This window comes from Bradyrhizobium frederickii (assembly GCF_004570865.1).
In the GTDB taxonomy this organism is placed as follows: Bacteria; Pseudomonadota; Alphaproteobacteria; order Rhizobiales; family Xanthobacteraceae; genus Bradyrhizobium; species Bradyrhizobium frederickii.
In genome coordinates, this window is the sequence record NZ_SPQS01000009.1 from 169,549 (window position 1) to 280,035 (window position 110,487).

At 65.1% G+C, this 110,487-nt stretch carries 111 protein-coding genes, 1 tRNA gene and 1 other RNA gene (2 of these 113 cut by a window edge); 63 read left to right on the forward strand and 50 right to left on the reverse strand.

Translation table 11 applies throughout. The annotated features are described in order from the left end of the window. Both E4K64_RS17570 and E4K64_RS17575 read left to right on the forward strand, forming a co-directional pair. Positions 1-190, forward strand: the end of a protein-coding gene (locus tag E4K64_RS17570) for an alpha-D-ribose 1-methylphosphonate 5-triphosphate diphosphatase (RefSeq protein WP_135164636.1). The gene continues 1,004 nt to the left of window position 1, outside the view; the window shows 190 of its 1,194 coding nt (coding positions 1,005-1,194); its start codon lies off the left edge, out of view; the stop codon is at positions 188-190. 18 nt (positions 191-208) lie between these two features. Then, a complete protein-coding gene (locus E4K64_RS17575) occupies positions 209-934 on the forward strand; it encodes a DUF1045 domain-containing protein (protein ID WP_135164637.1) in 726 nt (241 codons plus the stop codon). Here the strand turns inward: E4K64_RS17575 and E4K64_RS17580 are convergent. The 13 genes from E4K64_RS17580 to E4K64_RS17640 all read right to left on the reverse strand — a co-directional run bounded on the left by E4K64_RS17580 (position 912) and on the right by E4K64_RS17640 (position 19,017). Continuing rightward, positions 912-1,505, reverse strand: coding sequence for a hypothetical protein (locus E4K64_RS17580; protein WP_135164638.1), 594 nt, complete (start codon positions 1,503-1,505; stop codon positions 912-914). The two genes, E4K64_RS17575 and E4K64_RS17580, sit on opposite strands and share 23 nt — an antisense overlap. Before the next feature lie 83 nt (positions 1,506-1,588). Further along, entirely contained in the window at positions 1,589-2,989 is a 1,401-nt protein-coding gene (locus E4K64_RS17585; RefSeq protein ID WP_135164639.1) for a selenium-binding protein SBP56-related protein, read from the reverse strand. 523 nt (positions 2,990-3,512) lie between these two features. Further along, positions 3,513-4,451, reverse strand: coding sequence for a dihydrodipicolinate synthase family protein (locus tag E4K64_RS17590; RefSeq protein ID WP_135164640.1), 939 nt, complete (start codon positions 4,449-4,451; stop codon positions 3,513-3,515). A 285-nt stretch (positions 4,452-4,736) separates the two neighbouring features. Further along, a complete protein-coding gene (locus E4K64_RS17595; RefSeq protein WP_135164641.1) occupies positions 4,737-6,818 on the reverse strand; it encodes a methyl-accepting chemotaxis protein in 2,082 nt (693 codons plus the stop codon). Between the two features lie 122 nt (positions 6,819-6,940). Then, the gene (locus E4K64_RS17600) at positions 6,941-7,711 is read right to left on the reverse strand and encodes an enoyl-CoA hydratase (RefSeq protein WP_135164642.1); all 771 of its coding nucleotides are present in this window, start codon (positions 7,709-7,711) and stop codon (positions 6,941-6,943) included. Next, entirely contained in the window at positions 7,708-8,190 is a 483-nt protein-coding gene (locus E4K64_RS17605; RefSeq protein ID WP_135164643.1) for a MarR family winged helix-turn-helix transcriptional regulator, read from the reverse strand. Before E4K64_RS17605 ends, E4K64_RS17600 begins: the two co-directional genes overlap by 4 nt. 48 nt (positions 8,191-8,238) lie before the next feature. Continuing rightward, positions 8,239-9,900, reverse strand: coding sequence for a tannase/feruloyl esterase family alpha/beta hydrolase (locus E4K64_RS17610; RefSeq protein ID WP_167772084.1), 1,662 nt, complete (start codon positions 9,898-9,900; stop codon positions 8,239-8,241). Between the two features lie 176 nt (positions 9,901-10,076). Continuing rightward, entirely contained in the window at positions 10,077-11,321 is a 1,245-nt protein-coding gene (gene serA, locus E4K64_RS17615) for a phosphoglycerate dehydrogenase (protein ID WP_135164645.1), read from the reverse strand. A gap of 333 nt (positions 11,322-11,654) precedes the next feature. After that, positions 11,655-12,887, reverse strand: coding sequence for a rhodanese-like domain-containing protein (locus tag E4K64_RS17620; protein ID WP_135164646.1), 1,233 nt, complete (start codon positions 12,885-12,887; stop codon positions 11,655-11,657). Positions 12,888-12,976: 89 nt separating this feature from the next. Continuing rightward, a complete protein-coding gene (locus E4K64_RS17625) occupies positions 12,977-14,260 on the reverse strand; it encodes a DUF1963 domain-containing protein (RefSeq protein ID WP_135164647.1) in 1,284 nt (427 codons plus the stop codon). Positions 14,261-14,416: 156 nt separating this feature from the next. Further along, complete coding sequence (locus E4K64_RS17630) at positions 14,417-15,595, reverse strand: PepSY-associated TM helix domain-containing protein (protein WP_135164648.1); 1,179 nt, start codon at positions 15,593-15,595, stop codon at positions 14,417-14,419. Between the two features lie 2 nt (positions 15,596-15,597). Next, the gene (locus E4K64_RS17635; protein WP_135164649.1) at positions 15,598-17,925 is read right to left on the reverse strand and encodes a TonB-dependent siderophore receptor; all 2,328 of its coding nucleotides are present in this window, start codon (positions 17,923-17,925) and stop codon (positions 15,598-15,600) included. 207 nt (positions 17,926-18,132) lie between these two features. Continuing rightward, positions 18,133-19,017 (reverse strand): dihydrodipicolinate synthase family protein, encoded by an 885-nt coding sequence (locus E4K64_RS17640; RefSeq protein WP_167772085.1) that lies wholly within the window; start codon positions 19,015-19,017, stop codon positions 18,133-18,135. Positions 19,018-19,196: 179 nt separating this feature from the next. Here E4K64_RS17640 and E4K64_RS17645 point away from each other — a divergent pair, with 179 nt between their 5' ends. Then, positions 19,197-20,609 carry an FAD-binding oxidoreductase gene (locus E4K64_RS17645; RefSeq protein ID WP_135164651.1) on the forward strand — a complete coding sequence of 471 codons (1,413 nt, stop codon included), beginning with the start codon at positions 19,197-19,199 and terminating at the stop codon, positions 20,607-20,609. Positions 20,610-20,618: 9 nt separating this feature from the next. Then, a complete protein-coding gene (locus E4K64_RS17650) occupies positions 20,619-21,299 on the forward strand; it encodes a GntR family transcriptional regulator (RefSeq protein ID WP_135164652.1) in 681 nt (226 codons plus the stop codon). Between the two features lie 6 nt (positions 21,300-21,305). Here E4K64_RS17650 and E4K64_RS40360 read toward each other — a convergent pair whose 3' ends face one another. Further along, the gene (locus E4K64_RS40360; protein WP_167772059.1) at positions 21,306-21,548 is read right to left on the reverse strand and encodes a hypothetical protein; all 243 of its coding nucleotides are present in this window, start codon (positions 21,546-21,548) and stop codon (positions 21,306-21,308) included. Positions 21,549-21,641: 93 nt separating this feature from the next. On the opposite strand from E4K64_RS40360, the gene E4K64_RS17655 reads away from it, so the two are divergent. Beyond that, positions 21,642-23,663: a YgiQ family radical SAM protein gene (locus E4K64_RS17655; protein WP_135164653.1), complete on the forward strand. Its 2,022-nt coding sequence runs from the start codon at positions 21,642-21,644 to the stop codon at positions 23,661-23,663. Between the two features lie 116 nt (positions 23,664-23,779). On the opposite strand, the gene E4K64_RS17660 is transcribed toward E4K64_RS17655, so the two are convergent. Continuing rightward, positions 23,780-24,073, reverse strand: a complete 294-nt coding sequence (locus tag E4K64_RS17660; RefSeq protein WP_135164654.1) for a DUF718 domain-containing protein — start codon at positions 24,071-24,073, stop codon at positions 23,780-23,782. Between the two features lie 348 nt (positions 24,074-24,421). On the opposite strand from E4K64_RS17660, the gene E4K64_RS17665 reads away from it, so the two are divergent. From E4K64_RS17665 to E4K64_RS17685, 4 genes are all read left to right on the forward strand, one after another. Continuing rightward, complete coding sequence (locus tag E4K64_RS17665) at positions 24,422-24,880, forward strand: Rrf2 family transcriptional regulator (RefSeq protein ID WP_135164655.1); 459 nt, start codon at positions 24,422-24,424, stop codon at positions 24,878-24,880. A gap of 27 nt (positions 24,881-24,907) precedes the next feature. Continuing rightward, the gene (locus E4K64_RS17670) at positions 24,908-25,591 is read left to right on the forward strand and encodes a class I SAM-dependent methyltransferase (RefSeq protein ID WP_135164656.1); all 684 of its coding nucleotides are present in this window, start codon (positions 24,908-24,910) and stop codon (positions 25,589-25,591) included. 178 nt (positions 25,592-25,769) lie between these two features. Beyond that, positions 25,770-26,045, forward strand: coding sequence for a hypothetical protein (locus E4K64_RS17675; protein ID WP_135164657.1), 276 nt, complete (start codon positions 25,770-25,772; stop codon positions 26,043-26,045). Between the two features lie 797 nt (positions 26,046-26,842). Further along, on the forward strand, positions 26,843-27,148 hold the full coding sequence (locus E4K64_RS17685) for a hypothetical protein (RefSeq protein WP_135164659.1): 306 nt from the start codon (positions 26,843-26,845) through the stop codon (positions 27,146-27,148). A 583-nt stretch (positions 27,149-27,731) separates the two neighbouring features. On the opposite strand, the gene E4K64_RS17690 is transcribed toward E4K64_RS17685, so the two are convergent. After that, positions 27,732-28,916 carry an HWE histidine kinase domain-containing protein gene (locus tag E4K64_RS17690; RefSeq protein WP_135164660.1) on the reverse strand — a complete coding sequence of 395 codons (1,185 nt, stop codon included), beginning with the start codon at positions 28,914-28,916 and terminating at the stop codon, positions 27,732-27,734. A gap of 205 nt (positions 28,917-29,121) precedes the next feature. Then, a complete protein-coding gene (locus tag E4K64_RS17695) occupies positions 29,122-29,373 on the reverse strand; it encodes a hypothetical protein (protein ID WP_135164661.1) in 252 nt (83 codons plus the stop codon). 140 nt (positions 29,374-29,513) lie between these two features. On the opposite strand from E4K64_RS17695, the gene E4K64_RS40365 reads away from it, so the two are divergent. The 6 genes from E4K64_RS40365 to E4K64_RS17715 all read left to right on the forward strand — a co-directional run bounded on the left by E4K64_RS40365 (position 29,514) and on the right by E4K64_RS17715 (position 33,043). After that, positions 29,514-29,672, forward strand: coding sequence for a hypothetical protein (locus tag E4K64_RS40365; protein ID WP_164718904.1), 159 nt, complete (start codon positions 29,514-29,516; stop codon positions 29,670-29,672). 217 nt (positions 29,673-29,889) lie between these two features. After that, entirely contained in the window at positions 29,890-30,294 is a 405-nt protein-coding gene (locus E4K64_RS17700; RefSeq protein WP_235884698.1) for a hypothetical protein, read from the forward strand. Positions 30,295-30,362: 68 nt separating this feature from the next. After that, complete coding sequence (locus E4K64_RS17705; RefSeq protein WP_135164663.1) at positions 30,363-31,385, forward strand: LLM class flavin-dependent oxidoreductase; 1,023 nt, start codon at positions 30,363-30,365, stop codon at positions 31,383-31,385. Between the two features lie 100 nt (positions 31,386-31,485). Continuing rightward, complete coding sequence (locus E4K64_RS41145) at positions 31,486-31,770, forward strand: DUF2846 domain-containing protein (RefSeq protein WP_235884699.1); 285 nt, start codon at positions 31,486-31,488, stop codon at positions 31,768-31,770. Between the two features lie 12 nt (positions 31,771-31,782). Then, positions 31,783-31,947, forward strand: coding sequence for a hypothetical protein (locus E4K64_RS41150; protein WP_235884700.1), 165 nt, complete (start codon positions 31,783-31,785; stop codon positions 31,945-31,947). 28 nt (positions 31,948-31,975) lie between these two features. Beyond that, positions 31,976-33,043, forward strand: coding sequence for a M48 family metallopeptidase (locus E4K64_RS17715; protein WP_135164664.1), 1,068 nt, complete (start codon positions 31,976-31,978; stop codon positions 33,041-33,043). A gap of 66 nt (positions 33,044-33,109) precedes the next feature. On the opposite strand, the gene E4K64_RS17720 is transcribed toward E4K64_RS17715, so the two are convergent. Next, a complete protein-coding gene (locus tag E4K64_RS17720) occupies positions 33,110-34,873 on the reverse strand; it encodes a phospholipase D-like domain-containing protein (RefSeq protein ID WP_135164665.1) in 1,764 nt (587 codons plus the stop codon). 155 nt (positions 34,874-35,028) lie between these two features. Here E4K64_RS17720 and E4K64_RS17725 point away from each other — a divergent pair, with 155 nt between their 5' ends. The 6 genes from E4K64_RS17725 to E4K64_RS17750 all read left to right on the forward strand — a co-directional run bounded on the left by E4K64_RS17725 (position 35,029) and on the right by E4K64_RS17750 (position 38,180). Beyond that, positions 35,029-35,427, forward strand: coding sequence for a VOC family protein (locus tag E4K64_RS17725; RefSeq protein ID WP_135164666.1), 399 nt, complete (start codon positions 35,029-35,031; stop codon positions 35,425-35,427). Positions 35,428-35,739: 312 nt separating this feature from the next. Further along, positions 35,740-36,084: a DUF1236 domain-containing protein gene (locus E4K64_RS17730; RefSeq protein WP_135164667.1), complete on the forward strand. Its 345-nt coding sequence runs from the start codon at positions 35,740-35,742 to the stop codon at positions 36,082-36,084. Positions 36,085-36,177: 93 nt separating this feature from the next. Continuing rightward, complete coding sequence (locus E4K64_RS17735; RefSeq protein ID WP_135164668.1) at positions 36,178-36,561, forward strand: hypothetical protein; 384 nt, start codon at positions 36,178-36,180, stop codon at positions 36,559-36,561. 224 nt (positions 36,562-36,785) lie between these two features. After that, positions 36,786-37,319, forward strand: a complete 534-nt coding sequence (locus E4K64_RS17740) for a hypothetical protein (RefSeq protein ID WP_135164669.1) — start codon at positions 36,786-36,788, stop codon at positions 37,317-37,319. Between the two features lie 56 nt (positions 37,320-37,375). Continuing rightward, positions 37,376-37,729: a hypothetical protein gene (locus tag E4K64_RS17745; protein ID WP_135164670.1), complete on the forward strand. Its 354-nt coding sequence runs from the start codon at positions 37,376-37,378 to the stop codon at positions 37,727-37,729. 22 nt (positions 37,730-37,751) lie between these two features. Beyond that, the gene (locus E4K64_RS17750) at positions 37,752-38,180 is read left to right on the forward strand and encodes a hypothetical protein (protein ID WP_135164671.1); all 429 of its coding nucleotides are present in this window, start codon (positions 37,752-37,754) and stop codon (positions 38,178-38,180) included. Positions 38,181-38,237: 57 nt separating this feature from the next. Here the strand turns inward: E4K64_RS17750 and E4K64_RS17755 are convergent, their stop codons facing one another. Next, a complete protein-coding gene (locus E4K64_RS17755; RefSeq protein ID WP_430642511.1) occupies positions 38,238-38,657 on the reverse strand; it encodes a hypothetical protein in 420 nt (139 codons plus the stop codon). A gap of 49 nt (positions 38,658-38,706) precedes the next feature. Further along, positions 38,707-38,877: a hypothetical protein gene (locus tag E4K64_RS17760; protein ID WP_430642507.1), complete on the reverse strand. Its 171-nt coding sequence runs from the start codon at positions 38,875-38,877 to the stop codon at positions 38,707-38,709. On the opposite strand from E4K64_RS17760, the gene E4K64_RS40370 reads away from it, so the two are divergent. After that, positions 38,876-39,052: a hypothetical protein gene (locus tag E4K64_RS40370; RefSeq protein WP_167772060.1), complete on the forward strand. Its 177-nt coding sequence runs from the start codon at positions 38,876-38,878 to the stop codon at positions 39,050-39,052. The genes E4K64_RS17760 and E4K64_RS40370 overlap by 2 nt on opposite strands. On the opposite strand, the gene E4K64_RS17765 is transcribed toward E4K64_RS40370, so the two are convergent. From E4K64_RS17765 to E4K64_RS17785, 5 genes are all read right to left on the reverse strand, one after another. Then, positions 39,034-40,593 (reverse strand): hypothetical protein, encoded by a 1,560-nt coding sequence (locus E4K64_RS17765; RefSeq protein WP_135164674.1) that lies wholly within the window; start codon positions 40,591-40,593, stop codon positions 39,034-39,036. The genes E4K64_RS40370 and E4K64_RS17765 overlap by 19 nt on opposite strands. Before the next feature lie 80 nt (positions 40,594-40,673). After that, entirely contained in the window at positions 40,674-41,819 is a 1,146-nt protein-coding gene (locus tag E4K64_RS17770) for a glycoside hydrolase family 5 protein (RefSeq protein WP_135164675.1), read from the reverse strand. A gap of 2 nt (positions 41,820-41,821) precedes the next feature. Next, positions 41,822-43,993 (reverse strand): GumC family protein, encoded by a 2,172-nt coding sequence (locus E4K64_RS17775; protein ID WP_135164676.1) that lies wholly within the window; start codon positions 43,991-43,993, stop codon positions 41,822-41,824. Between the two features lie 201 nt (positions 43,994-44,194). Beyond that, entirely contained in the window at positions 44,195-45,238 is a 1,044-nt protein-coding gene (locus E4K64_RS17780; protein WP_135164677.1) for a zinc-binding dehydrogenase, read from the reverse strand. Between the two features lie 13 nt (positions 45,239-45,251). Then, on the reverse strand, positions 45,252-45,917 hold the full coding sequence (locus E4K64_RS17785; RefSeq protein WP_028138822.1) for a class I SAM-dependent methyltransferase: 666 nt from the start codon (positions 45,915-45,917) through the stop codon (positions 45,252-45,254). A 225-nt stretch (positions 45,918-46,142) separates the two neighbouring features. Here E4K64_RS17785 and E4K64_RS17790 point away from each other — a divergent pair, with 225 nt between their 5' ends. Further along, positions 46,143-46,469 (forward strand): hypothetical protein, encoded by a 327-nt coding sequence (locus tag E4K64_RS17790; protein ID WP_126260248.1) that lies wholly within the window; start codon positions 46,143-46,145, stop codon positions 46,467-46,469. A 441-nt stretch (positions 46,470-46,910) separates the two neighbouring features. After that, on the forward strand, positions 46,911-47,174 hold the full coding sequence (locus E4K64_RS17795; protein ID WP_126260247.1) for a hypothetical protein: 264 nt from the start codon (positions 46,911-46,913) through the stop codon (positions 47,172-47,174). Positions 47,175-47,303: 129 nt separating this feature from the next. Here E4K64_RS17795 and E4K64_RS17800 read toward each other — a convergent pair whose 3' ends face one another. From E4K64_RS17800 to E4K64_RS17810, 3 genes are all read right to left on the reverse strand, one after another. After that, positions 47,304-48,200: a hypothetical protein gene (locus E4K64_RS17800; protein ID WP_135164678.1), complete on the reverse strand. Its 897-nt coding sequence runs from the start codon at positions 48,198-48,200 to the stop codon at positions 47,304-47,306. Between the two features lie 49 nt (positions 48,201-48,249). Further along, positions 48,250-48,606, reverse strand: a complete 357-nt coding sequence (gene queD, locus E4K64_RS17805) for a 6-carboxytetrahydropterin synthase QueD (RefSeq protein WP_126260244.1) — start codon at positions 48,604-48,606, stop codon at positions 48,250-48,252. Positions 48,607-49,017: 411 nt separating this feature from the next. Further along, the gene (locus E4K64_RS17810) at positions 49,018-49,935 is read right to left on the reverse strand and encodes a LysR family transcriptional regulator (RefSeq protein ID WP_135164679.1); all 918 of its coding nucleotides are present in this window, start codon (positions 49,933-49,935) and stop codon (positions 49,018-49,020) included. Positions 49,936-50,076: 141 nt separating this feature from the next. Here E4K64_RS17810 and E4K64_RS17815 point away from each other — a divergent pair, with 141 nt between their 5' ends. Genes E4K64_RS17815 through E4K64_RS17840 form a run of 6 tightly spaced genes read left to right on the forward strand, consistent with a single transcriptional unit; the run spans position 50,077 to position 54,639 of the window. After that, positions 50,077-51,087 carry an ABC transporter substrate-binding protein gene (locus tag E4K64_RS17815; protein ID WP_135164680.1) on the forward strand — a complete coding sequence of 337 codons (1,011 nt, stop codon included), beginning with the start codon at positions 50,077-50,079 and terminating at the stop codon, positions 51,085-51,087. A gap of 5 nt (positions 51,088-51,092) precedes the next feature. Then, positions 51,093-51,827: a pyrimidine utilization protein B gene (rutB, locus tag E4K64_RS17820; protein ID WP_235884701.1), complete on the forward strand. Its 735-nt coding sequence runs from the start codon at positions 51,093-51,095 to the stop codon at positions 51,825-51,827. Beyond that, the gene (gene rutC / locus E4K64_RS17825; protein ID WP_131871789.1) at positions 51,824-52,210 is read left to right on the forward strand and encodes a pyrimidine utilization protein C; all 387 of its coding nucleotides are present in this window, start codon (positions 51,824-51,826) and stop codon (positions 52,208-52,210) included. Before rutB ends, rutC begins: the two co-directional genes overlap by 4 nt. Position 52,211: 1 nt before the next feature. Beyond that, a complete protein-coding gene (locus E4K64_RS17830; protein WP_063816662.1) occupies positions 52,212-53,009 on the forward strand; it encodes an ABC transporter permease in 798 nt (265 codons plus the stop codon). A gap of 32 nt (positions 53,010-53,041) precedes the next feature. Further along, on the forward strand, positions 53,042-53,833 hold the full coding sequence (rutD, locus tag E4K64_RS17835; RefSeq protein WP_135164682.1) for a pyrimidine utilization protein D: 792 nt from the start codon (positions 53,042-53,044) through the stop codon (positions 53,831-53,833). Then, positions 53,830-54,639 carry an ABC transporter ATP-binding protein gene (locus tag E4K64_RS17840; protein WP_135164683.1) on the forward strand — a complete coding sequence of 270 codons (810 nt, stop codon included), beginning with the start codon at positions 53,830-53,832 and terminating at the stop codon, positions 54,637-54,639. The genes rutD and E4K64_RS17840 overlap by 4 nt, the downstream gene beginning before the upstream one ends. Before the next feature lie 116 nt (positions 54,640-54,755). On the opposite strand, the gene E4K64_RS17845 is transcribed toward E4K64_RS17840, so the two are convergent. Together E4K64_RS17845 and E4K64_RS17850 are read right to left on the reverse strand one after the other, a co-directional pair. After that, positions 54,756-54,832, reverse strand: a tRNA-Arg gene (locus E4K64_RS17845). Between the two features lie 291 nt (positions 54,833-55,123). After that, on the reverse strand, positions 55,124-56,617 hold the full coding sequence (locus tag E4K64_RS17850) for a sensor histidine kinase (RefSeq protein ID WP_135164684.1): 1,494 nt from the start codon (positions 56,615-56,617) through the stop codon (positions 55,124-55,126). Between the two features lie 363 nt (positions 56,618-56,980). Here E4K64_RS17850 and rpmH point away from each other — a divergent pair, with 363 nt between their 5' ends. From rpmH to dapE, 11 genes are all read left to right on the forward strand, one after another. Further along, complete coding sequence (gene rpmH / locus E4K64_RS17855; protein WP_008542748.1) at positions 56,981-57,115, forward strand: 50S ribosomal protein L34; 135 nt, start codon at positions 56,981-56,983, stop codon at positions 57,113-57,115. 27 nt (positions 57,116-57,142) lie between these two features. After that, entirely contained in the window at positions 57,143-57,556 is a 414-nt protein-coding gene (gene rnpA, locus E4K64_RS17860) for a ribonuclease P protein component (RefSeq protein ID WP_135164685.1), read from the forward strand. 16 nt (positions 57,557-57,572) lie between these two features. After that, the gene (yidC, locus tag E4K64_RS17865; RefSeq protein WP_167772086.1) at positions 57,573-59,420 is read left to right on the forward strand and encodes a membrane protein insertase YidC; all 1,848 of its coding nucleotides are present in this window, start codon (positions 57,573-57,575) and stop codon (positions 59,418-59,420) included. A 156-nt stretch (positions 59,421-59,576) separates the two neighbouring features. Then, positions 59,577-60,230: a ribosome biogenesis GTP-binding protein YihA/YsxC gene (yihA, locus tag E4K64_RS17870; RefSeq protein ID WP_135164687.1), complete on the forward strand. Its 654-nt coding sequence runs from the start codon at positions 59,577-59,579 to the stop codon at positions 60,228-60,230. Next, positions 60,230-60,595, forward strand: a complete 366-nt coding sequence (locus tag E4K64_RS17875) for a DUF423 domain-containing protein (RefSeq protein WP_135164688.1) — start codon at positions 60,230-60,232, stop codon at positions 60,593-60,595. The genes yihA and E4K64_RS17875 overlap by 1 nt, the downstream gene beginning before the upstream one ends. 113 nt (positions 60,596-60,708) lie before the next feature. Continuing rightward, a complete protein-coding gene (argB, locus tag E4K64_RS17880) occupies positions 60,709-61,596 on the forward strand; it encodes an acetylglutamate kinase (RefSeq protein ID WP_126260238.1) in 888 nt (295 codons plus the stop codon). Positions 61,597-61,793: 197 nt separating this feature from the next. After that, positions 61,794-62,780, forward strand: a complete 987-nt coding sequence (locus E4K64_RS17885; RefSeq protein ID WP_135164768.1) for a DUF1036 domain-containing protein — start codon at positions 61,794-61,796, stop codon at positions 62,778-62,780. A 223-nt stretch (positions 62,781-63,003) separates the two neighbouring features. Further along, positions 63,004-63,696, forward strand: a complete 693-nt coding sequence (locus tag E4K64_RS17890; RefSeq protein ID WP_135164689.1) for a pyrimidine 5'-nucleotidase — start codon at positions 63,004-63,006, stop codon at positions 63,694-63,696. A gap of 232 nt (positions 63,697-63,928) precedes the next feature. Continuing rightward, positions 63,929-64,774 carry a 2,3,4,5-tetrahydropyridine-2,6-dicarboxylate N-succinyltransferase gene (gene dapD / locus E4K64_RS17895; protein ID WP_126260235.1) on the forward strand — a complete coding sequence of 282 codons (846 nt, stop codon included), beginning with the start codon at positions 63,929-63,931 and terminating at the stop codon, positions 64,772-64,774. A 230-nt stretch (positions 64,775-65,004) separates the two neighbouring features. Further along, positions 65,005-65,628 (forward strand): DUF805 domain-containing protein, encoded by a 624-nt coding sequence (locus E4K64_RS17900; RefSeq protein WP_135164690.1) that lies wholly within the window; start codon positions 65,005-65,007, stop codon positions 65,626-65,628. Beyond that, on the forward strand, positions 65,625-66,803 hold the full coding sequence (gene dapE, locus E4K64_RS17905; protein ID WP_135164691.1) for a succinyl-diaminopimelate desuccinylase: 1,179 nt from the start codon (positions 65,625-65,627) through the stop codon (positions 66,801-66,803). Before E4K64_RS17900 ends, dapE begins: the two co-directional genes overlap by 4 nt. Before the next feature lie 164 nt (positions 66,804-66,967). Here dapE and truA read toward each other — a convergent pair whose 3' ends face one another. The 3 genes from truA to def form a co-directional block, all read right to left on the reverse strand. After that, positions 66,968-67,705 (reverse strand): tRNA pseudouridine(38-40) synthase TruA, encoded by a 738-nt coding sequence (gene truA / locus E4K64_RS17910; RefSeq protein ID WP_167772100.1) that lies wholly within the window; start codon positions 67,703-67,705, stop codon positions 66,968-66,970. 119 nt (positions 67,706-67,824) lie between these two features. Continuing rightward, the gene (fmt, locus tag E4K64_RS17915) at positions 67,825-68,748 is read right to left on the reverse strand and encodes a methionyl-tRNA formyltransferase (protein ID WP_135164693.1); all 924 of its coding nucleotides are present in this window, start codon (positions 68,746-68,748) and stop codon (positions 67,825-67,827) included. A gap of 201 nt (positions 68,749-68,949) precedes the next feature. Then, positions 68,950-69,477 carry a peptide deformylase gene (gene def / locus E4K64_RS17920; RefSeq protein WP_135164694.1) on the reverse strand — a complete coding sequence of 176 codons (528 nt, stop codon included), beginning with the start codon at positions 69,475-69,477 and terminating at the stop codon, positions 68,950-68,952. A gap of 171 nt (positions 69,478-69,648) precedes the next feature. Here def and E4K64_RS17925 point away from each other — a divergent pair, with 171 nt between their 5' ends. From E4K64_RS17925 to E4K64_RS17935, 3 genes are all read left to right on the forward strand, one after another. Continuing rightward, positions 69,649-70,848 carry a DNA recombination protein RmuC gene (locus E4K64_RS17925; protein WP_135164695.1) on the forward strand — a complete coding sequence of 400 codons (1,200 nt, stop codon included), beginning with the start codon at positions 69,649-69,651 and terminating at the stop codon, positions 70,846-70,848. Positions 70,849-70,979: 131 nt separating this feature from the next. Further along, positions 70,980-71,282, forward strand: a complete 303-nt coding sequence (locus E4K64_RS17930) for a GIY-YIG nuclease family protein (RefSeq protein WP_135164696.1) — start codon at positions 70,980-70,982, stop codon at positions 71,280-71,282. 181 nt (positions 71,283-71,463) lie between these two features. After that, positions 71,464-72,819, forward strand: a complete 1,356-nt coding sequence (locus tag E4K64_RS17935; protein WP_135164697.1) for an AmpG family muropeptide MFS transporter — start codon at positions 71,464-71,466, stop codon at positions 72,817-72,819. Positions 72,820-72,821: 2 nt separating this feature from the next. Here E4K64_RS17935 and E4K64_RS17940 read toward each other — a convergent pair whose 3' ends face one another. The 6 genes from E4K64_RS17940 to ffs all read right to left on the reverse strand — a co-directional run bounded on the left by E4K64_RS17940 (position 72,822) and on the right by ffs (position 76,724). After that, a complete protein-coding gene (locus E4K64_RS17940) occupies positions 72,822-73,199 on the reverse strand; it encodes a hypothetical protein (protein ID WP_209311970.1) in 378 nt (125 codons plus the stop codon). A 99-nt stretch (positions 73,200-73,298) separates the two neighbouring features. Continuing rightward, the gene (locus tag E4K64_RS17945) at positions 73,299-73,733 is read right to left on the reverse strand and encodes a hypothetical protein (protein ID WP_126260226.1); all 435 of its coding nucleotides are present in this window, start codon (positions 73,731-73,733) and stop codon (positions 73,299-73,301) included. A gap of 27 nt (positions 73,734-73,760) precedes the next feature. Then, complete coding sequence (recR, locus tag E4K64_RS17950) at positions 73,761-74,363, reverse strand: recombination mediator RecR (protein ID WP_100174939.1); 603 nt, start codon at positions 74,361-74,363, stop codon at positions 73,761-73,763. A 1-nt stretch (position 74,364) separates the two neighbouring features. Continuing rightward, positions 74,365-74,685 (reverse strand): YbaB/EbfC family nucleoid-associated protein, encoded by a 321-nt coding sequence (locus E4K64_RS17955; protein WP_126260225.1) that lies wholly within the window; start codon positions 74,683-74,685, stop codon positions 74,365-74,367. A 26-nt stretch (positions 74,686-74,711) separates the two neighbouring features. Continuing rightward, on the reverse strand, positions 74,712-76,532 hold the full coding sequence (locus E4K64_RS17960; RefSeq protein ID WP_135164698.1) for a DNA polymerase III subunit gamma/tau: 1,821 nt from the start codon (positions 76,530-76,532) through the stop codon (positions 74,712-74,714). 95 nt (positions 76,533-76,627) lie between these two features. After that, positions 76,628-76,724: signal recognition particle sRNA small type (gene ffs, locus E4K64_RS17965), an RNA gene on the reverse strand. 183 nt (positions 76,725-76,907) lie between these two features. Between ffs and E4K64_RS17970 the strand changes: the two genes are divergently transcribed. The 9 genes from E4K64_RS17970 (at position 76,908) to E4K64_RS18010 (ending at position 84,471) form a co-directional block, all read left to right on the forward strand. Beyond that, complete coding sequence (locus E4K64_RS17970; RefSeq protein ID WP_135164699.1) at positions 76,908-77,753, forward strand: transporter substrate-binding domain-containing protein; 846 nt, start codon at positions 76,908-76,910, stop codon at positions 77,751-77,753. Positions 77,754-77,938: 185 nt separating this feature from the next. Then, entirely contained in the window at positions 77,939-78,601 is a 663-nt protein-coding gene (locus E4K64_RS17975) for an amino acid ABC transporter permease (RefSeq protein WP_135164700.1), read from the forward strand. Continuing rightward, positions 78,598-79,404, forward strand: coding sequence for an amino acid ABC transporter ATP-binding protein (locus E4K64_RS17980; protein ID WP_135164701.1), 807 nt, complete (start codon positions 78,598-78,600; stop codon positions 79,402-79,404). Before E4K64_RS17975 ends, E4K64_RS17980 begins: the two co-directional genes overlap by 4 nt. Further along, positions 79,404-80,159: an SDR family NAD(P)-dependent oxidoreductase gene (locus E4K64_RS17985; protein WP_135164702.1), complete on the forward strand. Its 756-nt coding sequence runs from the start codon at positions 79,404-79,406 to the stop codon at positions 80,157-80,159. The genes E4K64_RS17980 and E4K64_RS17985 overlap by 1 nt, the downstream gene beginning before the upstream one ends. Beyond that, complete coding sequence (locus tag E4K64_RS17990; protein ID WP_135164703.1) at positions 80,156-81,283, forward strand: muconate cycloisomerase family protein; 1,128 nt, start codon at positions 80,156-80,158, stop codon at positions 81,281-81,283. The genes E4K64_RS17985 and E4K64_RS17990 overlap by 4 nt, the downstream gene beginning before the upstream one ends. Positions 81,284-81,569: 286 nt before the next feature. Then, positions 81,570-81,989, forward strand: coding sequence for an HIT domain-containing protein (locus E4K64_RS17995; protein ID WP_126260218.1), 420 nt, complete (start codon positions 81,570-81,572; stop codon positions 81,987-81,989). Between the two features lie 6 nt (positions 81,990-81,995). Then, positions 81,996-82,934, forward strand: a complete 939-nt coding sequence (gene nudC / locus E4K64_RS18000) for an NAD(+) diphosphatase (protein WP_135164704.1) — start codon at positions 81,996-81,998, stop codon at positions 82,932-82,934. A 6-nt stretch (positions 82,935-82,940) separates the two neighbouring features. Continuing rightward, on the forward strand, positions 82,941-83,858 hold the full coding sequence (locus tag E4K64_RS18005) for a sugar kinase (protein ID WP_135164705.1): 918 nt from the start codon (positions 82,941-82,943) through the stop codon (positions 83,856-83,858). A 103-nt stretch (positions 83,859-83,961) separates the two neighbouring features. Further along, complete coding sequence (locus E4K64_RS18010; protein WP_126260215.1) at positions 83,962-84,471, forward strand: Lrp/AsnC family transcriptional regulator; 510 nt, start codon at positions 83,962-83,964, stop codon at positions 84,469-84,471. A gap of 163 nt (positions 84,472-84,634) precedes the next feature. Here the strand turns inward: E4K64_RS18010 and E4K64_RS18015 are convergent, their stop codons facing one another. The 4 genes from E4K64_RS18015 to E4K64_RS18035 all read right to left on the reverse strand — a co-directional run bounded on the left by E4K64_RS18015 (position 84,635) and on the right by E4K64_RS18035 (position 90,883). Continuing rightward, positions 84,635-86,134 (reverse strand): phosphomannomutase/phosphoglucomutase, encoded by a 1,500-nt coding sequence (locus E4K64_RS18015; protein ID WP_135164706.1) that lies wholly within the window; start codon positions 86,132-86,134, stop codon positions 84,635-84,637. A 189-nt stretch (positions 86,135-86,323) separates the two neighbouring features. Then, the gene (locus tag E4K64_RS18020) at positions 86,324-86,836 is read right to left on the reverse strand and encodes a TIGR02281 family clan AA aspartic protease (RefSeq protein WP_135164707.1); all 513 of its coding nucleotides are present in this window, start codon (positions 86,834-86,836) and stop codon (positions 86,324-86,326) included. A gap of 127 nt (positions 86,837-86,963) precedes the next feature. Then, the gene (gene hrpB, locus E4K64_RS18025) at positions 86,964-89,438 is read right to left on the reverse strand and encodes an ATP-dependent helicase HrpB (protein ID WP_167772087.1); all 2,475 of its coding nucleotides are present in this window, start codon (positions 89,436-89,438) and stop codon (positions 86,964-86,966) included. Between the two features lie 128 nt (positions 89,439-89,566). Then, entirely contained in the window at positions 89,567-90,883 is a 1,317-nt protein-coding gene (locus E4K64_RS18035) for a UDP-glucose dehydrogenase family protein (protein ID WP_135164709.1), read from the reverse strand. Between the two features lie 199 nt (positions 90,884-91,082). On the opposite strand from E4K64_RS18035, the gene E4K64_RS18040 reads away from it, so the two are divergent. The 3 genes from E4K64_RS18040 to E4K64_RS18055 all read left to right on the forward strand — a co-directional run bounded on the left by E4K64_RS18040 (position 91,083) and on the right by E4K64_RS18055 (position 96,356). Continuing rightward, positions 91,083-92,150 (forward strand): acyltransferase family protein, encoded by a 1,068-nt coding sequence (locus E4K64_RS18040; protein ID WP_135164710.1) that lies wholly within the window; start codon positions 91,083-91,085, stop codon positions 92,148-92,150. A gap of 215 nt (positions 92,151-92,365) precedes the next feature. Next, positions 92,366-95,446 carry a DNA polymerase I gene (gene polA / locus E4K64_RS18050; RefSeq protein ID WP_135164712.1) on the forward strand — a complete coding sequence of 1,027 codons (3,081 nt, stop codon included), beginning with the start codon at positions 92,366-92,368 and terminating at the stop codon, positions 95,444-95,446. 274 nt (positions 95,447-95,720) lie between these two features. Continuing rightward, a complete protein-coding gene (locus E4K64_RS18055; RefSeq protein ID WP_135164713.1) occupies positions 95,721-96,356 on the forward strand; it encodes a LysE family translocator in 636 nt (211 codons plus the stop codon). 122 nt (positions 96,357-96,478) lie between these two features. Here the strand turns inward: E4K64_RS18055 and E4K64_RS18060 are convergent, their stop codons facing one another. After that, entirely contained in the window at positions 96,479-97,105 is a 627-nt protein-coding gene (locus E4K64_RS18060; protein WP_135164714.1) for a glutathione S-transferase family protein, read from the reverse strand. Between the two features lie 184 nt (positions 97,106-97,289). Here E4K64_RS18060 and pyrE point away from each other — a divergent pair, with 184 nt between their 5' ends. Both pyrE and E4K64_RS18070 read left to right on the forward strand, forming a co-directional pair. Then, entirely contained in the window at positions 97,290-97,853 is a 564-nt protein-coding gene (gene pyrE / locus E4K64_RS18065; RefSeq protein WP_135164715.1) for an orotate phosphoribosyltransferase, read from the forward strand. A 246-nt stretch (positions 97,854-98,099) separates the two neighbouring features. Then, on the forward strand, positions 98,100-98,855 hold the full coding sequence (locus tag E4K64_RS18070; protein WP_167772101.1) for a DUF2865 domain-containing protein: 756 nt from the start codon (positions 98,100-98,102) through the stop codon (positions 98,853-98,855). Between the two features lie 131 nt (positions 98,856-98,986). On the opposite strand, the gene E4K64_RS18075 is transcribed toward E4K64_RS18070, so the two are convergent. From E4K64_RS18075 to E4K64_RS18100, 6 genes are all read right to left on the reverse strand, one after another. Further along, the gene (locus tag E4K64_RS18075) at positions 98,987-99,418 is read right to left on the reverse strand and encodes a hypothetical protein (RefSeq protein ID WP_135164716.1); all 432 of its coding nucleotides are present in this window, start codon (positions 99,416-99,418) and stop codon (positions 98,987-98,989) included. Between the two features lie 117 nt (positions 99,419-99,535). Continuing rightward, entirely contained in the window at positions 99,536-100,234 is a 699-nt protein-coding gene (gene pdeM / locus E4K64_RS18080; RefSeq protein ID WP_135164717.1) for a ligase-associated DNA damage response endonuclease PdeM, read from the reverse strand. Positions 100,235-100,353: 119 nt separating this feature from the next. Next, the gene (locus tag E4K64_RS18085; RefSeq protein WP_135164718.1) at positions 100,354-102,930 is read right to left on the reverse strand and encodes a ligase-associated DNA damage response DEXH box helicase; all 2,577 of its coding nucleotides are present in this window, start codon (positions 102,928-102,930) and stop codon (positions 100,354-100,356) included. A 302-nt stretch (positions 102,931-103,232) separates the two neighbouring features. Continuing rightward, a complete protein-coding gene (locus tag E4K64_RS18090; RefSeq protein ID WP_135164719.1) occupies positions 103,233-103,598 on the reverse strand; it encodes a nuclear transport factor 2 family protein in 366 nt (121 codons plus the stop codon). Between the two features lie 154 nt (positions 103,599-103,752). Beyond that, on the reverse strand, positions 103,753-104,103 hold the full coding sequence (locus E4K64_RS18095) for a RidA family protein (protein ID WP_027575148.1): 351 nt from the start codon (positions 104,101-104,103) through the stop codon (positions 103,753-103,755). Positions 104,104-104,271: 168 nt separating this feature from the next. Then, entirely contained in the window at positions 104,272-105,930 is a 1,659-nt protein-coding gene (locus E4K64_RS18100) for an FAD-binding dehydrogenase (RefSeq protein WP_135164720.1), read from the reverse strand. A 266-nt stretch (positions 105,931-106,196) separates the two neighbouring features. Here E4K64_RS18100 and E4K64_RS18105 point away from each other — a divergent pair, with 266 nt between their 5' ends. From E4K64_RS18105 to E4K64_RS18125, 5 genes are all read left to right on the forward strand, one after another. Continuing rightward, entirely contained in the window at positions 106,197-106,718 is a 522-nt protein-coding gene (locus E4K64_RS18105; RefSeq protein ID WP_164718901.1) for a hypothetical protein, read from the forward strand. A gap of 124 nt (positions 106,719-106,842) precedes the next feature. Continuing rightward, entirely contained in the window at positions 106,843-107,037 is a 195-nt protein-coding gene (locus E4K64_RS18110) for a hypothetical protein (RefSeq protein ID WP_135164721.1), read from the forward strand. A gap of 24 nt (positions 107,038-107,061) precedes the next feature. After that, the gene (locus E4K64_RS18115; RefSeq protein WP_135164722.1) at positions 107,062-107,652 is read left to right on the forward strand and encodes an SCO family protein; all 591 of its coding nucleotides are present in this window, start codon (positions 107,062-107,064) and stop codon (positions 107,650-107,652) included. Positions 107,653-107,813: 161 nt separating this feature from the next. Continuing rightward, positions 107,814-108,749 (forward strand): ABC transporter substrate-binding protein, encoded by a 936-nt coding sequence (locus E4K64_RS18120; RefSeq protein WP_135164723.1) that lies wholly within the window; start codon positions 107,814-107,816, stop codon positions 108,747-108,749. A 184-nt stretch (positions 108,750-108,933) separates the two neighbouring features. Then, positions 108,934-110,487, forward strand: partial view of a lysine--tRNA ligase gene (locus tag E4K64_RS18125; RefSeq protein WP_135164724.1) — the 5' portion only. 90 nt of this gene lie beyond the right edge of the window; 1,554 of the gene's 1,644 nt are visible here — the first part of the coding sequence; its start codon is at positions 108,934-108,936; its stop codon lies beyond the right edge, outside the window.

The window sequence follows — 110,487 nt, forward strand, 5'->3', positions numbered from 1 at the left end:
GACCGGCCTCACCGATCGCGGCGTGCTCGCGCAAGGCCGCCGCGCCGACATTCTGCTGGTCGACGACACTGCACCGCTGCGGCCGCGGCTGATCGCGGTGATATCAGGCGGCAAGCTCGTCCATCTCACCGATGCGACGCGGCTCCTGAGTGCGGCGGCGATGCCGCGCGAAGCTGTCGTCGCGGCCTAAACCGGCTATGCTCGGGCGATGACAGATCTTCCCCGCTACGCGATCTATTTTGCCGCCGGCAGCGACAGCCCCCTGTCCCGCTTCGGCGCCGAGCTGCTCGGCTACGATGCCTATACCGGCAACGAACTGCCGTTTCCGCGCGAGGCGCTGGAGGTCGCGCCTGATTGGCGCGACCTTAGCGCCGATCCCCGCAAATACGGCTTTCATGCCACGCTGAAGGCGCCGATGGCGCTGGCATCGGGCAAGACCGAAGCCGGGCTGATGGAAGCCTGCGCGACCTTCGCCGGCAAGACGCGGCCGCGTCCCGTGATCCGGCCTGTCGTCGATGCCATCAGCGGCTTCATCGCCGTCATTCCAGCCGAGCCGGTCGATACGCTTCAAGATCTCGCCGCCGATTGCGTCCGCGATTTCGATCTGTTTCGCCCCGCTCTGACCGCGGAAGATCGCGCGCGGCGTAAGCCGGAGAAGCTCAGCGAACGGCAGCGCGACTATCTTGACCGCTGGGGCTATCCTTACGTGATGGAAGAATTCCGCTTCCACATGACGCTGACCGGACGACTGGATGCGGAGCGTCGCGGGCCGATCCTGGAGATGCTGCGCGCGCGGTTTGCGACGCTGAAGCTTGATGCACTCGAGATTGATCGCATCGCGCTGTTCAGGCAGGATGACGCAAAGGACCGGTTTCGCATCATCGGCGAGTGGGGATTGGCGCGGGTGGACCTCAGCGCCAGCTCACCAGATTGAAGGCGAGCGCCACCGCGCCGACCAGGACGAGGCTGGTCGCCCAGACTGCATCCAGATTGAACCAGCTTCGCGAGACGAATTTCAACCCCAGATAACGGTAGACCAGCCACGCCAGACACCCGCCGGCGCTGACCATGGCGGCAACGTGCACCACGGACACCAGCACCGCCATCCCGAGACTTGCCTTCATCAACTCGCCCGCCGCCTCGTGGCCGGCATCGAGCTCGAAGGCCCGGCAGAGCCCGAGATAGATCGGCACGAGCATCAGGGCGGCGCCGTGGGCAATGGCGACGGCAAATGACCAGAGCGCCAATTGCGTCGGCGGAATTCGTGCCAGCGCGCGCGGATGGCGCCGGTCGATCAGCCGATAGATGCCGAAGCCGATGACGAGAAGGCTCGCACCGATCTGGATCGGACGCTGCCACTCGGCCAGCACGAGCAGGAAAGCGAATGGCAGCAGCACGAGAAACGTTGCGAGCAGATGCCCGACCGCCAAGGCCCACAATGCGCGGAAGAGCGCGCGCGGGCTCTTGTCCATGAGCCCGGCCGACACGGCGAGCGGCCATCCCATTCCCGGATTGATCCCGTGGTAGAGACCGCTCGCAGCAAGCGCGAGCCACAGCCAGCCGAGCGCCGGGTTCGCATGGGTCCCATCTAGACCGACGGGTAGCAAAAGGAGTCGGTCGAACAGTCGCCGCCCTCGAGCCTGATCTGGTGCGCACGGTATCCGTCGGGGAAGCTCACGAAATAATCCTTGTCGAGCTCGAGGCCGCCGTTGCGACCGACATTGGCCATGACTTCCACGCCCGGAACCCCGTCGGGATAGAACTGGTTGTCCCAGGTGGAATAGAGCGAATTGGTCCAATAGACGCGCCTGCCGTCACGGCTGATCTCGACCATTTGCGGGCCCGCCGCAAAGGCCTTGCCATTCGGATGGGGGGTGCGGCGCGCGATACCGCCGATATGGACGGAGCCCGCAAGCTTCGGTTTGCGCGGATCACTGACGTCGTACTGGCGCATTTCACCCGTACCCCAGCACGAGACATAGAGAAACCGATCGTCCATCGACAGATCGATGTCGGTCACCAGCGGCGGCACGGCGCCGAACCCCTGAAGCAGCGGCGGGAGTTGCTCCTTTGGCGCGGGCTCGGGTGGGATCGTCGCCGTCTTCTCCGCATGGAATTTCCCGCCTTCTCGCCACCAGGTCCAGATCGATGCTTCGAGATTCGTGGTGTCGACCACGACGCCGACGAAGCCGTACTCGCGAACCGGATCATGCGCCGGCCGCACCTCCAGGGCCATCTGATGATTGGCACCGAGGTCGATGGTCTGGACGTTGCGACGGGCGCGAAGGTCCCAGAAGTGCAGACGATGGCCATATTTGTTCGCAAGCAAGTCTTCCGGGACGATCCCGTTCTCGAACTGCGGCGGCAAGGCCCATTCGCTCGTCACCATGTAGTCGCGCGGCAGATTCCACCAGAAATCATAGTGCAGCGTCTGCGGACCGCGGTCGATCTCCCATCGTCCCAGGACCTCGAACGTCTCGCAATCCATGATGAAGACACCGGGAGGACCGTTGGTGCCGTCTTTGCCACCGCCGCCCAGCGTGCTCACATAGACACCGTCCGGCCCGCAATGGATCGTGTGTGGCCGGGAGTAGCCGGTCTTCTTGAAGACTTCTTCCGGTTCGATGATCTTGTGGATCTTGGCTTGGGTCGGATCGGGCTTGGTATCGATGATGTAGATGCGCGACGAACGCAGCCCGGGAATGATGAGATAGCGCCGCTCGATGAAGGCGTGTCCGGCGAGCGGCGACAAGGCGGAGGAGCACGCATTCCAGCCGAAATGATGAAACTCATCGCCCTTGTTGGGCATCGTCACGGTGTGGACGATCCGGCTATAGGTCGGCGATCCCGGCTTGACGTCGATGACCGCGAGAGCATCCGGCTTCGAGAAGTCCGGACTGAGCAGCAACGTGTAGGCAAAGTTCTCCGCAGGTGCTTCCATCGCAAGCTTGGGCGATGCGTGAAAGGTGGGATCGGGCCTCATCGTCATGGCACTGCCTCCCTGTTCTGTCGGTTCGCTCCAACCTGGCTCGGGATAACGGCATAATGAAGAGGTGTTACGCGATGTTTTGAGATGCTCCGGGGCCGGTTGGCGAACGTACAATATGTCATCGCCGTGCCGGGGGAAACTGGTCGAACCGCGCTAATTCGACGCCCTCGGGTCGAATGCATGCCGGAGGGATCGGGCGGAATGCACGCGTCCGATTCAGTGTCGTCCCGGCGCAGGGACCCATAACCAGAGGGACGAGTGCGGGGCAAAGCCCCCACTCCGAGTCGTCGTCAAACCACTCCCTGGGGATATGGATCCCGGATCTGCGCGCGCTTTCGGCGCGCTTGTCCGGGACGACAGCGGAGAATGTCCCATGAGCTTTCGTAGGGTGGGCAAAGGCACGTAGCGCCGTGCCCACGGTCTTTCTCGATGACAACAGGTGGTGGGCACGCTTCCGCCTTCGCTCTGCGAGCTACGGCGGACAAGTCGCTTTGCCCACCCTACGACAGCGGGATCTGCAGCGTTACTTCCCCCACCGCAAGGCCAGCGCATCGCGCTCCTTGGCGAGCTCCAGCAATCCCGCTCGCGTCGCCGGATGCAGCGGCTGGAGCGGGTGTCGCACGGCGTCCGACTTGATGACGCCGCCGGCCTGCATCATGACCTTGCAGGCGATCAGGCCGCATTGACGGTTCTCGTAGTTGATCAGCGGCAGCCAGCGTTCGTATGCCGCCTTCGCCTTTTCGCGGTCGCCGGCGAAATAGGGATCGACGATCTGGCGGATGCCGTCGGGATAGCCGCCGCCGGTCATGGCGCCGGTGGCACCGGCATCGAGATCGGCGAGCAGCGTGATCGCCTCCTCGCCGTCCCAGGGGCCTTCGATGTCCTTGCCGCCCGCCTCGATCAGGCCGCGCAGCTTTGAGGCCGCACCTGCCACCTCGATCTTGAAATAGCGGATGTTCGAGAAATCGCGCGCCAGCCGCGCGAGCAGCTCGACCGAGAGCGGCGTGCCGGCCACCGGCGCGTCCTGGATCATGATCGGAATATCGATCGCGCCCGAGAGCACCTTGAAGAATTCGACGATGCCCTTCTCGGGAACCCGGAAGGTCGCGCCGTGATAGGGCGGCATCACCATCACCATGGCCGCGCCCGCCGCCTCGGCCTGCTTGCTGCGCGCCGCGCAGACGGCCGAGCTGAAATGGGTGGTGGTGACGATCACGGGAACCCGGCCCGCGACATGTTCCAGCACCGCATGCATCACGGTCTCGCGCTCGGCATCGGTGAGCACGAACTGCTCGGAGAAATTGGCGAGGATGCAGATGCCGTGCGAACCGGCATCGATCATGAAATCGATGCAGCGGCGCTGTCCCTCGAGGTCGAGCTCACCGCGCTCGTCGAAGATGGTGGGCGCGACCGGGAACACGCCGCGATAGGGGCGCTGGGCCTTGTGGGGGGTGACCGGCATCGAACTCTCCATCCCTGATGTGTCTTGCGTCTGGCGCTGCGCTCACGGCGCGCGGCGGCACAGATGTAGCCGCCGCGCGGACCGGCGGCAATGGCCGCTCGACATCAGACGGAGAGAACTGAGAGAGAGCTCGCCTGCGGCCGTCCTTCGGGATGCCCGCCTCCGGCGGGCCCTCAGGATGAGGTCTCGGTCCGCGGCAAAATATCAGACCCTCATGGTGAGGAGCCCGCCAATGCGGGCGTCTCGAACCATGCAGGCCGAACCTCTGACGATTGTCTCAGTGGATTACGCGGACTTCACTGCTCCCAAGAAGCCCTCGACCGCGACGCGGAGCCGATCGGCGTCGGCCGACATCTTCTTGACGGATTCCGACAGCACCGTGCCGGCATTGCCGGTCTCCTGGTTGAGCCTGGCGACGCTGCCAATGGTGTCGGTGACCTCGCGGGTGCCTTGCGCCGCCTGCTGGAAGTTGCGGGAGATCTCGGTGGTGGCGGCGCGCTGCTGCTCGACGGCGGCGGCAATCGCCGTCATCTTCTCGTCGATGCCGCTGATGGCGCCGCCGATCAAGCGGATGGCGGCAACCGCCTGGCCCGTCGCGGCCTGGATCTCCTCGACCTGGCGCGAGATCTCTTCGGTCGCGGTCGCCGTCTGGGAGGCGAGACTCTTGACCTCACCGGCGACCACGGCGAAGCCGCGGCCGGCTTCGCCCGCGCGCGCGGCTTCGATGGTGGCGTTCAGCGCCAGAAGGTTGGTCTGGCCGGCGATGGCGTTGATCATCTTGACGACTTCGCCGATGCGGCTTGCGGTCTGGTCGAGGATCTCGACCGTCGCATTGGTCTGCTCGGCCTGCGAGACGGCTTCGCGGGCCTCGCGGGCGCTGGACTGCACCTGCGCCGAGATCTCGCCGACGGATGCGGAGAGCTCTTCGGTCGCGGCCGCGATGGTCTCGAGATTGTTGGTGGCCTGTTCGGCGGCGGAAGAGACCGCTGCGGTCTGGCTGCTCGATTGCGACACCAGCGAGCGCACGCCGGTCGCGGTGGCATCGAGCTCACGCGTCGAGGCCGCAACGCTCTGGATGACGGCCTGCACGGTGTCGTCAAAGCTACGGCATGCAGAATCGACAGTGCCGGAGCGCGCGAGCTGGAGCGCCTGCTGCGATTCGCGCTCCTGGCCCAGCCGTTCCGCGGTTGCCGCGCTCTCGCGCAGGCTTTCCAGTGCGGCGGCCATGGTGCCGAACTCGTCGGGATGCCGGGATTGCGGCACCGGCGTCGCATAGTCGCGGGCGCTGATGCGGGCGATGGCGTCGAGGATGGCGCGTACCGGCCGCATCAGGCGATTGCGCACCACGAACACGCCGGCCAGAGTCACGGCCAGCGCGAGCAGGAAGGCGAGCGACTGCACGATGAGGTTGGTGAGGGCTTTGGCCTGGACGGCTTCCGCACGCGCGATCGACTGGTCGAGAGCCTTGTTGGCGACCGCAACGATCGGCGCGAAGGGCGACTGACACAGCGCGTTCCATTCCGAGGCGGGCATTGCCGGCTTGCCGCTGCCGTCGAGATTCCTGGTGAGATCGCCGATTTGCTTGAGCACACCGTCCGTCTTGGCCCGCGCCTCCTTCGCGGCATTGACAAGGTCCGCCGTCACGTCGGGCGCGGCCAGCAATTCCTCCATGCCGGTCCAGCCGGCGGTGACGATGCCGTTCCAGCCGGCCACGGTCTGCTTCTGGGTCTCGTCGAGCGGCTTTGAGGTGTTGACGTTGGGACGGAGGGTCGAGCACTGGATGCCGTAACGGTCGCGCACCTGCCAGGCCAAGCGGCGGGCCTGGATCATGCGCGCGATGAAGGGATCGTTGGTCCAGGCGCGGTTGGACACCGCGGTGGACGCCAGATTCGCGGTCTCGATCACCTTGGTGACGCCATCGTACCAGGGCGCGGTGCGCTCGATCTTGCGCTCGGCACGCGGCAGCTTGGCCTCGTCGTAGAACAGCTGGAACTTCGGAGCAGCCTCGCTCCAGCGCTGCTTCAGCGTGCTGGCGAGTTCGTCGCGGCGAGCGAACTCGACGGTGGCGAGCGCCGCGGCGATGGCATCATAGCCGGCCTGCTCGGCCTTCTCGGCGGCGCCAAGCTTGGCGCGCGGATCGTCCTCGCCGAGCAGCGCGCTCTGCGCATCGCCGCGATTGCTGCGCAATGCGAGCACGCCGTGGAAGATCGCCTTGTCGGCAGCCGCAAGCCGCTCGGTCTCCAGACTTTCGCTGTAGCGGCCGAACGCCCCGAGCATCTGGAACGCGGTGCTGGCCAGCGCGCCGGCGGCGACCAGCGCCATCAGCGTCAGGAGAAGCGAGCTTACCGATTTGTTAAACATCGTCATGGGTTCGGGGCCTACTCTTCACGAGAGGCCACCTTGCATGGCGACATGCCAAGGTTTGGTTAAGACTTTAATCAAATACCTGCGGTTGTGCCCGCCGTTTCCTCCCGCCAGGCTGCGTCCGATCACGCCACCTTGGTGAAGTCAGGCGGCCGGCGCTCGGCGAAGGCGGTGAATGCTTCGCGCGCCTCGGCGGTGCGCAGCCGCTGGGCGAACTGCTCGCCTTCGGCCTGCATCTGCGCGACCAGCGCCTCGCCGTTGCGCATCAAGCGCTTGGTGGCGGTGAGGGCGCCGGCCGGTTGCCGGGCAAGGCGCTGCGCGAGCGCGAGCGCCTTGGCGTCGAGCTTGTCGAGCGGCACCACACGGTTGGCGATGCCCCATTGCAGCGCGGCCTGCGCCGGCACCGTCTCGCCCAGCGCGAACATCTCGTAGGCGCGGGCATGGCCGATGCGCGCCGGCATCAGCAGGCTGGAGGCCGCTTCCGGCACCAGCGCGAGGCTGACGAAAGGCGTCGACAATTGCGCGTTGTCGGCGAGCACCACGAGGTCGCAATGCAGCAGCATTGTGGTGCCGACGCCGACGGCACGGCCCTGCACCGCCGCGACCAGCGGCCGGGTGCAGCGGGCCAGCGACTGGATGAAGCGGATGACGTTGCGGCTGCCTTCGGATTTGCCGGCTGCGACCGCGGCGAATTCGCCGACGTCGTTGCCGGCGGTGAACATGTCGCCCTCGCCGCGGATCAGGATCACGCGGACGGACGCATCGTGCTCGGCGGATTCGATGGCGTCGGCGAGCTTGCCGTACATCGCATCGGTCAGCGCGTTCTTCTTGTCGGGACGCGCCAGCGTGAGGGTGAGAATGCCGCCGTTGGTCTCGATGCGGACGTGCTCGGTCATGGGTTCGCTCCTTCTATTCGTCTGAATGCCTTGTCGTCCGAAGGCCTTGGAAACTTGTCCTGAATGCTGGTCAGCCAGCGCGCGACGATGTCGATTTCCGCGGCCGTGAATCCGTCCGTCAACGCCGCGTTGATCTCGGCCGCGCCGGCTTTGGCTTGCGCCAGCGCGGTGCGTCCCTTCGGCGTCAGAAAGATGCGCCAGGCGCGTCCGTCCTCGCGGTCGGCCCGCCGCTCGATCAACTTCGCAGCCTCGGTGCGGTCGACGAGGCCGGAAATGCCGGCCGGCCCCATGTCGAGCGCCGCGCCCGCCTCGCCCATCAGCACGCCGTCCTGCTTGCCGAGGATGAACAACAACCCGGCCTGCGCCGGCGTCACCTCGCTCTCCGGCCGCGCCGCCATCCAGCGCTGCAAGCGGCGCTGCGCGACGCTGAGCAGATAGATCAGCCGATGGTGCCGCGCGTCGACGCCGTTATTTCGCATGCGAAATATCTAGCTGAGGGCGAGTTCGTTGTCAAACGAGCCGTTTGGCTACGGCGCGCAGGTGAAGCTCGCCGCTTCCGTCACCGGTCCCGATTTGTAATGCGGCCAGGCCGGCCAGCGGCACAGCGGCAGCGCACGCAACGTGGCGAACGACGGCGCCTCGACCTTCTGCTCGGCCACTTCGAGATCGCCGGGCGCCTTGCCCTTCTCGACCCAGTCGACCAGCACGCTGAGCATGTCGACATTGGCCGGCGCGCCGGAGCCGACATGATCGACGCCCGGCGCGGTGTAGAGCCGCGCGAACTCGGCCGTTTCGGCCTTGCCCATCTTGCGCTCGACGCTCTCGAAATAGCGGATGCCGGCATAGGGGCTCTGGGCGTAATCGGCCATGTGCTCGAGCATGACGAGGCGGCCGCCGCGCGCACGGAAGCGGCTGAGATCGGGATCGGTCGAATCCATCAGCTTCGACACTTCGAGCAGCCGCGCCTTGTGCTCCTCCACCTTGTAGGTGGTGACGTCGAGCTTGGGATCGCGCGCGAACACATATTGAATGCCGCCGGCGCCGTAGATCCAGGCGATGCCGTTGTTGGGCGCGGGCGGCTGTGCCGGCGGCGCGGTGCCGAGCCACCACGCGGTCCAGCCCCCGGTCGGGCCGATCGCGGGCGTATCCTCGCCCGAGACGCCCCAGCCCGGATAATCGTCGAGACCGTTGGCGAGCGCGAACGGGAATTTGTAGGTGGCGTGCAGCGTCTCGATCGCCTTGATCTGCGCATCGGTGAGGCACTGATCGCCGCTTTGGCCGGCCGCGCAACGCAGCGTCTCGAGCTTGAAGGCCGCCTTGCAGGCGACGGGATCCTGCACCAGCGCATCGTCGGAGCCGTCGGCCTTGTCGCAGGCCGCCCGCACCGCCTCGCCGACGAGCTTCACCTGCGCCGGATTGATCCAGCCCGCCCCCATGGTGACGAGACCCGAACGCGTGCCGGCGTGTTGCAGCCCGACCCAGTTGATGACAGGCACGCGGGCAAAGATGCCGTCGAAATCATCGGGGTAACGCTGCGCCATGGTAAGGCCTTCGCGGCCGCCCTCGGACGAGCCCATGAAGTACATCTTGTCGGGCTTCTTGCCGTAGGCGCGCTCCATCAGCGCAACCGCAACGTCGCGCACTCGCTTGTAGGCGCGGTGGGCGAAATTCTCGAAGGCTTCATCGTTCAGCGCGAAGACCTGCGGCGGCTCGCCCGGCTTGGTCTCGTGGCCGGAATCGGTGCCGTAGGTGACGAAGCCGCGCGCCAGCGGCGACGGCTTGTCGAAGGGATAGGCCGGCGGCAGCGCAAGGCCGCTGATCAGCACGCCGTTGAAGCCGCCGCCGCCATATTGCAGCGAGCGCCCGTTCCATTCGACCGGAAGGTTGACCTGGAACCTGATCGGCGGCGCCTTGGGATCGGTGGGGTCGATATGGCCGAGCACCTTGCAGAAGGCCGGGTTGGCCGGTGTGATGCGCCCGGACGGCGTCGGCCCGCGTTCGGCGACAGTGAGCTGTGAGGGCGCCTGCAGCGCCGCGGAATCGATCTTCACGGCGTCGGCGCCGCCGACAAGACCCTTGCAGACCGTCTCTGCGTCCGCTGTCAGGGTCGCGGCCAACGCAACGTTCGCGCTCAGGGCCGCCGCCGTACCCACGAGCCACGCGCACAGCTTCGCTCTTGTCAGCGTCATCGTTTCCACCCGGTTTGTGTTCTCGTTCAATCCACCAGAGGCCGCATTGAATGCGACCTTCTGCCGGCCGTCAACCGAGCGCTGCAGCCTGTTTCGATGGAATCGGGACAGGCTGCTGTTTGTTGTTTGGCGTGCTTTCTTTACTCGAACCGATATCCAGTTCGCTTGAAAACACTTTAGTGCTCGAACACCAGCCGCGCGCCGATCGTGCCGTCGAGGCTGCGGATCTGCTGCAGCAGCGCGGCGGAATCCTGCCCCGCGAGATCGGCGTCGAGCACGACGTAGCCGAGATCGCCGGCGGTCTCCAGATATTGCGCGGCGATGTTGATGTCGCGCTGCAGGAAGACCTCGTTGAGCCGGCGCAGCATGCCGGGCACGTTGCGATGGACATGGCTGAAGCGCGCCCCGGAGGGACGCAAATGCAGCTGCACTTCCGGAAAGTTCACCGCGCCCATGGTCGAGCCCGTGATGAAATAGTCGACCAGCTTGCGCGCGACCTCGCCGCCGATGCGCTCCTGCGCCTCCTCGGTCGAGCCGCCGATATGCGGGGTGAGAATGACGTTCTCCAGGCCCTGGACCGGACTCTTGAAGCGATCCGCGTTGGAGGAGGGCTCGACCGGAAACACGTCGATGGCTGCGCCGGCGAGATGCCCCTCTCGCAATGCGGCGGCAAGTGCATCGAGGTCAACCACGGTGCCGCGGCTGTTGTTGATCAGGAACGAGCCCGGCTTCATCGCCCGCAGCTCCTTCTCGCCGATCATGCCTGATGTCTCCGGCGTCTCCGGCACGTGCAGGCTGACGACGTCGCTCTGCGCCAGCAGCTCGTCCAGTCGCTCGACCGGCTCGGTGTTGCCGTGGCGGAGCTTGTCGGTGCGATCGAAATAGATCACGCGCATGCCCATGGCTTCGGCGAGCGTCGAGAGCTGGGAGCCGATATTGCCGTAACCGACGATGCCGAGCGTGCGGCCGCGCACCTCGCGGCTGCCGGTGGCCGACTTGTCCCAGCCGCCGCCATGGGCCGACACCGAGCGCGGGAAGATCCGCCGCAGCAGCATCACGATCTCGCCGATCACGAGCTCGGCGACGCTGCGCGTGTTGGAGAACGGGGCGTTGAAGACGGGAATGCCGCGCTTGCGCGCCGCCGCGAGATCGACCTGGTTGGTGCCGACGCTGAAGCAGCCGACCGCGAGCAGCTGGTCGGCGGCCCCGAGCACCTCGTCGGTGATCTGGGTGCGCGAGCGGATGCCGAGCAACGACACCCCGTCGAGGGCCCGGCGCAGATCCCCGCCGTCGAGCGCCTTGGTCAGCCGCTCGACATTGGCGAAGCCCGCGCCCCTGAAAAGGTCGACAGCGCTATCATTGACGCCTTCGAGCAGCAGCGCCTTGGCGCTCCGCTCAGGGCCTTGGCCTGGGGCTGACATGGAATCTCCTAAACTGACGGCTTTGCGTGAGCACATAGACCGCCGACGATGCGCAGCACAATAGGGGGCGGATACGGGAAGAAGATGGCGGTGCGTGAGATACCTGGCATCCCACAGCGTGCTCACAATAGCGGTCCCGTCATCCTGAGGCGCGAGACGTGGGACGCAACGCGTCCCACGGGGAGCCTCGATGAACGGCCCCGATGCCGCTAGCAGCCGGGGCGTCGCCCTTCGAGGGCCGCTAAGAAGCGGCCGCCTCCAGCGACAACGGCTTCGCCGTTGCGCAGGGGTGACGGTGATAAAGTAGCGCCAAGTCGAACGTGCACCTGTCTCTCAAATCACGTAGAACCCGTGCGTGCCGTCGCGGCGGAGCTGCTCGACGAGGCCGTATTCCCAATCGAGATAGGCCTGCATCGCGGCTTGCGCGACGTCGGTGCCTTCATAGGGACGGCGGTAGCGGTGGGCCGGATCGGGCCTCGGCAGCACGCGCGGCGGGCCGATCTCGAGCGCGGCGTCATAGCCGCCTTCAAGCACATAGACCTCCCAGCCCATCTGCGCCAGCCACGACGCCGTCATGTCGGCGCGGACGCTCCTGTCGTCGGTCAGCAAAATGCGCGCGCCACGCACCGGCGCAGCCATGTCGGTTTCCTGCACCAGCTGGCCGCCCGGATAATGCCGGAAGCCCGGGAGGTGGCCGGCCGCATATTCCTCGGCATCGCGCACGTCGAAGCGATACAGCGTGCGATCCGTCTGCGCGATAAGCGCCGCCATCTCGCGCGCCCCGATGTGGCGAACGCCGGCGCGATAGGCGACATCGCGCGCATTGGCAGGACCGCCCGCGAACGGCCCGATCTCCCCGCGCCTGGTAGCACCGTGGTCGAGCCTGTGCCGCGCCAGCGTCCAGCCGATGGTGCCGTTGCGCAGCGCCCGCACCTTGTTGGGCACGCCGGCATTGATCAGCGACTGGGTGCCGATGATGGAGCGGGTGCGGCCGGCGCAATTGACGATGATGGTGGTGTCAGGATCGGGCGCGGCCTGCCCGGCCCGCAGCACCAGCTCGGCGCCGGGCACGCTGACCGAGCCCGGAATGTTCATGGTCGCATATTCGTCGAAGCGGCGAACGTCGAGGATGGCGATGTCGGCCTTGTCGGCGATCAGCTTGGCCACGTCGTCGGCGCTGAGCGACGGCGTGTGCCGCCGCGCTTCGACCAGCTCGCCGAACGCTTTCGAATAGGAATTGACGTCCTCGAACACCTCGTAGCCCGCCGCGCGCCACGCCTTCAGCCCGCCATCGAGCGCGCTGATGTTGGTGTAGCCGAGCGCGGCGAGACGTTCGGCGCCGGGCCCGACCAGCCCATCACCGCCATCATAGAGCACGATCGGCACGTCCTTGCGCGGCAGCCTGGTCTCGGCCTCGATCGCGATCCGGTCGACGGCCATGTTGGCGGCGAACAGCGGATGTCCGGTCGCGAAGGCGGCCTCGTATCGGAGGTCGAGCAGCGCGATCTCCTCGCGCAGCAGCAGCGCGCGGCGGATGTCGGCGGGGGTGACGGTGGGAAGCTTCATTGTGCGGCCTTGCAAAGAGAACAGGGACCTTTTGAACCATTGCGGTAGCGTTGGCCAGCAATAAGCCAGAAGCACATGCGGAGATCAGGCTAGTCGCATTGGTATGTTGCGACGACCTGCGAGAAATCGCCTTGAGCAAGCGCATCGGGATCGATCCAGAAATGAAGCACGCCGCCGATATCCGAGTGCCAATTGAAAAAGGCAAGATCGCCCTCGATCTGAAGCAGCAAGATATCCTCCAGATGCTCCTCGGTCGCATCCTGCCATGAGCTGCCATACCCCAGCATCTGATGAATCGCCGTCTGGAAATGGCGGCGTTTGCCCTCTTCTGCCGTCGGCGCCATCCAACGATTTTGCCGCACGAGATTTGCAACGTAACTCAATGGAGCGTCATCGACAGCGTCGACATCGTGCGTCGCCATACAACGGATCGTATGGTTGATGGCGTTGCCAAGGTCTTCCGTGATTTGGCCGACACTAGTAGTTACCTGCCCGTCCAACTTCCCGTAGCCCTGCACGATGTCGAACCACCAAGACCTGAACGCTGCCTTCGTGCCCGCATCGACCTCATCCAGTGGAGTCAGATCCCGACACCGTTCGAGCCACCCTATGGCCCCGGTACGAAAACGCTTCAGCTCCGCGATTGCTTCTTCGGTGGCCGGCTTGCCGTAATATCCGTCCGTCAGGTCGCGCTGAATATTTGATAAGACCGACCGAACCACGCAAGCGATCAGCAGCCAATTGAACGGCCAGTCGTCATCCTTCCGATAGTTGTCCACGCGTCGGAACTGAAGCAGATCATTCTGTTGCGGCTCGCCTGGACCTAGCGCTTTACATAATTCCTTGATCATGAGTTCGCCTCCGACGGCATCCTCCAGGAAGTAGAAATCACGGAACTGCCGGAAGGAAACCGGGTATTTGAATTCGACCTTGGAATGGAAATCGACGTCGGGATTGAGCCATCTGACTTGGTAGTCACCGTCGCTGCCAGCCAACGGCATTAGATCCGGCGGTGGCTGGCGGTCGGGATACGCATTGCCGTCGGTTGGGCTGTAGAGGACGCGACAGGGTGGGTGTCCCTCGCCAACGAACACAGAGCTACAGAAGAAATAAAGCGTACCCCGCGTCGGAAGCGGTGACCAACCTCCCCCTGGCACTTCGGCCAAGTCGATCTGGGCCACGAATGTCAGTGCAACGGTTTCTAGTGATTTATAGGCCGTGACGTCTGCGATCGGCCAATCGAAACGCGGAGGCAATTTGGGAAGCCCCCCGAAGAAACTTCGTGCCGGGTGCGCCAATGGCACGGGCAGATCGCTGCGCCTGACCAGCATGGCAGGCAGGGCCGTCTCCTCAAGTTCGTCTCGTTCAGACATTGCTGAAGGGCTCCCGTACACGACCTCAACGTGTGGAGGGAACCATTCGCTAACGCCCGAGACAAGAATTTCCTTGCTTGGCTGTGATGACGACGCTTGGAGTAACTGGCCTCGGCCCAAGAGACCAAGTTGTCATCAGGCCTCTCGGCGACCGCCTCACTCGCCGGGAACGAGCCGCCCGAGCGGCGTCTGTGCCGCGCGCCGCAGCTTGCGGCGTGACAGATAGAGCAGGATGCCGGTGACCGAAAAAAGAGGCATCAGGATTGCCGCCATCATGAAGGCGAGCTTGCCCGGCCAGCCCAGGATCGCGCCGCGATGGATGTCGTAGATGGCCGCGATGATCTTCTCGCCGAATGTCTTGTCGGTAAAGCGCTCCGCGGAAGCCAGCTGGCCGGTGACGGCATCGATGCGGAATTCGTCGCGCGTGGTCTCCAGCAACGACGCCTTCCCCCACGAGCGGATGCGTATCGTGGTGCCCGGCCCCGCCGGCAGCGTCAGCAAGGCTCTGGAGAACCGGGTCCCCTCTTCGCGCTGGAACGTCATCCAGGCCCGATCGAATCCGATTCCGACAGGCTCGGCGCGACTGTCCGGCCGCGGCGGCTTTGGCGCCATCTTCGCTGTCGCGACGTGGGGACGCGCCAACAGCCAGGTCACGCCGTCCTTGTACCATTCGAAGGAGAAGTACAGCCCGGTGAGCGTCATCGTCAGATAGACCGGAAGCACCCAAGTGCCGATCACCGTGTGCAGCGAGCGATGCAATCCGCGGCCGCTGAGCCCGAGATTGGGCTTCAGCCACATCTTCACGCTGCCTGCCCGACGCGGCCAGCGCAGCACCAGTCCCGACACCAGCATGACGATCAGGCCGAGCGCGATGGTGCCGGTAATGGGGCGTCCCCAGCCCTTGCCGTCGCCGGGGATGAGGAGCCAGCGATGCAGCCGGCGCACCGTCGCGAAGAACGCCTCGCCGCGCGGCGAGCCCAGCACACGCGCGTCATAGGGATCGACATAGAGCGAGGTCGGCCGGTCGCCCCGTTCGTCACGCGCAAAGCGGACATGGACCGCCGCCGACGGGTCGCTCGACAACGTGACCGCCGAGACTTTGCCGAGATCCTGCCCTGCCTTCAGCCGCGCCACCAGCTCGTCCGGCATCAGCGCCGGCGCCTGACGCGGCGCGACCTGCATGATGCCGGCATTGAAGTGATCGACGATCTCGTCCTCGAAGCTCATTGTCGCGCCGGTCAGCGCGACCAGCGACAGCAGCAGCGCGAGGACCAGGCCCGCGATGGAATGGACCTGGAACAGGACCGCCTTGATCGTGTGTCCCAGCCGCGCCATGGCTAGAACTTCACCGTCGCCGACAGCGAGAAGCGTCGCGCATCGCCGATGGCGACGTTCAAGGCGCTCCCGGTGCTGGACGTATAATAGAGCTTGTCGAACAGGTTCTTGACGTTGAACTGATAAGTCACGGGCAGATGATCGATCTTCGTGTCGTACGTGGCAAAAATGTCCGCCACGGTATAGGCCGGCATGAAGAACGTGTTGGCAGAGTCGCCCGCCCGATCCCCGACATAATGCGCGCCGCCGCCCAGCCGCAGGCGTCCGGGAAGCCTGTCGCCGAAATCGTAGACGAGATAGAGCGAAGCCGTGTTCATTGGAACATTGAACAGCTTGGCATTGCCGACAACGGGATCATTGATCAGCCGTGCGTCGGTATAGCCGTAACTTCCGATCATGCTCCATTCGTCGGTCAGCCTGCCGGTCACGTCCAGTTCGACGCCGCGTGACCTGGCCGCACCGGACGTGCGCGCCGCCGACTTGCCGCCGCCGATGTCGTCCAGCACCAGCACGTTCTTCTTCTGGATGTCGTAGACCGCCAGAGTGCCCGACAGCCGCTTGTTGACGTCGAATTTCAGACCGGTCTCCCACTGCGTTCCTTCTTCGGGCGCAACGGTGGAATCGACGACGAAGCCGGCCGTGAACGGCGGGATGACCGAGGTCGGCTTCAGGGACTGCGTATAGCTCACGTAATAGGAGAGCTGGTCGTTCAGCTTGACGATGACGCCGCCGAGCGGGAGCACCTTGTCGCCCGAAAGATTGGTGGCAGTGACGAAGAGGGGCCGGCCCTTTCCGGCGAGCTGCTCGTATTCCATCCAGCGCACACCGCCGATCACGGACAGCCAGTTGGTCAGGTGGAACGTGTCCTGCGCGAAGAAGCTGCGGGTGCCGAGCTTGTCGGTCTGCTCGCTGTCGGTTGCCGAAACGGTCGTGCCCGGCGTGACCCGTCCGTAGACGGGGTTATAGAAATTGAAGCTCGGCGTCGCCTGGCGAATCAAATCGTGGCGATCGATCGTGCGATACAGCGCCTCGCCGCCGAACAGGATCTCGTTGCGGAAGCCGCCCACCCAGACGTCGCCTTGGAGATAGGAGGTGCCGTAGCTGGCGTTGCTCAGCGAGTTGCGCGTACCGTCGTTGCTGCGGGTTTCAACGCCGGTCGTGGCGTTGACGCTGGTGATACGGAGCTGGTTCGCGCTGAAAGTCTCGGTGTTGTAGTTGTAGGCCGCCGTGACCTTCCAATTGTCGTCGAGCTTCTGCTCGACGGAAGCCTGCACCAGGTCGGACGTACCCCACATGTTGTTGAAGGGCTCGTCGAGCCGGCGCGTCTTCGGGATCGCCAGCGGAGCGCCTTTGACGAAAGCCGTACCGCGGTCGAACGGAGTGATGAACTCGCGGTGCTCATAGGTGAGCTGCACCGTCGTTGTGTCGCCGTACCAGGCCAGCGACGGATTCACCAGCATTTCGCGGTGGCGGCCGAAATTGCGCCAATAGTCCTCGCTAACGCCATAACCGATGAAGCGATAGGCGAGACCGCCGTCGCCGATCGGACCGGTGATGTCGAGCGTGCCGTCGGCACCGCTGCGGTTGTTCGCATAGGTCGAACCGAGCAGCGTGACCGAACCGTGCTGATAGAGCTCCGGACGCTTGCTGATGGTGTTGACGATGCCGCCGGGATCCATGATGCCGTAGAGCAGCGAGGCCGGCCCCTTCAGCACCTCGACGCTCTCGACCGCGGCATTGAGGCTTCGGCCCTGCACCAGCGGCATGCCGTTGCGCATGATCGAGCCGTCGCGATTATCGCCGAAGCCGCGACGGATCACGGCGTCCTGAGTGCCTGCAAGCGTGTTGGTCTGCGTGATCCCGCTGATGTTGACCAGCGCATCGTCGATGTTTCGCGGCAGCTGGTCCTTCAGCACCTGCGCGGGCACGACGTTGACGGTCTGCGAAGTATCAAGCGGCGATGCGCCGCTGCGCAGCGTGGTGGCGCTCGGCATCGCACGGTAGCCGAGCTTGGCGGCCTGTTGCGCGGCAGCTTCCGCGGCGGCGCGCTCCGAGAGCGTCGACGCTGCGGGCGCAGAATTGCGATTCGACTGGCGCCGCGCCGCAGTTTGCGCGCGGCGTGAGGATTGATCCGAGGCGCGCGCCGGTTTCGACCGCGCTGTTGGAGCCTCCACCGTCACAGGCGGCAGGGCCGATTGCGCCTGCGCGGTCGTCGTGTTGGAGTGGCATTCGGCGAGCAGCACGGCTGCTCCAAGGAGAAGACCTGCACGGCGCTTGCCGGCACGGTAACGATGGCTGCTGACGCATTGGCCATCCAGATGAGCACGCACGTTCGATTCACTTCCAAGTCAGACACGGCATTGAAGCTCGCGCGTCTAACAGCCACCGTCCGCGAAGAGAACCGTAGCCGGAGTTGAATCGCTCTAGTGTTGAATCATTCTAAGAGAGCGGCAGTAACGGCAATCTCCAATTGCCGTCGTACCGCCCGCGACACGTCGCGCGCGAACTCGCGGCGACGTATCAAGTTTCGTGCGGTCTCACGCGATGGCAGGCGCCGTCAGCTCGTCGAGCTTCCGCTTCAACGCAGCGCCGTCGGACGCGGCGCGGAGCGGCGGGCGCACGCGCAGCCAGGCTGCATCGCCGGTCTGTGCCGCGAGGATCGCCTTCAGCGTCGCCGTGAACGACGGCGTCTTCAGCACGATATCGATCGCGGCCTGCATGCGCGCTTCGACGTCCTTGCCGTCGACCATGCCCTTGACCAGCTCGGGCACGACATTGGCCATGCCGCAGATGGTGCCGGCACCGCCGGCCGTCATCGCGCGGGCGATATCGGCTTCGTTGCCGACGGTGATGGCGAGTTCGGGAGCTGCGGCACGGAAGGCCTGGAACTGCTTGAAGTCGCCGCTGGAGTCCTTCAGGCCCGCCACCACCCTGCCGTAGCGCTTGCGCAAGCTCGCAGCGACGCTGGTCGGGATCGCAACGCCCGACGTCTGCGGGATGTGATAGAGATAGGCGCGCAGCCGGTCGTCGGCGACGCCGTCGATGATCGCGGCAAAGGCATCTTCGATGCCTTCGCCCGTGACGCTGCGATCGAAATAGGGCGGCAGCAACAGCACGTGGCGCAGGCCGAGGCCGAGCACGGCGCGCGTGAGCGCGATGCTGTCGGTGATGGCGGGGAAGCCGCCGCCGATGCCGATGCGCTCCGGCGCAATGCCGGCCTTGAGCACGGCTTCGATGGTCGCGACGCGCTCGGCGACATTGAAGGAGGTGCCCTCTCCGGTGGTGCCGAACAACACGACGCCGTCGACGCCCTTGCTGAAGAGCTGCATGGCGTGAGCCGTAAGCTTTACCGAATCCACGCTGCCGTCGGCCGCCAGCGGCGTCGCCGATGCCACCCAGAACCCGCGAATTGCCTCGGTCATCACACTGCCCTTTGCTTCAACCCCGAACTAAGCCTCTGATCTTCAACGATCTTCCGCGGCTTCCTCGGGCCTTGTTTTTGCTTTACTTTTCGTCTTGTACCTTACATACAAGACATACGCAAACCCTTTCCACCGCGAAGGCGCGCATGAAGCGCGGCCAGCTTCCGAGGAGGTCTCGCATGAACATGGTGACCCCCATCGGGCGACCCGAGCAATTGCTCGGTGCCCTGCGCGACAAGCTCGGCGCGGCTGCCGTGCTGATCGGCACCGACGTGCCGGCGCGCAATTGCAACGACTGGAGCGCGAGCCTGCCGCAGACGCCGCTCGCGGTGATCCGCCCCGTCGATGCGCAAGGCGTGGCCGACGCGGTTGCCACCTGCCGGCAGGCACATCTGCCGTTCGTGCCGCAGGGCGGACTGACCGGACTGTGCCGCGGCGCCTCGCCCGAAGCCGGCTGGGTTGCGATCTCGCTGGAGCGCATGACCGGCATCGAGGAAATCGATGCAGCCTCCGCAACGATGACGGTGAAAGCGGGAACGCCGCTGGAGACGATCCAGAGGGCCGCGGATGAAGCCGGCTTCTTCTTTCCGCTCGACCTCGGCTCGCGCGGCTCCTGCGCGATCGGCGGCAATCTCTCCACCAATGCCGGCGGCAACCGCGTGATCCGCTACGGCATGACGCGCGAGCTGGTGCTCGGGCTCGAAGTCGTGCTGCCCGACGGCAGCATCGTCACCGGCCTCAACAAGCTGATGAAGAACAACGCCGGCTATGACCTCAAGCACCTCTTCATCGGCTCCGAAGGCACGCTCGGCATCGTCACCCGCGTGGTGCTGAAACTGTTCCCGAAGCCGCGCTCGACCATGGCCGCGCTCTGCGCGCTGAAGGACTATGCCGCGGTGGTCGCGCTGCTCGGCGCGGCGCGCAGCGGGCTCGGCCCGCTGCTGTCGGCCTTCGAGGTGATGTGGCCGGACTATTGGGACGTGATCACGAATCGCGCCGGGGTAAAGCCGCCGGTCGCCGCTTGCCACGGTCTCTACGTGCTGGTGGAGGCGCAGGGCACCGACGAGAGCGTGGATGCGCCGCGCTTCCAGGCCTGGCTCGAAGAGCTGATGGAGAGGGGGCTGCTGGCCGATGCCGCCGTGGCGCAGTCGCTGGCGCAGACGCAGGCGTTCTGGCGCGTGCGCGACATCTGCGCCGAGTTCGGCCAGGTGCTGGGGCCGCACATCTCCTACGACATCGGCCTTGCGGTGGCGCGGATGGACGAGTTCGTCACACGCTGCAAGGCCGCGCTCGCTGACGGCATCAAGGGTTGCGAGAGCGTCTATTACGGCCATATCGGCGACGGCAATCTGCATCTGGTCTCCTGGGTCGCCGGCCTTCCCGTCGAGCAGCAGCCGAAGGAAGAGATGGACACGATCATCTACGGTCTCGTCCGCGAGCTCGGCGGCAGCGTCTCCGCCGAGCACGGCATCGGCACGTTGAAGAAGAAATGGCTGGGCCATGCCCGCAGCGAAGCCGAGATCGCGCTGATGCGGACGCTGAAGGCGGCGCTCGATCCCGATCAGCTGCTCAATCCCGGCAAGGTAATCTGAGGAACGCAAATGCGCTCGCTCAAGCTCGATACGCCGAAATCGCTGTCGCAGCGGGTGATGCAGCGGCTGCGCCAGGCGATCATCGACGGCGAGTTCGCGCTTGGCGCCGCCATCTCCGAGGAGATGGTGGCCAATTCCTTCGGCGTCAGCCGCACGCCGGTGCGCGAGGCCATGGGCCAGCTGCAGGCGCAAGGCCTCGTGGTGATCCGCCCGCAGGTCGGCAGCTTCGTGTTCACGCCGAGTGCGGACGATATCAACGCGCTCTGCACCTTCCGCATCGCGCTCGAGCCCAAGGCGGCCGAGCTCGCCTATCGTCACGATCGCGACGGTGCAATCGCCTCGATGAGCGAGGCGATCGCGGCGATGGAGCCGGCGGTCACGGCGAAGGACAACATCGCCTATGGGCGCGCCGATGCCGCCTTTCACGAGGCGCTGTTTGCCCATTGCGGCAACCGCTATCTCGCCGAATCCTATCAGCTGGTCTCCGGCCGCGTCGCCGCGCTCCGCACCAATCTGACCTCCCCGATCGACGTCAGGACCCGCACCTCGTTCGACGAGCATCGCAAGCTGCTCGATCTGTTCGGGCGCGGCGAGCTTGCCGCCTTCGAGGCATTGATGACCACGCACATCACCAATTCGGGCGTGGTCTATGCCAAGGCCTTGAGGGTGGAGACGCTGAACGCGGATTGAGCGCGACTATTTCGCGTCCCTGGAGCTCGACCTGTCCAGGAAATCCAGCGCGGTGTTGATCTGTTCGAGCTGGTGCTCGATCTTGTCGCGATCCTCGACCGAGGGCGCCTTTTCGAGCTGTTCCACGAGCTTCTGCTTCCGCAACAGCAAGTTCTCTATGACCGTGCTCACAGCTCCCCCATCGCCACAAACGGACGTCGCGAGCGCGCGCGAGCCGGGCTCGCCGCAACCCTCCTCCAGAATGTCCACGAAGACGGATGGTTCCTGGCGGCCCGGGAACCTTCGATCTTTCACGCCTCCGTCGGTTGTATTCGGGAGCCCGGAGTCCTATGCGTATCCGCCATGGACACCCAGATCGCCACCGCCGCAAAGCCCCTGATGGCCCAGGCCCAGCCGCGCAAGCCGGCGCCGTTCCTCCCCATGAGCCGCGCCGAGATGGATGCGCTCGGCTGGGACGCCTGCGACATCGTGCTGGTGACGGGCGATGCTTATGTCGACCATCCGAGCTTCGGCATGGCGATCATCGGCCGCCTGCTGGAGGCGCAGGGCTTTCGGGTCGGCATCATCTCGCAGCCCGATTGGCACTCGGCCGAGCCGTTCAAGGCGTTGGGCAAGCCAAAGGTGTTCTTCGGCGTCACCGGCGGCAACATGGATTCCATGGTCAACCGCTACACCGCGGATCGGCGCCTGCGCCATGACGACGCCTATACGGCCGGCGGCGAAGGCGGCAGGCGGCCGGACCGCTGCACCGTCGTCTACGCCCAGCGCTGCCGCGAGGCGTTCAAGGACGTACCGATCGTGCTCGGCGGCATCGAGGCCTCGCTGCGCCGGATCGCGCATTACGACTATTGGTCCGACAAGGTGCGCCGCTCGGTGCTGGCCGACGCCAAGGCCGATCTGTTGCTCTACGGCAATGCCGAGCGCGCCGTGGTCGAAGTCGCGCAGCGGCTCGCCGCCGGCGAAGCGCCGCGCGCGCTCGACGACATCAGGGGCGTCGCGCTGTTCCGCAAGGTGCCGGAGGATTACACCGAGCTGCACGCCGACGATCTCGATTCCGCGGACGAGGGCGCGACGCGCCAGAAGGGCGCGACCGTGATCCGGCTGCCGGCGCTGGAGCAGGTCGAGCAGGACCGCGAGGCCTATGCAAGGGCCTCACGCGTGCTGCATCGGGAGAGCAATCCCGGCAATGCGCGGCCGCTGGTGCAGCGTCACGGCGACCGCGATCTCTGGCTCAACCCGCCGCCGATCCCGCTGACCAGCGACGAGATGGATGCGGTCTACGACCTGCCCTACGCGCGCGCGCCGCATCCCTCCTATGGCGATGCCAAGATTCCCGCCTGGGAGATGATCAAGTTCTCGGTCACGATCATGCGCGGCTGCTTCGGCGGCTGCACCTTCTGCTCGATCACCGAGCACGAGGGCCGCATCATCCAGAACCGCTCGGAAGGCTCGATCCTGCGCGAGATCGAGAAGATCCGCGACAAGACGCCGGGCTTCACCGGCGTGATCTCCGACATCGGCGGCCCCACCGCCAACATGTACCGGATGGCATGCAAGGACCCCAAGGTCGAGGCGGCGTGCCGGCGGCCGTCCTGCGTCTTCCCCGAGATCTGCCCGAACCTCAACACCTCGCATGACGACCTCATCCGGCTCTATCGCAAGGTGCGCGAGACCAAGGGCATCAAGAAGGTGATGGTCGCCTCGGGCGTGCGCTACGATCTCGCGGTCGAGAGCCCGGAATACATCAAGGAGCTCGTCACCCATCACGTCGGCGGCTACCTCAAGATCGCGCCTGAGCACACCGAGCGGGGCCCGCTCGACAAGATGATGAAGCCGGGCATCGGTGCCTACAACAAGTTCAAGCGGATGTTCGACGAGGCGGCGGAGCGGGCCGGCAAGAAATATTACCTGATCCCCTATTTCATCGCGGCGCATCCGGGCACGACCGACGAGGACATGATGAACCTCGCGCTCTGGCTCAAGAAGAACCGCTATCGCGCCGATCAGGTGCAGACCTTCCTGCCCTCGCCGATGGCGACGGCGACCGCGATGTACCACACCGGCGTCAATCCCCTGCGTGGCGTGCGCCACGGCGGCAGCGACAAGGTCGAGGCCATCAAGGGCCTGCGCCAGCGCCGCCTGCACAAGGCCTTCCTGCGCTACCACGATCCCGACAACTGGCCGGTGCTGCGCGAGGCCCTGATTGAGATGGGCCGCCGCGATCTGATCGGCTCGCAGCCCCACCAGCTCGTGCCGGCACATCAGCCACCCGGCACCGGCAAGGCCGCCGGCACCAGGCGTCCCGTTCGCCCCGGCGGCAAGACGCAGAAGTTCACGACCAAGGGCGTGCGGGTGATGAAGTAGCGGTTAGCTCGCCTCCTAAAGCGCGATGCGACGAGGATGAATCGTCATCGCGCTTTAGGTTATTGTCTAAGCATGATCTTTTCGGAAAACCGCTGCGCACTTTTCCGGATCATGCTTTAAAGAGCCAGCACGACCTCGCCCGACACGGCGTCGGTTACGCCGCGTCCGTTGCCCTGGTCTTCGAGCACCGACCTGAAGCTGTCGAGGGTCTTGATCATCGCGGGACGCGCCGCGGCCATCGCATCCTGGCTGGCCCAGGTGCCGATCAGACAGAAGGTCTGCTCACCGGTCTTGACGATGACGCCATGCTCGAGCCCGGGCCATCTGGCCTTGCCGTTGCGATGCGCGTCGAGGAAGGCGGCCTCCTCCCCCTGCTTCACCTTGAACTTCACCACGTTGTAAACCTGCATGACGCGCCTCCGAAAAATGGACTGATGAAAACGGGCGCCGTGTGAGGGACAGGACGAAAAGTCCATACGTCGCCCCGACCGAATGTTGCCTCTCGCGCATGGGGCCGTCACCGTGACAAATCAGCATGCCGGGCCCGCCGCCAATGTCTGAGCCCGCCAAGACAACAAATGTCGAAAACAACCCCATGCACAGTAGACCGAGCCAGCAGGATCAATGACTTAGGGCTCGCCCAACGCGACCGAAGTGCCGAACAAGAACCTGTTGCTTCGTCGGGCAAAACAGGGCGCACCGCGCTGTCGCCCCGCGCCTGGTTGACTTCCTCGCCATCATGTAACATATCAAGTTACATGAAACGAGACAGCCGATTATCCGGCGTGCTGCATGTCCTCTTGCACATGGCGCAGCAGCCTGGGCCGTTCACGTCCGAGACCCTGGCGAAAGCCATGGACACCAACCCCGTGGTGATCCGCCGCATCATGGCGGGCCTGAGGGAGCTTGGTTACGTGCGCTCGGAGAAGGGCCACGGCGGCGGCTGGACGCTCGCCTGCGATCTTTCGAAGGTCACGGTGCGCGACGTCTATGCCGCGCTCGGCAGTCCCGCGCTGCTGGCGATGGGCAACCGGACCGAGGCGCCCGGCTGCCTGGTCGAGCAGGCCGTCAATGCCGCGCTCGATCAGGCCTTTGGCGATGCCGAGGCGTTGCTGCTGGCGCGTCTCGGCGAGGTGACGCTGAAAATGCTGGGCGAGGATCTTCGCAAGCGCCTCGGCTCCCGCAAGCCTCACGGCATGAGCGCGCATCACGCCTAGCGCGCACGATCCGGCAAGGACAACGCCATGACCGACATTCAAGCCATGTTCTCCGATCCGCAAGCCGTGGCGAACTACACCGACGGACCGCCGCGCTTCGTGCCCGGCTACAACGCCATGCTGTCGATGGCGGCGATCCTGCTGGCCGAGCGCGCACATCAGGATGCGCGCATCCTCGTGCTCGGCGCCGGCGGGGGTCTCGAGCTGAGAATGTTTGCGCAGGCGCAGCCGCGCTGGAGCTTCGACGGCGTAGACCCCTCCGGGGCGATGCTGGCGCTCGCCCGGCAGACACTGGGACCGCTCGCGCCGCGCGCGCGTCTTCATCAGGGCTACATCGACGATGCGCCGGAAGGACCGTTCGACGGCGCCACCTGCCTGCTCACTCTGCACTTCGTCGATATCGCGGAGCGGCGCCGCATTGCTTCGGAAATCCGCCGCCGCCTCAAACCGCGCGCGCCATTCGTGGTCGCGCATTTGAGCGCGCCCGATGGCGACGAGGAACGCGCGCGATGGCTGTCGCGATATTCCGCGTTCCTGGCCTTCTCCGGCGTCGAGCCCGACAAGGCGGCAGCCGCGCGAGACGCCGTCACCCACCATCTGGAGATCCTCACGCCGGCCCAGGACGAGGCGATCCTGCGCGCGGCCGGCTTCTCCGACCCGGCCCTGTTCTATACCGGCTTCGCCTTCCGCGGCTGGGTGGCCTACGCGTAAGGCGGCACGGCTTCGTCAACCCGGCCGGGCATCATGAACTTGTTGCGTCAGGGCTCGGCCATGACGAAGGAGACGGACGTTCGTGATGCCAGGGATGTGACCAATCGTGAGACCACCACGTGTTGGAACGATGGGGCTGGGCGCTAAGTAACCAAGCGAAGAACTTGGAGAAATAGCCATGCGATTCATTCTGGCCTTAAGTCTTCTGATCACCTTGGGCGGCGTTGCCGACGCGGCACAGCTGCATCACGGGCACCGGCGCAACGCCATTGTTCATTCCGATCACGGCGTGGTCGCGCCAGGTCCCACTTCAGGGTTCGCCTACGCAGCGCCTCCGCCGATGCACCACGGCGCCCAGGCCTACCCTGGCGCGACCGAGCCGTATTATGGTGCTTCTCAGGGTTACGCGCCTGGCGAGAAGGAGCGGTTTCTCCACAGTCTGTTCAGCCCATGATGAGCAGCCGGGAGGCTCATTGCCGCCCGCTCTGGCGACACCTCGTTGGGAAGCTGCTGAGATGAACCCGCAGCTTCCCCTTCTTCAAATCACAGGGCGAGGATCTCGGTTACCGTCGGGTCGGATCGTTGGACCCGCCAGGACGGATGGTCTGGGGGCCGCCCTGCCCGGCGTTACCCGCGCTATTCCCGCTGGTACCGGCGCTCGATCCGGCTGTGCCGCCCGTTGCACCAACACCGCCCGCCCCGGTTCCGGCCGCGCCGCTCGTTCCGCTACCCGAGCCGTCGCCGGTTCCTCCGGCTCCCGCGCTCGCACCCGCGCCGCCCGCTCCTCCTGCGCCCCCTGCACCGCCTGCCTGCGCATGGGCGAAACCGATCGACGCGCCGGCAAGCAACGCACACATGGCCACTGAGAAGACTGTCTTTCGCATTGTTCAAACTCCGGTTGACGATGACATGCCAATCAAAGCCGCGTGCAAACGTTCCTGCGAGATTCGTCGCAGGTTTCCGCAGACGCGAGCGCCTTTCTCGCAGCGTAAACAGGCCGAAGCGAGAACGCTTAGGCGATGAATGCAATGCAGGATGCATTGCGCGATCCGATGCACCTGGTGAAGCGACGCGGCGAGAGCTTACGTCGGGATATGAACCGATTGCGTGCGCCTCCTGCGGCGAGAGGCGCCGAGCGTGGCGAGCAAATTCATTCCGCGGAAGGGTTTCTTCCTGCGCTCGCGGAACCATCGTTCCGCGAGTCTATTGGCTCACTGACACAAGCTTCTTTCTTCTTTTGGGAGATACATCATGAGAATTCTCACAGTTTTAGCAGCCGCAGCCAGTACGCTTATCGTGACCGCGGCATCGGCAGCCCCGCTTTCCCTCGGCACACCGCCCACGCCGGAGAGCAGCCTTCAGAATGTTCGCATGGTCTGCAACGAAGACGGACGGTGCTGGCGCGAACGTAGCGAAAGGCGCGTCATCATCCGCGAAGGGCGCGATGCCTACGGATATGCACCACGTGAGCGCTACATCGAGCGGCGTGGCTATGAAGACCGCGGCGGCGTCGGCATCCGCGCGCCCGGCGTGAGCGTCGGGATCGGCACCTACTGAGAGACGAAGCCAGCCGATGCAAGAGGTCGCGGTGCAATCCGCGGCCTTTTTTGTCGAATTTTCGGGCGATCGCCAGAGGCAACGCGCCGAAAGGCCGATGCATAGACAGCATCAACCACCTAAATTGTCGCGCTGCTCTGGCTATTCCGGGCATGGAACGCCATATCACCGATATCACCGCACGCCCCTCGGCTGTCATCGGTGACTGAGAGCGTCAGGCTCCCGCCGCGACCAAGAGGCGGTCAACATGTCACGAATCTTCCCGTCCATCATCAACGAGTGGCTCGTTCCGCACGTGCTGCGACCGATCTATTTCGTGCTGCCGATCGCCTTTGCGATGCTGCTTCAATGGTAGATCACCGCGACGGACCCGCAAAATCTGCTCAGGCCGACAAGCGGCACCGCCAGGCGGCGCCGGCTCAGCCGTCCCTGGCTTGCAAGCTGGACGTCAAGGCATCGGACGCTCGCGACAGAGCCCGGAACATGCCGCTCGGCGAGGAGCGAGCAGAGGCGACGCAAGAGGCTATGATCCTCGAGAACGCCGCGGACATGCTCAGGCATTTCGGCACGCGGGCCAGCTGACTCACGCGACCGCGGCGATCGAGCCGAGCGGCACGTCCAGCGCGTAAACGAATCCGCCCCGTTCATATGCGAGGCTCACCTGCCCGGTCAGTTGCTGGCCCAGAGACCCCATCATCCGGGTGCCGAAGCTCCGCCGTGTGGGGGGCTCGACCGGGGGACCGCCCCTTTCAGTCCAGACCAGGCGAAGCCTCTGCTTCAACTCATCGATCGCCCACGAAATCTCGACGCGGCCTGTCGGGACGGACAGCGCGCCGAACTTGGTGGTGTTGGTGCACAGCTCGTTCAACGTCATCGCAAGCGCAATGACGGCGACGGAGGTAATCCTGATATCCGGTCCGTTGAAGTGGAAGCGTCTGCCGCCCTGACTGTCGTAGGGCTCCGTTGCGCTGCTCAGCGTGTGGGTCAGGCTCGCATCGGCCCAACTCACCTGCATCAGCAGATCATGGGCTCGCCCCAATGCGAGCAGCCTGCCCTCCATGGCCTTCTGTCCGTGCTCGATACTCGGTGCTCCGCGGAAGCTCTGGGATGCGATCGCACTCACCATGGCAAGCGTATTCTTGACGCGATGATGAAGCTCGCCGAGGATCAGCTTCTGCAATTTGTCGGCGGCACTGCGCTGCTCGGCATCGATGCCGGCCTGAATGATCAGGGCCCGCGCGTCGATCTCGGCCTGTTCGAGCAGCAAGCGAAGGCTGTCGTTCTCGGCAGACAGAGAAACCTCCTGCTCCGACCGGGAGGGGGAGGCGCGCGCGGCGTCGGACGCGCCATCGAGCGTCCAATCGCCTGCCGTCGGAACGATCTGCAAAGCACCCGCGCCCACCATGGTCTTAAGCTCGGTGATCATTTGCTCGACACCGAGCGGTTTACCGAAAAATCTGCTGTTCGCCGGCCGTTCCGCCTCGGACGGCTTGACCTGGCCGGACACCAGAATGATCTTGATCAAGGGCCAGCGCTCGTGCACCGCATGGGCGAGCTTGAGGCCGTCGATACTTCCCGGCATTTGAATGTCGGTCAGCAGCAGCGAGATGTCCGATCGGGACTCCAGAACCGAGATTGCCTCGTCGGCATTGATCGCCTCGATGGGACAGAGCCCGGCATCCTCCACGATGTCGACCGCACGCATCCGCAGGATCATCTCGTCCTCCACGATGAGAACATTCGGCACCTGGGTTGGCTCTATCGACATGGTGATCTCGCTCTCTCTCGGTGGCCGAGGGAGTCTCGGCACCCGCGAATGCTCGTAAACCGATTGCCCCGGACCGACGCCGCGCCCATTGCTGCGCTTTTCGAGCGAAGAAGGCCAGCCAATTCGCCGCGTCTGCGGTGCCTCGACTCAGCGCAGCTGGGGTGTGGGCTGATCCCTCAAGCGAGCGGATTGAACGAGGACCGAACTATCGCCGGGCAGTCACAAGGCGAGCTTCGTGGATCTTCGTTCCAGAGCCGGCGTGGCGCAAACAGGATGTGGGAAAGTCCGGCCAGACCTGTGCCGAGCAATCCGGGAAAGCTGCTCGGATTTCGAGCCGGTCGCCTTTGGCCAGCGCCACGAGCTCGTCCGCCTGCACTTTTGGAGCAAAAGGCGGCAAAGCGATCACCGCCGCTCCGAGGAGCATGAAGATCGCGAGGGATGACAGGGATCTCACCATTTTGCTCTGCTGACTTCTGGTCTTCGATCCCGCCACGGTCGAGGATCCGCCAGGACAACAACCATAACGTGATATCGTTCCACGCAATAGATTTGAACCATTGGCCCTGCCAATCGTCTTCCTCCCTGGAGGAAGAACACATGATGGAAGACCAACTCGCCCGCCAAGAGCAGGTCGCTTTTCGTTTAGAACAATCCAGACGTCTGCTGCGAGGCGCGAAAGATCCCACGACCACGCAGCGCATTGGCAGGCTGATCGGCGACCTGGAGCGAGAGCAAGCGGAAGAAAACGAAAAGTGAGCCGCCGCCGCCGGTCGCAAACGCACCCCAACCGACATCTGATCACCGCCGTTAACCCTGTCGGCAAATGATTCGCCGCAGGCCGCCAGCCGCCGGCAAAGCTGCCTTATTGGCGCGGAGAATGCTCAGCGGCGCTAACTGAGGTTAGAGGCGCGTTATGCTGAGAATGGCGTTGTTGGGCCTCGTCATCCTGTTGAGCGTGGGAATGCTCTCGGCAATGGAACTGAGCGCCCCACCGCGTCGCGCGGTCGCGATCGTCCAGCCGCCGGCCGAGCAGAGCGCGCGCATCTCTGCTTCGCATGATGCGCTGGCGAAGGCCGATCGCCTCGAAATTGCCGCGGCGGGCGGCGCGATGCCGGCGGAGGCAGCTTCGGGCGAAAGCCCCGTTGCTCCCCAAGACGTCCATGTCGGTTCATCCGCGCCGGCACCGATCGTCCGTCCTCGGCACGATGCGAAAACGAAAGCGACCGCCGAACGTCCCAAGCCGAAGCCAAAGGTGACCGTCGTCAAGCGAACCGCCAATGTTCAGCGTGCAAGAGCCGCCGGCGAGACCGAGCCCTGCCGGCTCAAGGCGTTCGGCGGCCTGCTCAAGGCGCTGAATTTGACCGGTTGCGAAATCTGAGGACTCCACAGGCATTTTCCCTGGCCTGACGTCTCGCAAACTCTTCCGATCATCCCTAAATTGCCCGCATGAAAAAGATCGGATTCCTCTCCTTCGGGCATTGGACGCCCTCGCCGCAATCGCAGACCCGCTCCGCCAGCGACACGCTGCTGCAATCGATCGAGCTTGCCGTCGCGGCCGAGCAGTTAGGGGCCGACGGCGCCTATTTCCGCGTGCATCATTTCGCCCGGCAGCTCGCATCGCCCTTTCCATTGCTCGCGGCCGTCGGTGCCAGGACGAGCCGCATCGAGATCGGCACGGCCGTGATCGACATGCGCTACGAGAACCCGCTCTACATGGTGGAGGACGCCGGAAGCGCCGACCTCATCGCCGGCGGCCGGCTGCAGCTCGGCATCAGCCGCGGCTCGCCCGAGCAGGTGATCGACGGCTGGCGCTACTTTGGTTATCGCCCGGCCGAAGGCCAGAGCGATGCCGATATGGGACGGCGCCATGCCGAGGTGTTCCTCGACCTCTTGCGCGGCGAAGGATTTGCCGAGCCCAATCCGCGGCCGATGTTTCCCAACCCGCCGGGCCTGTTGCGTCTGGAGCCGCATGCGCAGGGCCTGCGCGAGCGGATCTGGTGGGGCGCCGGCTCGAACGCGACGGCGGTGTGGGCGGCCAAGCTCGGCATGAACCTGCAGAGCTCGACGCTGAAGAACGACGAGACCGGCGAAGCCTTCCATGTGCAGCAGGCGGCGCAAATCCGTAGCTTTCGCGCGGCGTGGAAGGAAGCCGGCCACGCCCGCGAGCCCCGCGTGTCCGTCAGCCGCAGCATCTTCGCGCTGATGAACGATCGCGACCGCGCCTATTTCGGCGCGGAGCGCGGCGGCGAGGACCAGATCGGCTTCATCGATCCGCAGACCCGCGCCATCTTCGGCCGGAGCTATGCGGCCGAGCCGGACGTGCTGGTCGAGCAGTTGCGGCAGGACGAAGCGATCGCGGAGGCGGACACGCTGCTGTTGACGATCCCGAACCAGCTCGGCGTCGATTACTGCGCGCATGCGATCGAGGCTATCCTGAAGCACGTCGCGCCGGCGCTGGGGTGGCGGTGACATGAGCTGGCGCGGCACGACCAGAAGTCGCGATTGACTTCGCGCACCACCCCCGCCAATGATCCCCCCGGGGACTGTTGGACTGAATCAGGGGGTTGGAATGGGCTTGCGTCCGGGGATCTTCGTTGCGGCTTTCTTGCTTGCGGGGTGTGCGTCAGGGCCGATGGGCAGCACGGCTCTGACAGATAACGTCAAGGCAAATAATGCGCGGCTGGTGGTCTATCGCTCATCCGCCCTGGGTTTCGCGATCCAGCCAAGCTATTCGGTCGACGGACGCTCCGTTGGAGGCAGTCAGGCTGCGGGTTTCCTGGCCTGCGACCTGCCTCCGGGCCGCCACGAGGTTGCGGTCAATAATCTTCCGCTGAGCAGCAATCTGTTCGGGTAGGGAAGCGAGAAGGTGAGCGTCGATCTGCGCGCCGGCAGCACCACCTATCTCTCCGCCCAGCCGCAGATGGGAATCATCACGCCCGGTGCAATCACGTTGATTCAGGTCACGGAAAGCCAGGGCCGTGCCGACGTCGCCAGCTTGCATCAGAGCAACAGCTCGTGCGGCAAGGCATGATCTGAGGCGCTGCGCTGCCGACACGCGGATGAAACGCCTCGTCCTGCAAATCATCCTCCGCCTTGGCCGCTATGCGGTCCTTCCCGTCGTCGCGCTGGCCTGCACGATCCTCGCCAGCTGGCTGATGATCATGGACCGGTACACGATTGCGGCGCTGGCCACGGCACCGATCGTGTTCACAATCTTCATGGCCGCGATGGCTCTCGCCATCGGGCTCCTGTTCCTGCCTTCGCGCAAGCATCGCAGCTTCGAGGCCGACGAGGAGACTGCCCCGGGGCTATGGGCCGTATGGAAGGAGCTCGATCGCAGCTTTGTCCGATCGAACCGCACTCTGCTGGTCGACACCGATTTCAACGCTTCGATCTCGGAAACGAGCCGGTATGCCGGATTGTTCGGGCAGCACGTCACGATGACCGTTGGTCTGCCATTGTTGATGATCCTGGATCAGCGGGCGGTTCGTGCCGTTATCGCTCATGAAGTGGCGCACGCCCGGCTTCGGCACACTTCGGGAGGCACCAACCTTGCGGACTTCATGACGGCAGCGGAGAACGTTTTCTTCTACGCCGATCCGGAGCAGACCGTTACCGGATATATTGTCCGCATCCTCCTCCATTCCCTGCTCGAAAGGCTCGAGAAGGAATACCGCGCGTTGTCGCGGGAGAACGAGCTTGCCGCCGATCTCGAAGCGGCCGAGCAGGTTGGACGCGGGGAGATGGCACGCGCGCTGGTGATGGTGGAGGTTTTTGGAACACGTCTGATCGATCTCATATTCGCCCCGCTGCAGAAGGAGGTGCTCGGCGCAATCAAGGCGCCATCACCGCCGTTCGCGCGAATCTCGGATCAGATCGCAACCATAAGAGCGCCCGGCCCCATGACCGCCGCCAGTCTGGGCCGCGAGCACGATCCCGACTCCACGCATCCGCCTTTGGGCCAGCGGCTGGCGAGCCTCGGATACACCGACATATCCGACGTCGGCGAGATCCAAGCGTCCGCAATTGACCAGCTTCTCTCACCAAACGCTGCCAACGAACTCGCCTTGCGATTCGATGAGGAATGGCGGAAGAAGGTCCAGGATTGGGTCAGCGTCGGCAGATGAACGTGCGGGATCACGTGCAAACGACAACCCAATGCGCGGTGACGATTCATCGATATCCATCGCGCCTCAGGCGAACAGCTCGCGGTCCCTCCTGCTGGTTGGATCGTCCCAGTCCTTCTGCCACCACGGCTTCTCAGAAGGCCGCTTGGGCGGCAACTGAAGCTCGAGCACCTTCCTGCTCTTGCCCCTTGCGTCTTCCCGGGCGGAGCGGAAACGGTAGTGATCGTAGATGCGCAATGCTTCGATCATGTAGCTGGTCGCGACCGTCCGATCCTTGATCAGCACCAGGTTCTCGCCATTGTCGGTATCGGCGGGCTCGGAGAAATTGTATGAGCCAAGATAAACACGTGCATCATCGGTATTGAAATCGAGCACGACGAATTTGTGGTGCATCCGGGTGCCCCGGTGCTGACCGCCACTGCCGGAAAGTCCCGACGGCTCCGTCCTGAACGGAGCCGGCACATTGCCGGTCAAGGCCGACGAACGAACGACGCGCTTCTTGTTGTCGGCCGTCAATACGGCGACGCCCAAATTCCCGTTCTTCACGCGCGCATCGGCGATGCCAAGCGCGAACACGCTCCTGCTCTTGATGGCCCGACCGAGGGCAGGACCGATCGGTCCATTTTTCATCTGACCCAGGAACGCCAAGGAAAAGAGAACACTGGATTTCGCCTTGGCTATGTCCTTGCCCACGACTGGCAGGAGCCCGTTCTCCTCGGTGTGCGGTGAAAAGGCGACCTTTCCATCGAGACCGCGCACACCCAGATCGCGCCAGCCCTTCGCCACCTTTGAATCGCGAAAGTCGCCCGCGGCTTCCGCCGAAAAATAGTTCTCAAAAACCTCGAAGTAATCGTCGACGGCATCCTTGCTGTTGACGATGACGGCATTGTTCGACTGCACGTAGAACCCGCGCCAGCTCATGTTGGTGGAGCCGTAGACGACCTTATGCACGCCCTTGCCGGAAACCGCGATGGACTTATGGTGCTGCAGGTCCGCCATGTGTTGGCGCTTGACATTGCCGGCCCCCGCCGTTTTGCGCAGGCGCCTCTCGGCGACGCTCTCGGGCGAATCCTTGGCCTTGTGCCCGCCGCCTTTTGCCGTCGAATCGTCGATGATGACCTTGAGCCTTTTTCCAAGCCTTTCAAGGCGGGTCAGGATTTCGGGCATGTTGAAGTCGTAAGCGATGACGCGAACATCGGCCTTGGCGGCGATCGCCTCATCCAACACGTCGAGGATCGACGCACGCGCTTCGAAGCCCATCCACTTGTAGGCCTCCTCGGCCTTCTTGTTCGTGGGCTTGAAAGTCAAACCATCCTTCGCATCGTCGGGAATGAGACTGCCGAGCTTGCGGTCAGGCGCGAACTTCTCGACAAAGGATTGCGAGGACACATAGCCGCGGGTGAAAGCGACGTTCAGCTTGCCAGGAATGGTTTCGCGCATCAGGGCGATCGAGGCTTCCTGCGGTTCGCCTCGACTGAGCGTTCCCAACTTGTCCATGAACATGGGTGTCACGCGATAGAGAAATTGTCCGTCCTTGTCGGCGTGCCAGGGGAAATGCACCCAGCGGAATTTCTGGATCGGCGCAACCGTGCTCGGGAGCAGCGGGTCGCTCGGCTTCTTGCGTTGACCGGGAAAGCCGATGCGATTGGGCACCGGCCAAAATCGGTCGGCCTTCGGCTCCTTGTACTCGATCGCAAAGCCGACGAAGTCGCGCGGTGGCTTGCCCTGTCGCCAATTCATCGCGAGCAGCAACATCCCGTCGCCGCGATGAATCTTCAGGGTGAACGGCGCGTTGGCGTTAGTGCCGGTGACCTGATAGGAATTCTTCATTCGGCTCCCCCTGAAGCCTGGGAGGCAGATCCTATCAACACAATTCCTGATTGCAAGCGAGCGATGCCTGGCGCAGAAGGGGCGACGCCGGCCGGGCCGATGTCATGCTATCCCGGCCTTCCTGACGAACTAGCCGCCATCAGCCGGATCGCGCGATGAATCAGCATCTATCCCTCGTCAGTCTCGTGGTCGCGGACTATGACGAAGCGATTGCCTTCTTCACGCATGCTCTGAATTTCGAGCTTTGCGAGGACACGCCGCTCGGTGGCGGCAAGCGCTGGGTGGTCGTGCGGCCGCGGGGCCAACTTGGTTCTGGCCTGCTCCTGGCGCGGGCGGACGGTCCGGCGCAGAAGTCGCGCATCGGCGACCAGACCGGCGGGCGCGTCTTCCTGTTTCTGGAAACGGATGATTTCGAGCGCGACCATGCGCGCATGATCGCCGCCGGCGTGCGTTTCGTCGCGGCGCCACGGCATGAGGCCTATGGCATCGTGGCGGTTTTCGAGGATCTCTGCGGCAACCGCTGGGACCTGATCCAGTCCATCAAACGCAGTTGATTGACGAGCTGCCTGCCTCGCCGCTTCACGCCGGCGCCGCACACCGACGATCTTGCAGCCGCCCCGGCTTCCTTCGTCACCGAAGCCGGGGCCTTCGCATTCAGTGCATGTGGCCGATGAGATAGATGCCGCCGCCGACGACCAGGATGGCGGGCACGGCCCAGAGAATCAATACCGGCATTTTCCTCTCCTCCAATCAGCTGCTCCCGGGGACGCAACGGGAAAAAACGGCAAACGTTCCGCCGCAAACGGAACAGGCCGGCGGATGGCGAGTTCATCGCAGCGCCGCATACAGCGGCGAGGGAGAATGCGATGAAGAAATTCATGCTGATATCGGCCGCCGCCCTGCTCGTGTCGACCAGCGCGATGGCGCAGACCACAGTGACCACGACGACCGGCGCCGGTCATGGCGCGACCGTGCAGATCGAACCGGAATATCGCACCAAGATCCGGTCCTACGTCACCGAACACAAGATCCGCCCGGTCGAAACGCGCGAGAAGATCGTGGTTGGCTCGCCGGTACCGCGCGACGTCGAACTCGTGGCCGTTCCGAGCGACTGGGGCCCGTCGCTCACCAAATATCGTTACGTCTATTCGGGCAGCCACGTGATGCTGGTCGATCCCGAGACCCGCATGGTCGTCCAGCAGGTGGACTAACGCCGCCGCGGCGGGCCGTGGAGGAGCGGCCCGCCGTGCATTTCCAATTGCTTCATTGCCCGGTGGCGCCTGATGCCGATCGTTCGATATGTCATGTTTGCGAGCTGCTTCATCCTGGCTTTGTTGTTCGCACTCGATCGCTCTCTGCCACCGCTCGTCGAGCTTTCTACAGGGCCCGATGTCGATCGCAGCATCATTCGCATCCACTCGGCGCGCGCCTGGCCCGAGAAGATCGTCTTCGACACGTCCACCCAGATCGCGACCGCCGTCTCCTCGCCCTTGCTCGCGACCGAGCGGCAAGCCGATCATGCCAGCCAAGCGTTTGCGATGGCGACGCCGGAGAAGCCGGACATGAAAATCATGGCCGCATCTCAGCCCAACGCTGTTCGCGCAACCAGCCTTCGCTCGAAGCGGACAGCGCGTACGGAGTCTTCACACCGGTTCAACGATCGTCAGGTGATGGTCGGGGCGTTCTGACAGAAGCAGGACTCGGTAGAGGGCGCACAACGCGCACACTCGCGGTCGCGCACATGAACAATGAATGAATGAAAGCGCTGCCCGGCCCTCGCGCCGAGGAACTTCGCATGGCTGCTGATTCATTGCGTCAGCATGTCCGACATGAGGAACGTTTGCGCGATTGCCAATTTATCCCGAGCCTAATTTGGCAATCTGTTTTTTGGAAAACCCTGGAGGAGACAGAGATGAGGATCCTGAAACTTTCTGCGGCTGCGGCCGCGCTGCTCGCCGGAACGGCGCTCGCCGTGGCGCAATCGAGCTCGACGATCGGCACCGGCGGTTCGTCAGCGGGCGGCGGCACCAGCAGCTCGACGGTCGGTACCGGCGGCTCTTCCGCCGGCGGCAGCGGGTCGGGATCTGCCTCGACGCTCGGCACCGGCGGCTCGTCGGCCGGCGGCGGCACCAGCAGCTCGACCGTGGGCACCGGCGGCTCGGCGGCCGGCAGCGGCTCGGGCAGCGGCTCGGCCTCGACGCTCGGCACCGGTGGCTCATCGGTCGGCGGCGGCAAGAGCTCGTCCAGCGTGGGCACCGGCGGCTCTGCCGCAGGCAGTGGCTCCAATTCCGCATCGACCGTTGGCACCGGCGGCTCGTCGGCCGGCGGCGGCAAGAGCGGCTCGACGGTCGGCGCAGCCGGCTCGTCTGCGGGTCATGCCAGCGACACGGGCATGGAAAAGGGCAAGGGCCACAACAAGGACGAGTGGAAGAAGGACAAGAACTAGTCCGATCCCGGGAGCGGCCACGTGCCGCTCCCTTTCCATGTTGAGGAGGAGCCGCAATGAACAAGTCAATCGTTGCGATCATGGCGCTGACCTTGATGGGTAGCGCTGCATCGGCAGAAACTATGGAAAAGACTGGCAAGACGGCATCGGGCGAGACCTGCAAGGTCACGGTGGTGAAGCACGCGGACGGCAGCATCAGCGCGGCCGGCTCGTCGGGTTCGAGCACGACCGGATCGACGGCGTCGAGCGGTTCGCTGTCGAGCTCGAGCTCGGCCGGCGGATCGTCCGTGCATGTGCAGGCGGGCGGCGGCAACGTCTCCAGCTCCTCGTCGACGTCGGGCGGTCCTGGCACCACGAGCGCCAGCACCATCACCGTCAACGGCTGCACGATCTCGACCTCGTCACCTTAAGATACATCGAGAGGATTGAAACATGAGGACCTTGCTTACGACCTCGGCGGTCGCACTGCTGCTCGCCGCCACTTCACCGGCACTCGCCCAGAAAAGTATCACCGGCGGAAGCGCCGGCTCGGCCGCGACGGGCGGCACCTCGGCCTCGACGGTTGGCACCGGTGGTACGTCCACCTCGGCGACGGGCAGTACCGGCTCGTCGATCGCGGCCGGCGGCAGCGCCGCGGCCGTGAACGGCAAGACGCAGACCGGCGTCAGCATGAACAAGGGCAACGGGCCGGTGATGAATTCCAACGCCCGCGCGCAGGCCCATGAGGGCGGCACGTTCAGCCGCTCGCACACGCGGACCAAGGTCAAGGCCGGCGAACAGGTCGGTTCGACCACCAAGACTATGTCGCACGTGCCGGGCTCGAAGCCGACCATGTCGACCACGTCGACGACCGCACGGTAGAACAACCTCACCACCTGCCGCCCGAGCTTGCCCGGGCGGCGCTGGTCCTGCATCCGCTCAGTCGGCGCGCAGGCTGTGGCTGATCCGTGTAACGATGCGATCCCATTGCCGCTTCTCGGCCGCGGGATAATTGATCAGCACGCAGTGCACGTAGCCGCGAGAAAAGTTGCAACGGTTGTACCAGATCTTGTCGCGCTTGATGCTGGAGACCACGAAGAATCTCGGCGTGATCCGTTTGTAGATGATGCCGGACGGCGGCTCCTTCCTGGCGAGGAACTCAGCGGGCGGAAGACCCTCCCGGTTGGAAACGGCCTGGACGGTGAGATCGGCCCTGCCGTCGGAAGTGCGAAATTGCTGGCCGTAGCCATCGGGCTTGCCGGCCATCTCCGTGAAAACAGAGACGGGAACGTCGGCCGAGGTTCTTGTCTCGGGAATCCGATAGCTCGTCCAGCCGTCTGCATTCGCGTCAGAAAGCATCACAGACAGCGCAATGGCGGCAACAGGGATCGTCTTCATGTCGGCCTCATCATTTGCGCGGCGCCAGTTGCAGCTCCATCAGAGCGATCCGCTGCAAATTCCCGACGTCGCGCTCGCCCGCGCCAGCCGTACGCAGAATGGATTCCGCGAGCGCGTTGACGTGCGAGGCGTGCACGGGCTCGGGCAGTGTGGCAACCGCGGCTTCCAGGGCGGTCGTCATGATCTCGATCACCTCGGGAGAAAATTCGGCGTTGGAAAAGTTCTTCATCGCGCATCGGCCCTTGCTGCGGGCCGTCGGTCAACGCCAGGAAAAAGTGGAAGTTCCTGGATGGGCGCGCGCCCAAACCAAGTCGAGCGGGGCGGCCGGCGTGCCGCGCTACGTCGCTGGCTGGTAGCGCGTGAGATGCTCGAATTCCGCGTCCTCGCGCGCGACGCTCTGCATTCTCGCATGGCTGCCGATGACGAGACCGGCGAGCGAGAGCATGAGTCCAAGCGCGAGCGGCGCGAACAAGGCCTCTTCCTGGAACAATCCGTTGAGCAGCACGACCATGACGCCGAAGCCGGCGAGACCCTGCGTCAGATAGCCTGACGAGGCGTAGAGACGCCAGGCCTTGAGCGCCACCGCGAGATAGAAGCCTAGCGGCACGAAGGCGGCGATCCCCATCTGGTACAGCAGCACGCCGATCGCGCTTTCGACCGCGCCATCGATCGTTCCGGCCGCCTGCGCCGCGCCCCAGTCGATGGAGAAATAGCTGTCCGACAAATTGCCGCCGACGCCGAGACCGCGGCCGAACGGTTTCTCCAGGAATCCGTTGAGGCCCCCCATCAGGCCAATGACGTGATAGTCGCCGATCTGCAGGCCGACGCGGATCGCCAGAATCGCAAAGGCGAACAGGCCCAGGAAGCCGAGCAGCAGCGTCACCACGGCACCGAGCAGCCGGGTCGAGATCCAGGCCGCGACCACGAAGACCATCACAATGAGCGCACCCTTCACGCTGCAAAGGACCAGCAGCGGCAACGCCGCAAGCGCCAGCAGCGGCCGTCCCACCGAGAACAGGAACAGGGCCAGAAAGCCGATCCCGTAGGCGAAGCTGATCGGGTGCATGTTCGGGCCGTGGATGCGCAGCATCTTCGACAAGCCGAACCCTTCGAGCAGAGGCGTGTTCAGGAAGTCGAACCTAAAGCGATCCTTGAGGTCGACCGGCACGTTTCCGGTGGCCCGCATCTCGGCCTCCCAGACGCCCGAATGGGTCGCCTTGAGCTCGTCGAAACCCCAGAATGTATAGCCGTTGGTGATGGCCAGCCAGAAATCCCGGAATGCAAATTCGATATAGCCGCACGAGATGAGAACGACCGCGACCGTCACCAGGAACGGCGTGATGCGCACCTCGTAGGTCGCGGCCGTCAGCAGCGACAGCTGGAACAGGAACAGCGGAAGCACGATGTTGCGCAGATAGACCGCGGCCGGCTGCCCGTTCTGGCTGAACCCGACCGCGAAATACAGCGACACCACGGCGAGGGTGACGACACCCCAGCGCATGATCTGGTTCACCTCGGCCGATTGATTCCTCCGGCCCAGCACGTAGAGCCCGAACGTCGCCAGCCACATCACGGAGCAGACGAGGAAATTGTAGCCCTTGATGAAATCGAGATCGGACGGCAGCGGCACCAGCGGCGACAGGATCGAGGCGAACAGGTTCTGGAAGAACAGGACGAAGATCGCGACGGCCGGCGCATAGGTCGGGACCACGACGACGATGGCGATGCCGACGAGCACCTCGACGGCAATGGCGAGGATCGGATCGGCGAGGTGCAGGATCGGAGCAGAGCCGATCGTTGCCACGGCCAGGCAGAAGATCAGGACCAGCTCGCGCCAGGCCGGCGGCGTTGGGCCGGCCTGCACGGTCTCAACCTGCGGTGAATCCCCGGCGCTCATCGATCGTCCCTTGGCATCGCGCGGCGAGCACGATAGCGGGGCGATGTGTAAGGATTCGTTAACGATAGCGGACCGCGCTGTCAGCGGCGGCCAGGCCGGGTCGCGCCGCCGAGCAATGCCCGCATCACGTCGGGATCGGGCCTGCCGGTGTTGCGGTCGACGAGGCCAAAGCCCTGCGCCAGCTCCCAATGCGTCCAGCCCCAGCAATGGTCGCGGGCGTAAGCGGTGACCTCCGCCAGCCAGCGCAACCGGCTCGCTCTTGGCGCGCCGGCCTTCAGCACGCCGAATTCGTTGACGATGATCGGCCGCGCGAATTGCTGCTGCCATTGCAGCGCGGGCGCAAGCCAGCGATCGGCCCCCGGCTTGTCCTTGGCGGCGGCAATGGCGACGTCGAGCATGCCGAGCGCCTTGGTCGCGCCCCTCAGCTGCAGATCCTGGCGCAGGGCCTGAATTTTGGGGTCGCCGGAATTGATCGGATAAGGCAGATCGATGATGTCGTGCAGCGGATCCTGCCCATCCCAATGGGCCTGATGGGTGAACACCATCGGATCATAGAAGTGGATGGCATAGACGACGTCAGGGTCGGGCAGCGGACGGAATCGCGGCAGCGAGTCCGCGCGCTGCCAGTTGACCGGACCGACGACGAGGGTATTGGCGGGAAGCAATTTGCGGACGAAGGCGGCGAGCGCCTCGACCTCGGTCTGCCATTTGTCGGCGTCGATATCGGGCTCGTTGAGCAGCTCGGCGAAAACGCGATCGGCCGGAAAGGATCGAATGACCTCGGCAAGGCCGCTCCAGGCCTCCTGCATCTGACGCAGCGCCGCGCCCTGATCTTCCTTGTGCAGGCGGTTGAAGCGATCGCCGGGATGAAGATCGACGGAGATGGCGTAGCCCAGCGCGGTGAGCTGCTTCAGCGCCTTGTCGAGCACGCGCAGCGTCGCCTCGCGCTCGTCCTTCGAGGCGAAACCAGGCATCACGCGCTCTGCCGGCACCGGCAGCCGGACATGGCTCATTCCCGCCCTGCGCAGCTGCTGCAACAACTCGCGGCTCGGGGCTGCACCGTTGATCCAGCCGTCGGCATTGAAGCCGCGAGACAATGCGGCGAGCCTGCCAGGTGCGACCGTCTGCGGCACGGGCACACAATCGCTGGCGAAGACCGGGGAGCCGAATGAGATCGACAGCGACAGCATCGCTCCGGCCAGCAGCCGACCGCACGAGCCTGCCATCGTCAAACCGCAAGTCCCAATGCGCCGCCGTCGGGGTGCGGCGCCTGCGAGCCGGCAGGCGCATGATTGACGACGAGCCCCGTCGGCACGGTCTCGTACCGCGACAGCGCCGTGGTCACCCGGCGCATCGCCGCCGAACCGAGCTCGCCGGCGCGCGCCACCAGGACGATCAGGTCGGCATGCGCCGCCAGCGCGATGGCATCGGGCTGCAAGGCGAGATTGCCGGCATGGACGATGATCAGATCGAACTCCGAACGAATATCGTCCTCAGGCCTCGCATCGGCCTTGCGGCCGGCGCTCAGGAGCTCGTCGATCGACTGCAATCCCGCCGTGGTCGAACCATCGTTCCATTCCGTCACCGGCGGCTGGTGACCTGCGAATTCCCCCTGCAGCCGGATCAAGACGCTCATCATGCCGCGTGTCACCGCGGCCCGATTCAGCGAGCGCGCAACGGTGTTGCCGCCGGCGCTCTTGCCGACCGACAACACCAGGGCGACCTTGCAGCCACGCACCGGCACGCGATCGATCCGCTCGAGCAGCGGCCGCAGATAGGCACCGAGATCAAGCTCGCCGGGGGAAGCGATCGGTTTTTGCCAGACGGTGCTGGTCGCGGTCGCGGACAAAAGATCGGGGATGCGGGCCCAGACCGGAAGCCGCGGCATCGCTTCCGGCCGGGCAGCAGCCGGAGGCTGAGCTTGCGGCGGGGCTTGTGGCTGGAGCTGAGATTGGACTTGCCGAGCCTGCGTGTTCGCCACGGCTGCCTGCATGGGAGCCTCGGTCGGCGCGGACTGATCGGACATGCTCGTCGTCACCGCAACGGCAGCGGTCGACGTCAGCAGCGAGCCGATCGCCAGCGCCGCCAGCAGCAGTGCGAGCGGCGGGCGCGTCGGGCGCAGCGGCGGAATGGCAGCCGAAGCGATCTTGGTCTGCGAGGCCTGCAGCTGACGCTGCTCGTTGGTGGTTTTGAACCGCGACAGGAACTGCTCGTAGATGTTCCGGTTGGCGTCGGCGTCGCGCTGCAGCTCCTGCAGCTTCACCAGCGCCTGCCCGTCGACCAGCATCTGGGTCTCGACCGCCTTGAGCTGCTTTTCCAGCGCTCTCTGCTGCTCCAGCTGAGCCTCATATTCGGACTTCGCCGTTTCGATGTTCTTCTTCCGCTCGGACTCGATCTGCCGGTTGATATCGGCGAGCTGGCTGTACGAGATCGCGAGATCGGGATGGCGCTCGCCGTACACCGCCTTCTTCTGCGCGATCTGGTCATTCAAGGTCGAGCGCTGCGCCCGCAGCATGCTCAGGAGGTCCTGCTTCACCGGCCCTTCGACATTGGCCTTGAGATCGCGCTGCACCTGGTCGTAGCGCGCCTTGGCTTCCTCGGTGCGAAGACGCGCGGCGGAGACCTGCTGATTGAGATCGGTCACCCGCAATTGCTGCGTGGTGGAATCCTTGCCGGCGTTGAGGATCTTGTGCTCGAGCCGGAAGGCGGCGACGGCGTCTTCCGACGCGCGCAGGCGCTCGTTCAACGCCTTCAGCCGGTCCTTGAGCCAGTCTGCGGCCTCGTCCGTGGCCGCGGTGCGGACGCGGCCCTGGCTGGCGACGAACGCCTCGGCGATGGCGTTGGCGTAGTAGGCGGCGCGTTCCGGGCGGTTCGAGGTGAAGGAAATCGCAATGACGTAGGTGAGCCCGCGGCGCGTGATCTCGAGGCGGCTGCGGAATTTTTCGAGCAGCCGCGTCATGTCGGTATGGCCGCCCGCGATGTCATCGTCGTCGGCGATCTTGAGCTGCTCGATCAGGGGGCGGAGAAAGCCGTCCGATTTGGCGATCTCGATCTGGCTCTGAAGCGCCGCGGCGTCCTGGCCGATGCCCGGCAGGACGTCCTGCTCCGTGGTGATGCGCAGCTCGCGGGGATCGAGCACGACCAGGGCCGTCGCGGCATAGCGGACCGGCAGAACCATGAGAACGACGACGCCGAGGGCGAACAGTGCCAGCGCCAGCGTCAGAATGCGCCGGCCGTTCTCGCGCAGGAAAAAGAGTGCTCCGGAGACGGTCAGCGATCCCTTGATCAGCGCCGGCGCGGCGCTGTCGGGCCTCGTCCGCGCAGCCTGCGGCGTTTCCCACGAAGCCGCTGGCTCCGTCGGGGCGATGCTTCGCGGAGATGCGCGGCTACCGAACGCCATGGGATTGGACTCGAAATCAACTGACTGTCGCAGCTCAGAGGCTTGCTACACCGTAAATATCCATGGTTAACCGGCGGTTACGGCCGGCGGCGCAAAGCGGGCACGGCTACGCCGGCGACCAATGCCGCCTGCCGTGGAGGACGCCGCATTTGCGGGGGGCATTCGGTGAGCCGGAACCCCTCACCCGGATCGCATCCGCGCTCAGCTGATGTTCAGCAGGATTCGGCCCGACGTGCCGCTGCGCATCAAATCCAGCGCGTTGTTGACGTCGTCGAGCGCGAACTGATGGGTCACGATGCCGCGGTAGTTCACCTTGCCGGCGTCGCTAAGGCGAACGAGGCGCGGAATATCGCGCGCCGGCTGGCATTGCCCGCCTTCCGAGCCCTTCAGCACTTTCTCGAAGTGGAGCGGCAGCGTGTAGATCTCGGCCTTCTCGCGGGGCACGCCGACCAGGATGCAGCGGCCCTTCTTGGCGGTGATCTCATAGGCGAGCTCGATCAGATTCTTGACGCCGGTGGTCTCGACGACCTTGTCGGGTCCATCGGTGCCGGTGATGGACCGAATTTCGGCGGCGACATCCTTGACCGCTTCGGAGTTGATAGTGTGGGTGGCGCCGAACTGCTTCGACATTTCGAGCTTGTTGTCGAGGCGGTCGATCGCAATGACGGGATAGGCGCCCACCATCGCGGCAAATTGCACGATGTTCAATCCGACGCCGCCGACGCCGAACACGACCACGGCTTCGCCGATGGCGATCTGCGCATCGTTGTTGACGACGCCGAGCGCGGTCGTCACGGCGCAGCCGAGCAGCGGCGCGCTGGTGCGGTCGATCGAGGCCGGAACCGGCGTGACGCGATTCTCCGACACCACGGCATATTCGTTGAAGGTGGTGACCCAGCCGGCATTGAGACGCTTGCCGCGCCAGAAATAGGCCGGCGTGTTGGACTGGATGCCCCTGCCCGGCCGCCAATGCATGACGACGGTGTCGCCCTGCTTGCAGGAGACCACGCCCGGGCCGGTCTCGACGATCGTTGCCAGCGCCTCGTGCCCCAACAGGTGGGGCAGGAACTTGTCGACGCCCTTGACCGCGTCGATCTCGTTGATCTGCGCGCCGCAGATGCTCGACGTGTGCACGTGCGCGAGCACCTGGCCGTGTTCGAGCCTGTCCGGCAAGGTGAACTCGTCGACGATCAGCGGCTTGCCCGATTCGACGAGGATGGCCGCCTTGGCAGTCTTGATGTCCATGAGGGGCGCCCGATCACTCGAAATAGATGAATTCGTAATCGCCGGTGTAGCCGAGCTTGCCGTACAGCCAGATCCATTCCGAGGTGTGCAGGATGGACTCCGCCGTCAGCGCCCAGCATTCAAGGTTGTGCAATTCGGCGACGGTCCGGTAGCCCTCGACCATGACGTATTTGTTCTTGCCGACCCGCTCGATCTCCTTAAGCGCCGCCTCGAGCTCGTACAGCCGCAGATTGTGCAGGGTGCCGAGCGAGATGACGAGGTCGAAACTGTCGTCGCCATAGGGATAGATGTCCTGGGCGCGATAATTGAAGAGGTAGGGCTTCACCTGCTCGTGCGCATTGGCAAGACCGTGCTTGGAGATGTCGAAGCCGACGACCTTCAAGCCCGGCAGGATCTTCTGCATCTCGTAGAGCAGGAAGCCCTTGCCGCAGCCGACGTCGAGCACGCTGGATCCGTCCTTCAGACCATAGGTCTCGATCAGCGCCTTGGCGACCGGCGCCCAGCGCCCCTCGATGAAGCGGTAACCGCCATAGCCGAAGCGGCGGTCGCCGTCCCAATAATCGGCCTCGTATTCCCGCGCCTTCAGCGAGCAGCCGATCTTGTCGTCGTTCATGCGGGCCATGTAGTCGCGCTTGGTCGCCGTATGCAGTGGCGTCACGATATTCAGGAGTCGTCCCATTGAGTCCTCTGATTCCAGGCGCGTTGCGATTGTCGCGACCGGCCGGGAAGGCTCGGTTCGCAACTTGCGAATCCCTTTAGCATCTGCGGACGCGATCATCATTGCTTCAGATCAATGACGTGGAGCTGCGCCGGCAGCCGGCATCGGTTGCTGCCGCCGGCAGCGACACCAGGACGCATGGAACGAGAATGCGGGGCGCGGCGTTCGCCGCAAGGGAGTCCCATCATGCCGACCAAGCCGACCATCGCCCGCATCTGGCGCGGCCGTACCCGCCGCGATCTCGCCGACGCCTACCAGGCCTATTTGCAGGCCGAGGGCATTCCGCCGCTGCGCAAGACCGCGCTCGGCGTCCAGCAATTGCGCGAGGACCGCGACGAGGAGACGTGGTTCACGACCATTTCCTATTGGGCGGACATCGCGGCCATGACGGCTTTCACCAAGGGCGAGCCCACCAAGGTCCACCATCTCGCGCGCGACGCGGAATTCCTGATCGAACTGCCGCAGCGTATCGAGATCCACCGCATCCTGATCGACGAACAGGGCTTACGGTGAAAGACTGAGCCACGGAAGCCGAAGCTCGCATCGCCGCCAAATTGCAGGCTGCTTGCTGCAGCACAACAAGTTCCCCTCCAGGCCCGGCTAAAGCATGACGGGATGAAGCTTGATTGCCGCGATGACGGAGGTGCACTCCCTCGCCCGCCTGCGGGAGAGGGCTGGGGAGAGGGTGTCTCCTCAATGGGACAATGCCCAAGAGGAGAAAGCCCTCTCCCGGCGCGCGGGACGATGCTTCGCATCGCCCGAACGCGCCGACCTCTCCCGGAAGCGGGAGAGGTGAACGAGCCTGCGGCAATCGGTTCAACCTTAAGCCACTCCGCTCTAGCGTGTCCCGGCGGGCGAACTCGCAGGAGCAGCTCGGAGGCCGGCGTCATTCACGGGAACGCCTCGTCGCCCTTCGCAATTGACTCTTCGTCAGGCACGACAACGGAAACAGCCATGAAGAACATCAGTGCCGGCCAGATCGCCCTGCTGGTTGCCCTCGGAGCCATGTTGATCCTCACCGGCGTCTGGGGATTTTCAGTCTGGGAATCCAGCAGCGGCGTCGAGATGGGCAAGCACGGCTGGATCGCGCTTGGCCTCGGCGCTTTCTTCTCGCTGCTGATCGGCTGTGGGCTGATGGCGCTGATGTTCTTCAGCAGCCGCAGCGGTCATGACGATGTCGCCGATCCCTTCCGCCGGCGGGACGGCGAGGACAGCTAGCTGCATCGTGTCGCCTCGCCTTTGTCATTGACGCCGTCGATGACCTTTACGTCGGACCGCTGCGCAGGCGTCCCATAACGGAGACCATTGCGGCTCCCGGGCGTGCGCAGCGAGGCTGCACCCGGACACTTACAACTTTCCATAGACCCGCCCGGCGACCGCCTTCAGGCGTTCGACCGAGCCGGACTCCGGATGCGGCTTGACCGGTGCGAACAGGATCGAAGCCTGCCTGCCGTTCTTCCAGACGAAGATGTTGACGGCGTTGCCGTTGCCCTTGGTGCAGGAATGCTCGCCGAACGCTTCACCGCCGAGCTCGGGTATCGCCACGTGCTTGCAGGGACCGGCGCGCTTCATCATGCCGATGGCAGTGTCGCGCGAGGTCGCGATCACCGCGACGATCATGGTGTTGGCCTCGCGATCGAACATCATGCAGCTGCCCGCGCCGGTCCGCTGCACCGTCAGCGTGCTGCTGTCGAGAAAGCCGTCGGCGTCGGCGGCCGTGAGCCATTCGCAGTTGCCGAAGCGCTCGCTGCTCTTGCCTACGCTTCCGATGGCAATGCGCGCGGCTTCGCTGAGCGGTCCGAGCAGCGCATCGTCGGCCCGCCGGCCGATCGGATAGACGGTGAGCTGGAGAATGTAATCGCCGGACAAGGCGACGACCGAGGCCTCCTGGCGCTCCGCGCCGGCGGCGCTCGTTCCGCCCTGGCCTTCGTCGCCGATCCCCGTCACTGCGCTCAGCGGCATGCGCTCGCCCAGCGTCTTGACGAAGGTCGCGTACAATTCCCTGGCGCGGTCCTTGTCGGGATTGCGGAACACGGACAGCATCATCGTGTCGCCGCGCCCGGCCTGGTAGATGCAGCCGCGTCCGTCCTGATTTGAGATCAGCGACCATTTGAACGCCGGCATCGCGCGGGCGAGCTCCTGGGCGCTGATGAACGGGCAGGTTTCCGCCGCGCGCGCGGGAAGCGCCGCTGCGATTGCAAGGAACAGAACGAGGCTGCAGAACAGACGATCGATGGTACGCATGGGACGTACTTACTACCGAAACGGCGCGCCGGGAACGATCGAACCTCCGTCACTGCCCCTGATATTCGGCCCAGCAATCCGCCGTTTCATAGACGCGGACCGCCGAGAGCTGCCGAAGGCTCGGCTTCAACCGGTCCCAGATCCAGATCGCGATATTCTCGGCGGTCGGGTTCTCGAGCCCTTTGACCTCGTTCAGGCAGCGATGGTCCAGCGCCTCCAGGATGTCGGCGAAGCATTTTTCGATATCGAAGAAATCCGCGACGAAGCCGGTGTGCGGGTCGACCGGCCCGTCCAACTGGACCTCGACCCGGTAGGAATGACCATGCAGCCGGCGGCATCGATGGGTCTCGGGCACGTTCGGCAGCCGATGCGCCGCCTCGAACTTGAACGCCTGCGATATCTTCATTCCGCTCCTCACACGGCGAAGCCATCCGGTCTCGGCCCGTCTGGCGACCAGATGCTGCTTTGTCCTGACCTTCGTCGAAGAATGGCGCGCCCGGAACGATTCGAACGTCCGACCCTCAGATTCGTAGTCTGGGCTAAACCATTGATTTTGCGTCGACTCGTTACCGTCAGAAAGGACTAAGCACATAAACGTTCGGCTTTTCAACCTCTTTGGATTCGACGGTTACCGTGGAAGAAGGAAGAGCGTTCATCGGGATGAAAGGAAGTTCCCGCGGGCTAACGTCTAGGCTTTGGCGTCCAGCGCGATCAGGTCTTCATCCTCCACGCGTCCTCCTCGCCAGCGGGGATGGCCTCGGGGCCCTTTGGAAAAGATCACGATGTCTGTATCGGCCGATGTTGTTCGTGACTGTCATCAGCCGGAGACCGTACGCTCGCGAATCTCCTGAGCCCCGGAAAGAATGCCGCGCTGGAGCGCGCGTGCGGCAGGCGAGAGATCGCGGCCGATGCGCCAGATCAGATAGAGCTCGCGCTCGATCACGGGCTCGACCAGCTTGCGCCAGGTGAGCACGGGATGGCTGGCCTCCGGCCAAGCGAGACTCGGCAACGGTGCGACGCCGACGCCGGCCTCGACCAGCGCCAGCAGCGTCGCCGGATGCTCGGCCTCGTGGATCGGCATGCCCTGACCGAGATCGGCGACGCCGCGCTCGATCTCGAGCCGGATTCCGGTGCCTGATGCCATCACGACGAGGCCGGCCTTCGAGGCTTCCGCCCAGCTTACGGCGTCCCGCGCGGCGAGCGGATGGTCGCGGCGCATCACCAGCGCGAAATTGTCGACGAGCAGTCGTGAAGCATCGAGCTCAGGATCGTCGCCCGGGACGTTGGCAATGCCAAGATCGACGTCGCCGCCGCGCAGCGCGGCGAAGATCTGATGCCGCGAGATCTCCTTCAACGTCACCGCGACCATCGGATGCTCGCGCTGGAACGCGGCGAGCACGCGCGGCATCAGCCGCAGCGCGACCGACGGCACGCAGGCCACCGTGACGTGACCGCGGCGATGTTCGCGCAAATCGCGCAGATCCTGAAGTTGTCGATCGAGATCGGCGAGCAGGCGCTGAATGCCCGGCATGAAGTCCGCGCCGACCTTACTGAGCTGAAGCCTTCGCGTGGTGCGGTCGAGCAGCCGCACGCGCAGGCCGTCTTCTAGCTGGCGCAGCAACTGGCTGACAGCGGATTGCGACATGCCGAGCGACCGTGCCGCGGCACTGAAGCTGCCGGTCTCGACAACGCGGACGAAAACGCGGAGCTGCTTCAGGTCGAGCTGATCTATCATCTTTCCTTATAAATATATCTCTCTATTCCAGATTGCTAATGAAAATCTCCAATGCAAGGATTTTGTGCGAAGACCGGGAACGATCAGAATTGGGCACAATGGGAACTAACCTACTGTTCCAACAAGCAAAAGGATTGGGACGTGATCAACCGACGCGACCTCATGAAATACTCGCTGCTGGGCGCAGCAACGGCGCCACTGGCCGGCCTCTCCACCCCGACCTTCGCAGCCGGCAAAGTGGCAATCGCCGAAGCACTGCGGCTCGGCATGTACAACTCGCTTTATGTCGCGGCTGACAAGGGACTGTTCGCCAAGCATGGCCTCGATGCCGACCTCTCCACCGCCGGCGGCATCGCGCTGCCGGTGCCGATTCTGCTTTCAGGGCGCAGCCAAATCGGGGTGACCAGCCCGGGCATGTCGGTGAATGCAGTGCGCGAGGGCGGCAAGATCAAGAACATCGCCAAGATCGTCGGCGGCGTGTCGATGTGGGGCATTGCGAAACCCGACAGCAAGATCAGGACGATCGAGGATCTCCGCGGCAAGACCATCGCGACGCTGAAATTCCCCTCTTCGACGATCCAGGTGCCGACCTATGCGATCAAGACCATCGGCAAGTTCGATCCGAAGGAGGCCGGCGTCACGTTCCTCGAACTGCCTCCGGGCGCGCAGGCCGCCGCGGTGAAGGACGGCCGCGCCGACATCGCTACCGCCTTCGAATGGGACGTCAGCATCGCCGCCGAGCAGTTCGGCCTCGTGCCGGTGCTGTCCTTTGCCGATGCGCTGGGATCGCTCTGCTTTACCACCGCGATGGCGACGGAAGAGACGATCGCGAGCAACCCGGCCGCCATCCAAGGCTTTTGCAATGCGATCGCAGAAGCGCAGAAGCTGATGCACGAGAACAACGCTGTTTTCACCGAGGTCGCCGAAAAATACTTCCCGAAGGTCACACCATCTGTCGTCGCCAGCGCAACGAAGAACTTCTTCGGCTCGAAGACCGCGATCCCGCGCAACCCGACCATCTCCGCCGACGAATGGGACCGCGCGATGCGGCTCGAACAAGGCGGCGGCGCAGTGCAATCCGCACTCCCCTATACGCAGATGGTCGATAACCGTTTCGCCGAGCAGGCGACCAGGCAGTTCGGTCTCGCGTGATGATCGTGAACACCTCCGACGCGCGCGAGCAGCGCTTTGTCACGCTCCCGGCGCGGCCCGAGCCGCTCCGGCTCGCGGTCGACGAGACGGCCGTGGTCGTCGTCGACATGCAGAACGCCTATGCCTCGCCGAACGGCTATCTCGACCTCGCAGGCTTCGACATCTCCGGCGCCAAGGCCGCGATCGCGGCGATCCAGGACGTGGTGGCGGTCGCGCGGGGCGCCGGCGTCCCCGTGATCTTCTTCCAGAACGGCTGGGACGCCGACTATGTCGAGGCCGGTGGACCGGGCTCGCCGAACTGGCACAAGTCGAACGCGCTGAAGACGATGCGCAAGCGGCCCGAGCTGCAAGGCAGGCTGCTCGCCAAGGGCGGCTGGGACTATGCGCTGGTCGACGAATTGCAGCCCAAGCCCGGCGACATCGTGGTACCCAAAACGCGCTACAGCGGCTTTTTCAACAGCCAGTTCGACAGCATTTTGCGCGCCCGCGGCATCCGCAATCTCGTGTTCTGCGGCATCGCCACCAATGTCTGCGTGGAATCGACGCTGCGCGACGGCTTCCATCTCGAATATTTCGGCGTGATGCTGGAGGACGCAACGCACCAGGCCGGTCCCGACTACATCCAGAAAGCCTCAATCTTCAACGTCGAGACCTTCTTCGGCTGGGTCTCGTCCGCGAGCGATTTCCGCCGCGCCTTTGCCCAGACCGAAGCCGCTCCAGCACAAGAGGATACGCCATGACCGACCGCGCCATCATTCCGCCGGGCACCCACGCGCCCATCGCCCCGTACTCGCCGGGCATGATGGCCGACAACGTCATCTACGTCTCGGGCACGCTGGCGTTCGATTCGAACAACGACGTCGTCCATGAAGGCGATGCCGCCGGCCAGACCCGGCACATTCTCGAGACCATCAAGCGCGTGCTCGAGACGGCGGGGTCGAGCCTTGCAGACGTTACCTTCAACTCGATCTTCATCACTGATTGGGCGAACTATGCGGCGGTCAACAAAGTCTACGCCGAATATTTTCCCGGCGAGAAGCCGGCACGGTACTGCATCCAGTGCGGCCTCGTGAAGCCCGCCTGCCTCGTCGAGATCGCCTCGATCGCGCACAAGAGGGCGTGAGGTGGCCGTGCTCGATGCAGGCCAGGCCGCAGTGACAGGCGCGCGGTTCAAGCTGCCCACCGCAGCTCGGATTGCGCTGCTCCAGATCGCACTATTGGTCGCACTGCTGGCGGCGTGGGAGCTTGCGATTCGCCTCGGCTTCATCGCCGTCTATCTCTACGGCCAGCCGAGCGGCATCATCGCGAAAGCGGGCAAGCTCATCGCCAGTGGCGAGTTGCTCCGCGACGCCGGACTCACCGCATGGGAAGCCATCGCCGGCTTCCTGATCGGCACGGTGCTCGGCAGCGCTGCGGGATTGTCGCTATGGCTGTTCCCGACCGGCGCGGCCGTGCTGCGGCCGTATCTGATCGCGCTCAACGGCCTACCGAAAATCGCGCTGGCACCGCTGATCATCGTCTGGTTCGGCATCGGCCTCTCCTCGAAGATCGCGATCGCGGCGATCATCACCTTCATCGTCGCGGTCATCACCGCGCTCCAGGGCGCCAAGGAGGTCGACGCCGATCTCGTCAAGCTGCTGCGCTCGCTCGGCGCTTCGCGCTGGAAGACCTGGCGCACCGTGATCGTGCCCGGCGCGATGCCGTGGATCGTCGCGGCCTTCCGCCTCAATGTCGGCTTTGCCCTGATCGGCGCCGTCGTCGGCGAGTACATCGCCTCGAAAGAGGGCCTCGGTTACATGATCTACTATGCCGGCGTGCTCTACGACCTCAACGCGGTGTGGGTGGGCATCGCGGCGCTGATGGCGGTGGCGCTGCTGATGTACGCCGCGATCGACTTGATCGAGCGGCGCCTGCTGTCCTGATCCGAAACTCATCACTCAATAGCTGGGACGTCATGGCTTTTGCACGCGGCAAGGATGCCGAGATCTATTACGAAGTTCACGGGCACGGTACGCCGGTTTTGCTCTCGGCCGGCATGGGCGGCAGCGGCTCGTTCTGGGCGCCGCAGCTGGATGCGCTCACCGAGCGCCATCAGGTCATTCTCTATGATCACGTCGGCACCGGCCGCAGCGCACGAAGCGATCGCAGCATCGCCGGCATGGCGGACGACATCGCCAGCGTGCTCGACCATGCAAACGTCGGTGCCGCGCATGTCGTCGGCCACGCCATCGGCGGCATTGTCGGCATGGAGCTGGCGCTGCGTCATCCGAAACGCCTACGCAGCCTCACCATCGTCAACGGCTGGGGCCGCGCCGATCCGTTCCTGCGGCGCTGCTTCGAGATCCGGAAAGCGCTGCTCAACCAGTCCGGACCGCAAGCCTATGTGCGCGCGCAGCCGCTGTTCCTCTATCCGCCGCAATGGATCTCCGAGAACATCGTCCATCTCGACGCGGAGGAAGAACGCATCCTGAAACACTTCCCCTCCGTCGCGACGATGAACCAGCGCATCGACATGTTCCTGGCATTCGAGGGCGGCCGGCGCCTCAAAGAGATCAACGTACCCACGCTGCTGTCGTCCGCAAAGGACGACGCGCTGGTACCGGCCTATCTCACCCGCGAGCTTGCCGCTTCCATTCCCGGTGCGCGCGTGCACGAGGTGGGTTGGGGGGCGCATGCCTTCAGCGTGGTCACACCGAATATCTTCAACGACACGCTGCTCGACTTCTGCAGGGAGGTGGACCGATGAACGCGCTCGCGCAGAATATTGCAGGCTCGGAGCTGATCGTGCTGCGCGCCGAGAATGTCGGCGTCACCTTCGAAGGCGCCGGCCATCCGGTCGAGGCGATCCGCAAGGTGGATTTCGAGCTGCGCCGCGGCGAGACGCTCGCGATCGTCGGCCCCTCCGGCTGCGGTAAGTCCACGCTGTTCAACGCCATCGCCGGCCTGCTGCGGCCGACCCGAGGCCATGTCGAGGTCGGTGGCCGCCGCGTCGACGACGCCGCGGGCCATGTCGGCTACATGCTGCAGAAGGATCTGCTGCTGCCGTGGCGCAGCGTGCTCGACAACGTCATGCTCGGGCTGGAGATCCGCAAAACGCCGAAGTCGCGCGCGAGAGAGATCGCGCTGGGGCTGATCAAGGCCTATGGCCTCGCCGGCTTCGAACAGGCCAAGCCCGCGGCGCTCTCCGGCGGCATGCGCCAACGCGTCGCCATCATGCGCACGCTCGCGTTCGATCCCGAAGTGATCCTGCTCGACGAGCCGTTCTCGGCGCTCGACTTCCAGACGCGCCTGCTGATGCAGGCCGACGTCTCCCGCATCATCGCCGAGCGCGGCAAGAGCGCGATCCTCGTCACTCACGATATCGGCGAAGCCATCGCCATGGCCGACCGCGTGCTGGTGCTGAGCGCACGGCCCGCCACGGTGCGCGCGCTACACGTGATCGAGTTGCCGCGGGAGGGCCGCGATCCCGCCGCGCTGCGCACCGATACAGCGTTCCAGCATTATTTTGCTAAGATCTGGGCCGACCTGGAGAAGCCTGCCGGCGTCGCGTGAGGCGAGCCTACCCCTGTGTCGGGCCGGGCACTCGGGCCTTGAACGTTGTGGCCTTCAATCGGGCAAAAGGCTCAGCGCGAGGAATTGTACGCTGTTCTGCACTGAATGGCCGAAAATGGCGCGCCCGGAACGATTCGAACGTCCGACCCTCAGATTCGTAGTCTGATGCTCTATCCAGCTGAGCTACGGGCGCGTGTTTCGCAAACAGCGCGGGCATAGCCCGCGACGCAGCCCCCGGCGGAGCCGGAGGGGGTGCGAAAGAGCGCTCTGACTAACCGCTCTCGTCCCGATTGGCAAGATCCGGAATGGGGGTATTTTCGCGCATTTCCGCATCTCAGCTCGTCATTCCGGGGCGCGACGAAGTCGCGAGCCCGGAATCCATAACCACCAGCTGGGGTTATGGATTCCGGGCCTGGCCCTTCGGGCCATCCCGGAATGACGGACATCATGGGAATCGCCCCGTCATCACTCGGCCGCTGGCCGACTAGGCCCGCTGCCGCTCGTTGCGGATGGAGAGCAGCTCCACGGGGCGGTCGGGGATCACGATGCGGAAGGTGGCGCCGATGGTGCCTTCGACCAGGTGGATATCGCCGCCATGGGCGCGGACCAGCTCGGCGGCGATGGCGAGGCCCAGCCCGCTGCCGCCGGGACGCCCGGAGGTCTGGAACGCCTCGAACAGGTGCTCCCTGGTCTTCTGGGGCACGCCGGGACCGGTGTCGGAGACCTCGATGATCGCGACGGCGCCTTCGCGCTTTCCGGTGATCCGGATCTGCTGCGGGCCGCCGTCGCCGGAGGCATGACTCTCCAGCGCCTGGGCGGCGTTGCGAACGAGGTTGAGCAGCACCCGGAACAGCTGATCGGGATCGGCATCGACCGCCAGCCCGCGCTCGATCGCGGCGACCCAGGCAATCGAGGCATCGGAGGCGAGGCCTGCGGTCTCGCGCACCTCCAGCACGACCGGCTCGATCAGGATCATGCGGCGGTCGGGCGCGGCCTCCTGGGCGCGGCCGTAGGACAGCGTGGACTGGCAGAAGGCGATGGCTCGCTCGAGCGAGCGCACCAGCTTGGGCGCAAAGCGCTGCACCCGCGGATCCGGCACGCTGGCGAGCTGGTCCGACAGCAGCTGGGCCGAAGCCAGCAGATTGCGCAGATCGTGGTTGATCTTGGACACGGCGAGACCAAGGGCGGCGAGCCGGCTCTTCTGATGCAGCATCGACATCAGATCGCGCTGCATGTCCGACAATTCACGCTCGGCGACCCCGATCTCGTCGCTGCGTTGGCTCGGCACGATGATTCCCGCCGAGCTTTCGGGATTCTCGTGGAAGCCGACCAGGCTCGCGGTCAGCCGCCGCATCGGGCGCACGAAGAGATAGTGAAGCGCGAGATAGACCAGGCCGGCGGTCAGCGCCGCGATGATCAGCGCGACCACCACGAGGTTGCGGGAGAAACGGTACATCTGCTGCCGCAGCGGCAGCTCGTCGGTGACGATCTCCATGAACTGGGCCGTGCCGACGCCGGGCCCGACGATCCGGATGGCCTGGTTGCCGGTCTCCAGCATCATCCGGAACGAGCCGGTGATCGCCTCCCACGCCGTCATGTCGCGCAGGTCGATGTCATGCTCGATGGTGGCTGGAATGTTGTCGCTGGCGAGCAGCCGGCGCTGCTGGCCCATCTTGATGGCAACCGCGCGGGCATTGATGCTCTTCAGAATCTGGCGCGACAGCGAATCGGGAACCATGCCGAGCGGCGCCGCATCCAACACCAGCGCCGCGGTGTTCGCCGCCGCGACGCGGTCGTTCAGCCGGTTGACCCAGAAGTTGGCAATGGCGGGCACGTAGAGCAGGACGGCCGCGATCATCACCAGGGGCACGGTCAGCAGCAGCAGCTTGCCCGACAGCCCGAGCCCGCCGCGGGAGCGCATCACCGGCTGCTCCGGCTGATCCTGATCCTGGATCGGCTGGCGGTCTGTCGCTGCCACGAAATTCGCCCTCGCTGCCTGGCGGGTGAAGGATTGGCGGTAGAAGGATGCGACCCGGCCCCGGCCCGGTCAAATTACAGATCGCTAATCTGCCGAGGTGGGATGTAAGCGCTGATATCGCGAGTCGCCACCTCAAGGGTTAAAAACCCCGCACAAACAGCGATATTCACGAGAATCGCGCGCTTGTGCGGCGTTGACGAAAACAAGGCGCTCGCTTATAAGCCGCGCAAATTGTCCGCGATGACCCGGTGCGACGCCGGGAGCGGCTCTCTTGGGGCCGGAAAAGGGCCCGTTTTGGGCCGCATCTTCCGGACTTTACCATCAATTCTACAGGCAAATTGCCCGGTCAGCGGAGAAAAACCCGTGAAGCGGACTTATCAACCCAGCAAACTGGTGCGCAAGCGCCGTCACGGCTTCCGTGCCCGTCTCGCCACTGCCGGCGGCCGCAAGGTTCTCGCCGCCCGCCGCGCGCGCGGTCGCAAGCGTCTGAGCGCCTGAGCCAGACCCCCTTTTTGGGATTTCATCATGGATCGGCTGAGGCAGCGGGCGGATTTCCTCGCCGTTGCCAATGGCGCGCGGGTGAATAGTCCCGCGTTCGTCCTGCAAAGCCGTCCCCGCGATGACGGCGGCCCGATCCGGATCGGCTTCACCGTTACCAAAAAGAACGGCAACGCTCCCGAGCGCAATCGCATCCGGCGCCGGCTTCGCGAATTGGTGAAGCGGCTCGATCCGGTGTCGATGCCGCCCCATCATGATTATGTGCTAGTCGGCCGAAGGGACGCGCTCTCGCGCCCCTTCGCCACCATGCTCGACGATCTGCGCATAGCGCTCACGAAGCCCGCGCGGCATACGGCCAAAGGACCCGCGAAGGGACGCGGCCCCAGGACTGACCATACGAGATCCAGTCCCGCTCCTGCTGCCAGCAGCAAACCCGATTGATGACGAGACAATAGTGATGACCGACAATCGCAATACCATCCTCGCCGTCATTCTGTCGGGCCTGGTGCTGATCGCCTGGCAGTATTTCTACAACGTGCCGCAGATGGAGAAGCAGCGCGCCCAGCAGCAGGCGCAGGCCGAGCTCCAGAAGGGTACGCCGCAGCCGACCGCCTCGGCGACCCCGGGCAGCGCGCCGCAGCAGCCGGGCAACGCGGCTCAGCCGGCAACGCCGGCCGCGAACCAGGCCCAGCCTGTCGTTGCCCGCGATGCCGCGATCGCGGCCAGCCCGCGCGTCAAGATCGAGACGCCGCGGATCGCCGGCAGCATCTCATTGAAGGGCGGCCGCATCGACGACATCGCGCTGGTGCAATTCCGCGAAACGGTCGACCCGAAATCGCCGCCGATCATCCTCTATTCGCCCTCGGGCACCGCCGAGCCCTATTACGCCGAGTTCGGCTGGGTGGCGGCGACGGGCGTGACGGCGAAGCTGCCGGGTGCGCAGACCGTCTGGCAGCAGGAGGGCAGCGGCAGCCTGACGCCGACGACGCCTGTGGTGCTGAAATGGGACAACGGCGAGGGCCTCACCTTCCGCCGCACCATCGCGGTCGACGACCATTATCTCTTCACGGTCAAGGACGAGGTGAGCAATGTCGGCAATGCGCCTGTCACGCTCTATCCGTTCGCGCTGATCTCGCGCCACGGTGCGCCGCAAGTCTCCGGCTACTACATCCTGCATGAAGGCCTGATCGGCTATCTCGATGGCTTGCAGGAATATGCCTACAAGAAGATCGACGAGACCAAGTCGGTGAACTTCAAGGCCACCAATGGCTGGCTCGGCATGACCGACAAGTACTGGGCCTCGGCGCTGCTGCCGGACACCAGCGCGCAGCTTCAGGCGCGCTTCTCCTCGAACCCGGTCGGCAACGTCCACACCTACCAGACCGACTATCTGCTCGATCCCGTCACCGTTGCGATCGGCGGCACCGCGACCGCGAATGCGCGGCTGTTCGCCGGCGCCAAGGAAGCCGGCGTCGTCGGCATCAATTTCCCGCTGGCCGGCCACGGCGGCTACAACAAGGAGCTCGGCCTCAACCATTTCGATCTCTTGATCGACTGGGGCTGGTTCCACTTCATCACCAAGCCGATGTTCATCGGCCTCGATTTCTTCTTCCGCTTCTTCGGCAATTTCGGCATCTCGATCCTGCTCGTGACCGTGATCGTGAAGCTGTTGTTCTTCCCGCTGGCGAACAAGTCCTACGCCTCGATGGCGAAGATGAAGTCGGTCCAGCCGCAGCTTCAGGCGCTGAAGGAGCGCTTCCCCGACGACAAGGTGAAGCAGCAGCAGGAGATGATGGAGATCTACCGCAAGGAGAAAATCAATCCGGTCGCCGGCTGTCTCCCCGTGGTGATCCAGATCCCGGTGTTCTTCTCGCTCTACAAGGTGCTGTTCGTCACCATCGAGATGCGGCACGCGCCGTTCTACGGCTGGATCAAGGACCTCTCGGCGCCGGACCCGACCAACCTGTTCAACCTGTTCGGGCTGATCCCGTTCGATCCGACCACGATTCCCGTGTTCGGCTATTACCTCGCGCTCGGCATCTGGCCGATCATCATGGGCATCACGATGTGGTTCCAGATGAAGCTTAACCCGACGCCGCCGGATCCGACGCAGCAGATCATCTTCAACTGGATGCCGCTGATCTTCACCTTCATGCTGGCAGGCTTCCCCGCGGGCCTCGTGATCTACTGGGCCTGGAACAATTTGCTCTCGGTGATCCAGCAGAGCTACATCATGCGCCGCAACGGCGTGAAGGTGGAGCTGTTCGACAATCTCAAGGCGACGTTCGCGCGGAAGGCGACGTAGGTCCCTCACGATCGCGCCCCGTCATGCGGGGCGCAAGAGCCTCCACATCGTCATGCCCGGGCTCGTCCCGGGCATCCACGTTTTGGAAGCGCGCCCAGTAACAAGACGTGGATGGCCGGGACGAGCCCGGCCATGACGAAAGGATAGAGTCTTCGCATGACCGACGACAAAGATGCGAAGCTGATCGAGGCCGGGCGCAAGCTGTTCGCCCGCGACTGGCAGTTCATCTGGGCCTCGCCCTCGATCCAGACGCTGCCGCCGATGGCGGGGCTGGAGGTCGCCTTTGCCGGCCGCTCCAATGTCGGCAAGTCGAGCCTGATCAACGCCCTCACGGGGCGCAACGCGCTGGCGCGCACCTCGCACACGCCGGGCCGCACCCAGGAGCTGATCTTCTTCGAGGTCCCAGGGAAGTCCGACCTGCGTCTCGTCGACATGCCCGGCTACGGCTATGCCAAGGCACCGAAGAGCCAGGTCGCGTCCTGGACCGAGCTGATCCACAAATTCCTGCTCGGACGCGCCTCGCTCGCCCGCGTCTACGTGCTGATCGACGCGCGCCATGGCCTCAAGGACGTCGATCTCGAAGTCCTGGGCACGCTCGACCGCTCCGCCGTCAGCTACCAGATCGTGCTGACCAAGGCCGATCAGGTGAAGGCGTCCGAGTTGCAGGCGCGCATCGCCGAGACCGAGGCTGCGCTGGCCAAACATCCGGCCGCGTTCCCGAACGTGCTCGCGACATCGTCACGCAGCTCGACCGGCATGGAGAGCCTGCGCGCCGCGATGGCGAAGCTGCTGGAAGAGCGGAGCAAGTAATGGCGGCCCATCGCCTCCTGATTGGGCTTGCCGGATTGATGGGCGCCGCCGGCGTCGCGCTGGCCGCGGTCGCCGCCCACGGCGCGGATGCGAGCCGGCTGGCCACGGCGAGCACCATGCTGCTGTTTCATGCAACCGCCATACTCGCCGTGATCGCCGTGCTCGCGCGCGGCCTTCTGCACGGCGGAATTGGCCTCGTCGCCGCGCTCGGCTTGGCGAGCGGCGCCGCGCTGTTCGCGGGCGACCTCACCTTGCGGCAACATGCCGGCCATTCGCTGTTTCCGATGGCGGCGCCGACCGGCGGAACGATGATGATCGCGGGCTGGCTGGCGGTGACGCTGGCGGCGGTGGTGGCGAGGAAGTAGCGCTCTCTCTTACCCTCCCCCTCCAGGGAGGGTAAGAGCGAACACCACGCTTTGCGCCGCGCCCGCCAATCGGATAGAACGCGCACCGACCGTTCCGCCAGCGAGACCGCGACATGACCGACATCTCCCCGCTCGACCAGGCCCGCATCCTGTCCGAAGCGCTGCCGCACATGCAGCAATATGACGAGGAAACCATCGTCATCAAATATGGCGGCCATGCCATGGGCGACGAGGAGACCGCCAAGAACTTTGCCCGCGACATCGTGCTGCTCGAGCAGACTGCGATCAATCCCGTCGTGGTGCATGGCGGCGGACCGCAGATCGCGACCATGCTGAAGCGCCTCGGCATCCAGTCGGAATTCGCGGCCGGCCTGCGCATCACCGATGCCGCGACCATCGAGATCGTCGAGATGGTGCTCGCCGGCTCGGTCAACAAGCAGATCGTCGGCTACATCAACGAGGCCGGCGGCAAGGCCGTCGGGCTGTCGGGCAAGGACGGCAACATGGTGAAGGCGTCGAAGACGACGCGCACCATCGTCGATCCGGGCTCGAACATCGAGAAGGCGATCGATCTCGGCTTCGTCGGCGACCCGGAGAAGGTCGATCTCACGCTGCTCAACCAGCTGATCGGCTACGAGCTGATTCCGGTGCTGGCGCCGCTCGCGACCTCCAAGGAAGGCCAGACGCTCAACGTCAACGCCGACACCTTTGCCGGTGCGGTCGCCGGCGCGCTGAAGGCGAAGCGCCTGTTGCTGCTCACCGACGTGCCGGGCGTGCTCGACAAGTCGAAGAAGCTGATCCCGCAATTGTCGGTCAAGGACGCGCGCAAGCTGATCGCCGACGGCACCATTTCCGGCGGCATGATCCCGAAGGTCGAGACCTGCATCTACGCGCTGGAGCAGGGCGTCGAAGGCGTGGTCATCATCGACGGCAAGATGCAGCACGCAGTGCTGCTCGAGCTCTTCACCAACCAGGGCACTGGAACGCTGATCCACAAGTGATGCGGAAGACGCCAGGCACGAAAGCCGTCATGCCCGGGCTTGTCCCGCCTACGCGGCCGAAGCCGCTTCGGCGCGGCGAAGGCCCGGGCATCCGCGACCTTTCCTCTCTTGGCAAACGCGTGGATGGCCGGGTCAAGCCCGGCCATGACGAACGGAGAGAGCGACGACCCAGCCGCTCCCGCCTCACCCGCTTCCTGATGACGCTGCCGGCCGCGGCCGTCTCGTTGTTCTTTTCCTCCGCCCCCGCCTTCGCCGACCTCAAGATCTGCAACCGTATGTCCTATGTGGTCGAGGCCGCGATCGGCATCGACGACAAGGCGGCGACCGCAACGCGCGGCTGGTTCAGGATCGACCCCGCCACCTGCCGCGTGGTGGTGCAGGGTACGCTGATCGCCGACCGCATCTTGCTCCACGCCCGCGCCCTCGGCGTCTATGGCGCCTCCCCGATCCCGCAGAGCGGCAGCGACATGCTCTGCGTCGCCCAGGACAATTTCGTCATTGCGGCGGCCCGGCAATGCCGCAGCGGCCAGGCCCAGGCCGCATTCACGCAAGTGACGCCGACGCAAGGCGCGGACGGCAACCTCGTTGCCTACCTCGCCGAGGATTCCGAATATGACGACGAGCAGGCGCGGCTCGCCGGCATCCAGCGGCTGCTGGTGATCGCAGGCTATGACGCCGCGCCGATCGACGGCGTCGACGGGCCGAAGACGCAGGCCGCGCTGGCCGCGTTCCTGAAGAGCCGCGGCCTGTCGTCGGACGTCGTGGGCTCGCCAGGCTTCTTCAAGACCATGGTCGATGCGGTGCAGACGCCGTCTGCGACCGGCCTCACCTGGTGCAACGACACGCCGCACAAGGTGATGGCGGCGATCGCGACCGACGACGGCAAGTCCTTGACCAGCCGCGGCTGGTATCGCATCGATCCCAAGACCTGCCTGCATCCCGACGTGACCGGCCAGCCGAAACAGATCTTCAGCTTCGCGGAGGCCGTCGACGCCGACAACCGCACCGTCAAGCTGAAGGACAGGCCGCTGAACTGGGGCGGCGACAGGCAGCTGTGCACGCGCGAGACCAAGTTCGAGACCAATGAGCAGACCGATTGCGGCGCGCGCGGCTTTTCGGCGACGGGCTTCGGCGCGGTCGACATGTCGAGCGGCGGCAAGACGCTGCGGTTTGCAGTGCCGTGATGGTGATGGTGATGGTGATGACGCCTCGCATTTCGCCGTCGTCCCCGCGAACGCGGGGACCCATAACCACAGGATTTGGTTATAGCACGAGATGGCGGTTATCAGTCTTCGCCAAACCACTCCCAGGGGTTATGGGTCCCGGATCGGCGCTCACTTCGTTCGCTTGTCCGGGACGACAGCGGCGAATGAGGCTGCGTCCGCTGGCAAAACGTAGAGATCTGCAATGACCTCCCCCCGCAGCTTCGACCATGTCGACACCTGGGTGTTCGACCTCGACAACACGCTCTATCCGCATCACGTCAACCTGTGGCAGCAGGTCGATGCGCGGATCGGGGAGTTCGTCTGCAACTGGCTGAATGTCGGCCCGGACGAAGCACGCAACATCCAGAAGGACTATTACCGTCGCTTCGGCACCACCATGCGCGGCATGATGACCCTGCATGGCGTTTCCGCCGACGACTATCTCGCCTACGTCCACAAGATCGACCACTCGCCGCTGGAGCCGAACCCGGCACTCGGCGAAGCCATCGCAAGATTGTCGGGGCGCAAGCTGATCCTGACCAACGGCTCGGTCGACCATGTCGATGCGGTGCTGGCGCGACTCGGCTTCGCCTCGCATTTCGACGGCGTGTTCGACATCATTGCCGCCGAATTCGAGCCGAAGCCCGCGGCGCAGACGTATCGGAAATTCCTCTCCGACCATTCGGTCGACCCGACCCGCGCCGCCATGTTCGAGGACCTCGCCCGCAACCTCACCGTCCCGCACGCGCTCGGCATGACCACGGTGCTGGTGGTGCCGGACGGCACGAAAGAGGTGGTGCGCGAGGACTGGGAACTGGAGGGGCGGGACGCTGCCCATGTCGACTACGTCACGGATGATCTGGCGGGGTTCTTGGGCAAGCTGTCTCCCAAGTAACGATGTCGTCCCGGGGCGCGATGCGAGCCCGGGACCCATAACTACAGGATTTGGTGACGAGCGAGCTCGCAACTCCAAGTCCTCGCCAAACGACTGCCTGTGGCTATGGGTCCCGGGCTCGCGCTTCGCGCGCCCCGGGACGACGGCGGAGTATGCCTTGACTCCGTCCCCCCAAATCCCGAAAAAGCGCTCCAATTCACGCGAAACCACGCCTTCCCCAGAGGAAATCCCGATGTCCCTTGCAGCCCTCGAATCCACCATTAACAGCGCCTTCGACGCGCGCGAGACCATCTCGACCTCGACCAAGGGCGAGGTGCGCGAAGCCGTGGATCAGGCGCTGGAGACCTTGGACAAGGGTGAGGCGCGCGTTGCCGAGCGCGGCGCTGACGGCAAGTGGAAGGTCAATCAATGGCTGAAAAAGGCGGTGCTGCTGTCGTTCCGCCTCAACGACATGGGCGTCATCAATGGCGGCCCGGGCAAGGCGACCTGGTGGGACAAGGTGCCCTCGAAGTTCGAGGGCTGGGGCGAGAACCGTTTCCGCGATGCCGGTTTTCGCGCGGTGCCCGGCGCCGTGGTGCGCCGCTCGGCCTTCATCGCCAAGAACGTCGTGCTGATGCCGTCCTTCGTCAATCTCGGCGCCTATGTCGATGAGAGCACCATGGTCGATACCTGGGCCACCGTCGGCTCCTGCGCGCAGATCGGCAAGCGCGTGCACATCTCCGGCGGCGCCGGCATCGGCGGCGTGCTCGAGCCGCTGCAGGCCGAGCCCGTGATCATCGAGGACGATTGCTTCATCGGTGCGCGCAGCGAGGTCGCCGAAGGCGTGATCGTGCGCAAGGGCGCGGTGCTGGCGATGGGCGTGTTCCTGGGCGCCTCGACCAAGGTCGTCGACCGCGAGACCGGCGAGGTCTTCATGGGCGAAGTGCCCGAATATTCGGTGGTGGTGCCCGGCGCCCTGCCCGGCAAGCCGATGAAGAACGGCCAGATCGGCCCCAGCACCGCCTGCGCCGTCATCGTCAAGCGCGTCGACGAGCGCACCCGCTCCAAGACCAGCATCAACGAGCTGCTGCGGGACTGATCGGAACCACGCGCCCACATCTATCCCCGTCACCCTGAGGTGGCCGCCCCTTCGGCGGCCCTCGAAGGGCGACGGCCCCGCTGCCGCAACACCTAGGCCGTTCATCCTTCGAGGCTCCCGGCGCGATGCTTCGCCGTTGCGCGGGGATGACGGGTTTGTACTGTATCGAACCCACCCTCCCTGCATCGCGACCAATCTTCGGGCGGCCCGTCCTGCCCGGAGCCCCTCGGATGCGCTGGACCTGGTATCTCTTCCGCTTCGACGGCCGCATGGGCCGCGCCGGGTTCTGGTGCAGCCTGATCTTTGTCCTGTGCGGCATGATCCTGCTGGTCTTGCTCTGCCTGGGCGTCATGTCCGCGCTCGGCAGCGAGGTCAAATCCTTCAATCTGAATGCTGACGACGTCTTCAAGATCGTCGATCCCGCGGCCTATCGATGGTCGCTGCTGGACAATTTGCCGGTGCTGCTGCTCAAGCTGGCCGCAACCGCATTGACGCTCTGGATCGATCTCGCGATCATGGTGAAGCGCCTGCATGACCGCGACAAGAGCGCGTGGTGGCTACTCGCGTATTTCGTGCTGCCGGGGCTGTTCAAGCAGTTTGCAGATACTCTTCCGGACACATATTGGATGCTGCCGATCGCGCTCGCCAGCATGGTCCTGTCCATCTGGGGCTTCATCGAGACCGGCTTCCTGCGCGGCACCAAAGGACCCAATCGGTTCGGTCCCGATCCGGCGGCCGAGGTCGCTTCCGCATCGTCGCGGGCGGGACAGGGCTGGGACCAGGGCCGCGAGACCGAAATTGTCCCGCCCAGTGCTAGCCCACCCGGCGGCATGCATGTTAAGCGGGGCGGATGACCGATGCTCTGTCCATTGCCCGCGATCTCATCCGCTGCCCCTCGGTAACTCCGGCCGACGCCGGTGCGCTCGGAGTGCTCGAAAAAGCCCTCGGCGCCGCCGGCTTCATTTGCCATCGCGTGACCTTCAGCGAGGAAGGCACCGCCGACGTCGACAATCTCTATGCGCGGATCGGCACCGAAGCTCCGCACATCACCTTTGCCGGCCACACCGACGTGGTGCCGCCCGGCGACGAAGGCGCCTGGAGCGTCGGTGCGTTCTCCGGCGAAGTGAAGGACGGGGTCCTGCACGGCCGCGGCGCGGTCGACATGAAGGGCGGCATCGCCTGCTCGGTCGCGGCGGTGCTGGAGCATCTCGCCGCCAACGGCGGCAAGCCGCGTGCCGACGGCCAAAAATCAGGCTCGGGCTCGATCTCATTCCTGATCACGGGCGATGAAGAAGACGTCTCCATCAACGGCACCATCAAGCTGTTGAAATGGGCCGCCGAGCGCGGCGAGAAGTTCGATCATTGCGTGCTCGGCGAGCCCTCCAATGTCGAGACGCTCGGCGACACCATCAAGGTCGGCCGCCGCGGCTCGCAATCCGGCACGCTCGTCGTCGACGGCGTGCAGGGTCACGTCGCCTATCCGCACCGCGCCTCCAATCCGGTGCCGGACATTTCGCGGCTGATCGTGGCAATCTCCGACGAGCCGCTCGACCATGGCAGTGCGCAGTTCCAGGCGTCCAATCTCGAATTCGTCTCGGTCGACGTCGGCAACAAGGCCTTCAACGTCATCCCCGGCGAAGCCCGCGCCAAGTTCAACATCCGCTATAACGACAATCACACCCAGGCGAGCTTGCGCGAGCTGGTGGAGACGCGCCTCGCCAAAGCCTGCGGCAACCGCATCAAGGCCCGCATCGTCTGGGAGCCCTCGAACTCGAACGTGTTCGTGACCAAGCCAGGGCCCTTCACCGATCTCGCCGTCGCCGCGATCGAGGAGGTGACCGGGCGCAAGCCGGAGCTGTCGACGAGCGGTGGCACGTCGGATGCGCGCTTCATTGCGAGCTATTGCCCGGTGATCGAGTTCGGGCTGGTGGGGCAGACCATGCACCAGATCGACGAGCGCGTGCCGGTTGCCGATCTGGAGAAGCTGACGAAGGTGTATCGCGGGATACTGACAAGGTATTTTGGGTGAGGCCCGACTGCGGCCTCACATTCCGCTGTCGTCGCCCGGCTTGACCGGGCGATCCAGTATTCCAGAGACAGCAGTGATTGAACCGAGAAGCCGCGGCGTACTGGATGCCCCGGTCAAGCCGGGGCATGACAGCGGTGGGTGTAGCGTGAGGGCGCGCCTCGCGTTTAATAATCCACCTTCATCAGATACAGGCCCTCCGGCGGCGCGACGATGCCGCAGGCGGCGCGGTTGCGTGCGGCGAGCGCTGCGGAGAGATCGTCGGCGGTCCAGCGGCCCTCGCCGACCCAGACCAGCGATCCCACCATCGAGCGGACCTGGCTGTGCAGGAACGAGCGCGCCGAGGTCACGATGATGATCTCGCGGCCGTCGCGCATCACGTCGAGCTGATCGAGCGTCTTCTCCGGCGACTTGGCCTGACACTCGGCATCGCGGAAGGTGGTGAAATCGTGCTTGCCGAGCAGGCGCTGGGCTGCCGCATGCATCGCCTCGGCATCGAGCTTGCGCGGCACGCGCCAGGCGTGGCCGACATCGAGCGCGAGATTGGCGCGGGTGTTGATGACGCGATAGCGGTAGTGCCGCTTCACCGCCGAGAAGCGTGCCTCGAAGCTGTCGGGCACGATCTCGGCCTCTAACACCGCGATCGGATGCGGGCGCAGGTGCGCGTTGAGCCCGTCGCGAAAACGGCCCGGCGGAAACTGCTTGTCGACGTCGACATGCGCGACCTGGCCGCGCGCGTGCACGCCGGCATCGGTGCGGCCGGCGCCATGCACCCGCAGATCCGCCCCCGTCATCGCCTTCACGGCCGCTTCCAGCGCGCCCTGCACCGAGGGCAGCGTGTCCTGCACCTGCCAGCCGAAAAACGGCGCGCCGTCATATTCGATGGTGAGCTTGTAGCGGGGCATTTTATCCAGTTTCACTGTCATTGCCCGCGAAGGCGGGCAATCCAGTACTCCGCAGCCTATCCGTTCAGCCGAGAAGCCTCGGCGTACTGGATACCCCGCCTTCGCGCGGTATGACAGTGTCAGGTGAATTTGGCTCCCGCCTTCAACGGCACGCCGCGCAAGAAGTCGGCGGCCTGCATCCGGCCCTTGCCCTCGCGCTGGAGCTCGATGATGCGGATCGCGCCGTCACCGCAGGCGATGGTGAGTTGATCGTCGAGCACCGCGCCCGGCTCGCCGGCGCCTTGCGCCAGCTCACAGCGCAGGATCTTGACGCGCGCGTTCTCAAGCTCGGCCCAGGCGCCGGGGAACGGCGACAGGCCGTGGATGTGGCGCAGCACCTCGCGCGCCGGCTTGCGCCAGTCGATCCGCGCCTCGGCCTTGTCGATCTTGGCGGCATAGGTGACGCCGTCCTCGCTCTGCTTCTTGAGCTGGAGCCCGCCGCGGTCGAGCGCGGCCATCGCCCGCACCATCAGATCGGCACCGAGGCGCGAGAGACGATCGTGCAGATCCGCCGTCGTCATGTTGTCCGTGATCGCGAGCCGCTCGGCCATCGCGACGTCGCCGGTATCGAGACCGACATCCATCTTCATCACCATCACGCCGCTCTCGGCATCGCCGGCCATGATCGCGCGGTTGATCGGAGCGGCGCCGCGCCAGCGCGGCAGCAGCGAAGCGTGCAGATTGTAGCAGCCGAGCTTGGGCGCATCGAGGATCGCCTGCGGCAGGATCATGCCGTAGGCGACGACGACGGCGGCATCGGCCTCGAAGGCACGAAATTCATCGAGCGCTTCCTGGGTCTTCAGCGTCTTCGGCGTCAGCACGGGCACGCCGAGCTTTCGCGCGGCTTCCTCGACCGGGGTCGGCTGCAATTGCAGCCCGCGCCGCCCACCCGGCTTCGGCGCACGGGTGTAGACGGCGACGATCTCGTGGCCATGCGCGACCAGCTCGAGCAGCGTCGGCACGGAGAAATCGGGCGTGCCCATGAAGATCAGGCGAAGGGGCATCAACAGACTCGCTGCGTTCCCTCCCCCCTTGCGGGGGAGGGTTAGGGAGAGGGGTGCCACACGACGCGCTCTTGCGGCGTGAGCGCGGATTGGTTCATTGCCCCGGTCAGACCATTTGCTGGGCTACCCCTCTCCCCCACCCTCCCCCGCAAGGGGGGAGGGAGCGCAGGGGAGTTCTCGGCAACACCAGCTGTTTACAACTCACTCACCGGCGCGCTTGGCGGCTTTCTCGAACTTCTTCATCACGCGGTCGCGCTTGAGCTTGGAGAGATAGTCGACGAACAGCACGCCGTTGAGATGGTCGATCTCGTGCTGGATGCAGGTGGCAAAGAGGCCTTCGGCGTCCTCCTCGTGCACCTTGCCGTCGAGATCGGTGAAGCGCACGCGCACCTTCGCAGGGCGCTCGACCTCCTCGTAATATTCGGGGATCGAGAGGCAGCCTTCCTCGTAAATGGACAGTTCCTCGGAGGAGGCGATGATCTCGGGGTTGATGAAGACGCGCGGCAGCGGCTTGGTCTCGCCGTTCTCGTCGCGCTTGGCGAGGTCCATGGTGATGAGCCGCAGCGGCTGCGCGACCTGGATCGCAGCGAGGCCGATGCCGGGCGCGTCGTACATGGTCTCGAACATGTCGTCGGCAAGCTTGCGGATCTCCGAGGTGACCTTCTCGATCGGCTTGGAGACCAGGCGCAGCTGCTTGTCGGGCAGGATGATGATTTCTCTGAGGGCCATGGCCGCGATTTAAGCCCCATGCCGGATGCGGTCAATGCGGCCCGGAACCCTGTTAACCCCTCGCTAACCATAAAAATTCGCTTTCCGTTAACCATAAAAATAAGAGCGCGATTAACCCTGAGCGTTCGCTATTCGTTCGCTAGCACCGGCGAATCGGCTAGAACGGTCGCCATGAACGAGATCATTTTCATGCTGGACGACTGGCCGGTGCGCACCTTCCACGCGCTGATCGGCTTTGGTGCGCTTGTCCTCGTCCTGCTGGTGGTGATCGCCATCGTCATCGCGCGGTCCGGGCGGCGCGGCGCGGAACTCGCAATGGCGCACGCGATCCGGGCCGGCGAGCTCGAGGAGCGCCTGAGTGAGGTGCTGCGGGCCCAAAGCGAATCCTCCGGCCGGGTCGACGCCATGACCCAGGCGCTGGCCGGCCGCCAGGCCGAGATGGCGCGGGCGGTCAACGAGCGGCTGGATTCGGTGACCCACCGCGTCGGCCAGTCCATGGAACATTCGACCCGCAACACCATGGAGAGCCTGCGCGCGCTGCATGAGCGGCTCGGCATCATCGACAGCGCGCACAAGAACCTCACCGACCTCACCACCCAGGTGACCACCTTGCGCGATGTGCTCTCCAACAAGCAGTCGCGCGGCGCCTTCGGTCAGGCGCGGATGGAGGCGATCGTCCAGGACGGCCTTCCCAAGGGGGCCTACGAGTTCCAGTTCACGCTCTCGACCGGCAAGCGGCCGGATTGCGTCGTGTTCCTGCCCGACCAGCGCCCGCTCTGCATCGACGCGAAATTTCCGCTGGAGGCGATGACGGCGCTGCACGACGCCCGCACCGACGAGGAGCGGCGAATCGCCACGCAGCGGCTGCGCGGCGACGTGATGAAGCATGTCAGCGACATCGCGGAAAAATATCTCGTCGCCGGCGAGACCCAGGAGATGGCGCTGATGTTCGTGCCGTCGGAATCGGTCTACGCCGAGATCCACGACGGTTTCGACGACGTGATCCAGAAGGCCTATCGCGCCCGCGTCGTGCTGGTGTCGCCCTCGCTGCTGATGCTCGCGATCCAGGTGATGCAGCAGATCATGAAGGACGCGCGCATGCGCGATGCCGCCGACCAGATCCGCACCGAAGTGATCAAGCTCGGCGACGATCTCGGCCGCCTGCGCGACCGCGTGCTCAAGCTGCAGAAGCATTTCGCCGACGTGAACGAGGACGTCCGCCAGGTGCTGATCTCCGCCGACAAGATCGAAAAGCGCGCAGGACGCATCGAGGAGCTCGATTTCAGCAAGACCGATGCGCCGGAGGGACCGCGGCTGGTGGCCACGGACGCGGGCGAGCTGTTTCCGCGGAAGCTCCAGGCGGGGGAGTGAGATTAGGGCACACTGTCATGCTCCGCGAAGGCGGGGCATCCAGTACGCCGTGACGATCGTTGTTGAATCGAGGTGGTGGTGAGTACTGGATCGTCCGCCTTCGCGGACGATGACACCGTTGGGGTGATCGCATGGGCGGACGCCACTACTACGTCTACATTCTCGCCAGCAAGATCGGCGGAACGCTCTATATCGGCGTGACGAATGACCTCATTCGCCGAGTGGCCGAGCACAAGTCAAAGCTCATCGAGGGCTTCACGGAGAAGTACGACGTCGCCCGGCTGGTCTATTTCGAACAGTTCGACGATCCCGAGAATGCGATCAAGCGGGAGAAGCGGCTGAAGAAGTGGAACAGGGCCTGGAAGGTTCGGTTGATCGAGCAGCACAATCCGAATTGGGATGACCTTTATCATGAAATAGCCGGGCCTCCATGATGCTGTCATACCCCGCGAAGGCGGGGTATCTAGTACGCCGAGGCGGGCGTGATTGAATCGAGGCGCTGATGATTACTGGATCGTCCGCCTTCGCGGACGATGACACCGAGGCTATTGTGGCCCCTCCCGCCTCACCGGCATCGCAAGAGTCTTTCCGGCCAGAATCTGCTAACACCACCCCATGACCGCACCCGACGCGACTTCGCCTGCCGCCGCTCCTGCAACCTCCTGGCGCGACAGCCTTGCCGTTTACCTGCAGCCGCGGGTGCTGATCGTGCTGTTTCTCGGCTTCTCCTCGGGGCTGCCGCTGGCGCTGTCGGGATCGACGCTGCTGGTATGGATGGCCGAGGCGGGGGTCGATCTCGGAACGATCGGGCTCTTTGCACTGGTTGGAACGCCGTACACGCTCAAGTTCCTGTGGGCGCCGCTGGTCGATGCGCTGCATGTGCCGTTCTTCACGCGCACCTTTGGCCGCCGGCGGGGGTGGCTGGTGTTCTCACAATTGCTGCTGATCGGCGCGATTCTGCTGTTGGCGCTGACCGATCCGGCGCGCTCGCCGCTGTTCGTCGCGCTTGGTGCGCTCCTGGTCGCGACGATGTCCTCGACACAGGACATCGTCGTCGATGCATTCCGCGTCGAGAGCCTGCCCGAGAGCGAGCAGGCCGCCGGCATGGCCGCCTATGTCGCGGCCTATCGCATCGGCATGCTGATATCGACCGCGGGCGCCTTGTTCATCGTCACCGGCTTCGAGACGATCGTCCCTCGTGGCGCCGCCTGGATGTGGGGCTATGTGGTGATGGCGGCTCTGGTGCTGATTGGCACGGTGACTGCGCTGGCCGCCACCGAGCCGGCACAATCCAAGCGCGCCGAGGCTGCCACGCAGAACGAGGATGCGCTCATGCGGGTGTTCCATGCCGCATTGGGCGCATTCTCGGAATTCTTGCAGCGAAAGGAAGCGTGGGCGGCGCTTGCCTTCGTCGTGCTGTTCAAGTTCACCGACGCGTTTTCCGGCAACATGACCGTGCCGTTCGTGATCGACATCGGCTTCACGCGGAACGACTACGCGGTGATCGTGAAGGGCGTCGGCATCGCAGCGACCCTGGCCGGTGGGTTTGCCGGCGGCTTCGTGGCACGGCGTTATTCGCTCGCAACGAGCCTGTGGATCGGCGGCATCGTGCAGGCAATCTCCAACCTGTCGTTCTCGTGGCTGGCGCTGGTCGGCGTCAATGAATGGGCGCTGACCCTCGCAATCACCTCCGACAATTTCTGCAACGCCATCGGCACCGTGATCTTCGTCGCCTATCTCTCGGCGCTGTGCCAGAACCCGCTGCACACCGCGACCCAGTATGCGCTGCTGACGGCGCTCGCCGCCGTGGGACGCACCTACCTGTCATCGGGCGCGGGCTATCTGGCGAAGGCGACGGGCTGGCCGATGTTCTTCGCGATCTCCGTCCTCGTCGCCATTCCGAGCCTGATGCTGCTGGCGTGGCTGCAGAAGCGTGGCCATTTCGAAACGTTGGAGCAGGTGCGAGTGTAAGCTTAGCGCTGCATCTCTTTCCGAACGCGTCCGTTGAGCCCCTCGAAATCGGCGACCAGCGCATCGCAAGCGGCCTTGGAGGCTTCGCACAGGACGTTCATTCGGATGACGACTTCGCTTCCGTCCTGCACGACGCGGCGCTGAATGGCTGCCGGATAGGCCGGATGTCCCTTCGGCGGAAACGACCACAGGCTCAGAGTGGCCGCGTCCTCGATCACGGTCCAGCCGGATTGAACGGACGTCTTCACCCCCGGCTTGGCGCGCAGCGACTCAAGCGCTGCTGCGGCCGTCGGATAAGACGCGGTGTCCTGGGCGGCCGAGACCGGCCAGGGAGTAGCGCCGGCGAAGACCAGCAGGACGGCAAGGGCTATTCCACGCACGGCTGACCGACCTCTCCGCGGTTCGATCGCTTGCACTATGCTCGACGCACAACCGGAGATCAAGACGCGGTCCTGGTCACCGGCCCGGCGATATCGCCCCTACTGCTTCTTGATGATGCTCCACTTCGTGATCACGGCTTCGCTCATCTGGCCGGCATCGCTGGCGCAGGCGATCTCGTCGACCTTGACCGAGATTTCCTTGCCGACGAACGATTTCAACTGCGTGGCCTGCGCGTCGCTGGAGGTGACGAGCTGGAAGGTCTCGGGGCCGGTCTCGAGATTGCACAGCCCGTTCGGCGCCGGCAGGCGACGCGGCTCGGAGGTGATCTGATACATCGGAACCCGCTTGCCGTTCTTGACGTCGCGCACCTTCATGGCGTTCAACTCGCCCGACAGCACGTCGCCATTGTTGATCGGCTTGCCGGGCTTCGACGGCGGCGGGGCCTCGTCACCCGGCTGCGCGGAGATGGCCGGGGTCACCAGCATCGCCATCGTCGCGACCAAAGCCAATCGTGTGGCGAAAAGTTTCGTCATGTCGTCCGTTCCGTGATCTGTGGATTGCTAGAACAGGGTGCGCTGCCGCATCGCTGCCGATAGCGTACCTTCGTCGAGATAATCAAGCTCGCCGCCGACGGGAACGCCATGGGCGAGCCGCGTCACCTTCACATTGGCGTCCTGAAGCAGGTCGGTGATGTAGTGCGCCGTGGTCTGGCCGTCGACCGTCGCATTCAGCGCCAGGATGATCTCGTGCACCTCGGCAGCATGGGCGCGCGCGACCAGCGCGTCGATGGTCAGATCCTGCGGGCCGACGCCGTCGAGCGGCGACAATGTCGCGCCCAGCACATGATAGCGCCCTTGAGTCGCATTGGCCCGCTCCAACGCCCAGAGATCGGCGACGTCGGCGACGACGACGATAATGGCGGGATCGCGCTTCGGATCGGTGCAGACGGTGCAGGGATTTTGCGTGTCGATGTTGCCGCAGGTCTTGCAGACCTGGACCTTGTCCAGCGCCACCTGCATGGCCGAGGCCAGCGGCATCATCAACGCTTCGCGTTTCTTGATCAGGTGCAGCGCCGCGCGCCGCGCCGAACGCGGACCGAGGCCCGGCAGCCGTGCGAGCAGCTGGACCAGCCGTTCGATCTCGGGACCTGCAACAGCGCCCATATTATTGGCCGAACAACCCCGGCGGCAGGCCGAGCCCACCGGTGAGAGCCTGCATCTTCTCCTGCATGGCGGCCTCCGCCTTGCGGCGGGCATCACTGAGCGCGGTGACGAGCAAATCTTCCAGCACCTCGCGCTCTTCCGCCTTCATCAGCGACGGATCGATCTTGATGCCCTTCACGTCCATCTTCGCGGTCATGCGGACGGCGACGAGGCCGCCGCCGGAGATGCCCTCGACTTCCACGTTGGCGAGCTGCTCCTGCATCTCCTGCATCTTGGACTGCAGCTGCGCCGCCTGCTTCATCATGCCGAGAAAATCAGCCATCGGTGTCTGTCCTTGAAAAGGTCGGCTCAGAGATCGTCGCCGTCGGAACCGTCGGGCGGATCGTCACTGCCATAGTCGGTGTTTATATTGGATTCCGGCGTCTCGGGGGCAAGCCTGCGGACCTCGACGACCTTGGCGCCGGGGAAACGCGACAGGACCTCCTGCACGCGCGGATCGGCCTCGGCGGTACGCGCATGCTCCTGCTTGGCGGCCTGGTTCACCGAGCGCAGCGTCGGCTGGCCCTGCTCGTTGGAGACGACGATGGTCCAGCGCCGGCCGGTCCACAGTTCGAATTTCTTCGCAAGCTCCGAGATCATGGTCTTGGAGGCGTTCGGCTCGAGCGCGACTTCCAGCCGGCCCTCCTCGAAACGGACGAGGCGCATATCGCCTTCGAGCGCGCCCTTGGTCATGAGATCACGTTTCTGCCCGGCCAGCGCAACGAGCTGGGTGAAGCTCGTGATGCGCAGCTGCGGCGCCGCCCCTTGCGGGTCCGGCGCCGGCGCCGCCATCTGCGGCCGCGCTCCACCGCCCCCGAACGAAGGCGGCGACGACGTCGGCATGCGAACTGGCGCCGCGGACGACACCGGCGCGGCCGGCGCACTGCTACGCGCAGCTCCGCCGCTCACGACCGGCGAGCCGCCGCCGTTCTGCTCCAGCATCTTGATGGCTTCATCGGGCGTCGGCAGGTCGGCGACATAGGCGATACGCACCAGCACCATCTCGGCGGCCGCCGCGGGCCGCGTCGCGGCCTGCACCTCGGTGATGCCCTTGAGCAGCATCTGCCACATCCGCGACAGCACGCGCATCGAGATCTTCGAGGCGAAATCCTTCGCGCGCACGCGCTCGGTCTCGCCATAGGCCACGTTGTCGGCGGTCGCCGGCACGATCTTCACGCGGGTGACGAAATTGACGAATTCGGCGAGATCCGAGAGCACGACGATCGGATCGGCGCCGACGTCGTACTGGTCGCGGAACTCCTTGAAGGCAGCCGCGATGTCGCCGCGCGCCAGCGAATCGAACAGGTCGATGACGCGGGTCCGGTCGGCGAGCCCCAGCATCTGCCTGACCGCATCGGCCTTGACGGTGCCTGCCGCATGCGCGATCGCCTGGTCGAGCAGCGACAGCGAATCGCGCACCGAACCTTCCGCGGCGCGGGCAATGATGCCGAGCGCCTCCGGCTCGATCTCGACGTTTTCCTTCGCGGCAATGTTGGCGAGGTGCTTCATCAGCACGTCGGCGTCGACGCGGCGCAGGTCGAAACGCTGGCAGCGCGACAGCACGGTGACCGGAACCTTGCGAATCTCCGTCGTCGCGAACACGAATTTGGCGTGCTCCGGCGGCTCCTCCAGCGTCTTCAGGAAGGCGTTGAACGCCGCCGTCGACAGCATGTGGACTTCGTCGATGATGTAGACCTTGTAGCGGGCGCTGGCCGGCGCATAGCGCACGCTGTCGTTGATCTGGCGGACGTCGTCGACGCCGGTGTGCGAGGCCGCGTCCATCTCCAGCACGTCCATGTGCCGGCTTTCCATGATCGCCTGGCAATGCACCCCCAGGGTCGGCATGTGGATGGTCGGGCCCTTCACCGAGCCGTCCGGCATCTCGTAGTTGAGCGCACGGGCCAGGATGCGCGCGGTGGTGGTCTTGCCGACACCGCGAACGCCGGTGAGGATCCAGGCCTGCGGAATGCGCCCGGTCTCGAACGCATTGGAGACGGTGCGGACCACGGCCTCCTGGCCGATCAGATCGTCGAATGAGGAAGGACGGTATTTGCGCGCCAGCACCCGGTACGGCGCGTTGCCGGCCGGACCGGCGCTATCGGGATTGGAAGGGGCGCCAGCGTCGGTCATCGGTCGATCCGCAATGAAATGTCTCTTGGCCGGCTTTTGCGGAAAGGAGCGCGCTGGCGGCTGGTGCCGCCGGCGCTGGTTCGCTCGAAAAACAGGTAGGAGACTGACGAGCGACCCGATCCGGACCTCGTTAGGGCTGCTTCCTTCCGGACCTGACCCGGTTGGCGAGTGGCTCGTCCACCGCCAATCTCCCGGTCCCTATTTGGGGCCAAAAGGGTCGGAAAGCAAGCGGCTATCGGCTCGAACGACTTGATCCTGCCCAGCATCCGGGCAATTACCGGTCTGCCCAGCCGATAGGCTGTGCTTTCGTCAGTGGGACCGCCTTGCTAAAAACGCATGCGGAACTCCACCCAACCAGAAAAGCGATTGATCCCAATGGTTACACGTCGTGATGTTGCATCGATTGTCGGACTTGGCGCGGTAACCGCGGCCGCACTGGCGACCCCAGCCGTGGCGCAGACCGCCGATCCGAACGAATCGACCTTCGCCCGCATCCGCCGCACCAAGAAGATGCGGATCGGCGCGGTCGGCGGCGGCGCGCCGTATTACATGAAGGATCTGTCCAGCGGCCAGTGGAAGGGCTTCTACATCGACATCGCCAAGGGGCTCGCCGACGACATGGAGGCCGAGCTCGAGATCACCGAGACCACCTGGGGCAATTCGGTGCTGGATCTGCAGGCCAACAAGATCGACATCTTCTTCGGCCTCAACCCGACCCCGAAGCGCGCGCTGGTGATCGACTTCTCGGTGCCGGTCTTCAACAACGCCTTCGCCATCCTCTGCAAGAAGGACTTCAAGCCGAAGAGCTGGGCCGAGTTGAACTCGCCCGACATCAAGATCGCGGTCGACCAGGGCTCCTCGCACGACCAGGTCATCAGCCGCCTGACGCCGAAGGCGCAGATCACGCGGCTGAAGACCGCCGACGACGCCACCGCCGCGCTGCAGACCGGCCGCGTCGATGCGCAATGTCTGATCACCATGCTGTCGCTGACCGTGCTGAAGAAGAACCCCTCGCTCGGCCAGCTCGTGCTGCCCACGCCGATCTTCGCCACCACGTCGAATGCCGGCTTCCGCCGCGAGGCCGACAAGACCTGGCGCGATTACGTCAACACCTGGATCGATTTCAACAAGGGCCTCGGCTTCATCCGCAACGCGATCATCACCAACATGGAGCTGGTGGGCGTGACCGAGGCGGACATTCCGCCGGGCGTGTCGTTGTAACTTATGATCGGGCAGTGCCTCGGCAATCTCGCTGCGCTCCCTCTCCCGCTTGCGGGAGAGGGCTGGGGTGAGGGTGTCTCGGCTGGCAAGACTTCCCGAGAGGCGAGAGCCCTCACCCGCGTCGCATCTGCGATGCGACACGACCTCTCCCGCAAAGGCGGGAGAGGTAAAGCAAGCAGGCACGCATGTATCAGTGGGACTTCGGCATCCTCTGGAGCTATCGCTGGCTCTTTCTCAACGGGCTCGGCGTCACCGTCGGCTTCACCATCGTCATCGTCGTATGCGGGTTGCTGTTCGGCCTGTTGGGGGCGTTCGGCAGCCTGTCGCGCTTCAAGGCGTTGCGCCTTCTCGCCCTCACCTTCATCGAGGCGTTCCGCTGCACGCCGATCCTGGTGCAGCTGATCTGGTTCTATTACGCGCTGCCGATCCTCGCCGGTGTCGAGATGACGCCGATCACGGCCTCGGCGCTGGCGCTCTCGCTCTATGGCGGCTCGTTCTATTCGGAGATCATCCGCGGCGGCATCATCTCGATCGACAAGGGCCAGTCGGAGGCCGGCGCCGCCCTCGGCATGACGCCGGGACAGAGCATGCGACGCATCGTGCTGCCGCAGGCGATCAAGCGCATGATCCCGGCGCTGATGAACCAGTCCATCATCCAGTTCAAGAACACCTCGCTGGTCTCGGTGCTGGCGGTGCCCGACCTCGTCTACCAGAGCCAGGTCGCGGCGCATGACAGCTACCGGCCGCTGGAGACCTACACCGCGGTCGCGGTCGCCTATGCCGCGATCCTGATCCCGCTCACCATCATCGTCCGCCGCGGCGAGAAGCGACTGGCGGTGAGCGAATGAGCGAGCCATCTCATAGCACTTCGAAAATCGAGATCCGGGCCCTGCGCAAGAGCTTTGGCAGCAACGAGGTCCTCAAGAACATCAATCTCGACGTCGCCAAGGGCGGTGTCGTGGCGCTGATCGGACCGTCGGGGTCGGGCAAATCGACCCTGCTCCGCTGCATCAATCTGCTGGTGGTGCCGGACGGAGGCAGCGTCCGCGTCGCCGACACCCGCTTCGCGTTCGGTGACGGTTCGAATTTGCCCGACGTGAAGACGCTGGCAAGATTCCGCGCCACCACCGGCATGGTGTTCCAGCATTTCAACCTGTTCCCGCACATGACGACGCTGCAGAACGTCATGGAGGGGCCGCTCACGGTGCGGCGCATGGCCAGGGCCGATGCCGAAAAGCTTGCGCGCGCGCAGCTCGCCAAGGTCGGTCTCGCCGAGAAGGCGGACCAATATCCGGCGACGCTGTCCGGCGGACAGAAGCAGCGCGTCGCCATCGCGCGGGCGCTCGCCATGGAGCCTGACGTCATGCTGTTCGACGAGGCAACCTCGGCGCTCGACCCCGAATTGGTCGGCGAGGTGCTGAACGTGATCCAGCAACTGGCGTCCGAAGGCATGACCATGGTGATCGTGACCCACGAGATCGCCTTTGCCCGCGAGGTCGCCGATCGCCTGATCTTCATGCGCGACGGTGTCGTGGTCGAAGAGGGCCCGGCGCGGCAGGTGATCGACAATCCAAGGGAAGCCGCCACACGCGCCTTCCTCAGCCATTTCCACCGCACCGGCGCGCTGCCGCCGGCCAACGCGACATCGTGATGCCTGATATCAACCGCGTCTATCTCGTCACCGGTGCCGCCAGCGGCATCGGCCGTGCCACCGCAAAACTTCTCGCCGCGCCCGGCACCGGGCTTGTGCTGCACACGCGCTCCAACGCAGAAGGCCTGGACGCCACCGCGGCGGAAGCCGGAGCGAACGGCGCTGTGATCGCCAAATGTCTCGGCGATCTCGCCGAGGAAGCGGCCGTCACCGACGCCATCGCCGCCGCGCAAACAGCCTTCGGCCGGCTCGATGGGTTGGTTCTCGTCGGCGGCCATGCTCGCCGCGGCAGTGCGATCGGTACGTCGGCGGATCAGTTCCGGCAGGCGATGGACGAATCTGCGCTGGCGTTCACCCGAATGGTCGAGGCCGCCCTGCCGCTGCTGCGTGCCGGACAGGATGCGCGCATCGTCGCGGTCTCCTCCTTCGTGGCGCATGCGATCCGGCCCGAATTCGCGCCGTTCGCCGCGACCGCCGCGAGCCGAGCCGCGCTGGAAGCGCTGGTACGGCTGACCGCGATCGAGCTCGCGAGCGACGGCATCACCGTCAACGCGGTCGCGCCGGGCCTGATCGTCAAGGACAAGCCCAGCGAGAGCCGGCTCTCGCCCGAGCAGATCGCCGCGACCGAGGCGTTGATTCCGATGCGCCGCCGCGGGCGGCCGAAGGAAGTCGCCGAAATCATCGCCTTCCTGGCGTCACCGCAGGCGTCCTACGTCACCGGCCAGGTCTGGCACGTCAATGGAGGCCTGACATGACCGAAGCGACCATCGAACGCCTCAGGCTGTTCCTGATCGAAAGCCCGATCAAGATGGCGCGCCTGCAGGGCGTCGGCAACGTCAAGGGCACCGTGAAGCGCGTGCTGATCGAGCTGACGTCCAGCGACGGCGTGGTCGGCTGGGGCGAGGCCGCGCCGTGGGAGGTCTTTACGGGAACGCCGGAAGCGGCCTTCTCGGCGCTTGATATCTATCTGCGCCCGGTCGTGCTCGGCAAGCCGGTCCGCCGCATCCGCGCGCTGATGGCCGAACTCGACCGCGCGCTCGTGGGGCATGCCGAGGCCAAGGTCGGAATCGAGATGGCGCTGCTCGACATCGTCGGCAAGTCGTCGGGGCTGTCGGTCGCCGACCTGCTCGGCGGCCGGGTGCGCGATACGATCCCGCTCTCCTTCTCGATCGCCGATCCGGATTTCGCCGCCGATCTCGACCGCATGCGGAAAATGGTTCCGGACGGCAATGTCATCTACAAGGTCAAGACCGGCGTGAAGCCGCATCGTGAAGACCTCGATCATCTCGATGCGATCCGCAAGGAGTTCGGCGACAAGGTCGACCTGCGCGTCGACTACAACCAGGCGCTGGCGCCGTTCGGTGCGATCAAGATCCTGCGCGATGTCGAGGAATTTGCGCCGACCTTCATCGAGCAGCCGGTGCCGCGCAAGTATCTGGACGTGATGGCGCAGCTCACCGCGGCGCTGGAAACGCCCGTGCTCGCCGACGAAAGCTGCTTCGACCGCCGCGACATGATGGAGGTGGTGCGGCGCGAGGCGGCGGACGCGGTCTCGATCAAGCTGATGAAGGCCGGCGGCCTGTTCGAGGCGCAGGCGATCATGGCGATTGCCGACATCGCCGGCCTGCCCGGCTATGGCGGCACGCTGTGGGAAGGCGGCATTGGCCTTGCCGCCGGCACGCAGCTGATCGCGGCCACACCCGGCATCTCGCTCGGCTGCGAGTTCTACATGCCGCATCACGTGCTGACCGAGGACGTGCTGGAAGAGCGAGTTGCGAATCGCAACGGCCATGTCGTGGTGCCGGATGGACCGGGCCTCGGCATTCGCGTCAGTGAAGCCTCGGTCCGCGGCAATGCAAAGGTGCTGGCGGAGGCGTAAGTCAGCCGTCAGCGCCACCACGGTCGTCGTCCCGGGCAAGCGTCAGCGCAGACCCGGGACCCATAACCACAGGATCGAGTTTGGCGAAGACTCGGAGTTGCCGGCTCGCGCAACAACTACACCCTGTGGTTATGGGTCCCGGATCGGCGCGCGCCGTGGGCGCGCTTGTCCAGGACGACGATCGAGTATGCATAAGCAGCGGAGCCCTAACCTTCCCCTTGCTAACTCCCTATCGTATGCTGGCGACCAACAAGCCCGTTCCCCGCCGGGCAATCCGGAAACGCATATGCCCGAACCCGCCTGGTCGCTGCACTCCCGCCTGAAAGATGACACCATCGACATCGGCGATCTGCCGCTGTCCAAGGTGCTGGTCATCAAGGACGCGCATTATCCCTGGCTGCTGCTGGTGCCGCGGCGCCCCGATGCGGTCGAGATCATCGATCTCGACGAGGTGCAGCAGGCGCAGCTGATGACGGAGATCTCCCGCGTCTCGCGCGCGCTGAAGGAGATCACCAAATGCGACAAGCTCAATATCGCCGCGCTCGGCAACCTCGTGCCGCAGCTTCACGTCCACATCATCGCGCGCCGCACCAGTGACGCCGCCTGGCCGCGGCCGGTCTGGGGCGTGATGCCGCCATTGGCGCACGACGCCGCAGAGGTTCAGAATTTCATCAGCGCGCTTCGCCGCAAGATCTGGTTGGGTTGAACGATAATGTCAGCATTCGACGCGTTTCCGCTGGGGCAGCCGGCCTTCGTCACCAACATCCTCGACCGCGCCGCGCATCTGCGCCGCGACGAGGAGAAGCTGTTCGCGCTGGAGCAGAAGCCGACCTCGCGCGCCTATGTCGTCCACCGCGACTCGCTGCTGGTGAGGCGCGAGGGCGACAAGATCCGCGCGCTGCTCACGATCGACGAGGCGCTGAAGTGCGGCGCCAATCCCGGCACGGTCTTCCTTGGGCTTCGCGACGGCGCCGCGATGTTCGGCATGGGCCTGTCGCAGGCCGCCGCCGAGAAGCTGGTGGGACGCGAGGACTACACGTTGACCGAGCTGCGCGGCATGGCGATGCAAGGCGCGATCCCCCCCGACGAGCTCTCGGCGATCGCGATGGCGAAGTCGATGGTGAGCTGGCACCAGCGCCACGGCTATTGCGCCAGTTGCGGCACGCGCAGCGCGATGAAGGAAGGCGGCTGGAAGCGCGACTGTCCGGCTTGCAAGGCCGAGCACTTTCCGCGCACCGACCCGGTCGTGATCATGCTGGTGGCGGCCGGCGACAAGTGCCTGCTCGGCCGCCAGAAGCAGTTTCCGCCCGGCATGTATTCGTGCCTCGCCGGCTTCGTCGAGGCCGCCGAGACCATCGAGGACGCGGTGCGCCGCGAGATCCTGGAAGAATCCGGCATTCGCTGCACCGACGTGCAATATTACATGACCCAGCCCTGGCCCTATCCGTCGTCGCTGATGATCGGCTGCAGCGCGCGGGCCGTGAGCGAGGACATCGTCGTCGATCGCATGGAGCTGGAGGACGCGCGCTGGTTCACGCGCGAGGAGGCCGCCCTGATGCTGACGCGGACGCATCCGGATGGGCTCGCCGGCCCGCATCCCTTCGCCATTGCCCACCATCTGCTCGGCCGCTGGGTCCACGACAAGAGCTGACCGCCGATGGCGCAATCCGACGCCGCGCCGCGCATCCTCTGCATCGGCATTCCCGTGCGCGACCTCACCTTTCGGGTTGCGGCCGTGCCTGCGCGCGGCAGCAAGGCCAACGCCACGCATCTCGCCGAGATCTGCGGCGGCAATGCGCTCAATGCCGCCATCGCCGTTGCGCGACTTGGCGGCCGCGTCGCGTTCGCGGGACCGATGGGTGACGATCGCGAGACCTCGAGCGGCTTCATTCTCGCGCAGATGGCGCAGGAGTGCATCGACACCACGCACATCGTGCGCATGCCCGATGTAACCACGCCGGTTTCCGCGATCATGATCGAACCCTCGGGCGAGCGGACGCTCACGATCTATCGCGATCCCCGTCTGTGGACCGCGGAGCTGCCCGACGCCGACAAATTGCTCGCCGATTGCCGGGCACTGCTGGTCGAAAGCCGCTGCGCCGCGTTCGCGATCTCCCTCTGCACCGAGGCACGGCGGCGCGGCATTCCCGCCATCGTCGGCGTCGACCGCGCGATGTCATTGCAGGACGGCCTGCTCACGGCCGCCTCGCATCTGTTGTTCGCCAGCGAGCAGGTGCAGGAGACCGCCGGCATCGCCGACGACGGCGCGGCCTTGAGGCGCCTGGCCGGGTTGACGCCCGCCTTCCTCGCCGCCACCCGCGGTCCGAATGGCACGATCTGGCTGAACGAGACGGGCGCGCTCGAGGAGACGCCGGCCTTCCCGGTCGAGGCGGTCGATACGCTTGGCGCCGGCGACGTCTTCCATGGCGCTTTCACGCTTCGCTTGGCCGAGGGCGCGGAGGTACGGGAGGCGCTGCGATTCGCCGCGGTCGCCGCAGCGCTGAAATGCATCCGCCATGGCGGCGGCCAAGCCGCCCCACAACGCATTGAAGTTGAACAACTTTTGCGCAGCTAGCCCTGGAGCAATTCCAGGGATGGGCCGAGATTATAGGCTTGCCGTGGAAGGATTTTCTCTATATCAGGAAAATCGGCCCATGAAATGGAACAAAGTTCTTCAAATGACTGATGTCGCCGTCCAGATCCCCGAGACCAGCCGCCGCCTCGATGCCATCGACCGCAAGATCCTGATGGTACTCCAGGAGGATGCCTCGCTATCCGTCGCCGAGATCGGCGACCGCGTCGGCCTGTCCTCGACCCCCTGCTGGAAGCGTATCCAGCGGCTGGAGGCCGACGGGGTCATCATCAAGCGCGTCGCCCTCGTCGACCAGAACAAGATCGGGCTCGGCATCTCCGTGTTCGTGTCGGTCGAGAGCTCCGACCATTCCGACGCCTGGCTGAAGAAATTCGCCGAAGCCGTCAGCGCCATGCCCGAGGTGATGGAGTTCTACCGCATGGCCGGCGACGTCGATTACATGCTGCGCGTCGTGGTCGCGGACATGCAGGCCTATGACGTGTTCTACAAGAAGCTGATCAGCGCCGTGCCGCTGAAGAACGTCACCTCGCGCTTTGCGATGGAGAAGATCAAGTCCGTGACGGCGCTGCCGATCCCGGCGGTGGTGGCGGCGTAGGCTCACCACGCGAAATCTGTCATCGCCCGGCCTTGACCGGGCGATCCAGTATTCCAGAGACGTCAGTGATCGAGCCGAGAAGCCGCGGCGTACTGGATGCCCCGGTCAAGCCGGGGCATGACGGCGGAGAGAGAGGCATGAATCACGACTCCCTCAACCCACCTCAAATCGTCTGATTGTACTCGCCGACCTCAGGATGCGTGCGCAGCACGCTGTTCACCATCTCGAACATGTCGTGCATGCGCTGTTCGGAGACCGGACTCTCCACCACCACGACGAGCTCGGGCTTGTTGGAAGAGGCGCGCACCAGGCCCCAGCTGCCGTCCTCGACCGTGACGCGGACACCGTTGACCGTGACGAGATCGCGGATCGACTGGCCGCCGATCTTGGCGCCCTTGGCCTGCAGACCTTCGAAGTGCTTCACCACCTTGTCGATGACGCCGTATTTGGTCTCGTCGGCGCAATGCGGCGACATGGTCGGCGACGACCAGGTCTTTGGCAGCGCTTCCTTCAGATCCGCCATCGACTTGCCGGGCGCGCGGTCGAGCATGTCGCAGATCGCGATCGCCGAGACCAGGCCGTCGTCGTAGCCGCGGCCGAACGGCTTGTTGAAGAAGAAGTGGCCTGACTTCTCGAAGCCCGCGAGCGCGCCCATCTCGTTGGTGCGGCGCTTCATGTAGGAATGGCCGGTCTTCCAATAGGCGACCTTCGCGCCCTGCTTCTGCAGCACCGGATCGGTGACGAACAGGCCGGTCGATTTCACGTCGACGACGAATTGCGCGTCCTTGTGGATCGCCGACATGTCGCGCGCCAGCATCACGCCGACCTTGTCGGCGAAGATCTCCTCGCCGGTGTTGTCGACGACGCCGCAGCGGTCGCCGTCGCCGTCGAAGCCGAGGCCGACATCGGCCTTGTGGTGCAGCACCGCATCGCGGATCGCGTGCAGCATCTCCATGTCTTCCGGATTCGGATTGTATTTCGGGAAGGTGTGGTCGAGCTCGGTGTCGAGCGGGATCACCTCGCAGCCGATCGCCTCCAGCACCTGCGGCGCGAAGGCGCCGGCGGTGCCGTTGCCGCAGGCCGCGACCACCTTCAGCTTGCGCGTCAGCTTCGGACGAGAGGTGAGATCGGCGATATAGCGCGCCGGGTAGTTCTCGTGGAATTGGTAGGAGCCGCCCGCCTTGTTCTTGAATTCGGCATTGAGCACGATCTCCTTCAGCCGCGTCATCTCGTCGGGACCGAAAGTGAGCGGACGGTTGGCGCCCATCTTCACGCCGGTCCAGCCGTTGTCGTTGTGCGAGGCCGTGACCATGGCAACAGCGGGCACGTCGAGATCGAACTGCGCGAAATAGGCCATCGGCGTCACCGCCAGGCCAATGTCGTGAACCTTGCAGCCCGCCGCCATCAGGCCGGAGATCAGCGCGTATTTGATCGAGGCCGAATAGCCACGGAAATCGTGGCCGGTCACGATCTCCTGTTTGACACCGAGCTCGGCGATCAGCGCGCCCAGCCCCATGCCGAGCGCCTGCACACCCATCAGGTTGATTTCCTTCTGGAACAACCAGCGCGCGTCGTATTCGCGAAACCCCGTCGGCTTCACCATCGGCTCGGATTCGAAGGCGTAGGTGTTGGGCAACAATACGGATTTCGGCTTCGGGAACATTGAGACGGTCTCGCGAAAGGGCAGGAAATGAGGCAGCCTTAGCGAATGCCAGGCCGCGGCGGAAGGCGGGAATACAGGCTTATGGCGGATAATTGCGGCAGTTTGGTAACGAAGAAACGTTACCGCCGGGGCGGCCGAGGCAAGAAATCTCTTTTGAAATGAACTGCGGCTGATCGCAACCGGCTCTGCCTATTGCTCCAGCACCATCTGGCCGTTGGAATACTCGAACCGCTTCAGGCGGGACAGGAAGGAGAGGCCGAGCAGGTTCTCCGACAGCGCCGCGTCGGGCAGCACCATGGCGTCGACGTCGCGCACAATGAGGCCGCCGACATCGAGCATGGCGATGCGGGCGCGCGCGGCCTTGATGGTGCCGTTGGCGGTGGAGACGGTGGCGTTGTACTCGCCGCGCGAGGGACGCAGGCCAAAGCGAGCCGCCGAGGTCTCATTGAGCGCGACCACGGAGGCCCCGGTATCGACCATGAAGCCGATGCGCTGGCCGTCGATCCGGCCCTCCGTCTGGAAATGACCGCGGCCGTCGCGGGAAATGGCGAGGCTGCGGCCGCCGGTCGGCGCGCTTGACGCAACCGCGACCGTCGTGCGCGGCGCCGACGTGGCGGAAGCCGAGCTCATCTTGTCCGCCATCTGCGCCATGAAGGTGCCGAGGCCGATCATGACGGCCGCGAAGATCATAATGTTACGCATTACACCACTTCCGAGCCGAAAGCCCGATTTCACCACGCGGCACGCCCGACCGCGAGCGACGCTGCGGCCGGAGCGCTGTCATTTTGGCGAAAAGGATGAGCGGACGGTTAATGCGGGCGGGGGAATCTCACGTCCCGCGCGGCTTCGCCCGCCGGGTCGGCGGCGCATTGGCCGGATCGTCGGGCCAGGGGTGGCGCGGGTAGCGGCCGCGCAGGTCGGAGCGCACCGCGCTGTAGCTGCCGCGCCAGAAGCCTGGGAGATCACGCGTCACCTGCACCGGGCGCTGTGCCGGCGACAGCAGCTCCAGCACCAGCGGCACCTTGCCGGCCGCGATCGAGGGATGGGTGTTGAGGCCGAACAATTCCTGCAGCCGCACCGCGATGGTCGGCCCCTGCTCGGCCTCGTAGTCGATCGCGAGCACGCTCCCTGTGGGCGCCTCGAAATGCGTCGGCGCCTCGCGGTCGAGCCGCGCGCGCATCTCCCAGGGCAGCAGCGCCATCAGCGCGTCGGAGAGATCGCCGGGGGAAATGTCCTTGAGCGCGATCTTGTCGTAGAGCGCCGGCACCAGCCAGTCGTCGCACCGCGCGATCAATCCGTCATCGGACAGATCTGGCCAGCTGTCGCCCTCGGCCTTGCGCAAGAACATCACGCGGTCGCGCCATTGCTTAGCGGCCTTCGACCACGGCAGCCGGTCGAGACCGGCGGCGATCAATCCATCGGCGAGAATGCGCGCGGTGGTCTCGGATGGCGACAATGCGAGGGTGGCTTCGGACAGCGTGATCGCATGCAGCACGCGCTTGCGCCGAGCCCGCAACGCCATCGCGCCGCGGTCGAACGAAATCTCGTCGGCGGTCTCGATGTGCTCGGCAAAATGCCGCTCGATCTCGTCCTCGGTGATCTGCGCGGCGAGCAGGATCCGTCCGCTCGCCGCCGTGCCCGTCATCTCGCCGATTGCGATATAGGGCGCGCGGGCGAGCGAGGAGGTCTGCTCGACGGCGGCGCCGCGGCCATTGGCAAGCACGAAGCTGCCGTTGCCGCGATTGCGCGCGACGCGGTCCGGGAACGCATAAGCGAGCATCAGGCCGGTCGAGAGATCCTCCTGCGGCCCGGCCTGCTCGGAAGCCGCCACCTGCGAGGCCCAGCGCCGCGCGAGGTCGCGCGCGCTTGAGGCGCGCGGCGAGCGATCGCGGCGAAACTGATCGCGCCGGTGCTCGAGATCGACGCTGTCGCCGCCAAGCCCGCGCTCGGTGATGATGGCGGCGATCTCGGCGGCGGCCTCGCCTTCGCCCGCACGATGCGAATCCACGATCATGCGCGCCAGCCGCGGCGGCAGCGCCAGCGCGCGCAGGCTCTTGCCTTCCGCGGTGATGCGGCCGTCGCCATCGAGCGCGTTGAGCTCGGTCAGCAGGCTCTTCGCTTCCTTCCAGGCCGGCCCGGGCGGCGGATCGAGGAACGACAGCGTGGCTGGATCGCTAACGCCCCATTGCGCGAGATCGAGCACCAGCGAAGATAGATCCGCGCTGAGGATTTCCGGCTGGGTGTAGGGCGCAAGCGAAGCCGTCTGCGGCTCGTCCCAGAGCCGGTAGCAGACGCCAGGCTCGGTGCGGCCGGCGCGACCGCGGCGCTGGTCCACCGCAGCGCGCGAGGCGCGCACGGTCTCGAGCCGCGTCAGGCCGATGTCGGGCTCGTAGCGCGGCACGCGGGCGAGCCCGGAATCGACCACGATGCGCACGCCCTCGATCGTCAGCGAGGTCTCCGCGATCGAGGTCGCGAGCACCACCTTGCGCGTGCCCTTGGGTGCCGGCGCGATGGCACGGTCCTGCACGGCGGCGTCGAGCGCGCCGAACAGCGGCACGATCTCGATCGAAGCGTCCTGCACGCGCTCGGAAAGGAAATTCTGGGTGCGGCGGATTTCGGCGGCGCCCGGCAGGAAGGCCAGCACCGAGCCGCTGTCGGCGCGAAGCGCGGATGCGATCGCATCCGCCATCTGCCGCTCGATCGGCGCATCCGCCTTGCGGCCGAGATAGCGCGTCTCGACGGGGAAGGCGCGGCCCTCGCTTTCGACGACGGGCGCATCGCCCAGAAGCTTTGCCACGCGCGCACCGTCGAGCGTTGCCGACATCACGAGGATGCGCAGATCCTCGCGCAGGCCGGTTTGCGCGTCGCGGGCCAGCGCGAGGCCCATGTCGGCATCGAGCGAGCGCTCGTGGAATTCATCGAACAGGATGGCGGCAACACCTGACAGTTCGGGATCGTCGAGGATCTGGCGGGTGAAGATGCCCTCGGTCACCACCTCGATGCGCGTCGTGCGCGAGATCTTCGAGCCGAAGCGGACGCGGTAGCCGACGGTCTCGCCAGTGCGTTCGCCGAGCGACTTGGCCATGCGGTCGGCGCTGGCGCGCGCCGCGATACGGCGCGGCTCCAGCACGATGATCTTCTTGCCCCTGGCCCAGGGCGCATCGAGCAGGGCCAGCGGCACGCGCGTGGTCTTGCCGGCCCCGGGCGGCGCCACCAGCACGGCGGCGTTGTGCGCCTCCAGCGTGCGCGAGAGCTCGTCGAGCACGGCATCGATCGGGAGGGGCGTGTCGAAACTGCGGGGCAAGATCTATCAACCCGTCATGCCCGGCCTCGTGCCGGGCATCCACGTTCTTTCATCTGGCAGTGAACAAGACGTGGATGGCCGGGACAAGCCCGGCCATGACGGTTTCGTTCAAAGAGAATGTGCAGCAATCAGCCCTGCACCGGCGGGCGGCCGACGCTCTCATAGACGAAGCCGGCCGCTTCCATGTCCTCGGGGCGGTAGATGTTGCGCAGGTCAACGACGACAGGCTGCGCCATGACGCTCTTCAGCCGGTCGAGATCCAGCGCGCGGAACTGGACCCATTCGGTGACGATGACGAGCGCATCGGCGCCTTGCGCGCAGGAATAGGCGTCCTCGCAATAGGTGATGTCAGGCAGCTCACCCTTGGCCTGCTCCATGCCGACGGGATCGAACGCCTTGACCTTCGCGCCCATGTCGATCAGGCCTGTGACCAGCGGGATCGACGGTGCATCGCGCATGTCGTCGGTATCTGGCTTGAAGGTGAGGCCGAGCACGGCGACGGTCTTGCCGCGCAAATTGCCGCCGAGCGCCTGACTCACCTTGCGCGCCATCGCGCGCTTGCGGTTTTCGTTCACGGCGAGCACGGATTCGACGATGCGCAAGGACACGTCGTAGTCCTGCGCGATCTTGATCAGCGCCTTGGTGTCCTTCGGGAAGCAGGAACCGCCGAAGCCGGGACCGGCATGCAGGAACTTGGTGCCGATGCGGTTGTCGAGGCCGATGCCGCGCGCGACCTCCTGCACGTTGGCGCCGGCCTTTTCGGAGAGATCGGCGATCTCGTTGATGAAGGTGATCTTGGTCGCCAGGAACGCGTTGGCGGCGTATTTGATCATCTCGGCGGTGCGGCGCGCGGTGAACATCAGCGGCGCCTGGTTCAGCGACAGCGGCCGATAAATGTCGCCCATTACCTTGCGGCCGCGCTCGTCGGAGGTGCCGACGACGACGCGATCGGGAAACTTGAAGTCACGGATCGCCGCGCCCTCGCGCAGGAACTCGGGGTTCGAGGCGACCACGACGTCGGCGTTGGGGTTGGCCTCGCGGATGATGCGCTCGACCTCGTCACCGGTGCCCACCGGCACGGTCGACTTCGTCACCACGACGGTGAAGCCGGAAAGCGACTGCGCGATCTCTTTCGCGGCCGCGTAGACGTAGGACAGATCGGCATGGCCGTCGCCGCGGCGCGAGGGCGTGCCGACCGCGATGAACACCGCATCGGCCTCCGCGACCGGCTTCTTCAGGTCGGTGGTGAAGTCGAGCCGCTTGGCCTTGACGTTGGTCGCGACCAGCTCGTCGAGGCCGGGCTCGTAGATCGGGATCTCGCCGCGGTGGAGCGCCGCGATCTTCTTCTCGTCCTTGTCGACGCAGGTGACGTCGTGACCGAAATCAGCAAAGCAGGCTCCGGACACCAGTCCCACATAGCCCGTGCCGATCATCGCGATACGCATGAAAATCCCTGTTCTAGTTTGGTTAATGAAAACGAAACCCCGGCGCCGGGCGGTTTAGCATTTTCCGGCGGGGAAGGAACAGTCCGCATGCAAAAAAGCGGCATGGGAATTGAACCGGTAAAGAAGTCCGAAACCGCTGGGGCCCACACTGCCCCACACCCGGACAGGACGGCGAAAAGGCGCCTCGAAAAGGGACACCATGGCACCATCAGGCGCAATCGCAGGGAGCGGAGGCATCAAGGCCCCTTCTGCCGCGCGTGTCGACTGGGTCGACTATGCCAAAGGCATCTGCATCATCATGGTCGTGATGATGCATTCGGTGCTGGGCGTCGAGCTCGCCGCCGGCGAGACCGGTTTCATGCATGTTGCCGTGGCCTTCGCAAAGCCGTTCCGGATGCCGGATTTCTTCCTGATCTCGGGCCTGTTCCTGGCGCTTGTGATCGACCGGGACTGGCGGACCTATCTCGACCGCAAGGTGGTGCATTTCGCCTATTTCTATGTCGTCTGGGTGACGATCCAGTTCGGCTTCAAGGCGCCGGCTTTCGTGGCCGAGGCGGGCTGGCACCACGTTGGCCTCTTGTATCTCGAAGCCTTCATCGAGCCGTTCGGCACGCTGTGGTTCATCTATCTGCTGCCGATCTTCTTCGTCGTCACAAAACTGACACGCAAGCTCCCGCCGCTCGCGATCTGGCTCGTCGCCGCCGCGCTGGAGACGGCCCGCATCACCACGGGCTGGACCGTCATCGACGAGTTCTGCGCGCGCTTCGTCTATTTCTATTCGGGCTATCTGTTCGCGCCTTACGTGTTCGCGCTGTCGGATCGCGCGCGCAAGCATCCGGCGCTCGCGCTCGCGGCGCTCGCGACCTGGGCGCTGGTCAATGCCGGCCTCGTCGTGTCGGGGGCCAGCGAATGGACGCTCGTCTCGCTGCTGCTCGGCTTTGCCGGCGCCTGCGCGATCATCACGATGGGCACGCTGCTAGCACGCGCCCATTGGATGAACGTCCTGCGCTTCTGCGGCGAACATTCGATCGTGATCTATCTCGCCTTCTTCCTGCCGATGGCGGCGAGCCGGACGCTGCTGCTGCGCAGCGGGATCATCCCTGACATCGGCATGGTGTCGCTGATCGTCACCGTCGCCGGGGTGATCGGTGCGCTCGCGATCTGGCAGGCTGCGCTGCGGCTCAATGCGCGCTTCCTGTTCGAGCGGCCCGACGCGTTCTGGATCGCGCCGAAGAAGGTGGCGCCGATGTTGCAGGCGGCGGAGTAGCTGCATTCCCGCTGTCGTCGCCCGGCTCGACCAGGCGACCCAGTATTCCAGAGACAGCAATTATTGACCGATGCGCCGCGGCGTACTGGATTCCCCGCTTTCGCGGGAAATGACAGTGGAGATGTGGGAAATGACAGTGGGGATAGCTGCGCCAACGCCTTAAAAACTCGCTGTCTGAGGCTGTCAAAGCCCGCAAAAATTCATACATTGCGGCCATGCCCAAAACCTCCCCGAAGACCACCGCCAAAGCCGACACCAAGGCAGCGCCCAAAGCCGCCGCCGATACCAAGCCCGCTGCTGCCAAACCTGCTGCCAAGCCGGTTGCAGCCAAGTCCGCCGGCAAGGGCGACCACGTGTTCCTGGTCGACGGTTCCTCCTACATCTTCCGCGCCTACCACGCGCTGCCGCCGCTGAACCGCAAGTCCGACGGGCTGCAGGTCAACGCCGTGCTCGGCTTCTGCAACATGCTGTGGAAGCTGCTCCGCGAGATGCCCGAGGACAACCGGCCGACGCATCTGGCGATCATCTTCGACAAGTCGGAGATCACGTTCCGCAACAAGATCTATCCCGAATACAAGGCGCATAGGCCGCCGGCGCCTGAGGATCTGATCCCGCAATTCGCGCTGATCCGCGAGGCGGTGCGCGCCTTCGACCTGCCCTGCCTGGAACAGACCGGGTTCGAGGCCGACGATCTGATCGCGACCTATGTGCGGCAGGCCTGCGAGCGCGGCGCCAGCGCGACCATCGTGTCTTCCGACAAGGACCTGATGCAGCTCGTGACCGATTGCGTCACCATGTACGACACCATGAAGGACCGCCGCATCGGCATCCCGGAGGTGATCGAGAAATTCGGCGTTCCCCCGAACAAGGTGGTGGAGGTGCAGGCGCTGGCCGGCGATTCCACCGACAACGTGCCCGGCGTGCCCGGCATCGGCATCAAGACCGCGGCGCAGCTGATCACCGAATATGGCGACCTCGACCAATTGCTGTTCCGCGCCGGCGAGATCAAGCAGCCGAAGCGGCGCGAGGCGCTGCTCGAGAATGCGGAGAAGGCCCGCATCTCGCGGCAACTCGTGCTGCTCGACGACAAGGTCGAGCTCGAGGTGCCGCTCGACGACCTCGCCGTCCACGAGCCGGACGCGCGCAAGCTGATCGCCTTCCTCAAGGCGATGGAATTCACCACGCTGACGCGGCGCGTCGCCGAATATGCGCAGATCGATCCCACCAATGTCGATGCCGACCCGGGCTATGCCCGCGGCGCCAGTGTGTTCACGCCGCTGCCGCCCTCGGACGTCGTGCCCGCACCGGGGACCGGCACACCGGCGCAAGCCGCGCCTAGCCGCCCCAACAAGTCGGCAAGCAAGGAGGACAAGGCTGCGAGCCCGAAGGGCGCGCCGATCTCGCTCGCCGCCGCGCGTGAAGAGGCGCTGCGCAAGCTTCCGGTCGATCGCAGCAAGTATCACGCGATCAAGACGCTTGGGGAACTCGACGCCTTCATCGCGCGCGTCCACGATGCCGGTCATGTCGCGATCGAGATCAAGGCCAACTCGATCGATCCGATGCAGGCCGATCTCTGCGGCATCGCGCTGGCGCTGGCGCCGAACGATGCCTGCTACGTGCCGCTGGCGCACAAGCAGTCCGGCGGCGGGGCGGGCCTGTTCGACGCGGGCCTCGCGCCAGATCAGGTCAAGCATGCGGATGCGATCGCAGCGCTGCGGCCGGTGCTGGAATCGGCCGGCATCCTCAAGATCGGCTTCGACGTCAAATTCAGCGCCGTGATGCTGGCGCAGCACGGCATCACCCTGCGCAACATCGACGATGCGCTCCTGATCTCCTACGTGCTCGATGCCGGTCGCGGCTCCCAAGCGCTGGAATCGCTGTCCGAGCGCTGGTTCGGTCATGCCATGATGAAGGAGAACGAGCTGCTCGGCAGCGGCAAGGGCAAGATCACCTTCGACCAGGTGCCGATCGACAAGGCCGCCCCGCTGTCGGCCGAAGGCGCCGACGTCGCCTTGCGGCTCTGGCGCGTGCTGAAGCCGCGCCTCGTCGCCGAGCACATGACCACGGTCTATGAGACGCTGGAGCGGCCGCTGGTCTCCGTGCTCGCGCGCATGGAGCGGCGCGGCATCTCGATCGACCGCCAGGTGCTGTCGCGGTTGTCCGGCGACTTTGCCCAGACCGCCGCGCGCGTCGAGGCCGAGATCCAGGAGATTGCGGGCGAGCCGGTCAATGTCGGCAGCCCCAAGCAGATCGGCGATATCCTGTTCGGCAAGATGGGACTATCAGGCGGCACCAAGACCAAGACCGGCGCGTGGTCGACCACCGCGCAGGTGCTGGACGAGCTCGCCGAGCAGGGCCACGACTTCCCGAAGAAGATCCTGGAGTGGCGCCAGGTCTCGAAACTGAAATCGACCTATACCGACGCGCTGCCGACCTATGTCAATCCGCAGACGCATCGCGTGCACACGACCTACGCGCTGGCCGCGACCACGACGGGCCGGCTGTCCTCGAACGAGCCGAATTTGCAGAACATCCCGGTGCGCACCGAGGACGGCCGAAAGATCCGCCGCGCCTTTATCGCGACATCAGGACACAAGCTGGTTTCGGCGGATTATTCGCAGATCGAGCTGCGGCTGCTCGCCGAGATCGCCGACATTCCCGTGCTGAAGCAGGCGTTCCGCGACGGCCTCGACATTCATGCCATGACGGCGTCGGAGATGTTCGGCGTGCCGATCAAGGGCATGCCGAGCGAGATCCGCCGTCGCGCCAAGGCAATCAATTTCGGCATCATTTACGGCATCTCGGCGTTCGGCCTCGCCAACCAGCTCGGCATCGCCCGCGAGGAAGCCTCCGCCTACATCAAGAAGTATTTCGAGCGCTTCCCCGGCATCCGCGCCTACATGGACGAGACGCGGGACTTCTGCCGCAGCCACGGCTACGTCACCACGCTGTTCGGCCGCAAGTGCCACTACCCCGACATCAAGGCCTCCAACGCCTCGGTGCGCGCCTTCAACGAGCGCGCCGCGATCAACGCGCGGCTCCAGGGCACCGCCGCCGACATCATCCGCCGCGCCATGACGCGGGTCGAGGACGCGCTCGCCGCGAAGAAGCTGTCGGCGCAGATGCTGCTGCAGGTCCATGACGAGTTGATCTTCGAGGTGCCCGACGCCGAGGTCGAGGCGACGCTCCCCGTCGTGCAGCACGTGATGCAGGACGCGCCGTTCCCGGCGGTGCTGCTGTCGGTGCCGCTGCACGTGGACGCGCGCGCGGCGAACAATTGGGACGAGGCGCATTGAGGCTGCTCTTTACCCTCATAACATGCGCTGGCTGCCGCCACACACTCGGTGTCGTCCCCGCGAACGCGGGGACCCATAACCACGGAATCTGGTTTGGCGAAGATTGCCCATGACTACCTTGCGTCAAACTTCTCCCTGGGGGTATGGGTCCCCGCGTTCGCGGGGACGACGCTGGGATGACATGCGGGCATCGAATTGTCCTCCGAGCAATTGCGCGATGGCCCGGCACGGCCTCGCATATTAGAACCAGTGCATCTCCCGCACCGGTTCAGCCATGCCCCACACCTCCGCCCTGCTCGGCTTCGCCCTCGTCAGCCTCGGTCTCGTGCTTACGCCGGGACCGAACATGATCTATCTGATCTCGCGCTCGATCACGCAGGGACCGGCGGCCGGCATCGTCTCGCTCGGCGGCGTCGCGCTCGGCTTCGTGTTCTACATGCTGTGCGCGGCGTTCGGCATCACGGCGCTGCTGCTCGCCATTCCCTTTGCCTATGACGCGCTGCGCTTCGCCGGCGCAGGCTATCTGCTCTGGCTCGCCTGGCAGGCGGTGAAGCCCGGCGGACGATCGCCGTTCCAGGTCAGGAAGCTCGCGATCGACAGCCCGCGCAAATTGTTTGCGATGGGCTTCGTCACCAACCTGCTCAACCCGAAGATCGCGATGCTGTATCTGGCGCTGCTGCCGCAATTCATCGATCCCGCCGCCGGCAGCGTGCTGACGCAGTCGGTCGTGCTGGGCGCAATCCAGATCGCGATCAGCGTCAGCGTCAATGCGATGATCGCGCTGGCCGCCGGCTCGATCGCGCTGTTCCTGGCGAACCGGCCGAGCTGGATGCTGGTGCAGCGCTGGCTGATGGGCACCGTGCTGGCCGGGCTCGCGGTGCGGATGGCGGTGGAGGCGAAGAAGGTGTGACGGCACAACTGTCATGCCCCGGCTTGACCGGGGCATCCAGTACGCCGCGGACTCTCGACTCAATCACCGCCGTCTCTGGAATACTGGGTCGCCCGGTCAAGCCAGGCGACGACAGCATCAGCTCAATCCAGCTTCGCCTCCATCCCCCGCTTCACCCCGGGCCGGGCCATCAGGGCCTCGTACCAGCGCTTGACGTTGGGGAAGTCGGCCAGATCAACCTTGTGGCGAGGATGGCGCCAGGCCCAGCCCAGGATGGCAAAATCGGCAATCGAGAGCTCGCCGGCGACGAAGTCGCGTCCGTCCAGGCGGCGGTCGAGCACACCGTAGAGCCGGCGCGTCTCCGCCATGTAGCGCTTCAGGCCGTAGGCGCGATCCTGCTCGTTCTCGAGCGCGATGAAATGGTGCACCTGGCCCGGCATCGGACCGAAGCCGCCCATCTGCCACATCAGCCATTCGTAGACGGGGATCCGCTGACCAAGCGATTTCGGCAGGAATTTGCCGGTCTTTTCACCGAGATAGAGCAGGATCGCGCCGGATTCGAAGATGCTGATGGGCTTGCCGTCCGGACCTTCGGGGTCGACGATCGCGGGGATCTTGTTGTTCGGGGACAGCTTGAGGAACTCCGGCGCCATCTGCTCGCCCTTGGTGATGTTCACCGGGATCACCTTGTAGGGCAGCCCCATCTCCTCCAGCGCGACCGAGATCTTGCGGCCGTTCGGCGTGTTCCAGGTGTGCAGCTCGATGGTCATTCCCGTTTCCTTCCCGAGGAGGCGTCGCGCCCGATCCGGGCTCTCAACTACTCCAGAAGGTCGCGGCCCCACAACCGGCAGCCGGGGATGGCCGATCCCTGTTGACGAGGGACACACCCTCTGGAATGTCGCTCCCGTCGCGGATAAATTCCGCCTCCTCCAAAAAGCTTTTCGAGGGACCGCCGTGTCGAAATCTGCCTCCCGCGCCCGCCTGTTCGAAATCATCCGCCGGCGCTCATTCGGCCGCGGTGAGGTGACGCTCGCGTCGGGCCGCAAGAGCGATTTCTACTTCAACCTGAAGCCGACCATGCTCGACCCCGAGGGCGCGACCCTGCTCGCCGAGCTGACCTACGAGGCCCTGAAGGACGACAATCTCGATTTCATCGGCGGCCTCGAGATGGGCGCGGTGCCGCTTGCCGGTGCGCTGGCGCAGATCTCCTGGATCAAGGGCCATCCGATCGCGGCGTTCTTCGTGCGCAAGAAGCCGAAGGAGCACGGCGCCAAGCTCGCGATCGAGGGCCTGCCGAAGGGCGAGACGCTTGCAGGCAAGCGCGTCGTGATCGTCGAGGACGTCACCACGACCGGCGGCTCGGCGATGAAGGCGGTGGAATCCGTCCGCGAGACCGGCGCCAATGTGGTGCTGGTCCTGACCATGGTCGACCGCGAGGAAGGCGCCACCGACACCTTCGGCGCGGCCGGCCTGCCGTTCCGTTCGCTGTACAAGGCCTCGGAGTTCTTGAAGGCGTAAGAGAGGACGATTGATTCTCCGTCGGCATGCCCGAGCGTGCCCCGGGAGCAACGCCGTCGGTGAAGCTGCGCGCGGCCATAAAGAGATCACCGCCTCGTCTTGAAACCGCCTCCACGCAACCGCTCATTTACCATCGCGCATTACGGTGAATCGTGTGCTGAAGACCTCGAACGGTCCTGACCGGTTCCGTAGCGTCGGGTGGAGTGAGCTGTGCGTACAGAGTTGTCCCATACGCGGCGTCGCGCGATGCTCGCAGCCGTGATGGTTGCGGTTCCCATGCTTGCGGCCCCGGCCCCGGTTTCGGCCGAAGGCCTGTTCGACTTCCTGTTCGGCGGAATGCAGCGGCCGCAGCCACAGCAGCCGAACTCCTACTCCGATCCCTCCACAGGCCAGCAGAATCCGCAATATGTGCCGCCGACACGCTCGGCCGCAGCCGGTGGCTCGGGCCCGGCTTTCTGCGTGCGCAGCTGCGATGGCAAGTATTTCCCGCTGATGCGAGGCATGGTCTCACCAGTGCAGATGTGTCAGGCCTTCTGCCCTGCCACCGCGACAAAGGTCTATTTTGGATCCAGCATCGACGGTGCCTATTCGCAGACCGGCGAGCGCTACGCCGACAGCGAGAACGCGTTCGCCTATCGCAAGGCGCTGCGCGCCGACTGTACCTGCAACGGCCGTGATCCGGTCGGCCTCGCTCCGGTCGATCTTGCGCTGGATTCGTCGCTGAAGGCCGGCGACGTGATTGCCACCACCGACGGCCTCGTCGCCTATACCGGCATCCGCGTCGGCAATGACCAGGCTGCGGACTTCACCCCGGTTGCCTCCTATCCCGGCCTCACCGCCCAGGTCCGCGCCCGCCTCGGCGAGATGAAGGTGGCCCCGGTGCGGGCAGAGACGGTGTCGGCAGATGCCCCTGCCGCAGAGATCGTGCGTGAGGCGCTGCCCGATGTGACCGTGCCGAAGACGACGGCGCAGAAATCGGCGAAGCGGGCGGGGTTGGATTGATCTCGTGTCCCGGACGGCGGCGTAGCGCGAAGCGATGCGACGTTGAGCCGGGACCCAGAATGCCGCAAGCCTGGACCCCGGCTCTGCAGCGCACCGCTGACGCGATGCGCTTTGTCCGGGGCACGAAACGATCACCTCCCGATGATCACCCCGATCACGTTCGGCGCCGCCAGATATTTCTCCTCGATCGCCGCGCGCGCGGCGGCGCGGTTGTCCGGCGTCAACAGGCCGCGCTTCTCGGCCAGGATCATCCAGCAGAAGCCCCACCAGTCCGTCAGCATGCCGTGATCGCCGACGAGGTCGTAGCCCTGCTCGGCCGCGAAGATGCGCGCCTGCGCTTCGTCCAGCGTGTCGAGAAACAGATGATCCTCGGCCACGAACAGATCGTCGCTGATGTCGTCGATGGTGTAGCCCCAGATCGACTGGCACACCGCGTTGAACTCGCGGTCGAACTGGTCGTCGTCGATGCGCTGGCGCCGCGCCGCCTGATGCAGCCGCGACAGCGAGCGCGCGAAATCGGCGATCCGGGTGAGGGCGAATTGATCGAAGGCGATGGTGGACATCTAGTCCTCGCAAAGTCTGACAGACGCTAGATATTGTGCCGGCGATGCGCCGAATCACAATGATATATCAAAGACTTGCTAAAGTGTTCTTAATTTGTTCGAGACTGCCCGGAAATCTCAGGAACAGCGCGAGGCGGCAATGGCGTGGACGCGGCGGTCGCCGAGCAGATGGGCGACGAAGCCATCGGCCGGGAAGATCTTCGCGAATGCGGCGTCGCGGATGCTGAGGCCGCCGGCATAGGCGCCGAACGCCGGCATCACCGCGCGCATCCCGTCGGAGGCGAAGCAGCGGCGCTCCATGGAGCGGCCGCGCGCCGAGACGCGCGCCTTGGGATGGAGATGGCCGGCGATCTCGCCGGGCGCGCCGGTCGGCTCGTGACGGAAGGTGATCGGGCCGATCGCGACCTGCTCGGCGACGGTGCCGCCGAGATCAGGCGGCAGCATCGGATCGTGGTTGCCGGAGATCCAGATCCAGTCGCGGCCGCTCTGCAGCGCGCCGACGGCCTCGCGATCGTCCGGCGACAACCGTTCATGCGCCGTGCGGTCGTGAAAGCTGTCGCCGAGGGCGATCACCATTCGGGGATCGTGGCGGGCGATGACGGCGGCAAGACGGCTCAGCGTCGCCAGCGTATCGTAGGGCGGCAGCAGCACGCCGCGCGTGGCGAAGCTCGAGCCCTTTTCCAGATGCAGGTCGGAGACGACGAGCAGGCGCTGCTCTTCCCAGAACAGCGCGCCGGAGAGATCGGCGTGCAGCGCGATGCCTGCGACGTCAACGTGCCGGGTCGAAGTTATCGATACCGCCACATTCTCCGTCATGGCCGGGCTTGTCCCGGCCATCCACGTTCTTGCCGCGGAGACAAAGACGTGGGTGCCCGGGTCAAGCCCGGGCATGACGTGGAGAGAATTGAGCCCCCAAAAAACATTGCTGCAGCAGTCTACGAGATCGCCTCTTTGACGAGCTCATCGGCCGCTTCGGCCAAGAGCTCGTCTGCAGCTTCGCCATAAACTGACTCGCGGCCGATTTCCAGCATCACCGGGACGGCGAGCGGCGAGACATGGTCGAGTTCCCGGAGCGTGATGCGCCCCTGGATGCGCATCAGCATGTCGCTGAGGCGGCGCAGATCGAGCAGGCCGGTGGCAGCGTCGGCGCGCGCGGCGCGCAACAGGACGTGATCGGCCTGGTGCTTGCGCAGCACGTCATAGACGAGATCGGTCGAGAACAGCACCTGGCGGCGGCTCTTCTCCTCGCCGGTGTGCCGGCGCGCGATCAGGCCGGAGATGATCGCGCAATTGCGGAAGGTGCGCTTCATCAAGGCCGACTCGGCGAGCCAGGCTTCGAGATCGTCGCCGAGCATATCGGGGTCGAACAGCGCGTCGAGGTCGATCCGGCCGTCGCGGATCATGAAGGACATGTCGCCGAGCGCCCAGACCGCGATGGCATATTCATTGGCGACGAAGCCGAGCGGCCGGGCACGGGCACGCTCCAGCCGGCGCGTCAGCAGCATGCCGAGGGTCTGGTGCGCGAGCCGGCCTTCGAACGGGTAGCAGACCAGATAATGCTTGTTGGCGCGCGGGAAGCTCTCGACCAGCAGCTCGCGCACCGCCGGCACCTTGCTGACGTCCTTCTGCTGCGACAGCCAGTCGCGCACCTGCTCCGGCAGGCCGGCCCAGGCGCGGCCGTCATCGAGCAGCCGGCGCACGCGTTCGGCGAGATAGGTCGAGAGCGGAAACTTGCCGCCCATATAGGACGGCACCTTCGGGTCCTTGTCATGCGCGCGCGAGACATAGACCTGGTCCTCGACCAGGGTCTCGTAGCGCACCACCTCGCCCGAGAACACGAAGGTGTCGCCGGGGCTGAGGCCCTCGATGAAGGCCTCCTCGATCTCGCCGAGCAGCCGGCCGCCGCGCGCGATCACGCCGGTCGATCCGCTACCGCCGCCGCGCGAGCGCACCAGACGCACCTTCAGCATGTCGTCCTCGACGATGGTGCCGACATTCATGCGGTAGCTTTGCCGCACCTTGGGGTTGGCGACGCGCCAGCGCCCCTCCTTGTCCTGCTTGATGCGGGCGAAGCGTTCATAGGTCTTCAGCGCGTAACCGCCGGAGGCGACGAAATCGACGACATCGTCGAAATCCTGCCGCGACAGCTCGGCGTAAGGCGCTGCGGTGCGAACCTCGGCATAAAGCTCGTCGGAGAGGAACGGCTCGCCGCAGGCACAGCCGAGCACGTGCTGGGCCAGCACGTCCAGCGCCCCGGTGCGCAGGGGCGGCGTGTCCTGCGCGTTCTCGGCAATGGCGTCGATCGCGACGCGGCACTCCAGCACCTCGAAACGGTTGGCCGGCACCAGCACCGCGCGCGAGGCCTCGTCGAGGCGATGATTGGCGCGGCCGATGCGCTGCATCAGGCGCGAGGAGCCCTTGGGTGCGCCGATATTGACGACGAGATCGACATCGCCCCAGTCGACACCGAGGTCGAGCGAGGAGGTGCAGACCACGCCGCGCAGTCTTCCTGCCGACATCGCGTCCTCGACCTTGCGGCGCTGGGCGACGTCGAGCGAGCCGTGATGCAGCGCGATCGCGAGGCCGTCGTCGTTCATGCTCCAGAGATTCTGGAACAGCATCTCGGCCTGGCTGCGCGTGTTGACGAAGACCAGCGTGGTCTTGTTCGCTTTGATCAGCTCGTAGATTTCGGGGAGCGCGTGGCGCGCGCTGTGGCCTGCCCAGGGCAGCCGCTCGCGCGTATCGAGCATCTCGACCACGGGCGGCGCGGCACCGCCGGCGACGACGATGTCGGCTGCTCGCTCCTTGCCGTCGGGCTGCGGCACCAGGAAGCGCGCGAGCTGCTCCGGCTCGGCCACGGTTGCCGACAGGCCGATCGCGCGCAGCTGCGGCGCCAGCCGCCACAGCCGCGCGAGGCCGAGCGAGAGCAGATCGCCGCGCTTGGAGGTCACCAGCGCATGCAGCTCGTCGAGCACGATGCGCTTCAAGGAGGAGAACAGGAACGGCGCGTCGTCGGAGGACAGCAGCAATGCAAGCTGCTCCGGCGTCGTCAGCAGCACGTCCGGCGGATAGCGCCGCTGCCGCTGCCGCCGCGACACCGGCGTGTCGCCGGTGCGGGTCTCGACCTTGATCGGCAGCGCCATCTCCGCGATCGGCCGCTCCAGATTGCGCGCGATGTCGACGGCGAGCGCTTTCAGGGGCGAGATGTAAAGCGTGTGCAGGCCGCCGGTTCGTTGCACGCCGCGGCCGGTGGAGACGAGGCTTTGCTTCGCACCCGCGGTCCGTTTGGCCGCCTCCGTCGACAGCTCCACCAGCGTCGGCAAGAATCCCGCCAGCGTCTTGCCGGCGCCGGTCGGCGCGATCAGCAGCGCCGAACGGTCCTCGCGCGCCTTCTCCAGCAGCGCCAATTGATGCGCGCGCGGCGACCAGCCGCGGCTTGCGAACCATTGCTGGAAGCGGCTCGGCAGCAGCGCGGCGGGCTCGGCCGATGTTTGGAGGATACGAGGCGGCACGGCATGACAGGTAAGCCGTGGGGATGGCTTCGTCGAGGGGGTGCGCCCTCCCCGCCTGCACGAGGAGGGTTATCGCATTCGAAGACTGCCTCTGCAGCCATCCTTCGAGACGCCCGCCTCTGGCGGGCCCTCAGGATGAGGACGGAGTGCGCGGTAGCAGTTTTCAACAACCCGCGATGCCGCTGAGCCTCATCCTGAGGAGACCGCAAAGCGGTCGTCTCGAAGGACGAGGCGTGCGCTCCGATGCCGCTCAGAACCGGATACGACCGCCCTCCCCGCCTTCACGAGGAAGGCCAGCAGTCTCACGCCGCGGCCGGGACCTGATCGAGAAATCCGGTCACGCTGCTGATGCGGCCGTCCTTCAGCACGGCGAAATCCGTGCCCTTGATCGGGCTGTCGCCGCCGTCGGGACCAAGCCCCCACGAGAAGCGGATGCGATCGCCGTAACCGTTGGGCTCGCCGATCAGGTGGAATTTGAAATCGGGAAAGCGCTGCTGCACGCCGGCGATCAGGGCCTCGATGCCGTCGCGGCCGTCGCCCTTCATCAAGGGATCGACATAGCTCGCATCACTCGTCCAGTTTTCGCTGAGCAGCTCGCGGCGCCGGCCGGCCGTGCGCTCATTCCAGAGCTCGATGTAGCGGCGGGCGATGGTGACGGGGTCGGTCATGATGCTCTCCTTCGATGGCGCCGTGTTGTCCGGCTGACCGCACTATCGAAGGTTCACGCGCGAGGATCGATTACCTCGCAGGTCATCGTTGCGCAAAAAAGAGCGCGATGATGTTGTCATCGCGCTCCATCTCGCATGCGAGTTGTTGTGAAGACTACTTCGCGGCAGTCACCATGATCTCGACGGTGTATTGCGGCGCCGCCAGCTTGGCTTCGACGGTGGCGCGCGCGGGGGTGTTGCCGGGCGACACCCAGGCGTCCCACACCGCATTCATCTCGCCGAAGGTCTTCATGTCGGTGATGTAGATCGTGGCCGAGAGCAGCTTCGACTTGTCGGTGCCGGCCTTGGCGAGATGGCCGTCGATGGTCGCCAGGATGTCCTGGGTCTGCTTCGTCACGCTTTCGCCGGCGGCCTTGTTGGCGACGACGCCGGCGAGATAGACGGTGTTGCCGTGGACGACGACCTGGCTCATGCGCGGGCCGGTTTCGAAACGCTGGATGCTCATTGGGGATCTCCTCACTGGAATGGCGGCTCTGTCTAGCCCAGCACCTCGCGCTCTGCCACCCCCGGCACGCATGCGTTGCCCGGCACGCATGCGTAGCCGAACGCGCATGCATTTCCGGGCAGATCTACATCCGAGTCGGGCGATGAGCGGCGCGTCGCAGGGTGCGGTTCAGCCCACCGCCTTTGCTGCCGACCGGCCCGCATTGCGGCCCGAGAACAGGCAGCCGCCGAGAAAGGTGCCTTCGAGCGAGCGATAGCCGTGCACGCCGCCGCCGCCGAAGCCGGCGGCTTCGCCGACCGCATAGAGGCCGGGAATGACGCGGCCCTCGCCGCCGAACACGCGGGACTCGAGGTCGGTCTCGAAGCCGCCCAGCGTCTTGCGAGTGAGGATGTTGAGCTTGACCGCGATCAGCGGCCCCTGCGCGGGATCCAGGATGCGGTGTGGGGAGGCGGTGCGGATCAGCCTGTCGCCGATATAGCGGCGCGCATTGTGGATGTTCATCACCTGCGCATCCTTGACGTAAGGATTGGCGATCTCGCGGTCGCGCGCCTCGATCTGCGTCCTGATATGCGCGAGCTTGAGGAGGTCGCTGCCGGCGAGCTTGTTCATCTCCGCAACGAGATCCTCGAGCTTGTCGCGTACGATGAAGTCGACACCATGGCTCTTGAATGCTTCCACCGGCGCCGGCGCGCCCTTGTTGGTGGCGCGGCGCAAGGTCATGCGCCAGCTCTTTCCCGTGAGGTCGGGGTTCTGCTCCGAGCCCGACAGCGCGAACTCCTTCTTGATGATGCTCTGGGTCAGGATGAACCAGGAATAATCGTAGCCCGTCGACATGATGTATTTGAGCTGGCCGAGCGTGTCGGAGCCGGGGAAGAGCGGCGCCGGCAGCCGCGTGCCGGTTGCGTCGAACCACATCGAGGAGGGTCCGGGCAGGATGCGGATGCCGTGGCGCGGCCAGATCGGCGACCAGTTCTGGATGCCCTCGACATAATGCCACATGCGGTCGCGGTTGATCAGCCGCGCGCCTGATTTCTCGGTGATGCCGATCATGCGGCCGTCGACATGCTCGGGCACGCCGGAGATCATGAATTTCGGGGGATCGCCGAGCCGTTTCGGCCAGTTCTGCCGGACCAGCTCGTGATTGCCGCCGATGCCGCCGGAGGCCACGATCACGGCCTGCGCCTTCAGCGCGAACTCGCCGACCACGTTGCGCGAGGAGCTCTTGCCGCGCTCGATGGCGTCGGGGGCAATGATGGCGCCGCTGACGCCGTCCACCGTGCCGTTGGTGATCGAGAGCGCGTCGACGCGGTGGCGGAACCTGAAGCTCAGCCGGCCGCTCCGCATCGCCTCGCGCGCGCGGCGCTCGAACGGCTCGACGATGCCGGGCCCGGTGCCCCAGGTGACGTGAAAGCGCGGTACCGAATTGCCGTGCCCCATCGCGTCGTAGCCGCCGCGCTCGGCCCAGCCGACCACGGGGAAGAAGCGATGGCCCATCGCCCGCAGCCAGGCGCGCTTCTCGCCGGCCGCGAAGGCGACATAGGCCTCGGCCCATTGCCGCGGCCAGAAATCCTCGTCGCGGTCGAAGCCGGCGGCGCCGATCCAGTCCTGCATGGCGAGGTCGAAGGAGTCCTTGATGCCGAGCCGGCGCTGCTCCGGCGAATCGACCAGGAACAGGCCGCCGAACGACCAGAATGCCTGGCCGCCGATCGACTGCTCGCCTTCCTGGTCGACCACGATGACGCGCTTGCCCGCGTCGGCAATCTCGGTGGCGGCCACGAGCCCCGACAGTCCCGCCCCGACGACGATGACGTCTGTTTCCTCAGCCATGCACTTCCCCCTCCATGAGTTTCCCCCCTGTAGTTGCCCGGATTGAAGCCGGCGGTTGCAACTGAGATCAAGGGTGCGGCGCGTAAGACCTCATTAACTTGTTCCACTTTGGGATGGAGACCCACCGGGTGCAGCGCGGACGCAACACTGGATTTGAATTTGTTTTGAGTCAGCCGGCCTGCCTAGACAAAACCTCGGTTACGACGGACGCTAGCCGTGCATCACCACCTGACACGCAGATTCGAATTCGACTGGGGCGGGGGCCAATGAAGTTTCTGACGGGGTTGCTTGCGGCGGTTCTGTTGATCGCTGGCATGGGGGCTTCTCACGCGGTGGTTCGGATCGCGGATGACCGCGGTGGCCGGATTGGAACCTACGTCGACAAGTATCAGGACCTGCGTCAATCAGGCGAGACCGTCATCATCGACGGCCTTTGCGCATCCGCCTGTACCATCGTCCTGGGCGCCATCCCGCATGACCGCATCTGCGTGACCTCGAGCGCGACGCTCGGCTTCCACGCCGCCTGGGATTTCGGCCGCAATGGCCGCGCCGTCACCAATCCCGAGGCGACCCAGATGCTCTATGCGATGTATCCCTCGCACGTGAGGCGCTGGATCAGCCAGCGCGGCGGCCTCACCCCGAATATGCTGTTCCTGAGGGGCAAGCAGCTCCAGGCCATGTACAAGCCCTGCTACATGGACGCGCAGGCCTCGACCATCAAGCCGTCGCGCCGGCCTCTCCCGCAAGCGGACCAGATCGAATCCGCCCGGGGCCAGCTGCTGCACTGACGTTCTCGACCTGACTGGATCGTTCTAGCCCGCCGGCGGCGTCTTGCCCGCAGGCGGGCCAAAGCCTATCTGAAGGCTTGGGAACCGGGGGCCTTCGCCCTCGATCGTTGTCTCGATCGTTGTCATGGCTCAACCACTGCACCCGACGCATCCGTTACAGGACAATTCGTCCACTGCCGGCCGGACGCCGTCCGTGCTGCTGTGGGCGGGTGCGGCGATCGGCGGATTGCTGGTGCTCGGCACGATGGCGCTGTGGTTCCACTACGGCACGCAAATGTTCTTCGAAATGATCAGGACCGGCTTCGCCGCCTGCTTCTGATCCGCGACAGGAAGTTTCCCGCTCATGAGCTCCGCCACCCGTCCGCTGGTGATCGCGACCGCCTTCGCGGCAAGCCTCGTTGTCGGGCTGCTGATCATGTTCTGGGCCATGGGCGGGGTCAGCAAGGTGGCGCAGCCGGCTGCGATCGGCGGCCCGTTCCAGCTTACCGACCAGAACGGCAAGGCCGTCACCGACAAGAGCCTCAAGGGCAAGCCGACCCTGATCTTCTTCGGCTACACCCATTGCCCCGACGTCTGCCCGACCTCGCTGTTCGAGATCTCGGAAGTGCTGCGCGTCATGGGCAAGGATGCCGACAAGGTCAATGCCGTCTTCATCTCGGTCGATCCCGAGCGCGATACGCCGGCGACCATGAAGGAATACCTGTCGAGCTTCGATCCGCACCTCGAGGGCCTGTCCGGCGACCCCGCCGAGATCGCCAAGGTCATCACCTCCTACCGGGTCTACGCCAAGAAGATCCCGACCAAGGACGGCGACTACACCATGGACCACACCGCGCTGATCTACCTGATGGACCGCGACGGCCGCTTCGTTTCGCCGTTCAATCTGAAGCGGACGCCGGAAGAGGCGGCGGCCGATTTGAGGAAGTATCTTTGAAGGCTGCGTTCGGGTCCAATTGCTTCCAGATCGTCATGGCCGGTCTTGACCCGGCCATGACGGCCGAGGGACCTTCACCCAGCCACATTCCGCGCTCGCGTTCCCGGCGGGATGGTCTATAACGCCCTCCGATCCCAACGAAATTCGTTCATTTCCGGCCGATGGCTCCATCGCAACAGGCGAAATCGACCAAATCTGCCCGTGGCTTGCTGACCGGGCTGGCCGTGACCGCGTGCCTGCTCGCGAGCCTCCCCGCCGCCGAGGCCCAGGCTCCCGCCAAGCGCCCCCCGGCGGCACCCCAGGCCACGCCGCAGGTCGCGCCTCAGGCCGCCCCGCAGGCCGTGCCCGGCTTCTGGGACCCGCGGCGGCGGCCGGAACGGCCGGACCTGTCGCGCCTGACCGTGATCCGCTTCCTGACCGAGACCGACTATCCGCCCTTCAACTACACCGGCGCCGACGGCAACCCGGCCGGCTTCAACGTCGATCTCGCCCGCAGCCTGTGCGAGGAGATCAAGGTCACCTGCACGGTGCAGATGCGCCGCTTCGAGACGCTGGTCGATGCGCTCTCCTCCAACCGCGGCGATGCCATCATCGCCTCGATGGCGGTGAGCCCGCAGCTGCGCGCCCGCGTCGACTTCACCGATCCCTATTATCGCGTGCCGGCGCGCTTCGCCTCGCGCAAGGACGCGGTGATGCCGGAAATCCGGCCCGAATATCTCGAGGGCAAGAAGGTCGGCGTCATCGCCGGCTCCGCGCACGAGGCCTATCTCAAGGCCATGTTCACCGATGCGGAGCTGCATGCCTATCCCAGTGACGAGGCGATGCGCGCCGCCTTGCGCAAGGGCGAGGTCGATTTCATCTTCGGCGACGCCATCTCGCTGGCGTTCTGGATCAACGGCACCGATTCCGGCGATTGCTGCGCCTTCTCCGGCGGCCCCTTCGTCGAGAGCCGCTTCTTCGGCGAAGGCATCGGCATCGCCGTGCGCAAGGGCAACGACGTGCTGCGCCAGGCCTTGAACTGGGCGCTGTTCCGCGTCTGGGAAAAGGGCCGCTACACCGATCTGTGGCTGCGCTATTTCTCGGTGAGCCCGTTTTAGCTGCGCGCTCTTGCGGCACGCGAGCTGCCGTAGGGTGGGCAAAGGCGCGCAAGCGCCGTGCCCACGTCTTATGAATGGTGGGCACGCTTCGCTTTGCCTACCCTACGATTCAGCAATCGTTGCCCCGCAACTTTTGCATTCTGCCCGGAAATCGCTATTTTCCGCGGCCCGGAGGCCCGTCTTGATGTCCGTTATCGATCCCAGCATGAGTCCGAGCGATCTGCGTGCGCTCGCCGAACAATCCAACGCCTGGCCGTTCGAGCAGGCGAAGGCCATCGTCGCGCGGCTGAAGAAGAGCCCGAAGGACGAGGTGCTGTTCGAGACCGGCTACGGACCGTCCGGCCTGCCGCATATCGGCACGTTCGGCGAGGTCGCGCGCACCTCGATGGTGCGGCACGCCTTTCGCGTGCTCACCGAGGACAAGATCAAGACGCGCCTGCTCGCCTTCTCCGATGACATGGACGGCTTCCGCAAGGTGCCCGACAACGTCCCCAACAAGGAGATGCTGACCGCGCATCTCGGCAAGCCGCTGACGCGGGTGCCGGATCCGTTCTCCAACGAGTACCCCTCGTTCGGGCACCACAACAATGCGCGGCTGCGCGCCTTCCTCGATCATTTCGGCTTCGACTACGAGTTCGCGAGCTCGACCGATTATTACACGTCGGGCCGCTTCGACGCGACGCTGCTCAAGATGCTCGCCGCCTACGACAAGGTGATGGAGATCATCCTGCCGACGCTGGGCCCCGACCGCCGCGCCACCTATTCGCCGTTCCTCCCGATCAGCAAGACCACCGGCATCGTGCTGCAGGTGCCGATGATCCGCCGCGACGTCGCGGCCGGCACGGTGACCTATGTCGACCCCGATACGAACCAGGAGGTCGAAACGCCCGTCACCGGCGGCAGCGTCAAGTGTCAGTGGAAGGCCGACTGGGCGATGCGCTGGGTCGCGCTCGGCGTCGACTACGAGATGGCCGGCAAGGACCTGATCGACTCGGTGAAGCTGTCCGGCGCGATCGCCAGGGCGCTCGGCGCCACGCCGCCCGAAGGCTTCAATTACGAGCTCTTTCTCGACGAGAAGGGCCAGAAGATCTCGAAGTCGAAGGGCAACGGCCTGACCATCGACGAATGGCTGCGCTATGCCTCGCCGGAATCGCTGTCGCTGTTCATGTATCGCGAGCCGAAGGCGGCCAAGCGGCTGTATTTCGACGTCATCCCGCGCAACGTCGACGACTATCAGCAATTCATCGACGGCTTCGCCAAGCAGGACGGCAAGCAGCAGCTCGGCAATCCGGTCTGGCACATCCACAACGGCAAGCCGCCGAAGGGCGACATGCCCGTGACCTTCCAGCTGCTGCTGACGCTGGTGTCGTCGTCGAACGCGGAGAATGCCGAGACGCTGTGGGGCTTCATCGGCCGCTATCGTCCCGGCGTGTCGCCGCAGACGCACCCCAAGCTGGACGCGATGGTCGGTTACGCCATCAACTATTACCGCGACTTCGTCGCGCCGACGAAACAGTTTCGCGTGCCGACGGACACCGAGCGTGCGGCGCTGCAGGATCTACGCGATGCGCTGTCGCAGCTTGCGCCGGACGCATCGGCCGAGGAGATCCAGAACGTCGTCTATGAGATCGGCCGCCGCGAGCCGTTCCTCGACCAGGTCAAGAAGGGCAAGGACGGCCGTCCCGGCGTCACGCTGGACTGGTTCAACATGCTCTACCAGGTGCTGCTCGGCCAGGAG

Excerpts from the sequence above, each read along its gene's own strand:
- E4K64_RS17575 (WP_135164637.1), top strand. The coding sequence starts at position 209 with ATGACAGATCTTCCCCGCTACGCGATCTATTTTGCCGCCGGCAGCGAC.
- E4K64_RS17580 (WP_135164638.1), bottom strand. The coding sequence starts at position 1,505 with ATGGGATGGCCGCTCGCCGTGTCGGCCGGGCTCATGGACAAGAGCCCG.
- E4K64_RS17585 (WP_135164639.1), bottom strand. The coding sequence starts at position 2,989 with ATGACGATGAGGCCCGATCCCACCTTTCACGCATCGCCCAAGCTTGCG.
- E4K64_RS17590 (WP_135164640.1), bottom strand. The coding sequence starts at position 4,451 with ATGCCGGTCACCCCCCACAAGGCCCAGCGCCCCTATCGCGGCGTGTTC.
- E4K64_RS17595 (WP_135164641.1), bottom strand. The coding sequence starts at position 6,818 with ATGACGATGTTTAACAAATCGGTAAGCTCGCTTCTCCTGACGCTGATG.
- E4K64_RS17600 (WP_135164642.1), bottom strand. The coding sequence starts at position 7,711 with ATGACCGAGCACGTCCGCATCGAGACCAACGGCGGCATTCTCACCCTC.
- E4K64_RS17605 (WP_135164643.1), bottom strand. The coding sequence starts at position 8,190 with ATGCGAAATAACGGCGTCGACGCGCGGCACCATCGGCTGATCTATCTG.
- E4K64_RS17610 (WP_167772084.1), bottom strand. The coding sequence starts at position 9,900 with ATGACGCTGACAAGAGCGAAGCTGTGCGCGTGGCTCGTGGGTACGGCG.
- serA (WP_135164645.1), bottom strand. The coding sequence starts at position 11,321 with ATGTCAGCCCCAGGCCAAGGCCCTGAGCGGAGCGCCAAGGCGCTGCTG.
- E4K64_RS17620 (WP_135164646.1), bottom strand. The coding sequence starts at position 12,887 with ATGAAGCTTCCCACCGTCACCCCCGCCGACATCCGCCGCGCGCTGCTG.
- E4K64_RS17625 (WP_135164647.1), bottom strand. The coding sequence starts at position 14,260 with ATGTCTGAACGAGACGAACTTGAGGAGACGGCCCTGCCTGCCATGCTG.
- E4K64_RS17630 (WP_135164648.1), bottom strand. The coding sequence starts at position 15,595 with ATGGCGCGGCTGGGACACACGATCAAGGCGGTCCTGTTCCAGGTCCAT.
- E4K64_RS17640 (WP_167772085.1), bottom strand. The coding sequence starts at position 19,017 with ATGACCGAGGCAATTCGCGGGTTCTGGGTGGCATCGGCGACGCCGCTG.
- E4K64_RS17645 (WP_135164651.1), top strand. The coding sequence starts at position 19,197 with ATGAACATGGTGACCCCCATCGGGCGACCCGAGCAATTGCTCGGTGCC.
- E4K64_RS17650 (WP_135164652.1), top strand. The coding sequence starts at position 20,619 with ATGCGCTCGCTCAAGCTCGATACGCCGAAATCGCTGTCGCAGCGGGTG.
- E4K64_RS17655 (WP_135164653.1), top strand. The coding sequence starts at position 21,642 with ATGGACACCCAGATCGCCACCGCCGCAAAGCCCCTGATGGCCCAGGCC.
- E4K64_RS17660 (WP_135164654.1), bottom strand. The coding sequence starts at position 24,073 with ATGCAGGTTTACAACGTGGTGAAGTTCAAGGTGAAGCAGGGGGAGGAG.
- E4K64_RS17665 (WP_135164655.1), top strand. The coding sequence starts at position 24,422 with ATGAAACGAGACAGCCGATTATCCGGCGTGCTGCATGTCCTCTTGCAC.
- E4K64_RS17670 (WP_135164656.1), top strand. The coding sequence starts at position 24,908 with ATGACCGACATTCAAGCCATGTTCTCCGATCCGCAAGCCGTGGCGAAC.
- E4K64_RS17675 (WP_135164657.1), top strand. The coding sequence starts at position 25,770 with ATGCGATTCATTCTGGCCTTAAGTCTTCTGATCACCTTGGGCGGCGTT.
- E4K64_RS17685 (WP_135164659.1), top strand. The coding sequence starts at position 26,843 with ATGAGAATTCTCACAGTTTTAGCAGCCGCAGCCAGTACGCTTATCGTG.
- E4K64_RS17690 (WP_135164660.1), bottom strand. The coding sequence starts at position 28,916 with ATGTCGATAGAGCCAACCCAGGTGCCGAATGTTCTCATCGTGGAGGAC.
- E4K64_RS17695 (WP_135164661.1), bottom strand. The coding sequence starts at position 29,373 with ATGGTGAGATCCCTGTCATCCCTCGCGATCTTCATGCTCCTCGGAGCG.
- E4K64_RS40365 (WP_164718904.1), top strand. The coding sequence starts at position 29,514 with ATGATGGAAGACCAACTCGCCCGCCAAGAGCAGGTCGCTTTTCGTTTA.
- E4K64_RS17700 (WP_235884698.1), top strand. The coding sequence starts at position 29,890 with ATGGAACTGAGCGCCCCACCGCGTCGCGCGGTCGCGATCGTCCAGCCG.
- E4K64_RS17705 (WP_135164663.1), top strand. The coding sequence starts at position 30,363 with ATGAAAAAGATCGGATTCCTCTCCTTCGGGCATTGGACGCCCTCGCCG.
- E4K64_RS41145 (WP_235884699.1), top strand. The coding sequence starts at position 31,486 with ATGGGCTTGCGTCCGGGGATCTTCGTTGCGGCTTTCTTGCTTGCGGGG.
- E4K64_RS17715 (WP_135164664.1), top strand. The coding sequence starts at position 31,976 with ATGAAACGCCTCGTCCTGCAAATCATCCTCCGCCTTGGCCGCTATGCG.
- E4K64_RS17720 (WP_135164665.1), bottom strand. The coding sequence starts at position 34,873 with ATGAAGAATTCCTATCAGGTCACCGGCACTAACGCCAACGCGCCGTTC.
- E4K64_RS17725 (WP_135164666.1), top strand. The coding sequence starts at position 35,029 with ATGAATCAGCATCTATCCCTCGTCAGTCTCGTGGTCGCGGACTATGAC.
- E4K64_RS17730 (WP_135164667.1), top strand. The coding sequence starts at position 35,740 with ATGAAGAAATTCATGCTGATATCGGCCGCCGCCCTGCTCGTGTCGACC.
- E4K64_RS17735 (WP_135164668.1), top strand. The coding sequence starts at position 36,178 with ATGTTTGCGAGCTGCTTCATCCTGGCTTTGTTGTTCGCACTCGATCGC.
- E4K64_RS17740 (WP_135164669.1), top strand. The coding sequence starts at position 36,786 with ATGAGGATCCTGAAACTTTCTGCGGCTGCGGCCGCGCTGCTCGCCGGA.
- E4K64_RS17745 (WP_135164670.1), top strand. The coding sequence starts at position 37,376 with ATGAACAAGTCAATCGTTGCGATCATGGCGCTGACCTTGATGGGTAGC.
- E4K64_RS17750 (WP_135164671.1), top strand. The coding sequence starts at position 37,752 with ATGAGGACCTTGCTTACGACCTCGGCGGTCGCACTGCTGCTCGCCGCC.
- E4K64_RS17755 (WP_430642511.1), bottom strand. The coding sequence starts at position 38,657 with ATGCTTTCTGACGCGAATGCAGACGGCTGGACGAGCTATCGGATTCCC.
- E4K64_RS40370 (WP_167772060.1), top strand. The coding sequence starts at position 38,876 with ATGATCTCGATCACCTCGGGAGAAAATTCGGCGTTGGAAAAGTTCTTC.
- E4K64_RS17760 (WP_430642507.1), bottom strand. The coding sequence starts at position 38,877 with ATGACGACCGCCCTGGAAGCCGCGGTTGCCACACTGCCCGAGCCCGTG.
- E4K64_RS17765 (WP_135164674.1), bottom strand. The coding sequence starts at position 40,593 with ATGAGCGCCGGGGATTCACCGCAGGTTGAGACCGTGCAGGCCGGCCCA.
- E4K64_RS17770 (WP_135164675.1), bottom strand. The coding sequence starts at position 41,819 with ATGGCAGGCTCGTGCGGTCGGCTGCTGGCCGGAGCGATGCTGTCGCTG.
- E4K64_RS17775 (WP_135164676.1), bottom strand. The coding sequence starts at position 43,993 with ATGGCGTTCGGTAGCCGCGCATCTCCGCGAAGCATCGCCCCGACGGAG.
- E4K64_RS17780 (WP_135164677.1), bottom strand. The coding sequence starts at position 45,238 with ATGGACATCAAGACTGCCAAGGCGGCCATCCTCGTCGAATCGGGCAAG.
- E4K64_RS17785 (WP_028138822.1), bottom strand. The coding sequence starts at position 45,917 with ATGGGACGACTCCTGAATATCGTGACGCCACTGCATACGGCGACCAAG.
- E4K64_RS17790 (WP_126260248.1), top strand. The coding sequence starts at position 46,143 with ATGCCGACCAAGCCGACCATCGCCCGCATCTGGCGCGGCCGTACCCGC.
- E4K64_RS17795 (WP_126260247.1), top strand. The coding sequence starts at position 46,911 with ATGAAGAACATCAGTGCCGGCCAGATCGCCCTGCTGGTTGCCCTCGGA.
- E4K64_RS17800 (WP_135164678.1), bottom strand. The coding sequence starts at position 48,200 with ATGCGTACCATCGATCGTCTGTTCTGCAGCCTCGTTCTGTTCCTTGCA.
- queD (WP_126260244.1), bottom strand. The coding sequence starts at position 48,606 with ATGAAGATATCGCAGGCGTTCAAGTTCGAGGCGGCGCATCGGCTGCCG.
- E4K64_RS17810 (WP_135164679.1), bottom strand. The coding sequence starts at position 49,935 with ATGATAGATCAGCTCGACCTGAAGCAGCTCCGCGTTTTCGTCCGCGTT.
- rutC (WP_131871789.1), top strand. The coding sequence starts at position 51,824 with ATGACCGACCGCGCCATCATTCCGCCGGGCACCCACGCGCCCATCGCC.
- rutD (WP_135164682.1), top strand. The coding sequence starts at position 53,042 with ATGGCTTTTGCACGCGGCAAGGATGCCGAGATCTATTACGAAGTTCAC.
- E4K64_RS17840 (WP_135164683.1), top strand. The coding sequence starts at position 53,830 with ATGAACGCGCTCGCGCAGAATATTGCAGGCTCGGAGCTGATCGTGCTG.
- rnpA (WP_135164685.1), top strand. The coding sequence starts at position 57,143 with ATGGATCGGCTGAGGCAGCGGGCGGATTTCCTCGCCGTTGCCAATGGC.
- yidC (WP_167772086.1), top strand. The coding sequence starts at position 57,573 with ATGACCGACAATCGCAATACCATCCTCGCCGTCATTCTGTCGGGCCTG.
- yihA (WP_135164687.1), top strand. The coding sequence starts at position 59,577 with ATGACCGACGACAAAGATGCGAAGCTGATCGAGGCCGGGCGCAAGCTG.
- E4K64_RS17875 (WP_135164688.1), top strand. The coding sequence starts at position 60,230 with ATGGCGGCCCATCGCCTCCTGATTGGGCTTGCCGGATTGATGGGCGCC.
- argB (WP_126260238.1), top strand. The coding sequence starts at position 60,709 with ATGACCGACATCTCCCCGCTCGACCAGGCCCGCATCCTGTCCGAAGCG.
- E4K64_RS17885 (WP_135164768.1), top strand. The coding sequence starts at position 61,794 with ATGACGCTGCCGGCCGCGGCCGTCTCGTTGTTCTTTTCCTCCGCCCCC.
- E4K64_RS17890 (WP_135164689.1), top strand. The coding sequence starts at position 63,004 with ATGACCTCCCCCCGCAGCTTCGACCATGTCGACACCTGGGTGTTCGAC.
- dapD (WP_126260235.1), top strand. The coding sequence starts at position 63,929 with ATGTCCCTTGCAGCCCTCGAATCCACCATTAACAGCGCCTTCGACGCG.
- E4K64_RS17900 (WP_135164690.1), top strand. The coding sequence starts at position 65,005 with ATGCGCTGGACCTGGTATCTCTTCCGCTTCGACGGCCGCATGGGCCGC.
- dapE (WP_135164691.1), top strand. The coding sequence starts at position 65,625 with ATGACCGATGCTCTGTCCATTGCCCGCGATCTCATCCGCTGCCCCTCG.
- truA (WP_167772100.1), bottom strand. The coding sequence starts at position 67,705 with ATGCCCCGCTACAAGCTCACCATCGAATATGACGGCGCGCCGTTTTTC.
- fmt (WP_135164693.1), bottom strand. The coding sequence starts at position 68,748 with ATGCCCCTTCGCCTGATCTTCATGGGCACGCCCGATTTCTCCGTGCCG.
- def (WP_135164694.1), bottom strand. The coding sequence starts at position 69,477 with ATGGCCCTCAGAGAAATCATCATCCTGCCCGACAAGCAGCTGCGCCTG.
- E4K64_RS17925 (WP_135164695.1), top strand. The coding sequence starts at position 69,649 with ATGAACGAGATCATTTTCATGCTGGACGACTGGCCGGTGCGCACCTTC.
- E4K64_RS17930 (WP_135164696.1), top strand. The coding sequence starts at position 70,980 with ATGGGCGGACGCCACTACTACGTCTACATTCTCGCCAGCAAGATCGGC.
- E4K64_RS17935 (WP_135164697.1), top strand. The coding sequence starts at position 71,464 with ATGACCGCACCCGACGCGACTTCGCCTGCCGCCGCTCCTGCAACCTCC.
- E4K64_RS17945 (WP_126260226.1), bottom strand. The coding sequence starts at position 73,733 with ATGACGAAACTTTTCGCCACACGATTGGCTTTGGTCGCGACGATGGCG.
- recR (WP_100174939.1), bottom strand. The coding sequence starts at position 74,363 with ATGGGCGCTGTTGCAGGTCCCGAGATCGAACGGCTGGTCCAGCTGCTC.
- E4K64_RS17955 (WP_126260225.1), bottom strand. The coding sequence starts at position 74,685 with ATGGCTGATTTTCTCGGCATGATGAAGCAGGCGGCGCAGCTGCAGTCC.
- E4K64_RS17960 (WP_135164698.1), bottom strand. The coding sequence starts at position 76,532 with ATGACCGACGCTGGCGCCCCTTCCAATCCCGATAGCGCCGGTCCGGCC.
- E4K64_RS17970 (WP_135164699.1), top strand. The coding sequence starts at position 76,908 with ATGGTTACACGTCGTGATGTTGCATCGATTGTCGGACTTGGCGCGGTA.
- E4K64_RS17975 (WP_135164700.1), top strand. The coding sequence starts at position 77,939 with ATGTATCAGTGGGACTTCGGCATCCTCTGGAGCTATCGCTGGCTCTTT.
- E4K64_RS17980 (WP_135164701.1), top strand. The coding sequence starts at position 78,598 with ATGAGCGAGCCATCTCATAGCACTTCGAAAATCGAGATCCGGGCCCTG.
- E4K64_RS17985 (WP_135164702.1), top strand. The coding sequence starts at position 79,404 with ATGCCTGATATCAACCGCGTCTATCTCGTCACCGGTGCCGCCAGCGGC.
- E4K64_RS17990 (WP_135164703.1), top strand. The coding sequence starts at position 80,156 with ATGACCGAAGCGACCATCGAACGCCTCAGGCTGTTCCTGATCGAAAGC.
- E4K64_RS17995 (WP_126260218.1), top strand. The coding sequence starts at position 81,570 with ATGCCCGAACCCGCCTGGTCGCTGCACTCCCGCCTGAAAGATGACACC.
- nudC (WP_135164704.1), top strand. The coding sequence starts at position 81,996 with ATGTCAGCATTCGACGCGTTTCCGCTGGGGCAGCCGGCCTTCGTCACC.
- E4K64_RS18005 (WP_135164705.1), top strand. The coding sequence starts at position 82,941 with ATGGCGCAATCCGACGCCGCGCCGCGCATCCTCTGCATCGGCATTCCC.
- E4K64_RS18010 (WP_126260215.1), top strand. The coding sequence starts at position 83,962 with ATGACTGATGTCGCCGTCCAGATCCCCGAGACCAGCCGCCGCCTCGAT.
- E4K64_RS18015 (WP_135164706.1), bottom strand. The coding sequence starts at position 86,134 with ATGTTCCCGAAGCCGAAATCCGTATTGTTGCCCAACACCTACGCCTTC.
- E4K64_RS18020 (WP_135164707.1), bottom strand. The coding sequence starts at position 86,836 with ATGCGTAACATTATGATCTTCGCGGCCGTCATGATCGGCCTCGGCACC.
- E4K64_RS18035 (WP_135164709.1), bottom strand. The coding sequence starts at position 90,883 with ATGCGTATCGCGATGATCGGCACGGGCTATGTGGGACTGGTGTCCGGA.
- E4K64_RS18040 (WP_135164710.1), top strand. The coding sequence starts at position 91,083 with ATGGCACCATCAGGCGCAATCGCAGGGAGCGGAGGCATCAAGGCCCCT.
- polA (WP_135164712.1), top strand. The coding sequence starts at position 92,366 with ATGCCCAAAACCTCCCCGAAGACCACCGCCAAAGCCGACACCAAGGCA.
- E4K64_RS18055 (WP_135164713.1), top strand. The coding sequence starts at position 95,721 with ATGCCCCACACCTCCGCCCTGCTCGGCTTCGCCCTCGTCAGCCTCGGT.
- E4K64_RS18060 (WP_135164714.1), bottom strand. The coding sequence starts at position 97,105 with ATGACCATCGAGCTGCACACCTGGAACACGCCGAACGGCCGCAAGATC.
- E4K64_RS18070 (WP_167772101.1), top strand. The coding sequence starts at position 98,100 with ATGCTCGCAGCCGTGATGGTTGCGGTTCCCATGCTTGCGGCCCCGGCC.
- E4K64_RS18075 (WP_135164716.1), bottom strand. The coding sequence starts at position 99,418 with ATGTCCACCATCGCCTTCGATCAATTCGCCCTCACCCGGATCGCCGAT.
- pdeM (WP_135164717.1), bottom strand. The coding sequence starts at position 100,234 with ATGACGGAGAATGTGGCGGTATCGATAACTTCGACCCGGCACGTTGAC.
- E4K64_RS18090 (WP_135164719.1), bottom strand. The coding sequence starts at position 103,598 with ATGACCGACCCCGTCACCATCGCCCGCCGCTACATCGAGCTCTGGAAT.
- E4K64_RS18095 (WP_027575148.1), bottom strand. The coding sequence starts at position 104,103 with ATGAGCATCCAGCGTTTCGAAACCGGCCCGCGCATGAGCCAGGTCGTC.
- E4K64_RS18100 (WP_135164720.1), bottom strand. The coding sequence starts at position 105,930 with ATGGCTGAGGAAACAGACGTCATCGTCGTCGGGGCGGGACTGTCGGGG.
- E4K64_RS18105 (WP_164718901.1), top strand. The coding sequence starts at position 106,197 with ATGAAGTTTCTGACGGGGTTGCTTGCGGCGGTTCTGTTGATCGCTGGC.
- E4K64_RS18110 (WP_135164721.1), top strand. The coding sequence starts at position 106,843 with ATGGCTCAACCACTGCACCCGACGCATCCGTTACAGGACAATTCGTCC.
- E4K64_RS18115 (WP_135164722.1), top strand. The coding sequence starts at position 107,062 with ATGAGCTCCGCCACCCGTCCGCTGGTGATCGCGACCGCCTTCGCGGCA.
- E4K64_RS18120 (WP_135164723.1), top strand. The coding sequence starts at position 107,814 with ATGGCTCCATCGCAACAGGCGAAATCGACCAAATCTGCCCGTGGCTTG.